General features: G+C 48.7%; 72 protein-coding genes, 8 tRNA genes, 1 rRNA gene, 1 other RNA gene and 2 pseudogenes (1 of these 84 cut by a window edge). 10 read left to right on the forward strand and 74 right to left on the reverse strand.

Going from position 1 to position 94804, the window contains the following annotated elements; genetic code table 11:
• The 4 genes in view from ASF12_RS08885 to ASF12_RS08900 are tightly spaced (at most 25 nt apart) and all read right to left on the reverse strand, a layout consistent with a single transcriptional unit that may run on beyond the window.
• Positions 1-496, reverse strand: the 5' portion of a protein-coding gene (locus ASF12_RS08885) for a glycoside hydrolase family 125 protein (RefSeq protein WP_056032379.1). Its footprint begins 845 nt before the window's first position; 496 of the gene's 1341 nt are visible here — the first part of the coding sequence; it begins with the start codon at positions 494-496; its stop codon lies off the left edge, out of view.
• Between the two features lie 20 nt (positions 497-516).
• Positions 517-3675 carry an alpha-mannosidase gene (locus ASF12_RS08890; RefSeq protein WP_056032382.1) on the reverse strand — a complete coding sequence of 1053 codons (3159 nt, stop codon included), beginning with the start codon at positions 3673-3675 and terminating at the stop codon, positions 517-519.
• The gene (locus ASF12_RS08895) at positions 3672-5987 is read right to left on the reverse strand and encodes a glycoside hydrolase family 3 N-terminal domain-containing protein (RefSeq protein WP_056032385.1); all 2316 of its coding nucleotides are present in this window, start codon (positions 5985-5987) and stop codon (positions 3672-3674) included. The genes ASF12_RS08890 and ASF12_RS08895 overlap by 4 nt, the downstream gene beginning before the upstream one ends.
• A gap of 25 nt (positions 5988-6012) precedes the next feature.
• Positions 6013-9234 (reverse strand): beta-galactosidase, encoded by a 3222-nt coding sequence (locus ASF12_RS08900; RefSeq protein ID WP_056032387.1) that lies wholly within the window; start codon positions 9232-9234, stop codon positions 6013-6015.
• Between the two features lie 155 nt (positions 9235-9389).
• Between ASF12_RS08900 and ASF12_RS08905 the strand changes: the two genes are divergently transcribed.
• Positions 9390-10430 carry a LacI family DNA-binding transcriptional regulator gene (locus ASF12_RS08905; RefSeq protein WP_056032389.1) on the forward strand — a complete coding sequence of 347 codons (1041 nt, stop codon included), beginning with the start codon at positions 9390-9392 and terminating at the stop codon, positions 10428-10430.
• 138 nt (positions 10431-10568) lie between these two features.
• On the opposite strand, the gene ASF12_RS08910 is transcribed toward ASF12_RS08905, so the two are convergent.
• The 15 genes from ASF12_RS08910 to ASF12_RS08980 all read right to left on the reverse strand — a co-directional run bounded on the left by ASF12_RS08910 (position 10569) and on the right by ASF12_RS08980 (position 31308).
• Entirely contained in the window at positions 10569-12782 is a 2214-nt protein-coding gene (locus ASF12_RS08910) for a helix-turn-helix domain-containing protein (protein ID WP_056032393.1), read from the reverse strand.
• Positions 12783-12937: 155 nt separating this feature from the next.
• Positions 12938-14575 carry an extracellular solute-binding protein gene (locus ASF12_RS08915; RefSeq protein ID WP_081418680.1) on the reverse strand — a complete coding sequence of 546 codons (1638 nt, stop codon included), beginning with the start codon at positions 14573-14575 and terminating at the stop codon, positions 12938-12940.
• A 147-nt stretch (positions 14576-14722) separates the two neighbouring features.
• Positions 14723-15622, reverse strand: a complete 900-nt coding sequence (locus tag ASF12_RS08920) for a carbohydrate ABC transporter permease (protein WP_056032396.1) — start codon at positions 15620-15622, stop codon at positions 14723-14725.
• Positions 15623-15640: 18 nt separating this feature from the next.
• Positions 15641-16570: an ABC transporter permease gene (locus ASF12_RS08925; RefSeq protein ID WP_235533106.1), complete on the reverse strand. Its 930-nt coding sequence runs from the start codon at positions 16568-16570 to the stop codon at positions 15641-15643.
• Positions 16571-16967: 397 nt separating this feature from the next.
• Positions 16968-18416: an alpha-L-fucosidase gene (locus ASF12_RS08930; RefSeq protein ID WP_081418681.1), complete on the reverse strand. Its 1449-nt coding sequence runs from the start codon at positions 18414-18416 to the stop codon at positions 16968-16970.
• Positions 18417-18427: 11 nt separating this feature from the next.
• Positions 18428-19486 carry a Gfo/Idh/MocA family protein gene (locus ASF12_RS08935; protein WP_056032402.1) on the reverse strand — a complete coding sequence of 353 codons (1059 nt, stop codon included), beginning with the start codon at positions 19484-19486 and terminating at the stop codon, positions 18428-18430.
• Positions 19487-19542: 56 nt separating this feature from the next.
• Positions 19543-20409 carry a sugar phosphate isomerase/epimerase family protein gene (locus ASF12_RS08940; RefSeq protein ID WP_056032405.1) on the reverse strand — a complete coding sequence of 289 codons (867 nt, stop codon included), beginning with the start codon at positions 20407-20409 and terminating at the stop codon, positions 19543-19545.
• Between the two features lie 106 nt (positions 20410-20515).
• Positions 20516-22276, reverse strand: coding sequence for a glycoside hydrolase family 35 protein (locus ASF12_RS08945; RefSeq protein WP_056032407.1), 1761 nt, complete (start codon positions 22274-22276; stop codon positions 20516-20518).
• Complete coding sequence (locus ASF12_RS08950) at positions 22276-23727, reverse strand: alpha-L-fucosidase (protein WP_056032409.1); 1452 nt, start codon at positions 23725-23727, stop codon at positions 22276-22278. The genes ASF12_RS08945 and ASF12_RS08950 overlap by 1 nt, the downstream gene beginning before the upstream one ends.
• Positions 23724-24758: an asparaginase gene (locus tag ASF12_RS08955; protein ID WP_056032412.1), complete on the reverse strand. Its 1035-nt coding sequence runs from the start codon at positions 24756-24758 to the stop codon at positions 23724-23726. The genes ASF12_RS08950 and ASF12_RS08955 overlap by 4 nt, the downstream gene beginning before the upstream one ends.
• 33 nt (positions 24759-24791) lie before the next feature.
• Positions 24792-25517, reverse strand: coding sequence for a copper homeostasis protein CutC (locus tag ASF12_RS08960; RefSeq protein WP_056032415.1), 726 nt, complete (start codon positions 25515-25517; stop codon positions 24792-24794).
• Positions 25518-25931: 414 nt separating this feature from the next.
• Complete coding sequence (locus ASF12_RS08965; protein WP_235533083.1) at positions 25932-26819, reverse strand: Rpn family recombination-promoting nuclease/putative transposase; 888 nt, start codon at positions 26817-26819, stop codon at positions 25932-25934.
• 183 nt (positions 26820-27002) lie between these two features.
• The gene (locus ASF12_RS08970; RefSeq protein WP_056032421.1) at positions 27003-29069 is read right to left on the reverse strand and encodes a stalk domain-containing protein; all 2067 of its coding nucleotides are present in this window, start codon (positions 29067-29069) and stop codon (positions 27003-27005) included.
• 234 nt (positions 29070-29303) lie between these two features.
• Positions 29304-30548, reverse strand: coding sequence for a macrolide family glycosyltransferase (locus ASF12_RS08975; protein ID WP_056032423.1), 1245 nt, complete (start codon positions 30546-30548; stop codon positions 29304-29306).
• Positions 30549-30858: 310 nt separating this feature from the next.
• Complete coding sequence (locus tag ASF12_RS08980; RefSeq protein ID WP_056032426.1) at positions 30859-31308, reverse strand: hypothetical protein; 450 nt, start codon at positions 31306-31308, stop codon at positions 30859-30861.
• A gap of 264 nt (positions 31309-31572) precedes the next feature.
• Here ASF12_RS08980 and ASF12_RS08985 point away from each other — a divergent pair, with 264 nt between their 5' ends.
• A complete protein-coding gene (locus ASF12_RS08985; protein WP_056032429.1) occupies positions 31573-32364 on the forward strand; it encodes a nucleotidyltransferase domain-containing protein in 792 nt (263 codons plus the stop codon).
• A 52-nt stretch (positions 32365-32416) separates the two neighbouring features.
• Here ASF12_RS08985 and ASF12_RS08990 read toward each other — a convergent pair whose 3' ends face one another.
• The 5 genes and pseudogenes from ASF12_RS08990 to ASF12_RS09010 form a co-directional block, all read right to left on the reverse strand.
• Positions 32417-33235, reverse strand: coding sequence for a methyl-accepting chemotaxis protein (locus tag ASF12_RS08990; RefSeq protein WP_056032434.1), 819 nt, complete (start codon positions 33233-33235; stop codon positions 32417-32419).
• Between the two features lie 274 nt (positions 33236-33509).
• On the reverse strand, positions 33510-33689 hold the full coding sequence (locus tag ASF12_RS08995; RefSeq protein ID WP_056032437.1) for a hypothetical protein: 180 nt from the start codon (positions 33687-33689) through the stop codon (positions 33510-33512).
• A 165-nt stretch (positions 33690-33854) separates the two neighbouring features.
• Positions 33855-34394: pseudogene (locus ASF12_RS09000) on the reverse strand (aldo/keto reductase); the annotation flags it as partial.
• A 7-nt stretch (positions 34395-34401) separates the two neighbouring features.
• Positions 34402-34836, reverse strand: a complete 435-nt coding sequence (locus ASF12_RS09005; RefSeq protein WP_056032441.1) for a MerR family transcriptional regulator — start codon at positions 34834-34836, stop codon at positions 34402-34404.
• Between the two features lie 211 nt (positions 34837-35047).
• Positions 35048-36568 (reverse strand): helix-turn-helix domain-containing protein, encoded by a 1521-nt coding sequence (locus tag ASF12_RS09010; RefSeq protein WP_162241885.1) that lies wholly within the window; start codon positions 36566-36568, stop codon positions 35048-35050.
• A gap of 758 nt (positions 36569-37326) precedes the next feature.
• On the opposite strand from ASF12_RS09010, the gene ASF12_RS09015 reads away from it, so the two are divergent.
• Entirely contained in the window at positions 37327-38181 is an 855-nt protein-coding gene (locus ASF12_RS09015; protein ID WP_056032446.1) for a DNA-primase RepB domain-containing protein, read from the forward strand.
• 40 nt (positions 38182-38221) lie between these two features.
• Here ASF12_RS09015 and ASF12_RS09020 read toward each other — a convergent pair whose 3' ends face one another.
• Positions 38222-38860, reverse strand: coding sequence for a hypothetical protein (locus ASF12_RS09020; protein ID WP_155972897.1), 639 nt, complete (start codon positions 38858-38860; stop codon positions 38222-38224).
• Between the two features lie 114 nt (positions 38861-38974).
• Here ASF12_RS09020 and ASF12_RS09025 point away from each other — a divergent pair, with 114 nt between their 5' ends.
• Positions 38975-39631 (forward strand): hypothetical protein, encoded by a 657-nt coding sequence (locus ASF12_RS09025; protein ID WP_235533084.1) that lies wholly within the window; start codon positions 38975-38977, stop codon positions 39629-39631.
• A 140-nt stretch (positions 39632-39771) separates the two neighbouring features.
• Here ASF12_RS09025 and ASF12_RS09030 read toward each other — a convergent pair whose 3' ends face one another.
• The 12 genes from ASF12_RS09030 to ASF12_RS09085 form a co-directional block, all read right to left on the reverse strand.
• Positions 39772-40005, reverse strand: coding sequence for a hypothetical protein (locus tag ASF12_RS09030; protein ID WP_056032451.1), 234 nt, complete (start codon positions 40003-40005; stop codon positions 39772-39774).
• Between the two features lie 496 nt (positions 40006-40501).
• Positions 40502-40792 (reverse strand): transposase, encoded by a 291-nt coding sequence (locus ASF12_RS09035; RefSeq protein ID WP_327204911.1) that lies wholly within the window; start codon positions 40790-40792, stop codon positions 40502-40504.
• Positions 40793-41202: 410 nt separating this feature from the next.
• The gene (locus ASF12_RS09040) at positions 41203-43629 is read right to left on the reverse strand and encodes a glycoside hydrolase family 6 protein (protein ID WP_235533085.1); all 2427 of its coding nucleotides are present in this window, start codon (positions 43627-43629) and stop codon (positions 41203-41205) included.
• Between the two features lie 1767 nt (positions 43630-45396).
• Positions 45397-47085, reverse strand: a complete 1689-nt coding sequence (locus tag ASF12_RS09050; protein WP_056032458.1) for an S-layer homology domain-containing protein — start codon at positions 47083-47085, stop codon at positions 45397-45399.
• Positions 47086-47217: 132 nt separating this feature from the next.
• On the reverse strand, positions 47218-48150 hold the full coding sequence (locus ASF12_RS09055) for a 5'-nucleotidase (RefSeq protein WP_056032461.1): 933 nt from the start codon (positions 48148-48150) through the stop codon (positions 47218-47220).
• 499 nt (positions 48151-48649) lie between these two features.
• Positions 48650-49744, reverse strand: a complete 1095-nt coding sequence (locus ASF12_RS09060; protein WP_056032463.1) for an endonuclease NucS domain-containing protein — start codon at positions 49742-49744, stop codon at positions 48650-48652.
• 307 nt (positions 49745-50051) lie between these two features.
• Positions 50052-50417, reverse strand: a transfer-messenger RNA (tmRNA) gene (gene ssrA, locus ASF12_RS33250).
• 210 nt (positions 50418-50627) lie between these two features.
• Complete coding sequence (gene smpB, locus ASF12_RS09065; protein WP_056032466.1) at positions 50628-51107, reverse strand: SsrA-binding protein SmpB; 480 nt, start codon at positions 51105-51107, stop codon at positions 50628-50630.
• Between the two features lie 192 nt (positions 51108-51299).
• Complete coding sequence (locus tag ASF12_RS09070; RefSeq protein WP_028609190.1) at positions 51300-51500, reverse strand: cold-shock protein; 201 nt, start codon at positions 51498-51500, stop codon at positions 51300-51302.
• A 274-nt stretch (positions 51501-51774) separates the two neighbouring features.
• Positions 51775-54954, reverse strand: coding sequence for a ribonuclease R (gene rnr / locus ASF12_RS09075; protein WP_056032467.1), 3180 nt, complete (start codon positions 54952-54954; stop codon positions 51775-51777).
• 174 nt (positions 54955-55128) lie between these two features.
• The gene (gene secG / locus ASF12_RS09080) at positions 55129-55365 is read right to left on the reverse strand and encodes a preprotein translocase subunit SecG (protein ID WP_056032470.1); all 237 of its coding nucleotides are present in this window, start codon (positions 55363-55365) and stop codon (positions 55129-55131) included.
• A 110-nt stretch (positions 55366-55475) separates the two neighbouring features.
• On the reverse strand, positions 55476-56261 hold the full coding sequence (locus ASF12_RS09085) for a sugar phosphate isomerase/epimerase family protein (protein WP_056032473.1): 786 nt from the start codon (positions 56259-56261) through the stop codon (positions 55476-55478).
• A 158-nt stretch (positions 56262-56419) separates the two neighbouring features.
• Between ASF12_RS09085 and ASF12_RS09090 the strand changes: the two genes are divergently transcribed.
• Positions 56420-56731, forward strand: a complete 312-nt coding sequence (locus tag ASF12_RS09090; protein ID WP_155972903.1) for a hypothetical protein — start codon at positions 56420-56422, stop codon at positions 56729-56731.
• A gap of 338 nt (positions 56732-57069) precedes the next feature.
• On the opposite strand, the gene eno is transcribed toward ASF12_RS09090, so the two are convergent.
• The 6 genes from eno to ASF12_RS09120 all read right to left on the reverse strand — a co-directional run bounded on the left by eno (position 57070) and on the right by ASF12_RS09120 (position 64544).
• Positions 57070-58362 carry a phosphopyruvate hydratase gene (gene eno, locus ASF12_RS09095; RefSeq protein ID WP_046234101.1) on the reverse strand — a complete coding sequence of 431 codons (1293 nt, stop codon included), beginning with the start codon at positions 58360-58362 and terminating at the stop codon, positions 57070-57072.
• Between the two features lie 33 nt (positions 58363-58395).
• A complete protein-coding gene (gene gpmI / locus ASF12_RS09100; protein WP_056032479.1) occupies positions 58396-59928 on the reverse strand; it encodes a 2,3-bisphosphoglycerate-independent phosphoglycerate mutase in 1533 nt (510 codons plus the stop codon).
• A 1-nt stretch (position 59929) separates the two neighbouring features.
• Positions 59930-60685 (reverse strand): triose-phosphate isomerase, encoded by a 756-nt coding sequence (gene tpiA, locus ASF12_RS09105; protein ID WP_056032482.1) that lies wholly within the window; start codon positions 60683-60685, stop codon positions 59930-59932.
• Between the two features lie 30 nt (positions 60686-60715).
• Positions 60716-61897, reverse strand: a complete 1182-nt coding sequence (locus tag ASF12_RS09110) for a phosphoglycerate kinase (protein WP_056032485.1) — start codon at positions 61895-61897, stop codon at positions 60716-60718.
• A gap of 297 nt (positions 61898-62194) precedes the next feature.
• Positions 62195-63199: a type I glyceraldehyde-3-phosphate dehydrogenase gene (gene gap / locus ASF12_RS09115; protein ID WP_056032488.1), complete on the reverse strand. Its 1005-nt coding sequence runs from the start codon at positions 63197-63199 to the stop codon at positions 62195-62197.
• Positions 63200-63506: 307 nt separating this feature from the next.
• Entirely contained in the window at positions 63507-64544 is a 1038-nt protein-coding gene (locus ASF12_RS09120) for a sugar-binding transcriptional regulator (protein ID WP_056032491.1), read from the reverse strand.
• 251 nt (positions 64545-64795) lie between these two features.
• Between ASF12_RS09120 and ASF12_RS09125 the strand changes: the two genes are divergently transcribed.
• Both ASF12_RS09125 and clpP read left to right on the forward strand, forming a co-directional pair.
• A tRNA-Arg gene (locus ASF12_RS09125) sits at positions 64796-64867 on the forward strand.
• Positions 64868-65096: 229 nt separating this feature from the next.
• Entirely contained in the window at positions 65097-65678 is a 582-nt protein-coding gene (gene clpP / locus ASF12_RS09130; protein WP_056032494.1) for an ATP-dependent Clp endopeptidase proteolytic subunit ClpP, read from the forward strand.
• Positions 65679-65852: 174 nt separating this feature from the next.
• Here clpP and ASF12_RS09135 read toward each other — a convergent pair whose 3' ends face one another.
• The 5 genes from ASF12_RS09135 to ASF12_RS09155 all read right to left on the reverse strand — a co-directional run bounded on the left by ASF12_RS09135 (position 65853) and on the right by ASF12_RS09155 (position 70047).
• Complete coding sequence (locus ASF12_RS09135) at positions 65853-66122, reverse strand: HPr family phosphocarrier protein (protein ID WP_046234108.1); 270 nt, start codon at positions 66120-66122, stop codon at positions 65853-65855.
• Positions 66123-66219: 97 nt separating this feature from the next.
• Positions 66220-67149, reverse strand: a complete 930-nt coding sequence (gene whiA / locus ASF12_RS09140) for a DNA-binding protein WhiA (RefSeq protein WP_056032497.1) — start codon at positions 67147-67149, stop codon at positions 66220-66222.
• Between the two features lie 6 nt (positions 67150-67155).
• Positions 67156-68142: a gluconeogenesis factor YvcK family protein gene (locus ASF12_RS09145; RefSeq protein WP_056032501.1), complete on the reverse strand. Its 987-nt coding sequence runs from the start codon at positions 68140-68142 to the stop codon at positions 67156-67158.
• Positions 68143-68154: 12 nt separating this feature from the next.
• Positions 68155-69042, reverse strand: a complete 888-nt coding sequence (gene rapZ / locus ASF12_RS09150) for an RNase adapter RapZ (RefSeq protein ID WP_056032504.1) — start codon at positions 69040-69042, stop codon at positions 68155-68157.
• Positions 69043-69096: 54 nt separating this feature from the next.
• A complete protein-coding gene (locus tag ASF12_RS09155) occupies positions 69097-70047 on the reverse strand; it encodes an ROK family glucokinase (RefSeq protein WP_056032507.1) in 951 nt (316 codons plus the stop codon).
• 562 nt (positions 70048-70609) lie between these two features.
• Between ASF12_RS09155 and ASF12_RS09160 the strand changes: the two genes are divergently transcribed.
• A complete protein-coding gene (locus tag ASF12_RS09160) occupies positions 70610-71176 on the forward strand; it encodes a glycerol-3-phosphate responsive antiterminator (RefSeq protein ID WP_056032510.1) in 567 nt (188 codons plus the stop codon).
• A gap of 254 nt (positions 71177-71430) precedes the next feature.
• On the opposite strand, the gene trxB is transcribed toward ASF12_RS09160, so the two are convergent.
• From trxB to ASF12_RS09215, 11 genes are all read right to left on the reverse strand, one after another.
• On the reverse strand, positions 71431-72378 hold the full coding sequence (trxB, locus tag ASF12_RS09165; RefSeq protein ID WP_056032513.1) for a thioredoxin-disulfide reductase: 948 nt from the start codon (positions 72376-72378) through the stop codon (positions 71431-71433).
• A 60-nt stretch (positions 72379-72438) separates the two neighbouring features.
• Positions 72439-74190 (reverse strand): tetratricopeptide repeat protein, encoded by a 1752-nt coding sequence (locus ASF12_RS09170; RefSeq protein ID WP_056032516.1) that lies wholly within the window; start codon positions 74188-74190, stop codon positions 72439-72441.
• 323 nt (positions 74191-74513) lie between these two features.
• A complete protein-coding gene (locus ASF12_RS09175) occupies positions 74514-75464 on the reverse strand; it encodes a ribose-phosphate diphosphokinase (RefSeq protein WP_056032519.1) in 951 nt (316 codons plus the stop codon).
• A 142-nt stretch (positions 75465-75606) separates the two neighbouring features.
• On the reverse strand, positions 75607-76413 hold the full coding sequence (gene hisJ / locus ASF12_RS09180) for a histidinol-phosphatase HisJ (RefSeq protein WP_056032522.1): 807 nt from the start codon (positions 76411-76413) through the stop codon (positions 75607-75609).
• A gap of 67 nt (positions 76414-76480) precedes the next feature.
• The gene (gene hisIE, locus ASF12_RS09185) at positions 76481-77209 is read right to left on the reverse strand and encodes a bifunctional phosphoribosyl-AMP cyclohydrolase/phosphoribosyl-ATP diphosphatase HisIE (protein ID WP_056032525.1); all 729 of its coding nucleotides are present in this window, start codon (positions 77207-77209) and stop codon (positions 76481-76483) included.
• On the reverse strand, positions 77206-77964 hold the full coding sequence (gene hisF, locus ASF12_RS09190; protein ID WP_056032528.1) for an imidazole glycerol phosphate synthase subunit HisF: 759 nt from the start codon (positions 77962-77964) through the stop codon (positions 77206-77208). The genes hisIE and hisF overlap by 4 nt, the downstream gene beginning before the upstream one ends.
• A 247-nt stretch (positions 77965-78211) precedes the next feature.
• Complete coding sequence (gene hisH, locus ASF12_RS09195; RefSeq protein ID WP_056032531.1) at positions 78212-78829, reverse strand: imidazole glycerol phosphate synthase subunit HisH; 618 nt, start codon at positions 78827-78829, stop codon at positions 78212-78214.
• Position 78830: 1 nt separating this feature from the next.
• Complete coding sequence (gene hisB, locus ASF12_RS09200; protein WP_046234120.1) at positions 78831-79430, reverse strand: imidazoleglycerol-phosphate dehydratase HisB; 600 nt, start codon at positions 79428-79430, stop codon at positions 78831-78833.
• A 77-nt stretch (positions 79431-79507) separates the two neighbouring features.
• On the reverse strand, positions 79508-80785 hold the full coding sequence (hisD, locus tag ASF12_RS09205) for a histidinol dehydrogenase (RefSeq protein ID WP_442952521.1): 1278 nt from the start codon (positions 80783-80785) through the stop codon (positions 79508-79510).
• A gap of 73 nt (positions 80786-80858) precedes the next feature.
• Entirely contained in the window at positions 80859-81467 is a 609-nt protein-coding gene (gene hisG, locus ASF12_RS09210) for an ATP phosphoribosyltransferase (protein ID WP_046234141.1), read from the reverse strand.
• 32 nt (positions 81468-81499) lie between these two features.
• Positions 81500-82732: an ATP phosphoribosyltransferase regulatory subunit gene (locus ASF12_RS09215; RefSeq protein ID WP_056032534.1), complete on the reverse strand. Its 1233-nt coding sequence runs from the start codon at positions 82730-82732 to the stop codon at positions 81500-81502.
• A gap of 239 nt (positions 82733-82971) precedes the next feature.
• Here ASF12_RS09215 and ASF12_RS09220 point away from each other — a divergent pair, with 239 nt between their 5' ends.
• Positions 82972-83418 (forward strand): hypothetical protein, encoded by a 447-nt coding sequence (locus ASF12_RS09220; protein WP_056032537.1) that lies wholly within the window; start codon positions 82972-82974, stop codon positions 83416-83418.
• Between the two features lie 88 nt (positions 83419-83506).
• Here the strand turns inward: ASF12_RS09220 and ASF12_RS09225 are convergent, their stop codons facing one another.
• The 7 genes and pseudogenes from ASF12_RS09225 to ASF12_RS09255 all read right to left on the reverse strand — a co-directional run bounded on the left by ASF12_RS09225 (position 83507) and on the right by ASF12_RS09255 (position 90306).
• Entirely contained in the window at positions 83507-84010 is a 504-nt protein-coding gene (locus ASF12_RS09225) for an acyltransferase (protein ID WP_200931591.1), read from the reverse strand.
• A gap of 1 nt (position 84011) precedes the next feature.
• Positions 84012-84668: a pyrophosphatase PpaX gene (gene ppaX / locus ASF12_RS09230; RefSeq protein WP_235533086.1), complete on the reverse strand. Its 657-nt coding sequence runs from the start codon at positions 84666-84668 to the stop codon at positions 84012-84014.
• Between the two features lie 170 nt (positions 84669-84838).
• Positions 84839-85750 (reverse strand): annotated as a pseudogene (gene lgt, locus ASF12_RS09235) (prolipoprotein diacylglyceryl transferase); the annotation flags it as partial.
• Positions 85751-85770: 20 nt separating this feature from the next.
• Positions 85771-86709, reverse strand: coding sequence for an HPr(Ser) kinase/phosphatase (gene hprK / locus ASF12_RS09240; RefSeq protein WP_056032546.1), 939 nt, complete (start codon positions 86707-86709; stop codon positions 85771-85773).
• Between the two features lie 219 nt (positions 86710-86928).
• Positions 86929-88050, reverse strand: coding sequence for an ABC transporter ATP-binding protein (locus ASF12_RS09245; protein ID WP_056032549.1), 1122 nt, complete (start codon positions 88048-88050; stop codon positions 86929-86931).
• A gap of 87 nt (positions 88051-88137) precedes the next feature.
• Positions 88138-89283 carry a PucR family transcriptional regulator gene (locus ASF12_RS09250; protein WP_056032552.1) on the reverse strand — a complete coding sequence of 382 codons (1146 nt, stop codon included), beginning with the start codon at positions 89281-89283 and terminating at the stop codon, positions 88138-88140.
• Positions 89284-89358: 75 nt separating this feature from the next.
• Positions 89359-90306, reverse strand: coding sequence for an MraY family glycosyltransferase (locus ASF12_RS09255; protein ID WP_056032554.1), 948 nt, complete (start codon positions 90304-90306; stop codon positions 89359-89361).
• 176 nt (positions 90307-90482) lie between these two features.
• Here ASF12_RS09255 and ssuE point away from each other — a divergent pair, with 176 nt between their 5' ends.
• On the forward strand, positions 90483-91031 hold the full coding sequence (gene ssuE / locus ASF12_RS09260; RefSeq protein WP_056032560.1) for an NADPH-dependent FMN reductase: 549 nt from the start codon (positions 90483-90485) through the stop codon (positions 91029-91031).
• Positions 91032-91146: 115 nt separating this feature from the next.
• Here the strand turns inward: ssuE and ASF12_RS09265 are convergent.
• The 8 genes from ASF12_RS09265 to ASF12_RS09300 all read right to left on the reverse strand — a co-directional run.
• A tRNA-Lys gene (locus ASF12_RS09265) sits at positions 91147-91222 on the reverse strand.
• A gap of 15 nt (positions 91223-91237) precedes the next feature.
• Positions 91238-91321 (reverse strand) — tRNA-Tyr (locus ASF12_RS09270).
• A 7-nt stretch (positions 91322-91328) separates the two neighbouring features.
• Positions 91329-91404, reverse strand: a tRNA-Phe gene (locus ASF12_RS09275).
• A 17-nt stretch (positions 91405-91421) separates the two neighbouring features.
• Positions 91422-91498, reverse strand: a tRNA-Asp gene (locus ASF12_RS09280).
• A 20-nt stretch (positions 91499-91518) separates the two neighbouring features.
• A tRNA-Met gene (locus tag ASF12_RS09285) sits at positions 91519-91595 on the reverse strand.
• Positions 91596-91612: 17 nt separating this feature from the next.
• Positions 91613-91688: transfer RNA gene (locus tag ASF12_RS09290), tRNA-Val, on the reverse strand.
• Between the two features lie 7 nt (positions 91689-91695).
• Positions 91696-91772: transfer RNA gene (locus tag ASF12_RS09295), tRNA-Met, on the reverse strand.
• 112 nt (positions 91773-91884) lie between these two features.
• A 23S ribosomal RNA gene (locus ASF12_RS09300) occupies positions 91885-94804 on the reverse strand; the annotation flags it as partial.

The raw sequence follows: 94804 nt of genomic DNA on the forward strand, positions 1-94804 counted from the left end.
CAGTGAGCCCTGTTTCCTTCCAATACCTATAGGAGAGGCGTATCGAAAAGCATAGCGAATCCAGCTCGAATTTCCGCTCCCATACCCAAGGGGACATTTCCGTATCGTCATTCGCGTCCCAATGCCAATGATTGGCCGTTTCATTAAAAGCATTGGCGTATGGATCAAGCGAAATATACATCATATGACGCTTAATCAGTCCCGAAATGAGCCGCTGCAATGCCGCATCCTCTTTGGCAAAAGGCACGTAATGAATGAGCTGCTCCACTGAATCCCGCAGCCACATCGCCGGAATATCGCCCGTAATGACAAAGGTCGTACCGTCGTCCATCAGCTTCGTTGTCGTTTCCAGCGTATTGGGGAAACAATTGCGAAATTGCTGCTGGAGCTTCGGGCGATGGGCCAGCTTGACCTCCGCTTCCTCCAGCACCTTCATTATGGCTTCTGGCAGCACCAATTGCGGCAGCTTTACCTTCGGCAGCTTAAATCGTTCCATAACCTACAGCTCCCCTCCGCCTACTCCTGATCCTGATCCTGTTCCCGTTCCAATGAAATGAGCTTCACCGTTTTTATTTCAAAAGGCTTGAAGGCCAGCTCGAATGCCCCTCGCTCACATGGCAGCTGCTCCTTTTTATCCTCAAGCAGATTCACGATAGACGCCCTCACTTTCTCCTCCGGCCACTGGATACGCACCGTCTCTCTTCCGCCTGATGATTCATAAAACCGCAGCACGGTTCCAGTCCCGTCCTCGGAAGCTTTAATCGTGTCCAAAATGACATGCTCGCTTTCAAAACCCAGCCATGCATGCCGTGCAGGAAATGCGGGAAGCGCTGGAACCGCAGGGAGTGCAGGAAGCCCTCCTCTGTTCGGCTGCCCTGCTGCCGTCATGACCGGATGATTTAATTCCATTGCACGGCGAGCAACGTGAGCGCCCCGCCAATCCGCTTGATGAGGCAAAACAGAATAAGTGAACTCGTGCTCGCCTTGGTCCGCATGTTCATCTGGCCATTTCGGCGCGCGCAGCAGCGATAAGCGAATCGTCTGGCCCTTAATGTCGTACCCATATTTGCAGTCGTTCAGCACACTCAAGCCGCCGTTGCCCTCGGAAATATCGGCCCAGCGATGTCCGCACACTTCAAATTGCGCCTGCTCCCAGCTCGTATTGTTATGCGTTGGCCGCTCCAATGCACCGAATGGAATTTCATACGTCGCTTTCGCAGCAACAAGGTCAACCGGGAACGCTACCTTGAGCAATTTATGGCTCTCTGTCCAATTCACCTTCGTCTGAAAATCAACGCGGCGCTGATGGCGATACAAAATCATATCCTGGCTAATTTCCGAATCATTCAGCTTCCAGTGGAAGCGAAGCACATCCTTGGTGCCCCCTCGCTGCACAACTTCTTTCGAGATCAGCTGCACAGTGCCGGCACGCTGCGCTTCAAAGCGCGGATCGATATCCCATGCATCCCAATAGGTCGGTTTATCATGAAAAAATTGCAGCTCATTTGCTTTATCACCCGGCTTCAGCCACTCCCGCTGCACAGACTTGTCATACCAACGGGTGATTTCTCCTGCATCATTAAATGCTAGCGTGTAAAAATCCGTCTCCCAAACGGCAGGAAAGGCCTCATCTGCTTGCGTATCCTTAGCATCATCTGCATGCGCTGACGCACGCAGCCATATCGTTGTATAACCGAAGGCCGGGATAGACGGAACGTACACGGATACCGTCTGGACATCCCCACTCCGCTTGACATCGCAAGCCAGAAGCTCCCCGTTCACATCAACAACAGACAAGCCGCTCATTTCAGCGCTGCATGTCAAGCTGATTACTTCTCCGCGTTCCCAGCCCAGGCTGTTGAACACGATGTAGGGCAGCCCCTCACCATCTGGCGTTATGCTGCCTGTAATGGCTTCAAGCGAGCGGTTGAGCTCAGCCGTCCCGATCTCCATCACCTTCGAATACTCCTCTGTAGACGTCACATAGGCTTCAGGAATAGATGTTCCCGGGATAATATCATGGAATTGATTGAGCAAAATGAGCTTCCAGCCTTCATCGAGTGCCTCCGTCACTGTGCTCGATAGCCCAGCGAACTGCGCCCACAGCTCCGCTTCACGGTACAGCACCTCCGCCTTGCGGTTGCTTCGCTTATTTCTTGCATGCGTCGTGTAAGTGCCGCGATGCAGCTCCAAATACAAATCGCCATGCCACTTAGGCAGCGCTTGCCCGTTTTTTCCGATTCCTTCAAAAAAAGCTCCGGCCGTGCTGAACCTGCTGACAGGCTGCCCGACCATAAAAGAAGACCGCTCGGCAAACTCGACCATTTCGTTCGTTACGCCGCCGCCACCGTCCCCATGCCCGTAAAGCAGCATTTGCTGCGGATGCAAATGCTTCTGTTTGTAAGACTTCCAATGTTCATCGACATCCTTGGGACGGGTATGCTCATTTACCCCATGGTTCAAATAGGCAATGACAGAGGTGCCGTCGATGCCTACCCAATCAAACAAGTCATAAGGGAAAGCGTTCGTGTCATTCCAATTGAGCTTTGTGGTCATAAAATACGGGATATCCGCCAGCTTCAGCATTTGCGGCAGCGACGCGCAGTAGCCAAACGTATCAGGAAGCCATTCGATGTTGGAGCGTTTGCCGAACTCCTCCTTGTAGAAGCTTTGGCCGTATAAAATTTGCCGCACCAGCGACTCGCCGCTCGGAATATTTAAATCCGGCTCGACCCACATGCCGCCGACCAGCTCCCAGCGCCCTTCGGCAATCCGCGCCTTAATCCGCTCATACAATTCGGGATAATGCTCCTTCACAAAGGCATACAGCTGCGGCTGGCTCTGCGAATAGATGAACTCGGGGTATTCATCCATCAGCGTACATACCGTCGAAAACGTGCGGCTGGACTTGCGAACCGTTTCGCGGACAGGCCACAGCCACGCAATGTCGATATGCGACTGGCCGACCAAATGCATAAAGCCGCTGCGGCCGCCTTCCAAATCTTCTTCCTGCACCTTCTGGGCAAGCGACTGCTCCAGCCCGTTCACCCACTCGGCCTCATCCCAGCGCTGCGATTCAGCATACATCCGATCCATGATGCGATGAATCGCACCCACAAGACGATTTCGCTTCATATCGCTCTCCGGCAGCGCTTTTAACGACTCCAATAACACCGTTACGCTGTACATCAAGCTTTGCAGCGGTTGATTCACTCGGACGAGCGCCGAGCGGATGCCAGCGATTGGCGGCTGAATGACCGCCTGGCGATTCAGCGGATCATGCGGCTCGGGAATCGGATCGTACAATTCGATTTCCAGCAGCGGCGCACTCCCTACTCGGCCCACCGGAAGCGGCACATACCAATGATTCCGGTCGAGCCCATGATAAGGAGCCCCGTTCACCTTCAGCAGCCCCTCCCCGCCCGCTTCGAAAATGAGACCAACCGCGTCTTGATGCCAAGCCTGCGGTATGTCTGCTTTTTTAGTTAAAAAATAAGTCGTGCCATGTGTACTGTAAAGAGGATTCACATTTTGCACACCGACATTTTGCTCATCCAGCACGTATTCGCCGGGCCGGATATATTTCGCTTTTTGCATATGCCACTGCGGAAGCTCCACCTTATCCAGCCACTGCCGCTCGGCCATATCCTGAATGAACCGCTGAATTCGAATCATGGCTGTTCCCCCTCGCGCTTAACATGCAAGCTGCATGCCAGCCAATCCTTCGAGCTGCTGCCGACCATTAAGCGGAATTCGCCCGGTTCCACAACCGGCTCCAGCTGGGCGTTAATCAATGCAAGATGCTCTTGATTTACAGGGAAAGTGACCAGCTTCGTCTCCCCCGGCTGCAAATGAATTTTGTGGAAGCCCTTGAGCGAGGTCTCGGCACGGGTCACCGATGCGGATACGTCGGTTACATACATTTGCACAACCTCATCTCCAGCCACACCGCCAATGTTCGTCACTTCGATTTGCACCTCGGCTTCTCCGCCCGGGGTTATCACTTCCGGTACAACCCGTATGTTATCGTAGCCAAATTGCGTATAGCTGAGCCCAAACCCGAATGGATATTGCGGTTCCAGATCCGTCTCCAAATAACGTTTGCCGCGCGTTCTCTTGGAATGATAATAAACCGGCAGCTGGCCGACATGCTTCGGAATGGAAACGGTAAGACGCCCGGAAGGATTGACGTCGCCGAATAAAATGTCCGCAATCGCATTGCCGCCCTCCTGTCCCGGATACCACGCCTCCAAAATCGCATGAGCATGCTCTTCAATCCACGGCTCGGCAATCGGCCTGCCGTTGATGTAGACGATGATAACCGGCTTGCCGAGCTTAAAAATTTCCTGCACCAGTTCAAGCTGCACCCCCATGAGACTAAGCGTCGAACGGTCGATGCCTTCACCGCACTCCATGTCGTTCCATGCGTTATCCGTAACGACGGACGCACCTGTACGCAAATCAATGGTGCCTTCCCCGAAATCCCGGGCGCTGGAGCCGCCGATAACCATAACGATGGCATCCGCTTGCTCGGCGCAGGCGAGGGCATGGCCGAAGCCGTCTTTGGCGTCGCCCTTAATTCGGCAGCCAGGCGCATACAGCACCTGATCATCCGCATCCGCGCCGAGCTTGCGGCGGATACCCTCAAGCACGGTGACGATTTGTCCCTTAGGCTGCGGCGAGGTGTAATCACCGAGCTGATTGTAGACGTGGTTCGCATTCGGACCGATAACGGCTATTTTGGCGCCTGCTTTGCTGAGCGGAAGCGTGGCCTGTTCATTTTTGAGCAAAATAATGCCCTCCGCAGCTACTCTTCTCGCCAGCTCCACATGCTCCTCGCACCCAATAACCTGCTGGGCAAAATCAGGATCAACATATGGCCGTTCGAATAAGCCAAGTCTGAATTTCATGTCGAGCACCCGTCCTGCCGCTGTATTCAGCTCATCCTCGGTCATCAGCCCCTGCGCAAGCGCGCCCGCTAAATGCTTGCCATACATATAGCCGGACATCTCCATATCGACGCCTGCTTTCAGGCTTTGCGCCACTGCCTGCTCCCCGTTCTCCGCCGTATTGTGGCCGCTGACCAGCATTTGAATCGCGCCAAAATCGGTAATGACAAAACCATCAAACCCCCATTCCTCGCGCAGCAGGTCGTTCAGCAGATAGGAATTTGAGGTGCAGGGCACACCGTCAATTTCGTTGTACGCCGTCATGACGGAGCAGGCACCCGCTTCGACCGCCTTTTTGAACGGCAGCAAATCGATTTCATGAAGCTCACGCAGCCCCATATGGACGGGAGCTGCATTGCGTCCGCCCTCGGAGCTGCCATAAGCGGCAAAATGCTTAAGCGTCGCCACAATCGTTTTGTCCGTATCCAGCCGTTCCCCTTGCAGCCCCTTAATCGCCTCGACCGCCAGCTCGCCGATTAAATAGGGATCTTCCGCGAAACATTCCTCCGTCCGCCCCCACCGCGGGTCGCGCACGACATCAAGGACAGGCGAATACGTCGCAGCGCCCCCCTGGCTTCGAGTCTCTGCCGCAATCGCCTCGCACATTTCCCGGTACAAATCCTTGTTCCAGGTGCTTCCGACCGTAAGCGGAACGGGAAATACCGTTGCCCCAATTGCCATATGACCATGAGAGCACTCCTCCCCGAACAAAATCGGAATGCCAAGGCGGGAGTTTTCAATCACGTATCGCTGGATTTCATTAGTCGCTACCGCGCCTTGCCTTGGTGTAAGTCCCGTCTCCAGCGTCACCTCTGTCCAAGGATCGGCGCGAAGAACGCCGTATAAAGAACCTACTCCGCCCCGCGCAACCTCTTCCTTGAACTGCTCCGTCACCTGCACGGTGCCGTCCGCTTCCTTGAGGTAGGTTTTCCATCCCATAGGCTGGATAAGCTGGCCGATTTTCTCCTCTGTCGTCATACGTTCAAGCAAATCCTGAACCCGTTCCCGAATCGGAAGCGAAGCGTCTTTATAGTCCATGTGCATAATCTCCTTCTGGGTTGATTTAGCGTTTGAAAGCTCTGATGCTCACTTGCTCGGGGCGATACACCGACAATAGCTGTCCTTCATGGTCAGCGGCAAACATGACCGTCCGTTCCTGTTCCAAAACAAACGCATATTGAGTGCCCGTCAACGGGTCCCGTATCTCCAGTTCCATATCACTGCTATATTCGGATACAAAAATATAAAGATTGCCTTCATCAAATTGCAGCTTCCGGCCATAAACGCCCGGAGCGTCGCCGCCGCTTAGCCATTCCAGCTCCATCTCGGCGCCAGAAGCACGCAGCGCCTCTTCATACAGCGCTTGCAGCGGCTCCCATCTGTCATTCAGCTCCAGCGGCAGCGGACACCAGATGAAGCTGCCTGCACCGAGCGCCATGCTGACCGGACTTTGGCCGGCATTGATGGCATTCCTGGTATTGCTGGCGCTGTTTGCACTGCTGGAATTGCTAGAATTGCTGCTACTGCTGCCAGACTGCGGAATCGGCCGATCGATAGCCAGCTGCCCGATTTTGCGTCCGCCGAACGATACGCTGTGCCGCTTGCCGCCTAGCAGCAGCGCCTCTTCACGACGCACATTGCCGGGCACCGTCTCGCCAATCTCAGCCCGAAGCCGCTCATTGGCAGCGCCCCAATAAGCGTCCAAGCGGAGCGGCCCCGTCCATAGCACGGTGCTGCCTTTCCTCGCCAGACTAACGAGCTGCTCAAACGCTTCGTCGCTAAAGTTATGGGCGCTCGGCACGATAATGAGTTTAGCTGGCTGGCGCGCAAGCTCCTCCAGCTGGTATTCGCCCACGCCTCGAGGATGTATGTTCATGCCAAAGGTGAGCACCCTTACCGCTTGCGAGGTAGCCTCGAAAGCCAGCTTTCGGCTCGAAAAATCATTAGAATACGGGTATACGACCGCAACGTCCTCCAATACCCGCCCCTCAAACAGTCCGCCAATGCCCTGCATAAAGCGGCCAAAATCGTACGTCACATCCGTTTCAGGTTTCTGGGTGCCATCGGCCCGAAGGGCCCCGATATTCGATTCATTCGCATTGTTCATAAAGGGATTAATATTCCATATCCATTGCACCGCTCCGGCGCCTCCAGTTGAGAAGGCGTAGGCATATTTTCGCTCCAAAATGCGATGCAGCTCTTCCTCCGAGCGTTTCGCCATGCCATCCGGGCGCTGAATATGCATAATGCCGGTTTCTTGGGTCAAGTTTGGCTTATCCAGCGTTTTGGTGAAAATTCCGTCCCACACCAGTTGATCCATCAGCCACCAGCTATGTACCGTCGTATAATCGACTACGGAACCGTAGAAAAAGGGAGAAGGACGCTGCCCGCCCAGCGCCTCATCCTGCCCAACCGTCACAAGCTGGCGCGGATTGGAGCTGCGAATGGTGGAGGCCAGCTCCAGCGCCCAGCGATTGTGCATGTCCATAGTGAACAGCGAATAGTCCAGCCATGGCCCCCATTTTTTCGGCAAAAGCACACTGTCAAAATGGATATCGCCCGGGTCCGGCGGCATCGCCGCCTCAAAGGATGGCAGCTCTCCGGGAGTCATATTCCATCGTTCCTGAAGCCGGACAAGGTCGCCGCCGTGGCGCTCCTCCAGCCACTCGGAAAACGCTGCCCGCTCATAGCGGTCTGCAAGCGATCTAGGCCCCTCGAACACACGAGCCGGATCGAATAACGAAGGCTCATTGATCAGATCCCAATGGACGTGCGTCGTGGCTTGATGGCGGGAGACGATGGAAGCGATGAACCGTTTTTGAGCCTCGACAGCCCTCGGGTCCAAATACGGATTAACTCCTTCCCACGCCTCGGGCGCAAACGAGAAGAAGGTAAAGGTGACCTCCAGCTCATTCCGCTTTGCCGTAAGCAGGAAAGCGTCGATAGCCCTCAGCACATCCTCGACGACATGCCCATCGGCGAACATCATATTCCGGTAGCCCGTCCAAATGCCGGTCCGTATCAGATTGACTCCAGCCCTTCGCATCTCTGCCATATCCCGCTCCCAGCGGCTCACATTCGGCAAATGGAGAAACTTGCGCGACACGTCGGAAGCCATATACGTCATGCCGACGATAGGCACAGGGCGTCCGCCGCGGTAGAAATAGTCTCTTCCGCAGGCAAGCAGCTCCCCGCTGTTCAGCAATTCCCTGTCCATTCCCCAATAAGCCTGCTTCATCAGCCGGACTTCGCCTGCATCTGAGCGGACTTCACAGGTGATCGAGTGAAGGCCCGCCACTGCTGGTACTGGCACAGGAATGCGGAGCAGCTGCAAATCCCGGCGCTGCGGCCCCGTCTCCGCTTGCAGCGCACTTTCCCAGACCGAGGTCTGTCCTTCACGCTCTACCTTCAGCTTGAACGTCCAGTTTTGCTCCATTAAGCAGGTACGGGACAACGACTGCAATTGAAGCGTCAAAATAGGCTGTTCACCCGGCTCATAAGCGGCGTAATTGAGCTTCAGCCACAATTCTGTGACGCCTCGTCCAACATATTCAGCGAGCTCCTTAAGCAGCTCAGCACCCGCAATGCCCGTAGTGTCCGCAGTGTCCGCTGTGTCAGCAGCACCCGCACCGTCCCAAAATGACTGCCCCAGTGTCTGATTAATCAATATCCAGCGGCCTCCTGCAAAACTCCCCTTCATGTTTTCCAGCAGAACGACCGGAGCAGCCCTTTCGCGCCCATCATGATCCACGCCAACAAGCAGCGGGTAAATAAAAGCATCCATTGGGCCACCCGAGCCCATCTCGGCGGGAATATCGCTTGATTTTGTCGCATGCAGCGTCAGTCCCCACGTCGGTTCAATGCCAAAAAGCGCTTCGCGCCCCAGAAGCAGCGGGAATTCGGCCGATGCGGCTGCCCGCACTACTTTCTGAACGGATGCTGGCAGTGTGTCATGGATATTCATGAGCTGATGATACGCGGTTTGCTCCCGCTCCACTCTCCAGCCGGCCCCAACTTTCACAACTGGCCTGCGAAAAGGGGCACCGCCTGCATGAAGCAAGCCGCCTCCTCGGTCCAGATGGGCTTTCACGCCGCTCCATGCGGATTTTGGAAAATACGGGCCGTGCAAATGAATAAGCGTTTCCCATTTCTCCTCTGCCAAACGATCGGATAGCGTATGTGCATCGGCGACTTCAGCCCATACGGAAAGCTTCTTCCTTACTTCCTGCGAGGGACGCACGCCCTCGTAAGGAAATGCTTCATCGTAAAACACTAAAATTTTCATGGGCCCTCCAAATGAATATTGTTATTTTTGTTAGGTTATTATATAATAACGTTATGATAAAGCCAGTCTATAACTTTTGCCAACAAACGTCAACGCTGTTATTTAGCGTGATTTTAGCATGACGTTTGTTAGTCCTATCACCTAAGGAGAACAACATGCCACGTAAAGTATCGATCCAAATGATCGCCGACCAGCTCGGCCTATCCAAATATGCAGTATCCCGCGCGCTCAGCGGGAAATCTGGTGTCAGCCAGGCCACACGCGAGCGGGTTTTAGAGTTTGCCAAGACGCTGGGCTACGGGCTTCCTTCCCAGAAGTCGCCTTCCCCCGCTCCCGACGCTGCCTCTTCCTTTGTCCTAATCTGCATGAATCCTTCCAACCGAGTCGATCCTTTTTATTGGCAGCGAGTGCTCGAAGGAATCATTTCCGGCTGCAGCGAGCGAGGGTGGCCTCATGTCATCGTCTCCCAGCCGGTCTCGTTCCCGGCCGTATCCGATTTATCGCCGCAGGAAATTATCGCGCCGCACTTGGACTGGAACAGCTGCCTTGGGCTCATCGTCATGGGCGCATATCCTTATGCGGCCCTTCAGCTTATGGCTCGTACAGGCAAGCCATTGGTGCTGCTCGACCATAATGAGCCTTTGCTTGATGTGGATTCGGTCAATCATGCGAATATAGAAGCGGGAATTCTTATTGCCCATCATCTGCTGGTCGCTCAGAAATGCAGAAGTCTTATTTTTCTCGGTGATGATGGCCGTTCTGCCAGCTTTGCCGAAAGACGAATCGGCGTAAGGACCGCAATGGAGCGCTACGGCGGCCCGGATACGAAGCTGCAGGAGTGGGAGCTGGCCTATGAAGAGAAGGAATGGCTCGCTGCTGCCGCAGAACGGTTTGCCCAGCTGGCACCGGAGCAGCGCCCAGATGCCTGGATTTGCGCTAATGACGACATTGCCATGCAATGGATGCAGCAGCTGCAGAGGATGGGAGTAGCGATTCCCGAGGAGACGCGCGTGTCGGGTATCGACAATGTAGAGGCAGCGGCCCATACGTCACCTCGACTCACTACCGTGAACCTCAGCAAGGAGGCGCTCGGCAGCCGCGCGATCGAAGCGCTATCGCGCCGCCTTGAACGTCCAGGAACACCGATGGAGCGGCTGCATCTCAGCGCCACCTTAATTCCGCGAGACTCCGCTTAAGCAGTGTATTTCCGTATAAGCTTGAACAGCGGCTTTCCCCCTATAAAAGACAAACGGCGATCGTTTTTTTGTGTATTCACAATGAACGATCGCCGTTTATTTTTGCGTGGGCTGCCCGCGCCGCTCCCTGCTATCTGTTCATATCGCCTTGCGGTAATCGCTTGGCGCTACGCCTACTACATTTTTGAACGCCCGATTAAAGGAGTTGTAGTTGGTATAGCCCACTTCCTCGCTAATTTCCTGAATCGCCCTGTCCGTCTCCAGCATAAGCTGCTTCGCCCGCTCTATACGGTGGCTGATGAGCAAATCGACGAACTTCTCGCCAACTTCATCCTTGAACAGCTTGCTTAAATATTTCGGGTTAATATCAAACAGATCGCTTAAATAATTCAGCGAAAGCTCGGGGTTATTATAGTTTTCCTCCACGTATTTGCGGATTTCTAAAATATGCGTCCGATGCTTCTTGCTGCAGCGCATCGCCTGCATCTGCTCCGCCAGCTCCCGAAACGTCTCCCAGCAGAGCAGCCGCAGATCATCTAGCACTTCCCATTCCTCCAGCCCGCGAAGAAGACGGTCGAACGAAGCCGACCACAGGTCTTGGTATTCACGAGGCAGCTCGGCGAATTCCCGATTATAATGCTGGAACAGCAGCTGCACCGTGTTCATCATTTCCTGACGGGACAATACGGAGGCGCTGATTTGATCAAACAAACGTTCAAAATGCTTTTCCCACGTTTCATCGGACAGCCGCATCGCTTGCACGAACAGAGAAATTGTCTTAAGAAACTCATATACATCATTTTTGGAATCCGGCACTTCCCCGCGCGAGATCACCCGGTTCATGCCCAACACCGCTTTATAGCCCAGAGCATGGGACGCATCCTTAAGCGATGCTCTCAAGCCTCGCAGATCACTCGCAACTCCTCCCGTTCCAATCGTAACGGTGAAGTTCAAATACTGCCCAACCTTCTCCAAATAGCCGGACAGCACCTTGCGCTCAATCTGTTCAGACAACGCCGTTTCGGAAAGCCAAAGAATCGCATGCAGCCGGCGCTCTGAAATCCATTCCGCCCATACGTCTGCCCCTTCCTGCTGGGCACTTTCTTGCAGCACAGTGGAAAGGACGAACTTGAGCAGCGTCTGATCATGCTGATGATAATCAGCGGCAAATTGCGGATAACGGTCAATTTCCACAACCATGACCATCCATCTGCTATCCAGCTCCGGGAGCTTAAACTTCGCCATTTCAGCCTGCAGCTCGCTGCCCGTGAAACGGCGCGTTCCTTCAAGCAGCTCCTGAAAAAAATATTTCTTTTGCAAAATCAGATTTTCTTCGTATTTTTCTTGATATTGCTTCGTTTGATCGATCATCCTCTCAAGCGTGTTTTGAATAAACCGGAACTCATTTTCTTTCGCAGAGCTCGTTCCCGGTTGTTTTTGCGAGGCGACCGTCTGAATCAGCGTCACGATTTGCTGGATAGGCTTGTAGTTTCTCCGAGTGACGTAAATAACCCAAATGACGCCGATTAGAACAACTGCGATCGCGAAAGCAAACCATATATTATAAAATTGCAGCGCAAATTTAACGACTTTCCCGTTATTAATACCCGTCTCTACCTTCCAGCCGCTGTAGCTGGACGTAAAGGTTGAGAAAACCTCACCAGAGGCAGGCTTAGCGCCCGCGCCTTGAGGCGTCTGCTCATCCCACAAATTCCCGCCAGAGCTGCTGATCACATTGACGAAGGTGTATTCGGGATCATACATTTGCATAATCGACTTCCGCAGCGTTTGCAAATCCACATTGACGACCACAAGGCCAGTTCCGCCCTCCATGCCGCGAACAAGCGTTACGACCTGCTGCGCCGATTGCGAAGGAAGAGCTTTGAAATTTCTGAAATCCACCCATTTTCGCGTCGGGTTGCTGCGGCTTTCTTCTATAAAAGAGGCATCTGGAAACTCCTCAATCGGTACCGCCTTCCCGTTGCTGAATACGATATCGTCCTTGTACCGAACCAAATAAATGGAATCGATCAATGGGAAATTGATTTTCAGCTCATCAATAACGTCAAGAACCTGAATGCCAGCGTACACATCATTGCTGCCAGCAGCCGTATAATAATTTTTCAAATCCGGATTCGTCAAAATTTCCCGCAGCACTTTAAAGTCAATCGAGCGCAGCGAATTGTCCAAATACTGCATCACTTGGGACGCCAGAAATTCATTGGCCTTTAAAGCCTCTTTGCGATTTTGCTCATTGAACAGTTGAAAGAAAATAATAAACAATATCGTCGTCACAATAAAAAAGACTGGCAAATAGGACAGCAGCAAACGTCTAAACCAATTGTTGTTCATCTCCGAGGTCCCCCCTCACTTTTTATACACGTGACAACAACCTTCAAAATATTCATTTATTATATAGGATGAAGCGGGACCGTCATAGGAGAAGACCGCTCCGAGTCATGTCTGACAACAAGGAGCAGCCCCCGAGAATAAACGTTTATGCTGTTTTATTTTTTCTCAATCGCACGCTGGTAGATCGCCAAATAATTGCTCAGGCCCAGTCCATCGAAGCCTTTGACATAGCTGTCCCAATCCTTCTCAATGCTCTTGTTGCCCAGGATAAATTGCGCCATATTCGTCTGTACATAATCTTTAACTGCGGTTGTCAGCTGAGCAGCAGCTTCCGTATCCTCTGGACGAATAAAGACGTTCGATGGATACACTTCCTTCGGCGCATAAGGCGCATACACATTCGTCGCCTGTGCCAGACGAGTGCCGTAGCCTTCGGACACTAGAGGGTCCTGTCCTTCTACGAACAAGTTGCGGAACGTATTGGACAAATCATGTGCGCCAATTTGCGACCAGCTTTCGTTAACGACGACGTTCGGATCGCGCTCAGGCAGGTTGTAGTAGCTGTACTTGGCAGGCTCGCCATTAATATTTTTCTCATCGGCACCTGCCATTTGCCAGCCCTTGCCCTCCGTCGGGCCGTATTCCGCATAAAGCGCGCCTTCTTCGCTGAACATGTAATCGATAATTTCAATCGCGGCAATTTGCTGCGCTTCCGAAGCTTTATTCGTAATCGCAAACTCGAATTCGCCTACGCTTTGCGTAGCGCCTGTCGTTTGTACACCATCCGGCCCTTTGAGCGGAGGCACGATATCCCAGTGCTGATGGCGCGTAATCGTCTTATCATACGTATTGACCAGGTAGCTTACGAGCGCAGTCGTAATGGAACCAACCACTTCGTCACCTTCCCTGTTGCCGAGCTGTCCTACCGCTTGATCATTCTGCGTAAAAGCAGCCGGGTCGATCAAGCCTTCCGAATACAGCTTGTGCATATATTCCAGACCCTTCTTCCAGCCCTCTTGGTTAGCGGCAAAATCAACCTTGCCATCATTGACGATTAAATATTTATCGTTGTCGTTATAAATGAAGCTATTCATCAAATAAGCGTCAATATTCCCGTTCCATACATATTTGTTCGGAGCACCTGTAAGCGGAATTTCATCGGCTTTGCCATTGCCGTTAGGGTCTTTTTCTTTAAAAGCTTTAAGAACGGTGTACAGCTCATCGGTCGTTGTCGGCATTTCTAGCCCAACCTTGTCGAGCCAATCGGTATTGATCCAATATTTTTGCGCATACGTACAGTGATAGCATTCATTAAAAATAGGCAGGGCATAAATTTTACCATCCGGAGCGGTAATCGCCTCTTTGAAATACGGTTTTTCTTCCATTATCTTCGTCAGATTCGGAGCATGCTTCGCAATTAAATCGTTCAGCCCAAGGAAAATCCCTTGACTACCGTATGTTTGAAGGTCTGAGGTTGTAAACTTGCCGTGTAGGAATACTTCGGGATAATCGCCGCTCGCCAGCAGCAGCTGCCTGCGGTCCTGAAGCGCGTCAGTTGGAGCGAGATCCCATTTCAGCTTAACGTCAAACTTGTTTTCAATGAATTTCGTGAATTCATTATCTTCCATAGGCGCTTTGCCTTGTGGAGCAAAAAAAGTCATCGTTACAGGCCCTGTGCTCTCTCCGCTGCCACCGCTGCTCTGTGTATTATTACTGGATGCGGAGCTGCAAGCCGACAGTACGGCTACCGTAGTAAAAACAAGCAACAACATCGAAATCCAAGATTTTTTCAAACCAGACTCCTCCTTTTAATGAACGCCATTTAAATGTTTGTGACTGCACTATTTTGTGACTGCCCTATATTGAACCCTGTCCCGGAAGCCCGCCAGACCTTCGCCCCCTTCCACAAAAGCTTCCGGATGGTAGTTATGGCAAATGCCCTACCCTTTCAAGGAACCAACCATAACCCCTTTGACGAAATGGCGTTGCACGAATGGATACATAATCAAAATCGGGATGCTCGCTACAACGATTAAGGCGTATTTGAGCACCTGCTCGAACCCTTGATCGCGGAGCTGCTGGCTCGTATTGGCAAGCATCGCCGGGTCGGCCGCATTTAGAATGAGCAAATTGCGCAGCACATATTGCAGCGGGAACAAGTTTTCAGAGCGCAAATAAATGAGTGCATCAAAGTAAGCATTCCAATGGCCTACCGCATACATGAGCGTCATAACCGCCAAAATCGGCTTCGACAAGGGCAGCACAACGCTGACCAAATAACGAATGTCCTTGCAGCCATCGACCTCAGCAGCCTCCCGCAATTCATCCGGAATCGACGATTGGAAAAAGGTTCTGGCGACGATGACTTGAAATACCGCCAGCGCCCCCGGCAGCCACATCGCCCAGCGGGTATCGAGCAGGTGAAGATCCTTCATCAGCAAGTACGTCGGAATCAGGCCGCCATCGAAAAACATCGTAATCATCATGAAAATAATGATGGCGCCGCGGCCATAGAATGTCCGGCGGGATAACGGATACGCCAGCATCACCGTCAGGATGACATTGATCGCCGTTCCGACTACCGTGTAGATGATCGTATTATAAAAACCCATCATCAGCTGCGTGCTTTTAAAAATCGACACATACGCCTTAATGTTGAAATCGACTGGCAGCAGCCATATTTGCCCGGCTGTAACCGCCCGGGAGGAGCTGAAGGAGGAACTGACGATATAGAGCAGCGGGTATGCGACGACGATCAGCACCAGCACGAGAAATAAATAATTGATGCCCATAAACACGCGGTCGCCGAGTGGGTCTTTAATTCGATTCCGATTAAACATAGATGGCCTCCTCCTCCTTTACCATAAGCTGTTCTTACTGACTTTTCGGGAAACCGCATTGACCAAAATAAGCAAAATCAGGTTGATGATTGAATTAAATAATCCGACCGCCGAGGAGAAGCTGAAATTCGCTCCAATCAACCCGACCTTGTACACATAGGTGGATATGACTTCCGAAGCGCTCGTATTGAGCGGATTTTGCATCAAATAAATTTTCTCAAAGCCAACGCCCATAATGCTGCCGAGATTCAAAATCAGCAGGATGACGGTGACGGGGATGAGGCTCGGAATGTCGATATGCCATATTTTTTTGAGCCGGGAAGCCCCATCCATTCGGGCCGCTTCATAGAGCGAGGGGTCAACCCCAGCAAGCGCAGCAATATATATAATCGAAGAATAGCCCATCCCCTGCCATACACCCGACCATACATAAATCGATTTGAAATATTCCGGTATGCCCATAAAGTTGGTCATGGTCATGCCAAGGAAGGTAAACAGCCGGTCTACGACCCCGACATGCGGCGAAAGCATCAAAATAATAATCGATACCATAACGACCGTTGAGATAAAATGCGGGGCGTAGGTGACCATCTGCACCGTCTTTTTGAAATAGCCCGTTCGCAGCTCATTGAGCGCCAAAGCCAGCAGGATCGGAATCGGAAAACCCGCAATCAGCGTATAGAGGCTGATACCAATCGTATTTTTGAGCAGCAGCCAAAAGTTTGGAGAGTTGAAGAAGATTTCAAAATGTTTAAAACCTACCCAGGGGCTTCCCCAAATGCCCTGAACAACGCTATAGTTTTTGAAGGCAATTTGTACGCCAGCCATCGGCATGTACTTGAAGATCAATAAATACAGTACCGGAGGAAGCACCAATAAATACAGCTGCCAATGCCTTTTGAGACTTTTTAGGAAGGGGTGCTCTATTTTGCGCCCGCTCTGGCTCATGCTTTTTTGGGGCTTCGTTCGCGCTGGTATCGTTCCCGAGTTCTGACTCATCTGCATCATTCCCTCTATATTTTAATGTAATAATACCTAACGCAAAATTCATTATACAGCTTGTTTTTTTGATCAGACTTCGTTATTGCGTTATTTGTGTAAACTATTCTATCAGGTAGCGCTTTCTTGCATTGATCGTACCTTGAGTTGGACCAATTGCGCAATTTGCATTTTTCTCACACCTCTCCATATTCCAGAAACCCTTGTCAAATCAGGGAAAAACGGTGCTTTCCTCTCTTTTTTCGCCAATGGATAGCGGAGGTGCCAGGCAGAGGGGAGGAGGACGCCACACAAAAAAAATCCCGAGGGGCACGGATTCTCCCCCCGGGATTTCGAATGATGCTTATTACGATGTTAACAATCGGAACGTTTGTGTGATGGGTGCCTGCTCTGTAATGGACGCTTGCGGCAGCTTTACAGCCACTCCGGCTTCCGTTCGGGTAAACGCAATAACTTCTTGATCATCCGCTCCAACAAGCTCAATTCGTTCCACATGGCCTGAGTATGGAATGACGAGCTGCTGATCGACCGCCTCATTTTCATTTGCGTATAGGCGGAAGGCATACGTTACATTATCCTTGCAAGTAAATGCCCAATCTCCTGTAAAATAAGGACCGCAAATCCGCGTTCCGTAGATGCCCTCGCCATGTACATTCAGCCAAGCGCCAAGCTCCTTGATGCTCTTAACCGCACCTGCTGGCAGGCGGCCATCCGGCTGCGGCCCTACGTTCAGCGCCAAATTCCCACCCTTGGCGACAACCTCCAGCAGAATATGGGCAAGCTGCCTAGCCGTCTTATATTTATCATCGAAGGCATACGCAAAGGAGTTGCCAATCGTGATGCAGCTTTCCCATGGAATATTCATCGGCGACTCTGGAATCGTCTGCTCCGGCGTTACAATGTTCTCATAGGGCCCGCCAACCGTACGATCGGCAGCTAGAAGCCATGGCTGCGTCTTACGCGCCCGCTCCACAACCTCGCCCAGACGGATATCCTGCCCCTTCCGGCCTTCCCGCACCCAGCCTGCATCGAGCCAGAGACATTCAATTCGGCCGTATTTCGTCAGCAGCTCCATAATCTGCTCATGCGTAAACTCTACGAACTTCTCCCACAGCCATGGATACTGCTCTGGATCATAGGAAGGCCCGCGCCACATATGATGTCCGCGCTCCATGCCCGGCGCCCAATAATAAGGCGTATGCCAGTCCGCTTTGGAAAAATAAGCCGAGATGCCCAGCCCTCTCGCCCGGAAAGCATCAAACAGCGTACGGCAAATGTCCGCATATTTATGCTTATGAAACGGCGTATCCGCTCCCGTAATGCGATAATCCGTCGTATGCGTATCCCACATGCAGAAGCCGTCATGATGCTTCGTCGTAAACAAAAAATATTTAAAGCCGTTGTCGGCGGCCAAATCCGCCCATACCTCGGGCTGAAAGCGAATCGGATTGAATGTTTTATTCAGATCAAAGTATTCGCGCTTGAAGTGCTCCATGTCGTCGGTCCAATCCACATCATGGCGGGACCAATCTCCGTCGTAATCGCTCAGCGCCCAGGATTCCACCAGCCCCAGCTGTGAATAAGGACCCCAATGCATCATTAGGCCAAGCTTCTGGTCCTTGAACCATTCCAATCGCTCATTCAGCAGCGGCTCCTCGGGCCTCACCCACTCGTCCTCTTTGCTGAAATGGTGGACGCCAGCTTCAACGACGTCCGTTTCCTGCTCGTGCTCTTGTTCCAGTTCCTGTTTCAGTTCCTGATCCAGCAAAATATCCTTTGGTTCGCTCCCACTCATCGCCATCGCTCCTAAAATTGAATTTCGCGTCCTTGACGAGCCGACTCGTAGATCGCACAAAGAATCTTCATCACTTCAACGCCGTCTTCTACCGGGCTCAGCGTCTCCTTGCGTCCTAATGTGCTGTCGATAAAATGGTTGATTTCATTGCTGAAGGAGCCCATGAAATCAAAGGATTTGAAATCCACCTGCGGCGTCATATTCAGGATCGTATCGAATTTTTCACCGATCATTGAAATTTCCGGTTCAAGCTCCGCGCCGCCCTTGTCTCCGTAAAGCTTGACGGAGATTTCGTCCTGCTTGGCATGCAGCGTGAAGCTGACGTCTACCAGCAAGCTCGCGCCATTTTCAAACCGAATCATCGCATTGGCCATATCCTCTACCGTATTATCCTTCGCATCGTAGTCAGCGGCTTTATAGAACGACAGATGGCGGATGTTAGAACGGTTTCCTAAGCGATTGGAGAGGTTGGCCGATACCGACTTGACCTTGGGCTTGCCCATTAAATACCAGCAAATATCAATAATATGCACACCCAGATCAATGACTGGGCCGCCACCGGAGCGCTCGATATCCGAGAACCAGCCGCCAGGGTTGCCAAGTCGTCTTAAACAGGAGGCTTTCGCATAATAGATTTCGCCGAGCTCGCCCTCTTCAATGAATTTTTTCAAAATTTGGGCATTGTCGCTATAACGCCTTACAAACCCTACCTGCAGGAGCTTGCCACTACGATGCACCGCCTTCTCCACTTTGAGCGCTTCCTCGACGGTTTGGCAGAGCGGCTTTTCGCACAATACGTTTTTGCCCGCATCCAGGGCGGCAATGCTAATTTCGGCATGGGAATTATTCCATGTACAAATGCTGATCGAGTGGATTTCAGGCAGCGCCAGCAGCTCTTTATAATCAGTGAACACTTTAGTCGCGTTATATTTTTTCGCCATTTCCTGCGCCCGGCCTTCGTTCAAGTCGCAGATGGCGTAGATTTCAACTTCTGGATTGCTGGCATACGCCTGCAAATGGCAATCGGATATAGAGCCCGCGCCGATGACGGCAACTTTTAATTTGGACATTTTCTTCCCTCCATGATCTGCTTATTAGCCTATTCATTTGCTTATGAGTTAGATGGTTACGCTTCTTGCCAGAAGCGGCGTACGTTGTCCATGGCTATTTTGGAAGCGGTTCTGCAATCCTCCATGCCTTCAAATTCAACGGAAATATACCCGTCATAGCCGGACTGCTTCAGCACGCGGAATACTTCGAACATATCGATATCTCCATGCCCCACAATCGCCCCCCGCAAATAATTGCCATGCGCGGTCTGAAACCAGCCTGCTCCCGGATTGCGGTAGGAGGGTCTAAGGTAAAAATCCTTGGCATGGACCATGGAGGCATAAGGAATGTTATTTTTCACAGCGCTGACAGCATCTTCGTCCACACAGAGGAAATTGCCGATGTCCAGTGTTGTTTTGAAATTATCCCGCGCTGTTTCATGCAGCAAACGCCGAATTCGCTCGCTGGATTGCACATAATAGCCGTGATTTTCCACACTCGTTGTAATACCGAAGCCTGCTGCATAATCAGCAATGGTGCGGCATGCCTCTACTAGAAGGGGCAGATCCGCTTCAAACTGGGCTACGCTTCCCTCATGTGCGGGACGGAAAGCGACGTCATGGCGCATTTTGGTGACGCCTAGCGCCCTCGCTACATCAACATGCTGCTTGACAGCTTGAATTTCGCTCTCTAGTGCTTCGGGGCCGTCATGCGCAACAAAATTGGCTCCGATAGCATAGTTGGAAATATCGATGCCCACTTCCTTGGCCGTCTGTACAATTTGCTCAACCAGCTCCGGATTGTCGATCAGGCTGTATCCAATAGGAACGATTTCTACATGTTCCCCGCCTTGCTCGGCGATAAAGCGAATCGCATCCGGTACGGTCATTTCTTTTTTGTCCAAAGCTTGCTGAAGACTGTATGTGCTGAGTCCTACCTTCATCTCTTCCCTCATCCTCTCCCGCATGTTTGTATCCTCACACCAACGTATACCCTTTTCCCGGTTATTACACAATTCGTAATAATCGTCTACTATTCTTTTTTCCAGTCTAGCCGCCCAAATCCGGGGTATCTACAAACGTTACGCTCCGATTGGCCGTTCCATGCAGCTCGAATAGGACAATGACATTTTCACCCTGGCGTAAAAGCGGTGCTGGCACATACAGCGTTTGCTGCGGCCCTTTGTCCCAATATCTTCCCAGATTGAACCCGTTTACGAAGGCAACGCCCTTCGTCCAGCCTTCCAGCCGCAGGAATGTATCCTGCACATCGTCCACGCGGAGAATGCCCCGGTAAAAAGCAGGAGTGCTAGCGAAGGCATCGGTGATCTCAGCCGCAAATTGCAAAGGCGATAAATCATCAAGCGGCAGACAATGGATCGTCCAGTCATATAAAAATTGAAAGCCAAAGCGGACGCCCTCCGTAATGCCCTTCGGGTCTCTGAGATACGGGCCATAATTGATCCGCCCCATATTTTCAACGAGAATCGCAATTTCGGCCCCTTCTGCTGGCACCTCGAACGACACCGTCTGCTCCTGATTGCCGCGTTCCAGCACACCTTCCAGCTTTCCATCTACAAATACTAGCGCACGATCGCGTACCTCCTGCACGACAAGCTCCTGTTTTTCCCTCGGCCCCGATATCGTTGTCTTGTATAAAATGAATCCATAATCCTGACCGAGCTTCTCCATCGGTTCGGGATTCGTTCGGCGAATCGGCGCAGACAGCCGATCTAACTGCGAGAGCAATGCTGCCTGCTCCGTCATTTCCACCTGACCGTATGCCCTTCTGCCAATAGGCTCTGGCAGCTTGAGCTCCCCAAGGTTCATATAGCGGTCGATGACAGCCCGCACCGCATAAAATTTATCTGTCAGATCACCCGATTCGCTTAAGAGCGAGTCATAATCATAGCTCGTAATCGTCGGCTCATATTGATCCTTCTGCTGGCAGTTCGCGCCATTATAGAAACCGAAGTTCGTTCCGCCATGGAACATGTAGAAGTTGACCGAAGCCTTCTCCTCCAGCATTTCCTCGAATACGCTCGCCACATCGCCTGCATCTCTAGTATGGTGCTGCTCTCCCCAATGATCGAACCAGCCAATCCAATATTCCATGCACATGACAGGCTGATCTGCCTGATATTCACGCAACTTCGAAAAGGCCCCCTTCACGCCGGAGCCAAAATTCACACTAGAAAGCTGTCCCGGCACCGATCCGCCTTGCAGCAAAGAGTCAGTAGGCCCATCAGAGGTGAACAGCAATACATTCATCCCGCGACGAACCATAGCTTGACGCAAATATTCCAAATAGCTGGCGTCGTTGCCATAGCTTCCGTATTCATTTTCAATTTGCAGCGCAATAATTGGCCCGCCGTTTGTACATAGGAGCGGCTGTAATTTGGGCAGCAGCACATCGTAATAAGCGTCCACCCGCTCCAGAAATTTCTCGTTATAGCAGCGAAGCTTAACCTCGTCATCCGCCAGCAGCCATGCAGGCAATCCGCCAAACTCCCATTCCGCGCAAATGAAGGGGCTTGCTCGCACAATTACGAGCAAACCCATCTCCCCTGCTGTCTGAATAAAGCGCTCCAAATCCGCCATGCCATCAAAACGGAACTGTCCTGGCTTGGGCTCATGAAAATTCCACGGCACATAGGTTTCTACGGTATTGAAGCCGCAAGCTTTCAGCTTTTGCAGCCGGTCGGTCCAATATTCGGGGACGATTCTAAAATAATGCAGAGCTCCTGATAAAAGCTGTATCGGTTTTTCATCATAAAAAAACTGAGATTGCCTGCATTCAAAAATCGCCATTAAACAGCCTCCCCTTGCTTGCTCAAATGAACACCCAGCCCAGACAAAGTAGGACACCATCTCGATTGTTGCACGGTGAGACGAATTTTCCTCGCGATTATCGGTTCGAAGCAGCAAATGCGCTTATAGCCAACAACCGTTCCTTCATATAAAAGCTTCCAGTCTTCCCCATCAAGGTATTCCACCTGAAAACGTTCAATTCGTTGTCCCGTCTTAATATGCTCCTTGAGCACGATTCGGTCAAAGCGCTGCTCTTCCTGCAAATCCAGCTCTATCCAAGCTTGCTCCGTCCCTTCGCGAGGACACCAGAACGTATCCGAATCATCGTTCAACAGCTGTGATGCCGCGTGATTGTCGTCCTTGGTTTCCGATGCTCGTATTTCCACCTGCTCTTGTGCTGCCAAATTATGCGCAAAGGTGCTGCGCAAAGCGTCGCCGAGCTGCTGTAAGCGCTCTATATCATGCTCATGAACAAGACCGCGCTTATCCGGTGGAAGATTCAGTAGGAAGGTCGCATTGCCGCCAACCGAGCCATTATAAATGCCCAGAAGCTCTTCCAGCGATTTCACCTGATCATCCTCAGCTTCATGGTAAAACCAGCCGGGACGAATCGATGTATTCACTTCCGCAGGGTACCAGATTAATTCGTCGTACTGCTTGACGATCTCTCTGCTGCCTAGATCACTTTCCTGCGAATTGATTCGGGTTGCAAACTCGCGATCATCCGCTTGCTGCGATTGCTCTTGAATTTTTTCATTATCCTGCAAATGGGCCGGGACGACGCTCCATTCTGAAGCCCTTGTATGCCCTGCTTCATTGCCGCACCAGCGCACATCGGGGCCGCAGACAGAAATAACAGCATTGGGCTGCAGCTCGCGAATGACCGCATAGTAGCCGTCCCAATCATACACCTGCCTTTTGCCATTAGGCCCTTCCCCGCATGCACCGTCAAACCACACGCAAAAAATATCTCCATAATTCGTCAACAGCTCTCTGAGCTGATTTTTGAAAAATTCATTATAACGCTCCGAATCTCCATAGGAGGCTTCATGCCGGTCCCATGGCGACAAATAGACACCGAACTGGATTCCGCCCTTTCGGCATGCCTCGGCTACTTCCCGCACCAAATCGCCGGAACCCTTTTTCCAAGGGCTTGCCGCTACCGTATGATCCGTATACTTGCTAGGCCATAGGCAGAAACCATCGTGATGCTTGCAGGTTAAAATTAACCCCCGCATCCCAGCGGATTTGCAAGCCTCTACCCATTGATCAGCATTAAGCTCCGTCGGGTCAAAAATCGCCGGGTCCTCATTGCCGAGGCCCCATTCCTGATCCGTAAAGGTGTTTACCGTAAAATGAATAAACGCATAAAACTCCAGTGACTGCCATTTAAGCTGACGTTCTGACGGCGACACGCTTGCCGCCGATTCTACCCACTGCGCTTGGTTCATTGGGACCGCCTACCTTTCTCGACTCGATTCAGTTGAAATACCGCTTTATTGGTGCCTACTAGAAGGCCGCTGTCGTTTTTAAGCTCCCGCGACGCAAGCTGGTACATTAAGTCAATTGTAACGCGATTGCTATAATTTATCTGCTCCAAAATGGAAGCAATAATGAGCGCCCATTCCTCCTCAGAGCCGTCCAGCACCTTCAAAGCGAACGCCACTCTTTCCTTGCGAAGCGCGAACCCATAGATGCCTTTGGCACCGCCCTTCGCCACGATATTGCTATCCTTTAACAGATTGGAGCATATGAACCAAGGGGCCGAAACCATATTATGATTTTCGTTCATCAGCCTTCCTACTTGCCCAGCTGCCTCTCGCGTTCGCTGATCTTCCAGCAAATCCGGGCAAGCAAGCTTTAGGAACATGGCCGCTATTTGCCGCAGGGGCAGCGCAAACACCGGAAAGCCGCAGCCATCCGTGCCCAGCTGGATTTCTTCCACTTTCGCCCCTGAGAATTCAGCGATTGTCTGTAAAATCTCTCTCTGCGCTGGGTGCTCCGGGTCCGCATATCCCTCTAGTGGATATCCCTTTGCTTGGCATAACGCGAGCACGCCTAAATGCTTGCCTGAGCAATTGTGATACAGACGACGCGGCGGCTGACTATGGAGCAGGAGCGTATCGCGTGCTTGCATACTTAAAGGATACGTTTCGGAGCAAATCAGACAACGTTCCTCTATTCCTATTTTGGAAAGCATCGCTTCCAGCGCTTCTACCTGATAAGGCTCAGCACGGTGCGAGGCTGTCATCAGTGTTTTTTCTGGTTCCGTCAAGCTGTAAGTATCAGGAACGCCATGTATAAAGGCTGGAATTGCCTGAAAAGGCTTGGCCGCAGAGCGCATATAGGACACCCATTCCGGGTCGCCCACACGATAAATGACCTTACCCTGATCATCGATTCCGCAAATGTGACCGTGATGAATATTTTCAAGCGTGCCGCCTCTATATTCCTCTACCAAATGTGGTGCCATAATCTGCATAACCGCATCACCTCTTGTTCTATGATTAGGGAATTAAAAGTTGTGAAGCTCTTTCGCTGCGTTTACAAGGTGCTGCTTTGCTTTTGCTACTAAATTCGAATCAACAGGTGAGTGAAAGCTGCCATCGCGGCGCACTCCTGAACCAAAATGCAATTCCGTAACGCCTGTATGCAGGACGAAAGGATGGATTTTATCTAAGATCAACCCTGCTCCGGCCATTACTGCAACGTTGCGTTCCCCACCTCGTTTGGATAGTTCCTTTAATTCGTTCATTGCCTCTAAGGCAGTGCTCTTGCCACCCGATGTGAGTACCCGTTCAATCTGGGAAAAAGCGCTTATGGCGTCTAACGTTTGGGTCAGGCTAGCACTCTCATCAATCGCCCGGTGAAAAGTAACGCCTAATTCTTGAGCTTCAGCCAAGCACTCCTGCAGCAGCGCTAGATCCGCTTCGCCCTTAGCTGTCAAAGCACCTATAACGATGCCGGATGCTCCTAGATCGCGAGCTATATGAATATCTCTTTTCATTGCCTTCCTGTCGTCCTCGTTGTAGCAGAACGATCGGCTATGCGGCCGAATCATAACGTACACTGGAATCGAAACACTGGAAACTACTTGCTCGATAATACCGAAGCTAGGCGTGAGCCCGCCTTCCGACATAGCGCAAACCAGCTCGATGCGATCCGCACCACCCGCTTCTGCCGCTCTCGCGTCTGCCTCATTCACTGCAATTACTTCTAATAAAGGCTGCCTACTTGTCATAAAAACACCGCCTTTCTTTTTCACACCGGTCACTCACTCCAGTCACCTTGGTCAAGATCTATCCAAAGCCAGCTTCCAAAAAGCAATTCGATCCCTATCCACGTATAGGTTAAATTAGTGATAGCTGTTGAACGCAATACACTTGTTGTTTTTTGTTATTTTTGTTATGTAAAATGTAATAATCGTTATGTACCATCAGTCTAATAGGTTACGCTGTAAACGTCAATTAGAAGTCATTAATTGTTTGAGGAACCCGGTTTAAATTCGCGGGAGGCCCCATCTTCTTATTCCCCTTTTTATATGTACGGGCAAATACAAATAGTGCACACCCAAAAGGATGCGCACTGCATTTTTCATGTTGAATTAGGCTCAGAATCTAGAACTAGGGAAACAGCCTTCAAGAACAATCTTTATTTACTTTTTTAGATTGGCAATCTCCTGCTCCGTTAAACCCGTAGCTTTGGATATCGTTGCAATGTCCAGATTCAGGCGCAACATATTTTCTGCCACTTCCCTAATGCCCGTCTTCATACCCTCTTGTAGGCCTGCCTCCTTACCCGCCTTCATACCTTCCTCCATGCCTGCCTTCATGCCCGCCTGCATCGCGCTTTCCATCATGGATGCTTCATCATGCAAATACTTCTGTCTGGCCTCGTATAATCGTCTGGCTTCTGAATCCTGGCTCAAATATTGCAGCGTATCCATCGCCTTCTCCAAGCTCGGCTCATTCATTTTCAGCACCTCCCATTGTGATGTATGGGCCCCTTTCAAAAACAGCAGCCAATTAATCAACCCGCCCTCTGATGGAACGATTCGCTCACTCAGCTTAGGCAGTTCTAAGAAATGAACCTCAATATCATCAATTAAGGCTATTCCTGTCTTATCTTCACGCAGATGAAACACATTATGGTATTGATCGTTCTTCAGGAACGAATAGTTTAAAATGTTGATCGTCACGCATTTCTTAAGCTCCGGATATTTATCGCCCTCACTGAGTTGACTCGCATACCGTTTGCTCCAATAAAACAGGGTTCGTTTCTCTATGTCGTACTTATTGAAAAGCTGCATCTCGATATCAATTAGTTTGCCTTCCGAGGTCTTGGCATAAACATCAAAAATGGACTGTTTATCGAGTGGATCGTCTTTATCCGTATACGGATTCATAAGAATAATTTCAGTCAGCGGAGTTTCTCCAGCTTCAATAAATATACTGTTCAAAAAAGCTAACAACACATCTTTATTGTTTTCACTTCCAAATATCCGTTTGAATACAAAATCCACACGCGGGTCCAACAAATCCATCGGCATCAGCTCCATTCGTTATTATTATATCATTTTTCCGTTTATTTGAACCTTGCAAAAAGGTGTAGAACAGCTCTTACACGCTGCCTCATCAAGTATGGCAGTTCCAAGTAGGCTGCGCACCTCTTGCCGCTACAATTGTTTGTTTGGCCTCAACCATCAAGCCCAAATATGGAATAAAACTTATTTGTTTAACAGTATAGTACTAGCATCATCGATATCGTACAGCTTGCCCTTATTACTATTCACAAGCTGAATAATTTGCTTATAGGCTGATCCGCTTTTTGGAGCTATTGCATCTAGGACAACCTTATTCGTTTTCAGCTCGGCAATTACCTGCTTAAGAGTGAAGCTGGATTTTGCTGACGTGGTGCCTTTATCGTGAACAGAGGCATCCGTTATAAAGATGATCCTTTTGGCATTCGTTCTGCCCGATAGCTTGTTCATTGCCATATAAATAGCATCGAGTCCCGACTCAGGCTCGTCCCCTCCTCCGGCAGCTTTTAATTGATCTAAATTAGTCTTTAACTCGTTTTTATTGTTGGTAAAAGAATAAAATTCTAGATTTTTGTTTTGATCAACATAATTAATATCCCGATAAGCAACAATTGCAAAATTGGAGCCGGCTGGAACAGAATCCACAAAACTTTTAACCGTTTCTTTTATATAATCGATGACCCCTCCCATACTGCCTGTAACGTCTATGACAAAAACAATATCCGTAGGAGCGGTAATGCCTTTCGATATTTTTGTTAAAATAGGCGAAGAACTAGTCGCGTCAGATTCCGCCTCCTTCTCACTTTCTACAGTTGTAGAGATAATCGGCTCACTCTGAAATACAACAACTGAATTAGCTGCCACGTTCCACTCTACCAATCCCCCTAGTGCCTCGCTAACGAATCGAACAGGAACCATTGTGGTTCCATTGATTAGTTGCGGTGCTGCGCTCAAAGTTATAGCCACACCGTTCACATAGGCAATGTTGGAGCCAATCGTTAATACGATGGTTTTTCCTTCTTTCGTTGCCGTAACGGTTTGAGTGGTGCTGTCCCATTCCACTTTTGCCCCCAGCGATTCAAAAATGGACCTGAACGGAACGAGTACATTCCCATTTGTATTCACTGGAGCTTGTGCATAAGCTTGCATATATCCTGAAATAAACACTTTAATATGTTTAGCTTCATTGTTAATCGGAACGAATATAGGTAGAGAAGCTGCCAATCCACCTGATTGATTAATGGTTTTCAAATAAACATAATATCCGCCTGAAGGCAGTCCAATCTTCCTCAGTGAATAGGTTGAAGTACTGCCGGCTTTAACTCTGATTCGCTTAACGACCTCACCACTTGCATTTTTGACCATTAAATAGGAAGTGTAGGCTGGTTGTTTAGCCTGAATGGTTATTTTAACCGTAAGCGTATAATTTTTGTTCAGCGTAATAGAGCCAGGGTAGCTTTCGCCCCCAAGCAGTTGAAATTCTGGTTCAGCCTCTGTACCTGTAGATCCAGTACCACCCGAGACAGGACTCTCCCCTGTTTCTCCAGATGGAGGATTCACCGTCGTTCCTCCAGAAGCAGGCTGCTCTGTTGTCCCGCCAGATATCGGCTCCTCTATTGTCCCACCAGAGGATGATTGGGTACCCGCGATTGAAGTTTCAGGGAAATAAAAGTATATTTCCTCATCAGCTCTAGGTGCCTGGCGTTTTGCTAATATGGTAATGGTATAATTCTCATGGTTAAAAGTGAACTCCGAGTTGGGAACCTTGTTTCCGTCTATTTTGAGAACGACTTTTTTACTCGAATTTATAATATATTTTGTAGTTAGTTTAAAAACCCTTGTTGAATCATCCCCATAGGAGAGAGCAATTCCTATATAAGACCCTCCCGAAATCCCTTCTTTCCATTCATAGGTCGGAATGATTGCGTATTTTATTGAAAGCTCTGATCCCGGATAAGGTGCTTTATTAAGGGTAATGGTGTAGCTCTCATAATCAACCGTATATTCCTCAGGTTCAATTTCTCTGGCATTGATAAACAGACGCAGCTTGGTATTACTGGCCGTAATTTTATTGGGAGTCTCGAATTTAAATACGCGGTTTTGTCCGTCTCCATCTTCCAGGATATTAACGAGGTAATCGTTTTGCCGATACTCAAACGGGGTATAGGCACTCGCCGTCCCTGTCCAAGACTCTAGTCCTCCGGCAAACATAATAAACACCATAAACAACAAAACCATTTTTTTAAAATTCATACTCTCTCACTCCGTTTTCGTAAGACATGGTGGGTTCATAATCTGCAGCTTATTCCTTTAAGTGTAATTGTAGCCGATACTCACTTTACCATATATAACGTAGTTTTTATAGTAAAATATCCCTGAATTGTAGTAGTGATTTGGATTTTACCTAAGGGCTCTCCTAAATTACCATCAACATCCATTAAAACGCAAAAAAGAGCACCTGATACCGTGCTCTTTTAATAGCTTTATTTATTCAAGCGAAGAGCTGGCTGCGGTCGATAACCGCCGATTGCCCAAAAAGCTCCCAATGGCAGCAGCAGCCTGCTTATATCCACCAGCCTCGCGCAGCGTTTCGCCAATTACGCCAGCCTGCTCCCGATAGGAGGCATTGCCGAGCACCTCTAATACAGCGTTCCTCAGCACCTCGAGCGTGAGGTTGTTCTTATCCACGATTACTCCCGCTCCCAGCTCCTTCACGCGGCTTGCCACGCGAGGCTGATCCGAGGTTAACGGGAGCATAATCAATGGCACATTATAATACAAGGCTTCGCTCGTACTGTTCATGCCCGCATGTGTCAGAAAAGCATCTACACGCTGCAGCACTTCCAGCTGGGGAACATAGGGCCTTATGATGAAATTGTCAGGAATGAGATCTGCCACTGGCTCTAAATCGGTATCTTTCCCCGATGATAGTATAAACTGTACAGGCAAATCATGAAAAGCGGTAAAGCAGAGCTTATAAAAATCAAGGTCTTTATTTAAAATCGTTCCCATCGAAATGTAAACCGTCTGTTTATAAGGAGCATGAAGCGGCTCATAGGCAAAGGCTGGCGCATCCTTGCGCGTTATAATAGATGGGCCGGTGAACACAAAGCTGTCATCCAGCGTGTCACCCATTGGTTGAAAATAACGGCTTGTATAGACAATCTTCAATTGTCCTGGATGTCCGGCAAGTTCATCCAAGGAAGGGGCAGCCACATTAAACTGGGCAGCTAGTTGCTGCGACAATTCCATGATGCCGTTATAAAGCTCCTTGACCTCATCATCGTCATCGTCCAGTTTATTGCCCGATCCAAGCAGCTCTACAAAAACAAAGGTAGTCGTCGAGCAAACCGTTGGTATACCCAGCTTTTCACCTAAAATTTGTCCTCCCCAGCCTATTAAGGAGTCAAAAATGATATAATCATAGGTTTCATTTTCAGTCAGCTTCAGAACATCCGGAATAAATCGCTGAATAATATGTTTTAAAATCATATATATAAATTGATAGGGATGCTTGATTTCAAACGGCTTCATATCAGGGTTATTCATCAGGGTTGCCTCGTTGAACGAGTAAGCTCTAAATTGCACACCGATCTGTTCAATCTTCGTCCGGTATTTCTCCGTACAACAATAGACGACCTCATCGCCGTTCTCTACCAGCTCCTTGATCAATCCCAATGAGGGATTGATATGCCCTTCTGCAGGCATCATTACCACTAACACACGTGCCAAGTATTCCACCTCCAAAAAAATTTCATTCAACTAATCGTGGGGACATTTTATCCAAATCTTTCAGACCATATGGGATAAGCGGCGTAATGAAGCTTTCGCTTCTATGGATATTTTATACATTAATACCATTTTTGTAAATAGTATGTCGTTTTTTGTTTTTACGAAAGGAACAGGCGCAACGAAAATATGCAGGCTATTTGCTTAAAATAATAAAAACTCTACAACCTCAAGGAGGCTGTAGAGTTTCTAATAGTGGAGACAGGACAATTAAGTCCATAATGTCTACCATTATTTTACAATGACTGGCTGGTCACGGTACCCAAACATCCCTTTTGTAAAAGGTTACGCTGTAAGCTGCCGTGTCGCTGTAGCGTCCATCTTTGCTTATTACTTTAAAATATACATTATCGTAGTCGACAAGAACCGTATCCGTTCCTGACGTATTCGTAGAAGAAGCTACCAAATTCCCTGCACTGTCATAGGCGTATAAATCGTAATCATAGCCGGAAGGAGAACCTAACACGACAGATTTGCCATGCCCTCTGAATGTAAAGTAGTCCACATCTGTCGGGGATGATAAATAGGACCAAGCGCTTCCCCCCCAGTATGACGGGCCATAGGGAGTGGCCACCGTTTGCGTTGGAATTTTATACGCTGTGCTTAAAGTGTCATTCGACTCGTAATTATCCGCCCAGGCGGCACCCGCAATCGATCCTGATAACAGCGTTAGCATAATAGCGGAATACAATGTTTTCTTCATTTCATTCTCCCTCCATTTCTTTTGATAGATTAGCACGCCAATAAGGCTTCAAGCTTTTTCCCCGTTCTTAGAAACGTCTGCTCAGAAAAAGCCCCAAACCACCCCCTATCAAAATATGGAATTAAATTGATTATAATGTAAACGGATACAAATTGTCCACTTTTTTCTCCCTCACTCAACCTCTATGAATTGACAAAGGATATTCGAGATGATAAGTTGGCGTAATACCCATTTTGATGGGTCATATTATAAGGGGTGTTTGCTATGTTTTTACCTGTGCACAAACGATTCCTCAATCAAGCAAAGGAAAAACTCAGTCAAGATCAACGAGTTCGCGGCCTTCTTGCCGGCGGCTCCATGATGACGAATACGATGGATGAGTATAGCGATCTAGACCTAATCATCGTTTACGACTCAGCCTACCAGGAGCAGATGATGAATCAACGGCTTCTCATCGCTGAAGGCTTGGGCAAGCTGCTGTCTGGATTTACAGGTGAGCATGTCGGCGAGCCTCGCGTGGTGATTTGCTTATACGGGCCAGAACCGCTGCATGTCGATCTTAAATTCGTCACATTGGAAGAGCTTGAAATTCGAATCGAAAACCCTCTTATTTTATGGGAAAAGGATCAGGAAATCAGTCACATTTTTGAAAAAACCGCTCCCTCTCATCCGTACCCGGATGCCCAATGGATAGAGGACCGTTTCTGGGTGTGGGTTCATTATGGCGCAACGAAGCTGGGAAGAGGAGAATGGTTTGAACTGATCGACCATCTAACCTTTATTCGCGGTGCTGTCTTAGGCCCGTTGGTATTAATGAAAAATGGGCAGCTTCCTCGAGGCGTCAGAAAACTGGAACAGTATGGCGTCAATGAAATAGAACAACTAAAAAAGACGATTCCTTCGCACCATTTCGAAAGCTGCTACCATGCATTAAAAAGCACAATCGATTTATATAAACGCTTGCGTCAACAATCGGATACACTCATTTTAAAAGAAGAAGCGGAGCAAGCTTCTATGGCTTATCTTGAAAAGATATATGCTTCATCGGTTCATTAGAAAACAAAAAGAGCACCTGGTACGGTGCTCTGCTCTTTTTCATGACGATGGGTTATAACTTCTTTGCGAATTGATTAAGCTGCTCCGACATGCGATGAACCTCTTCAATAAAGGTCAAAACCTGCCGGGAAGATATAGCCTGCTGATCCACGATGGATGTCATACCTTCGATAGAGGCACGCATACCGCTTATTGCCTCTTCAAATGTTTTCAGAGTATGCTGAATCGCGTTTGTAGAAGTAAGCGTCTCATTGGACAATTTCCGTATTTCACTGGCTACAATGCCAAAGCCTTTTCCTCGATCCCCTGCATGTGCTGCTTCAATCGCCGCATTAATGCCTAATAAGTTCGTCTGGTCCGCTACTTTTCTGACAATAGATACAACTTTACCCGCTTCATCTACCTGCTCTACCGTCTGATGGGAGAGGGAAAGAAGCTGCTGGGCAGACTCTGCCAGTGTTACCGAGCTATCTGCAACTTGTGAGAGCTGATTGTTAGCTTGCGATAGTGAAGAAGAAATTTGGTCCGCAATGGCTATTAATTCGCTCTGTTTTCGAAGCTGAATAGCTATGCCGCCGATTACATTTCCATTAGAGTCGTGGAGTGGTGTTGCCGTCCCAATAAATTCAAAACCATAAAAGGTGGCAGGAACTTCTGCCCTTAGCGCTACATTATTCCGAATCGCATGCATTAGCGGTTCCTCGTGATGCAGCAGTTGACCAACACGTATGTGCAAATCAATATTTTCGCCAGCCCAATAAGCAATAAATTTTTCTGTATCACAAATAGCAATCGATAATTCTGCAGGAACTGCTGCTTTAAAGATAGGAACCATGGTAATCAAAGCTTCAAGAGATTCTATGCTGTTCATTTTGGTGTTTCCCCTATCCATGTCTATATATAGAAGCTTTAGCATTTTAAATATATCGCAGAAAACAAAAATACGCTATTTATTCGTGGTCTGATTGATGAACGGAAGGTTTGTGAGAAGATTCGCTCCCTGAATGCAACTACCTTTTATCTGGATATGGGTACGAGTCTTGCGAAGTATGAGCTGAAGTAAGAATATAAATACCATTTTGTAGCTGCGCTCTATTAAAAAAATAATTAAAAGCCATCAACCCATACACTGGTTAGTGGTTTTTCTAAAAATCCATCCAAAAAAATTGAGAGACAGCAAGCACAAGCGCAATAACATTTGCAACGATAAACAACCACTTTTTGGCTCTTCGACTTACGGGCTCTTGTCCTATAAATAAAGTCCAAGCTACAATTCCATTAAACACAACCATAATAATAAGAGCCAACCACCAATTAGCAACCATTACGACTTCGTCCTCTCCAACCAGAATGAATATTACATGGATTCCTCTATAAAATTACTTTAATTTCCTCTTTCCTGTCAAGTTCTAGAATGTCATATATAATCACCATTATAAAATGCAAACAGTGACTCTCCACGGAAGAGAGTCACTGTTCGTTTTTTTATCTTACCCATCAAGCAGGGTCATCTGTTCTTTCATATATCGGGTACCATGAACGACATGTTTAGGGCTAACATCTCCAATACGAAGCAAGTCCTGAGAAGTTAGTTCAACATCCACGGAAGCTGCATTTTCCTCTAAATATTTTATTCTTTTGGTGCCCGGAATCGGTAGTGCACCATTTGCCAAGGTCCATGCGATGGCCAATTGCGAAGGAGTACAATTTTTTTCTTGGGCAATTTCCTTAATTTTGTCTGCGACTTCTACATTTTTATTGAAATTATCACCCTGGAAACGCGGCATATATCTACGAAGATCATTAGGTGCTAAATCTTCAAAACTTCGAAGCTCACCTGTAATAAAGCCCCTGCTCAGCGGACTGTAAGCAACATGGGTAATTCCTAATTCTCTTGCAGTAGGGAGAATCTCATCTTCAATATCCCGGCTCCAAAGAGAATATTCACTTTCTAATGCGGAAATGGGATGTACCGCATGTGCACGACGAATGGTGGAAGCTGATTCACTATTGCCTAATTTTCTTGTTCTCATAAATTTACCTCTCTCTATCGGTTGGTATATGCTGCTGAGATTCCATTTGATTTAACAGTTCACTTTCTGAACTAGCCCTTCCCAATTCAATATCCTCATAGATGGACAGCTTGTTATTTACAGCATCAAGAGCTTCTTCAAGCTCACTCTGGCGTTTGTATAAATCCTCTTTGTACTGGTTAAGAATAGCTTTTCTTTGCGGAATGGTGGAGTCTCCATCTAATGCGAGATTGACCATTTGCTTCAATAAAGACAGCTTCATTCCCGTTGCCCGAAAACATGTCATCAGTCTTATCCAATCTAAATGATCTTGTTCAAACAGACGATTCCCATGCTTATCTCTCTTAATGAACGGGAGCAAACCTTCCTTCTCATAATAACGAATGGTATGTGCCGGGCAGCCTAGCCGCTCCGATGCTTCTTTTATAGAGAAGGCCATGTTCTTGCTTCCCTCCTTCATTTTTGATTTTCTGATGCATGCTACAGGTTCTTCACCATAAGAGGATTTTTTATAATAGAGAACGTGATCAACTACAATCTACAAGTAGCAAAGGAAGCTTATTCTAAAGCTTGGTGTCGATGAAAAGCAAAAATCCACAACCTTAAGCGGTTGTGGATTTACATAGCAGAGGCAAGAAGCATTTATTCTTTTATTTGTTGCCTACAACCAGCAAATCAACAATGATATTCAACTGATGTTCTACTGAGATCGGATCACTGAGAAGAAATGTATCGAAATCAATATTGTAGATCTTTCCTGCTTTCCCTGCTGGTGAGTTTTTAATTAGCTTCTCCACTTTCTTCAATTCTTCCTCTGCTCCTTCATTCACAGCTAGAAATAACCGATCACCTATGAAATCAGGAATGACCTCAGTAGATATTTCCCATGTTTCTCCATTGATAACATCATTCTTTATTTTTTCGGTTGGCTTTAAACCCAGGTACCTGTAAAGAATGTTGCCCCCCATATTGGTATCACCGTAAATAAAAACGGCATCAGGACGCACATTCAAAATCGAGAAGGTTTCATCCGCCCCAATAAACGGGGCAATCTTCTCCTTGTAATCGGCTATCTTTGTCGCAAATGCCTCATTCCATCGCTTAGCTTCCTCTTGCTTGCCAAGAATATCGCCAAACATTTCAACATCTTTTATCGGATCGTTGTGCTGTTCTACAACAATGGTTGGGGCGATCTGGCTCAGTGCTTCGTACCCGCCCTCTACTGCCTCTGCGAATGGTGCCGTTGTAACAATCAGGTCGGGCTCCAGCGAGAGAATCTTCTCCGGATCAGGCGGAATACCAATGTCCTCAATACCGGAAGTATCACTTAACAGCGGATTACTCAGAATGTAGGTGGTTGCGCCTACTGGCTTTACCCCAATCGCCATCAGCTCACCTAAATGATAGAGGCTGACCACCCGCTGAGGTTTTACAGGAATTTCTGTTTCGCCCTTCAAATGCTCGTAAATGCGTGTTTCTGCAGCTGCACTTTCTGTAGCGACACCTGCAGAAGCAGGCTGGGATTCCGCCGCCCCTGTATTACTGCCTGTATTGCTGCCTGTATTGCTGCCTGTCTGACAAGCATTCAGCAGCAAGGCTGTGCATAATAGCAACATTGCTCCAAACGCGGGTCTTGAAAATCTAAACATTGATGTGTCCCCTTCCCCATTGCATTGATAACAAATCTCATTCTCATTATGGGAAACAAGCTTTGGGGTTACAATAGACGATTTTAACAGACGTAATGGATTATTCTGAACAGCCCGCCGATTGTCCTCCCGAAATTGAAGCGGAGAGCAGCCCGTATGCTTCTTGAATAAGCGGCTAAAATAATAGACATCCGCATAGCCAATGCTGCTAGCTATTTCCTGGATACGTGCCTCCGATTTCAGCAGAAGCTGCTTTGATTTGTGAATGCGTACATGAATCAGATATTCAATCGGACCGACCCCAATCTGGTTTTTGAACAAACGAGACAAGTAGCTCGCGCTGCAGCTGTAAATCCCGGCCAATTCCTCGGCGGTAATTGACTCCCTGTAATGCTCTTGAATATAGTGTATCGCTTCGGTTACTAAGTTCGGTCTGCTGTTTTCCTTTGCCAACGTGCGGACTTGCCGCATAACCTCATACACAAACGGAAGAAAAACAGACTGCGCCTGCAATTTGTCCATCGGGGTTGCCTGCTGCCATAAGTGATGCATGGTTTGGCACTTTTCCCGTAGAGGCAGCGACGCATAAGGAGTGAATGCATACGGCATATGGAAGCCCTCTCCATCCTCCGACGATTCACACTCGGCTTTATAAAGAAGCAAATAGCAGGCAAAGTCGTTTCCTAGCGGCATAAAATCCAGCTCCGCATCCTTCCCTCCGTGCAAAATGTGAAGGGGCTGAGTGCGATAGACCGTTCCCGACAGACTCACTCTTGCCTCTCCATGGGTAGTAACTACGAAAAAGCTCGTATGCGTCACAAAGCGATCAGGAACCGTTCCTTTCTCTACACCATACTGCCGAATATCCAGCAGTCTAACAGCGGCTCGGCTCCACCGTTCGATGTGGGCTTCCCAATCCATACGCAATCCCCCTCTCTCTGTCTTGGCGAACTTCGCCCACTCGCCCAATTTCTTTATCTTGAGAGCTTTTTTATTATTTTGAAAAACATTAGGTTCTCGTTGCGAATCTTCCGCATTGGATGGGTATGCACTTTTCAAAGCCGCTCTTTTTTATTTCTTTTTCATAATTACGCCACACAGGCATCTTTGGGTGAAGTCACCGCTTTGATAGCGCCCTAGCAAACGCCCTGACTATTTGATTAGCCTATCACATGTTGAAAAATGGGTACTGCTCCTTACACTTGTGTCCTCTTTCCAGAATATGATTGTTTAGAAAAGAATCGAAAGTGTGACGCATGCTCTAAAGGAGATGGGGTTCAATGGCAAAACGTTTAGGCTCAACGACATATTCGAGAAATTTGAAGAGGTTCTCCAGTCATGCACGCTATTTTATAAAAAAACTAGGCTGCGAGCAGAACGAACAACTGAATTTCATTTTAGTCCATGACGATAAGAACAAAAATACAAAATACAGTTCCACTTCCAAGCACCCAGCCATGACACTTCATAAACCGCTAAGTCTACTTGAAAGCCATACTCCTCAATTCACACTCTTTACCAAGAGGAATAAACGCATACATGTTCTCAGTCAAAATAAGAAAGGTTATGCCGTATTTATGGAGATCAATTACCGAGAATCAAAGACTAGTGATTTCAAAAAAATCAGAGCACAGTTTATCGATGTAGATCTAAACAAGATTTCCGTGCATTTAGACACCAAAGAACAGGTCAAACAGATGATTGAAACGATTCAATCCGACCCAGCAGAACAGCTTCAATCGATTACGGTTAAAAAAAATAAAAAAGGCCAATACCACCTGCTAGCTCTGCGAAAAAAACAGAGAGTAGCTAAATTGAAGAACGCATTTATTAAAAAGTTCAAGACTCACATTAAGGATACGATGATTGTCGAAACTAAAAACGGATATCACATCTACTGGGTTATCCAAGGTGGCTCCGTAAGCAAATTCGTTCCTATTCAAAAAGCTTTAGCCAAAAAATTCAGCTCTGATCCCATGATAACCAATCTATCCAGAGTCATGCGCATACCTGGCTTTTACCATATGAAAAATCCTAGAAGCCCCTTTATGGTAAGGGTTAAACAATTGGGCAGGAAAAAACCTTTCTCCCAAGCAGAAATTATTCAATCTCTAGCTTTAAAACCCTTTAATTAGCTTATATAGCTTAAGCAAATGACGCCTCATAATCGGAGGTCTATTTTGCTGCTTTTACTAACTTCTTCGCCGCCTTTTGAACGGAGCTTTTGGGATGGACTTCATAATCATATCCATACACCAAAACTTCGGCCGCTAAACTCGGGGAGACCTTAGCGATTCCAATCATGGCCGTTAACAATTTAGATAGAAATTTCTCCTCTAATTGAAGGAGTCCCTTCTTTAATATCGGCAGAATCATTTTGGCTTCCGCTTCACCGCAGGATGCCAGATTCCCCAAGCAAAGGATAGAATAATCTTTTACGATTGTACTTTGGTCCAAAAACATCCGTTCTTGTATTTCTTCAAGTACATCGAAAATTCGATTAGGTATGCTAAAACTTATGAGAGCAACAGCATGCATGGACTCCCATCTCACCCGTGTATGTTTGTGATGAATCGAGGAGAGTAGCTGCTTGGCATATGGCGTAACTAGGTGAGGGTGAGTTTCTGCTACCTTTGTAAAAACTTCTGCGCAATCTCCCGCAATTTTCACGTCGGTATGTAATAAGCCTTCTGCAATTTGATTTAATAGGGTTGGGGTTTCTTTGCACATTAACGCTACATTTTCATTCGATTGCTGCGTCGAATCTCCAGTCTGCGAGGACAACATTGAGACTACAGTTCCTCTCTCCTCCACTTAACGATCACACTCCTTGTTTACTATCAGGTTAATAGTATCTGCAGAATGGTGTCTTGGCAAACACAAATAGGTTCTCATCGTAAAGGCTATGCCAGTAACACAAATGGGCTAATGGCTAATGCACATAGACTGGGGTTGAATATAACCTCCACCTCCACAAATCCTAAGCCTACCGATAATGAAAAGGGCACAACATCGGCTATCGATGAATGCGTGGATCGCGCTTTTCGAATTCCTATATTTTTGAGTACAACCAATACGGTAAATGACCTGCAAGGACAATTTCTGAACCGTCTTGTTGCAGAAATTGAAGAGGCATTGCTATTTCCCCGCACATTGCCTGTAAGTGAACAATATCCAGAGAGCATCCTCACGAATATACGACGCTTGGTTTTTTCAAGCTACGGCTTGCTCGCGATCAACTTCCGCAGATTTTTTGTGGAAATTCTTCAATCCAATGTGGGGCAGCCGCCGACGAGCACTCCGTTCTGGGAAGGATCGACTTTTTCTCAAATCGAGCCTGCCATGGCTTTTCAATTCGGAATTCCAATATTATTAGTTAGAGAGCGGGGAACTGACGTCAATAATGGCGTTTGGGCTGGAGGAATCACACCTCTCAACATATTTATCGATTGGGATTCCGACAACCAATCCGTAGACGATTTCTTTAACAGTGTTCAATGGAGAGAGGTCTTTGCCAATTGGGCTGCAGAGGTAAGGGGTAACTATTTGCTTAGAACGGAACCCCTATTCAATAATCAACATTAATTAAAAATCCACAACCGGATTCGGTTGTGGATTTTGCAATATGGAGGCGAGGGGAATCGATCCCCTATCCGAAGATCACGCCACTCTTGCTTCTATGGGTGTAATCATTGTTTTGACTTCGTCTGCGGCAGCGCCCTGTACTAAACGGCCCTATTCGCTACAATTTCGTCTATTTCACACTTCAGTAACAGGTATCTATGGGCACTTCTCATGATCGGGACTTTTGTTAAGTGATATTTATCCACGAAGACCTTCATTTGATCTTTGGAGAGACCCATTAATCCTCCTGCCTCCGTAACGGTTAATACAACTAAGTTGCTCGTTGCATTAAACGTCTTTTTTACTTTTAGATTCCAGTCTTCAAATCTGTTCATATCGAGTTTCCTCTCTCGTTCCTAATCGATCGGAATACTTCATTATATCATGCCTTCAGACAAATACGGATTCTATTCCGAAAAACCTTTCCAACACAAAACCCAGCCCTCATGCGGACTGGGTTTTCATGGCGGAGGCGAGACAGCGTATCCCACTACCCGCTGGCTAATCCACTATTATTTTCATTGCATCAACGTCGATTTTTGCTCCAATTCGTTTTAGTAGATTAAAACCTATTATCCCTTGCATTTCCAACCCATAATCCATATTTCCAATTTCAACTTGAAAGTTTTGAGTGACTGCTTCTCCGATTGCTATTGAATTAACAATTTTGGTATAAAAGTACTCAACACCGCTTCTTCCAGCACAGCTGCTGTTTCCTCAAGCTTTGCAGGAAGCTCATTTGGATCTGTAGCGGCCTATTCGCCAGCTTCTTGCTGCGTGAGGGTATGAATATGCGCAAGGGTCTCCTGCACCTTTACCTTGATCTTTTCCTCAAAGCGCAGCGTGGATTTTTTTCCACGCAAACGAATATTTGTTAGCATCGGCTTCGATCTTTGTACCGCCCTGAAAGTAGCTCTCCATCGTGATGTAGTGATCTGCGATGAGCTTGTGGGTCATCGTTTCAAACAACTCATCCATGAATGCTTTCATGCGCACGCCTCGGAAGTCGTTTAAGGTACGGAAGTCCGGCTGCTGCATCTCGGCCAGCCACATCGCGGGGATGTTTTCTCGCAGCAGCTTTTCGATCCCTCGGCATGCATCTAATAAAAACGGGGCGTCCAGTAGTCAGCTTTCACCGACTTTCTGGACAGCCCCTTTTGTAGTATGGAGGCGAACCGTGGTTGTGCAAAACAACAATTCCCCGCCGCATGTTGAGCAGAATTTTAGATAGGTGGAATCATTTATTCTTGGAAGCATGTTGTAAATAAAAAACTTCTTACCTCTCCAGCAATTGCTTATAACCATTTAGACATTTATATATCCCCTGATGCTAATTCTTAATACTAATGCTCTTCAACACGTGCCTGCAAAAAATCCTTCATCAGCTAATAAACAATAAAATCCCCAACGTCTGCATACGTCCTTACTTCGTATTCACGGCCTAGATACATTCCTATGGCCTGCACAGCATCTTACTCGTCTTTAACTCTGACCGATTCGGCAATCAACTCTGGAGTTTCTTTTTCTGTCCTTTAAGGCTCAATTCCCCACACTAGGCTGCCGCCTTTATAGAGGGTCACCTTGTTCCAGTCCTGATAGGATGTTTTGGTTGGATCGTAGGAATAATCATTCGTTTCGTCAAAGTTGGTCCAGTCCGTTTTGTACATGCGGAGCTGGATATCCCCGGATTGTCCACCTGCCTGGATCGCGCTGGCTCCGGAAGTGAAGCTGAGCTCTACATACGTATCGGTGAACGTGCGCAGGATGTTGGTACCGCCAACCTGAGCCCAGTCAATGGCCGAGTCCATAGCTGCGGTGCCTTCCTTCGAGAAGTAATAACGGATTTTCAGATCACTCAGATCTACAGCCGTGCTGCCAATGTTTTTGATATTGAAATACGGCTTGATCTGGTTGTCTGTCGCATTGGTATCTCCCGCACGATATTGCAAGACCAGATCGCTGGTCGGAACAACCACGCTTTGCGGAGTTGCGGAAGCAGCGGCAGAATTGGCGCTTTCCCCCGCAGCGTTCACAGCAGTCACAACATAGTGATAGGTTGTACCATTGGTCAGACCTATATTCGTGTAAGAAGTGCCGCTCACATTGGCAGCAACGGTAGTGAATGGACCGGACGCGCTCAGCGCGCGTTTCACGTTATAACTGGTCGCTCCTGCAGAAGCCGTCCAGGATAGGCCGATCTGTGCATTGCCTGCTGTGGCCGTCAATGCAGTAGGTGCAGCAGGAGCGATGGCTCCAGCTACCGGCACAGCATTTTTTACAGCCGAATTCGCGCTTTCACCTGCGGTATTCACGGCGCTGACCACATAATAGTAGATCGTCCCGTTGGTCAGACCCGTATTGGTGTACGATGTGCCGCTCACATTGGCGGCAACGGTGGTAAACGGTCCGGACGCACTCAGCGACCGCTTCACGTTATAGCTCGTTGCTCCTGCGGAAGCCGTCCAGCTCAATGATACCTGTGCATTGCCTGCTGTCGCAGTCAGTGCTGCCGGAGCTGCTGGAGCCGTCGTTCCGCCGCCATTGGTGGCCGGAAGAACAGGGAATGCGTTTTGCACCAGCATGACGAATTGATCATGGAACCAATGGCCAGATACCGGAGCGTTAGGAAGCGCCCCCGTCAATACACCATCACGAGTTGTAAACGTTGGATCACACATCCGGTCGAAGCCCTTGCCCTCATTGTTTGGAATTTCCGAACTGGAACCGTCGGATTCACCCGGAGGCTTGACCCACACATAGGCATCCAGATGGGCAGGTCCCGGTGCTGCCTTAGGTGCTTCACCTATGCCTGCTCCACTGTTGTTGCACCAGTTCCCCCGGTGATCCCGGCGATCGACACGCCCGGAATTCACGTAGGTGTTAATATCACTGCCTGTAGCCGATGTCGGACGGTTTACCCCTCCCCAGCCATTGCGGCTGGTATCAATCAGGAAGCCTATGCTGGCCGGCCAGCCTGCCTGCACAAACCCGCTATACAATGCAGCCGTAAAATCGGTTTCGTCAAAATACGGATTCCACTCATAAAACTTGGACGACTTGATCGGTTGTCCTCCGATGTTCAGATCCGGGTTGGGCAGATTCGGTTCATTCAGCGGAGTGCTGTTCGCCGTGTTGGTAATGAAGCCGTCTGCGCTATTCAGGCCAGCCGCTGTCCCCTGGACAACGCTCGTATACAGCGAGATAGTAGCTGTCCGGTTGTTATCCCATCCGAGCCAGCCGGAGTGACCGATATCCAGGTAGTTGTACACATTCGGAATGGCATGCAGCTTGTCCAGTGCATATTTCACGCCAGCTTCATAGATGCCTGTCGAACTGGCTTGAGCACAGGCTGGTGTATTGAGATTGGTGACCAGGTTAGGCAAACTGTCCGGTTCAATGATGGCAATGATGCGAATGTCCTGATACTTGGGTTTGGCAAAAATACCTGCGATGACATCAATATAATCCGTTTTGTACGTCTGCAATGCGGCCTGCGTCAGTGGCAATTCACCGTTGGACGCCAGCGCATGGCAGTCCCGGCCCGGCAGATTGTAAATGACGAATGAAGCGGTAATCGGAGTACCCACTTTCTTTTGAGCCAGAGCAGCATCCAGATGCTCCTCGATACTTTTGCGTCCGGCATTGTTCGCCCCGCCATTAATGGCGGCAATTCGGTCAATCCAGACTGCAGTTGGATAAGATTTGACCGTTTCCATCTTTGCTTTTAGCGACGTGTCACTGGTAAGCGTGATGGATGTATCGACAAGGGCGGAATAATCCGGGTTCAGGTACGCTGTAGCTCCGACAAACGGATTATTCTGATGCGCTTCCGCAGCCTGGATCGCCCCCGGGGCCATGCCATGGAAAATCCCCACCACAAGCAGCGCTATTACAAGTATTTGCTTTATACCTTCACGGAGAGCCTTACCGCCATTAAATTTAGTTTTCAATTTCATCATCATGGATCCACCTTTCCTTTGGTTAGATTTATTAAATATTCATAATTGATCCTCTGTCTCGGCATGATGTGTATGCACCCTAGAGAACGTACGGATGAACTGTGAATTTTCACCTCCGGCTAAAATGATAGCGCTTGCAATAAGGTGGGCAGATAGCCTTTAAAGCTGCAAACAGAGCAATAGAAATAGTGACTAAATATGCAAATCAGTTTCCTTGGTGAGGGGTACCGCTTGTGGGTAAATGCGGGTAATCATCGGTGTAAAAGCTTCAGGACATGTAACCGGGCTCCAAAAAAGAAAGCGCTTACTTTTTAAGCTTTTAAAAAAGGCTTATCCTCGATATAGACTTCACAGCGCATGTTCACCTCCTTATGAATCAATTATACTTTATGGATATTTTGCTGTAAATTGAATCAATTAAAATTATTTATATTTAATACCAAAAACTAGATGATAATTTAGATAACCCCCTTCCCATCCCAATCACGGCCGTATCTCCATCTTTATCCCGCTTGTAAACACCTTATGAAATCTATGAACGAATATATACTCTAGTATATTTCTTATACCCTTTTTAAAAACTCATTATTTTATTACATTTTGTTTTTATTATTATATATTTTAGTTTAATGTAATGTGAACGGACTTCTGATCGGTGTTAGTCAAGATAGTTGTCGCGAATATATTAATATAAGATAGCCATGTTTGAGCTTTTTGCTCAGCTTGAATAGCGCTTGCTTTTTCCGGATTGAGCCCAACTTCTTCATCCAGGCCTCAATTGCGCCTTGCCCCTGACCAGCGACCAGGATTCGAGGCTTTCTGTCAAAGTAAAATCCCCTCGCAATCGCAATCAATGGCTTTATGTCCTATGTATTTTCATAACAGCGTTTCAACCCGCTAGACTGATTTTTGAAAAGCAGATCATAGGTTTCGTTTCTGTTACGCAGATTTTCATGGATATCAAAGGCTGCCATTGCGCCATCTTTTATAACCATCATCTTCTCGAATCAATTCAACCCTACCCTGAAGAACAGCTTCAATGGATTACAGTTAAAAGAAATAAAAATGGCCACTACCATCTGTTAGCTCTGCGCACAAAGCAGAGAGTACCGCAATTGAAGAGGGCGTTTATAAACAAATTCAGCTCCGATCCACTATTAACCAATTTATCAAGAGTCATGCGTATACCGGGCTTTTACCATATGAAAAATCCTAGAAGCCCTTTATCGTAAAAGTTAGACAACTGGACAGAAAAAAAAACGACCTTGTGCGGTCGGGATTTGCATATTGATTGTTGGGGGATTTGAAGTCCTATCCGAAAACCACACCACGCTTGCTTCTACGGGTGTACTGCCCGGTCCTCTGATTCCAACATAGCGTTCCCTCGCTTCTAATTCCGATCGAGAGGTGTGAAAGAAGCAATATTCACGACTAGGCTCTTCCCGATGAAGTTGACTGTACCGGCGAAGGGCTTCTGATGAATCAGCAAACGTATCGATTACAACGACTTCCTCAATGTAACGATGACCTCTTTCTGAGTGAGCCTTGTAAGCCTCCAAGAAACTTCAATATATATATTCATTGCAGCATAATTAAAATTCAGAAGAATAGAGACCTCAGCGAACCCCTGTACGAAGATCACGCCACACAGACATCTACGGGTGTAGTCACGATTTTGATGTCACCTTCGGAAAGCCTCCCCACTCTAGACCTTGGTAGTCTTCAGCACACCCTAGGTGCAGTTATAACCGTGTATCACGATGCAGTTTAGGTAACTTGACCTGAAATTTGACCGTACAATCGAACGATTGTAATTACGCTCATCTCTCTTGTATAATGGGCCTTTGGACTAAAATTATTATTCCCTGTGCCTTTCATGATTTCATTTGTTGTGCAAAAATAAACTGATTCTTCCGCCCAAGCAGAAATTTGATTATGATCGGTGAAGGATTTATTGGAATCTACCCTAATCTCGCTGTCTATTCCGATAAATTTTGACGTTTTCATTAAAATAAGTGACGCTTGTTCTCTGGTTATAAGACCATTCGGATTAAACCTACCATCTCCAACTCCGGTAATTATACCGAATGCAGCTATATTTAAAATGTTATTGTCGTCTGTATCATTAAAGGGTTCTGCCAATTTCAAGCCTTTCTCATTCATGATTGTATCTAATTCCTTGCCTGTTGTTGTTTCTATTAATGGGACAATTAAGGATATAAATTCTCCTCGTGTTATATTTTTCTCATATCCAGATTGCATCGACAAAGGTAATAGTTTATTTTTAATCGCAAAAGATACATCGTCTTTGGCCCAAACCGACGGAAAGGAAGCCGTCGTATAAGGGATTGCGACGTTATCCATTATCTGAATAGGTGTAGGATGAGGATCGTAATCGAATGTGTCAAGAGCTAATTCTCCCACACCATTAGATCCAGAGCCCATCAGGTTGCCATCGGATTTTAATGCGAACGTAAAAGCCGCTTTTGCCGTAATATCTATGACATCATCAAGAACTTTTTGAGGTGTATAACGCGACTCTGTTGAGCCATCCCCTAACTGTCCTTCTTGATTACCGCCCCAGGTCCATAGACTATGATCCTTTTTAATGACAGCTATGTGATTGCGTCCATCGACCTTTATAACATCACTCATAATCTTAACAGGTGTAAACTGTGCCTTCACTATACTTTGACTTCCATCAGCATAGGGCTTAAACGCCCACGTCTCTCCTTTACCTGTAAATAGGAGACCATCTTCATTCTTGCCCCAACCCCAAAGGGTGCTGTCCTTCTTAATTGCAAATGCGTTACTGCCAATCCCGTGAACGCTTTTTACATCCATCATTATTTTAACTGGTGCGATTATATCAACCTCTTGCGTCTTAATTCCTAATCCGCCAGAATAGTTATCTCCCCATCCCCAGAGTGAGTCATCCTCTTTCAAAGCATAATAGCAATTAAGATTAGCACTGATTTGTTTTACTCCAGACATAACTTGTTTGAAACTCTTGTTGTCTGCATAGGCAGGCTTCACCCATACGGTTCCGTCTGTTTTCAGTACTAACACTTTACTGTACGAAGCAGTAGCTTCTCGAACCCCCTCCATTACTTTAATGGGTTTTGTAACGCCTTGGTCGTTTTCATCACTTTGTATAGACCATAGACTGTGATCTGATTTAATGGCAAAACTACTCCACCAATTTCCATATACGGCTATGACATCATCCATTAATTTGGATTTGCTTGCTCGTTGAGGAGATTGATCACCTCTAGAATCATTAAATGTGCCCTTTCCCCAATACCACAGACTCCCATCTTTCTGGATTGCAAGTACACGTCCGTTCGCACTAGCAATCGTATCTCCGAATTTTCTTTCTGCTGCTAATACATTAGAAGGAACTAAAGAGAAAAATAGCGCCATAGTAACAAGATATGCCAATAATCCTTTTTTCATAGTTGGTACCTACTCCTCCGAAAGAAACTTGATCCATAGGACAGACCGTATTAATTAGAAATAAGCCACCAATGCTGTGCAAAAACACAATTCGCCGCTATGTATTAGTTAGGATGTTTTTGGGGGAGGTGTCTACGATTCAACCTTATTAGCAACCCCAAAAGGAACATGCGCAGTTGGAGAAACACTCGATACTCCCTCAATATGACCTACCTGATCGTCGAAAAAGATATGTGGACGAAATACCTTTAATACTCTCCCCTTCTCTATTCCGCCAAGGAAGAAAGCTTCATCGACCAGTATACCAAGAGTTCTTAGTGTGGTTACTACGCGTTCATGTGCTGGTGCATTTCTAGCAGTTACTATAGCTATTCGAATACGTGGGGAATAAGCATTATCCTTCTGCTTCTTTTTCCATTCACGTCGCTGAAGAACGGCTATTTCACCAAAGAATTTAAAAAGCGGTCCGGGCGGCAGGGCTTCACTTGCCTTTTGTCTCTCATTCTCATGAAAGCCTTCCATTCCAAGAGCCTGATAAATCCCTTCCGCTGAATCGTCTGCAATGATACCATCAAAGTCAAACGCAATCCGAAGCTCCAACTCTTTCTCATCATCAACAAATTCAGTAGGAAACACCTGGGCGGCTGGCAAGCCCATTTCGATGGCAGATCGCACATCGTTAGGATCTGCCGAAAGAAATAATGAAGCGTTAAATGCATTCATGTAAATGAAAGGATTCGATCCTGCAACGAATGCAGCACGCGATATGGTAAGTCCATAATGTTGAATAGATTTGAAAACACGAAGACCCGTATCGGGATCATTCCTCGACAATAGCACGACCTCAACCGGTTGGTCGGTCGGATCATCACCATTGATCATGAGTAAACGTTTGATCAATGGAAAAGCAACTCCCGGTTCTAGCACATCCTGTTCATGATCATGTTGATATTGGCGATATTCTTCCTCTCCCTTTTCCTTAAATACCTTGTCAGACTCCTTCAAGTTGAAAAGGGCACTCGAAGCGACAGCTACTACAAACTTTTCTTCAATTGGAAAAGGCATGTTCTCCCCCTTACTGTTAAATGTGAGATAGTAAATTCCAGTGAGGAAAAGCCAGTCCTTTCCCGTTGATTATTATCTCATATAATATTACATTATTGATTCGACAATATCTTCCACATTCCTCCACTTATAAACAAAAAAGTACCTACCAGCGTCGCATTGACGTAAGTCAGGTACTTCTTTAGCCACAAACACGTTGGCCCCTATCCAGTATTATTAGTTGTGGTTTTACAGGGACAAGGGTTCACAAGAGCGAGGGAATCTGAACCCCTGCCCGAAGATCACGCCACACAGGCTTCTACGGGCGTAGTCACGAATTTGATGTCACCCGAGTATCGACCCGTAAACGGCTATACGTTGGGTCAGCCTGATTATCCTCTTCAGCACACCCCAAGCGGAGATGTGACAGCGTATCCCACTACTTGTTAGACCCTAATTCTATCACATGGGCGATCCAATACAGGTTAGAATCACGCACACAGGTTATTTTGTTTTTATTTTATTGTATTTGCCAAATGCCTTTTAAACGGTTAATGGTATGAACCCATTTGGAAGCACGCGGCTTACAAACGGTGTTTTGGTTTCCGAAAAATCCAATCTCAGATATAGCTTTATTCGCAGGCAGAGCCTCTATCCAGTTCACTTTCACAATGAACTCGGCCCTATCATCGTCATACAAGAAGTCTTGAAAGTAATTTGCATTATTGCTAAGCTGATATATATTCTGTTCCTTTCCATTTTCTTGGAAGAAAACTTCATCTGCCTTTTTAGCTGTATCCGTAACACTTCCAACACCAACATAACCAATACCAGGAATGTTAACCCAAACACGGTCTCCAATAGACAACTGATTAAGTGTACGTGAGTACCACTCCCCGCCGCCGCCTGAGATAAATCCGTATTTTAAAGCATCAGGCCAACTACGATTTATTCCATCACCGAAAGATACATAATACTCTCCGTTCCAAGGCTCCTTATCTTTAACTACGATAGATGCATTGTCTAAGGTTTCTTGTGGATCAATCATCCATGCACGGCTTATATATTTAGTAGAATCCTCTTCAAAAACAGTAAAGAAGATGACGTTTATCGGTATTAAAGAATCACTTAGATACTCTACAATTCTTTCTGTGCTTGAATCCAATTCAGTTGCTACAATAACGATCTGATGGGAGTGATTAATACTTTCTTCTTCGAGGTTAATCTTAAATTTATCATAATATTCCTCCTCTAAACTATTTTGTTTTTGAGAGTATCTAGCTATATAAGTCTCATATATTGCAGATATTTGACTTGCTGACAAGTTCTTAACCCATGATGCATAGTCCAGGCCCTGTGCCACAACTTCTCGACTTGTCTTATGTTTTTTTAATTCAATAATGATTATAGAGCCGCTATTATCAATTGCTAATAAATCAATGTATGTATTAAACTCGGTCATGACTTGTCTTCCGATGATCAGCCAATTGTCATCCAGTATAGCTGGGTTTGATTGAATGATATTTTCAAGTTCGATTTCCAAATCTAACGTAATATTCTTTACTTGTCTGACCTCATCACCAGCAACTCTCCATATTCCATGCTTGATAGCCATTATACTCATCTCATTTCGTTTTAAAATTCAACTAATATCATTATAACTCTACTATTAGCTCTAAGCCCGAGTGTTATTAGACAGTACCGAACAAACCATAACGGTTTAAATTCAAAAAGCATCCGATTCTTATGACTAGCTTATCATTGATTATACAAGTCTTTTCTTGAGCTATACATTGAGAAAGCGATTGTATTATCACCTTTTCCCTTCATCATACCAGGTGGAAAAACTTATTACCTTAAATTGCACTTTGATTCCAAGCAAACAAAAACGGACACCGAATGGTGTCCGTCACTGGTACTACATATGGAGGCGAGGGGAGTCGAACCCCTGTCCGAAGATCACGCCACACAGGCATCTACGGGTGTAGTCACGATTTTGATGTCACCCAGGAGGACGCCCCGTAACCGGCTTCTTCCAAGGTCAGCCTGATTGTCTTCTTCAGCTCACCCCAGGCGGAGATGAGACAGCGTATCCCACTACTTGTTAGCCCCTAGTCTAGTCACATGGGCGATGCTAGGTAGGAGCACGCTCACAGTTTCTTAGGCTGCGAAAGCGTAGTTTGTTTGTTGTTTGCCATTTAATAGGCTTTAGCGTTGATGAAGTGGACGCGTCCCCACTACCCGCAACCCGCGCTCGTCCTATCCCCGTCGAATCCAAGAACGCCCCCGAGTTGGCATAAATGACTCATCCTTGCCAGCTCATAAGAGCCGCAACCAGATCATCATTTAGCTAAGAACTTGCTTCGTTACTTTGTTAGTATAACACGATTCAAGGAATAATCCCTAAAATGTTATTGGTACTGTTAGTAAAATTCAACACGCTTTCCTTGAAAATCTACAGACGCTCAACTTTGCGCTTGCACTCAGGATCTTCGCGCTTAACGTATAATCTTCTGCTTCTCGCGCAGCGCACGCTGAATATCACGCTGGGCATCACGCTTTGCCGCGGAATCGCGTTTGTCGAACTGCTTCTTACCTTTACCTAGCCCAATTAGAAGCTTCGCGTAACCATTGCGCACGTAAATCTTCAACGGCACAATCGAATAGCCTTCCTGCTTGGATTGGCCGAGCAGCTTGTGAATCTGAGCTTTATGAAGCAGCAGCTTGCGGGCACGCGTCGGATCCGTTGGATTGTGACGATTCCCCTGCTCGAAAGGGCTGATATGCAAGTTGTGGATGAAAATTTCGCCGTTACGTATCGTCGCAAATGCGTCGCTAATATTGGCTCGTCCGTTGCGGAGCGATTTAATTTCCGTCCCCATTAGCACCATTCCCGCTTCATACGTGTCTTCGATGAAATAATCATGGGAAGCTTTTTTATTTTGCGCAAGCTGCTTGCCGTCGTTTTTCTTGCCCATTCTTATCACCTCGACATCATCATTAGCTCCAGAAAATTGAAAAAGCCGCTAGATATATATTGTAGCAATTTTTGAAAATGAAAGCAAGAAAGCAGCTGCCATATTATAAAATATGGTTTGCTCGTCAAAAGCATAAAAAGCCGCTCCGACCTTACGGTCGAAAGCGGCTAAATTTCGCAGTTGATTAAACTACTACAGTTTTACTACGTTTTCAGCTTGTGGTCCGCGGTTGCCTTGAACAACGTTAAATTCTACGCGTTGTCCTTCTTCCAGCGTTTTGAAGCCTTCGCCAGTGATTGCGCTGAAATGTACGAATACATCGTTGCCGCCTTCAACTTCGATGAAGCCAAAGCCTTTCTCAGCGTTAAACCATTTAACTGTACCTTGTTGCATTTGTAAAACCTCCAAAAATAAAATTAATATGCGCCTGTTTCGTTTTGAGAAACAAAAAATTCACACATTGAAAAAGGTCCATGACTGTAATGACACCCTTTTCAATATGTGAATTCAGGTCCATATCATCAATTGCTTTGAGTGTACTATACCCATATTCAAAAAGCAAGCGACAAGCTTAAATAATTTCTAAAGCTTGGCCCGCTGTACCAGCGCTGCTGAGCCTCTGTATGAGGGGCAGCGCTGATGCAAGGGACTTTACAACTATTTTGTTTTATTTACGTTTTTTTCTAACAAAAGCAGCCGTTGAATTGTTGCCTCCGTTTTTCTTCTTGCGCTTCCTCTTAGCCGCTTCTCCGCCTGCTCCAACAGCGTCTGGGAAAGCCTGCCCACCAGGATTGGCACTGCTTGGCGCTGAGCCTGGCTGCGCCGCCTGGCGCCGCTTGCCGCCTTCAAAACCACGGCCAGCTCCGCCGCTTCGCTCGCCGTCATCGCTGCGACGGCTACCTCCTCTAATCGGCAGCCCCCACATATCCGTGCGCGGCGCGCCTTCGCCGCCGCGCCCTTCGCCTCGATCCTGCGACTCCGCCCGCACGATCCGCTGCGTCTGCTCCGCCGGCGCAAAGCTGCCGCCAGCGTCGCCCTTGCGCCCGCGGCGCGGCGCGTTCCCGCCGCCGCTTGCGCCTGGCGCAGCTCCGCGCCCAGCGCCCTTGCGCTGGCGCTTCGCGCCTTGGCCGGCTCCGCCAGCCTGAGCAGCTGAGTTCCACCACAGCTGCTCCTCACCAGCGCCGCTATCCTGGCGCTGGCTCTCTCCTGCCGGACGGCTTAGCGCGTCCGACAACCCCGGCGCGGCGCCATCACCCTCGCGCCGCTGCCCCGCACCAATGTCGTCGCGCTTGCCGCGACGACGCGCCCCGGCAGCAGCACCATCCAGCTGCCACGGGTTCTGCCCATTTCCGGCCAGACCGCTGCTTTGCTGGCCGCCATCTCTTGCTCCTGCTTTACCGCTGTTCCCTGCTCTGCCGCTTTTCCCTGCTCTTCCTCCATGCCCTTCATTCCCGGCTCTGGCGCCTCTCGCTCCATTGCCCGCTTTGGCGCCTTTGCCGCCCTTGCCTTTAAAGCCGCCGTAGCCGCCATTTCCGCCCTTGCTGCCAGCAGCGGTACTGTCGCCCTTCGCTCTAGTGTCGGTGCCCGCACCGCCACCGCTGCTGCGTCCGCCTTTGTTAAAGCCGCCGCTGCGCCCGCGCCCGCCGCGCGATGCGCCGAACCCAGCATCAGCGATGCCTTTAAAACCGCTGCGAGGCTTCATATCGACCATTTCAAAATCAATCGTATGGTCATTCATATTCACATTGCCAATGCGGATTTTCACCTCATCGCCAATCCGGTACACCTTGGAAGTACGTTCGCCGATAAGCACCATATGCTGCTCTTGGAAGTGGTAATAATCATCCGTCAGATCGCTCAGACGAATAAGCCCTTCCACCGTATTATCCAGCTCGACAAACATCCCGAAGCTGGTTACGCTGCTGATAATGCCATCGAATTCCTCGCCTATTTTATCAAGCATGAATTCGCATTTTTTCATCTGCTCGGTGTCACGCTCGGCATCAGCCGCTACCCGCTCACGCTCAGATGAATGCTGCGCGATATCCGGCATGCGTGCAGTCAGCGCCTCATTGCGCTTCTCGCTGAGCGCTCCGCCGCCCTCCAGCACCTCGCGAATGACACGGTGGATAACCAAATCCGGATACCGGCGAATAGGCGAAGTAAAATGCGAATAAAATTCCGCTGCCAGCCCAAAATGTCCCAAGCTTTGCGCATCATATTTCGCCTGCTTCATCGAGCGAAGCATAACGGTGGAAATGACCGTCTCTTCCTTCGCGCCTTTGATTTCCTCCAATAGCATTTGCAGCGCACGCGGATGGACCGAGTTGCCTTTGCCCTTCACTACATAACCGAAGTTCGCAGCAAACTGCATGAAATGCATCAGCTTCTCCTGATCCGGGTCTTCATGAATCCGGTATAGGAAAGGAACGCGCAGCCAGTGGAAATGCTCGGCAACCGTTTCGTTCGCCACAAGCATAAATTCCTCAATGATCTGCTCCGCAACTGAACGATCCCTCTTCACAATATCGACGGCCTTGCCCTGCTCATCAACGATGACCTTCGACTCCTGAAAGTCAAAATCAATCGCGCCCCGCTTCATCCGCTGCTTGCGAAGCTTCATCGCCAGCTGCTCCATCAGCGTGAACATATCCAGCAAATCAGCGTAGCGCTCCTTCAGCTCGGTTTGCGGTTCCTCTTCGGTAGCAGTCAGCAGCTTGCGAACGTTCGTATACGTCATGCGCTCCTTCGTACGAATAACACTCGTAAACACATCATGGCGCACGCGTTTCAGCGTCTTGGCATCAAACTCCATCTCGCAGGAAAGCGTCAGCCGATCTACTTGCGGATTAAGCGAGCAAATGCCATTCGACAAGCGATGAGGCAGCATCGGAATGACGCGGTCCACCAAATAAACGCTGCAGCCTCTGCGGAAAGCTTCTTGATCGAGCTCGGAGTTTTCACGCACATAATAGCCGACGTCTGCGATATGGACGCCCAACAAATAATTGCCGTTGTCCAGCACCTTCACATGGACGGCGTCATCCAGATCCTTGGCATCCTCGCCATCAATCGTTACAATGACCTCATTGCGCAGGTCACGACGGCCCTGCTCTACAATTTCTTCCTCGGTAATCGAATCAGGAGCCGCTTCTGCCTCTGCATCCACCTCTTCCGGAAAGCCTTCCGGCAGCTGATGCTTGCGGATAATCGACAAAATATCGATGCCTGGGTCATCCTTATGGCCAAGAATTTCAATAATTTCGCCTTGTGCCGCTGAACGGCCTTCTGGATAGGTAACGATGCGCACGACAACCTTTTGACCGGACACAGCGCCTTTAAATTCATTTTTCGCGATGAAAATGTCGCGGTTAATCCGTTTGTCATCCGGCACAACAAAGGCATACACTTCATGGCTTTCGAAAGTGCCGACCACCTGTGTAACCGCTCTCTGCACAATGCGGACTACCTCGCCCTCCAGGCGGCCTCCAGCTTGGCTCTTGGACGTCACGCGCGCAAGGACAATATCGCCGTTCATCGCGCTGAGCTGATCATTGGCGTGAATATAAATGTCAGGATGCTCTTTGTCGTCAGGAAGCAGAAATGCGAAGCCTTTCGCATGCACCTGCAATTTTCCGCGCAGCAAATTCATCCGTTCCGGAACGCCATAACGGTCATTGCTCGTACGGAGGATTTTTCCGCTATCCTCCAGATGGGTAAGCAGCTGCAAAAAAGCTTTGAAATCAGCAGCCTCCATCACGCCAAAATGCTGCTCCAGCTCCTGATAAGTCATCGGTTTATAAGCGGTCTCCCGCATAAAATCAAGCAATTCCTGCTCTTGTGTCATTAGTTTCCTCGTCACCTCATATACCGGAGGCCATTCTATCAGCACTTGCAACCGGTTGATAGATTATCATATACCAATTAGTATACACGAAATTACCCAATCGCATCCGCGAAACAACGAAAAAACAAAAAAAGTGGAGGAAGCTCCCCCACTTTTTGCATTCAATACAGATTATTACTGTTGTACGACGTAAGCAACAACGAGCGACAGGAAGAAAAATCCAACAGCCAGTGCAATCGTCAAACGCTGCAGGAACAAGTCCAAACCACGCGCTTTCTGCTTGCCGAACAAATGCTCAGCGCCACCACTAATGGCTCCGGACAATCCCGCGCTTTTACCTTTTTGCAGCAATACGACCGCAATTAGGCCAACCGAAAAAATAACCAGTAAAATTTTCAAAGCTATATCCATTCAATCCACCTCCAGCATAGGAGCTCCATTAAAACATATAAAATGATTGTATCACAGCGATTTACTGAAAACAATACTTTGCTGTTTAACCCTAACATTTCCTGTTACGGCTATCCCTTGGCTGGCTGCGGGTCTTGCATTAGCCTTTGCATAAAATGAAAGCTCATCTCTGCGCTTTTCAGTGACGTTTCCGTAAACTGCTGCTGCTCGATAATGATATATTTTACTCCCGAATGCTTGACCACCTCATACAGCTCGGTGTAGCCGACATCTCCTCTCCCGAGCTCCGTATCCTTGCGTCCCTCCTGAAAATCTTTAAAATGGACGAGCGGCAGCCGATCCGAATAATATTTCACGTATTCAGCCGGGTCATAACCCGCCATGTAAATCCATCCCAAATCCAGCTCCGCCTTTAACAAATCCGCAGGCACAAGCTCCAGCAGGTGCACATACAGCGGCTTGCCTTCAACCTTTTTCCAATCCGCATCATGGTTATGCAGGCATAGCTTTATGCCCTGCTGCTTCGTTTGCCAAGCACATCGCTCCAAAATTTCTGCCAAATATTTAATATCGTCCATTTTCGGCACCTCTGGCACAGGAACCCAAGGCACGACCATGTATTTCAGCCCAATCTCATTTGCATATTCAACCTGCTTCTCGAAGTCTGATGGAATTTTTTTTATATTTTCAAAATTAAGCGGGATGTGCGCGGAAGGCGCAATGAGCCCCAGTGAATCCAAACGCTCTTTCAACCTTCTTGCCGGTGCGTGAAAATAACCCCCGAATTCGACCGCTTTATAGCCGATTTCAGCTACCTTGTCCAGAGACCCCAGTAGGTCGCTTTCTGTAATGTCCCGCAGCGAATACATTTGCAGACTCAGCACTTGTTTATCCATAAAATAACACCTCCTTTTCTGCTCAAATCCAGCAACCATTTGCAAAACAGGCTCGTCATTAGAGGTGACCAAAACAAGCAAAGGCTTCGCACACTACTTATGCAAAGGGGGATACTGCTTTGTTTATCATCATTTGTTTGGCCGGGATTATCCTAACCATGATTGTTCTCAAAAAGGCTGGCGCCTTATACATTTACTCCAAAGGCGTGTTCATTTCCGTCATTGTTACGCTTATAGCTGCAATTGGTCTTTCACAAAATTATTTATACAGTCTGATTCCCTCGTTCGAGGACGGTATTGCCGTTTCTAATTTTATTGCCTATTGGATTATTGGCGATGACGGCTGGTCGGTGAGGCTGTTTCAGCAGTATTCGGAAGGCTCGTTATTGCTTGCTATTATTTTGCTGGTTGTCTACATTATTGTGCATAGTGTGGAGTTGGCTGTTGGTCGTAAGACGGTACGGCGATAGGTGGGTGGAAGTCTGCTGAAAAGGATCTGCGCTGCGTAAAAGGGTTGGGATTCGATCGCTGTTGCCTTTGGAATCTTTGAACAATAACTGCTTTAGCGGTAGATTTCCAACGACAAATGCGAACGCTGCGCTTCTCCACTCCAACCCTTTTACTCCGCTTGTCTTTTCAGCAGCTTCCCACACTTTTACATACCAAAAATCCCTGCTCCACAATATTTGTGGGCAGGGATTTTTTAAGTACATAAGTGCATAAAAGCTTATTCGCATTGATACTTGCTCATTTAGAGAAGACCAGAGTACTGGACAATCAAACTGAACAAGCTGTCATTTGTTTAAGCTTATTTGAAGTTTTTGAGATTGTAGAATGCGGATTTACCAGCGTATTGAGCTGTAGCACCCAGTTGGTCTTCGATACGAAGCAATTGGTTGTACTTCGCTACGCGGTCCGTACGGGACGGAGCACCTGTTTTGATTTGGCCAGCGTTAGTTGCAACTGCGATGTCAGCGATTGTGCTGTCTTCGCTTTCGCCGGAACGGTGAGAGATAACCGCTGTGTAACCAGCGCGTTTCGCCATTTCGATTGCGTCGAAAGTTTCAGTAAGGGAACCGATTTGGTTAACTTTAACCAGGATCGAGTTGCCCACGCCTTTGTCGATACCATCGGACAGACGCTCAGTGTTTGTAACGAACAGGTCGTCACCAACGAGTTGAACTTTGTCGCCCAATTTTTCAGTAAGCAATTTCCAGCCATCCCAATCGTCTTCGGAGCAGCCGTCTTCGATTGTGATGATTGGGTATTTATCAACCCATGAAGCAAGCAGGTCAACGAATTCAGCAGGCGTGAAGGATTTGCCTTCGCCTTCCAGGTGGTATTTGCCATCTTTGAAGAATTCAGTCGAAGCTACGTCCATACCGAGGAATACGTCAACGCCTGGCTTGTAGCCTGCGCTCTCGATAGCGGAAATGATTGTAGTGATTGCTTCTTCGTTCGAACCAAGGTTAGGAGCAAAGCCGCCTTCGTCGCCTACAGCTGTGTTCAGGCCTTTGTTTTTCAGAACCGATTTCAGGCTGTGGAAAATTTCAGCGCCGATACGAAGAGCTTCTTTGAACGTTGGAGCGCCAACTGGCAGAACCATGAACTCTTGTACGTCGATGTTGTTGTCCGCGTGCTCGCCGCCGTTGATGATGTTCATCATTGGAACTGGCAGAACTTTAGCGTTGAATCCGCCCAGGTAAGTGTACAGGGATACGTTCAGTGCATCAGCAGCAGCGCGAGCTACAGCCATCGATACAGCAAGAATCGCATTAGCACCCAGCTTAGCTTTGTTCGGTGTACCGTCAAGCTCGATCATTTTGCGGTCGATAGCTACTTGATCAAGAGCGTCCAGACCAATGATTTCAGGAGCGATAATCGTGTTAACGTTATCTACTGCTTTTTCTACGCCTTTACCAAGGTAACGGCCTTTGTCGCCATCACGAAGCTCAACAGCTTCGTATGCGCCAGTGGATGCGCCGGATGGAACGATAGCGCGGCCTTGGCCACCGGACTCTAGGGATACTTCTACTTCTACTGTTGGATTACCGCGGGAATCCAATACTTCGCGTGCATATACGTCAACGATAATAGACATGTTTGAACACTCCTCTTAGTTTAATGATAGTTGCTACTTCTGAATCAGGGAAATGCCCGTCATTTCTGCCGGCTTGGAAAGCTGCATCAAATCAAGCACCGTCGGTGCAAGGTCTGCCAAAATTCCGCCTTCACGCAGCGTTGCTCCAGCAACCGTCACAATGCATGGCACCGGGTTGGTTGTGTGCGCTGTGAAAGGACGTCCATTTGCATCAAATACCATATCGGCATTACCATGGTCAGCTGTAATAATACATACGCCGCCTTTAGCAAGCACAGCTTCAACGACTTGGCCCAAGCATGCATCCGTTGCTTCCACCGCTTTGATTGTCGGCTCCAGCATGCCGGAGTGACCTACCATATCGGGATTGGCAAAATTCAAGATAATCGCATCATGCTTATCTGCTTCAATCTCGCTGACTGCAGCTGCCGCTACCTCATAAGCGCTCATTTCTGGTTGCAGATCATAAGTCGCTACTTTAGGCGAATTAATCAGAACGCGAGTCTCGCCCGGCAGTTCATGATCGCGGCCGCCGCTGAAGAAGAACGTAACATGCGGATACTTTTCCGTTTCCGCAATGCGAAGCTGCTTCTTGCCGTTTTGCACAAGCACTTCACCAAGCGTATTATCAAGGTTTTTCGGCGAATAAGCGACAAAGCCGCCAATCGTTTCGCTGAACAGCGTCAAGCATACGAAATACAGATTTTTTGGAGCATGCTCCCCACGTTCAAAACCGCGGAAATCTTCATTCGTAAATACTTGTCCCAGTTGAATCGCACGGTCAGGCCGGAAATTGAAGAAAATAACTGCATCCTCCGACTCGACAAGACCAACCGGTTTGCCATCTTCGCCCACGATAACCGTTGGCATAACAAATTCATCATAAACGGATTTCTCGTACGATTCAACTATCGCCTTGAGCGGATCGTTATATTGCGGGCCTTCGCCATACACCATAGCGCGGTAAGACTTCTCTACCCGCTCCCAGCGTTTGTCGCGGTCCATCGCGTAATAACGTCCTTGCACCGTTGCAACATGGCCTACGCCAACCTCTTCGATCTTCGCGAGAAGCTGCTCCATGTAGCCTTTTGCGCTATCCGGGGCAACGTCGCGGCCATCAAGGAATGCATGGATATAAACATCTTCCAGGCCTTCCTTCTTCGCCAGGTCAAGCAGAGCAAACAAATGCGCAATGTGGCTGTGTACGCCGCCATCGGACAGCAGGCCGTACAGGTGAAGCTTCTTGCTATTTGCTTTTGCATGACGCACAGCGCCGAGCAGCGTTTCGTTGTCGAAAAACTCGCCATCGCGGATCGACTTGCTGATGCGAGTCAAATCCTGATACACGATGCGGCCTGCGCCGATGTTCAAATGGCCAACTTCGGAGTTGCCCATTTGTCCATCTGGCAAGCCTACCGCTTCACCGCTCGCCGTCAGCTGCGTATGAGGGTAAGTCGACCAGTAACGGTCGTAGTTAGGCTTTTTCGCTTGGGCAACTGCATTGCCTGTCACGTCATCGCGCAGACCAAAGCCGTCAAGTATAATTAATGCAACTGGAGCAGCCATCTTACTTGGCCCCCTCGATCAGTGCGATATAGGAAGCAGGCTCAAGGCTAGCTCCGCCTACAAGCGCGCCGTCGATATCTTGCTGACCCATATATTCAGCAACATTGTTAGGTTTGACGCTGCCGCCGTATTGGATACGAACCGCTGCTGCTGTAGCATCGTCATAAAGACCTGCAATTACGCTGCGGATATAACCGATAACGTCTTGTGCATCTTCAGAAGTTGAAGATTTGCCAGTGCCAATCGCCCAGATAGGCTCATAAGCAACAACGACTTCAGCTGCTTGAGCTGCGGACAAGTCTTGGAATGCCGCTACCGTTTGCACGTTGCAAACATTTTTTGTTTCGCCAGCTTCGCGCTCTTCAAGCTTCTCGCCTACACATACGATAGGAGTCAGATCATGCTTGAATGCTGCATGTACTTTTTTGCTAACGATTTCGTCTGTCTCAGCAAAATAAGCACGACGCTCGGAGTGGCCGATAATGACATATTTTACGCCCAGGTCTTTCAGCATCACGCCGCTGATTTCACCTGTGAATGCGCCATTGTCTTCGAAGTGAAGATTTTGAGCGCCAATCGCGATCGTTGTTCCTTTAGCTGCTTCAACAAGGGAAGGAAGTGCTGTAAATGGCGCGCAGATCACGCTCTCTACGCCATCAACCTCTGCTTTGCCTTTCACATCTGCGAAGAAGGAAGCCGCTTCAGAAACCGTTTTGAACATTTTCCAGTTGCCTGCAATAATTGGTTTTCTGCTCATATATATACCCTCCTGTACTGTATGGGTTGCTTATTTATCGTTGAGTGCTTCAACGCCCGGCAAAATTTTGCCTTCCATGAATTCCAGGGAAGCGCCGCCGCCAGTGGAAATGTGGTCCATTTTATCAGCCAGACCGAATTTCTCAGCCGCTGCAGCCGAATCGCCGCCACCGATAACCGTGTAGCCAGCTGTTTCTGCACATGCTTTCGCTACTGCTTGTGTACCATGGGAGAAAGGCTCGATTTCGAATACGCCCATTGGTCCGTTCCAAACAACCAGCTTGGAGTTTTTAATCGCTTCTGCGTAGATTTCACGCGTCTTAGGACCAATGTCAATGCCTTCCCACTCAGCTGGAATGCCGTCAACGTCAACGATTTGCGTGTTGGCGTTTTTGCTGAAATCATCAGCTACAACGATATCAACTGGAATGAGGAAGTTTTTGCCCAGCTTTTTCGCTTTCTCGATGAACTCAAGCGCCAGATCAAGCTTGGAGTTGTCTACGAGCGACTTGCCGATTTCATGGCCTTGTGCTTTGAAGAATGTGTAGGACAAGCCGCCACCGATAATAATGTTGTCGGCAATTTCGATCATTTTGTTGATAACGTCGATTTTATCCTTAACCTTCGAACCGCCTACGATAGCTGTGAAAGGACGCTCAGGGTTGTTCAGCGCTTTGCCAAGAACATCAAGCTCTCTCTCCATCAATAGACCGGAAACAGCCGGCAGGTGGTGCGCAATGCCTTCAGTCGAAGCGTGAGCACGGTGTGCAGCTCCGAAAGCATCATTTACGTAAAGATCAGCAAGCTCAGCGAAAGCTTTCGCCAGCTCAGGATCGTTTTTCTCTTCGCCCGCATGGAAACGAACGTTTTCAAGCAGCAATACATCGCCAGCGTTCAAAGCCGCGATTTGCGCTTTAACATTTTCACCGATCGACTCATCCGCTTTTACTACCGGTTTGCCAAGCAGCTCGGACAGACGCGCTGCCGATGCTGTGTGGCGAAGCTCTTCTACAACTTCACCGTTCGGGCGGCCCAAGTGGCTTGCCAAAATAACTTTCGCGCCTTTTTCGATCAAGAAGTTAATCGTAGGAAGCGTCTCACGGATACGCTTGTCATCGGTAATTTTACCATCTTCGAGCGGCACATTGAAATCGACGCGTACGAATACCCGTTTGCCTGCTACTTCTACGTCACGAACACTTTTTTTAGCCATGAATGTAACCTCCTGATATTAGCGTGCAAAGCTTAACACTTTCTATATTCAAACAAAAAGAAGCGTTCCCTCTTTATTAAAAGAAGGAACGCTCCCTCTTGGCCCGCGGCCAGAAGGCTCGCGAACCTGAAGCTGCGCTTCGTCATGAAGACAAAATCGCGCCCCTGTTAAGGTTTCGCTTGAATCGCATACGATGCCCCGGGAGCGCCGCGGATTAAGCGTATCCCAAGGGCCAGTGCAATACCGGCCTGGGACGTAAAGCGTTCCATGTAATTGTGGGGGATATTTCCCTTGTTCTTACAGACCTTTGCTTGCGATATAAGCAGCGAGATCAACTACGCGGTTCGAGTAGCCCCACTCGTTGTCGTACCAAGAAACAACTTTAACCATGTTGCCTTCAACAACCATAGTCGACAGACCATCGATTGTGGAAGAAGCTGGATCGTGGTTGTAGTCGCTCGATACAAGCGGCAATTCATTGTAGTTCAAGATGCCTTTAAGAGCGCCGTTAGCAGCTTCTTTCAAAGCAGCGTTAACTTCTTCAACTGTAACGTTAACTTTCAATTCAGCTACCAGGTCAGTAACGGAAACGTTAGGTGTAGGAACACGCATAGCCATACCGTTCAGTTTGCCTTTCAGCTCAGGAAGCACAAGGGATACCGCTTTAGCAGCACCAGTCGATGAAGGAATGATGTTCTCAGCAGCTGCACGAGCACGACGAAGGTCTTTGTGCGGTACATCCAGAACGGATTGGTCATTTGTGTACGAGTGGATCGTTGTCATCATGCCTTTAACGATGCCGAATTTATCGTTCAATACTTTTGCAAACGGAGCAAGACAGTTCGTTGTGCAAGAAGCGTTGGAGATGATTGTGTGGGAAGCTGCATCGTATTTGTCTTCGTTAACGCCGATAACGATAGTAATGTCTTCGTTAGTAGCAGGAGCGGAGATGATAACTTTTTTAGCGCCGCCTTTAAGGTGAAGCTCAGCTTTTTCTTTAGCTGTGAAAATACCAGTGGATTCAACAACGATTTCAGCGCCTACAGAAGCCCAAGCCAGGTTCTCAGGGTTGCGCTCAGCGAAAACTTTGATTTCGCGGCCGTTAACTACGATCGCGCCTTCTTTAGCTTCAACTGTAGCATCAAGAGTACCGTGAGTTGTATCATATTTCAAAAGGTGAGCCAGTGTAGCTGTGTCTGTCAAATCGTTTACTGCTACGATTTCAACATCAGCGTTGTTCAGAGCTGCGCGGAATACGTTACGACCAATACGACCAAAACCGTTAATACCTACTTTAACCATTGTTGTTTCCTCCTAGAGTGTTTTGGGATAAAAAATATATTTCAAGACATTTCGCATGCCGGATGCCATTGTCTCGCCCGGCGCGCGAAGCATCAAGATCACTTGCCAAGCAAAAACGACTTTGTCGTCCTTCTAGGACGAGCGAAGAGCTTTGCCCTAGAATTCTAAGCGGATATAAGGATAAAACTTATAAATTCTTAGAATTCAAGCGTAAACGGCCGAAAGCCGTCCTCTGGCGGTAAAGCTGCCGTTTCGCGGTGAAATATAAGTCCTATTTATAAGCTGCAACTTATAAATTCTTATATTTTTATGGAGCTGAGCCTTCAATAATCGCAATGATTTCTAATGCGGCAGCCTCATCGGTAACTAATACATCATTGTGTCCAAAACGCATAACTGCAGCGATCGCTTCACCTTTGCTTTTGCCTCCGGCTACTCCGATAACTACTTCAGTCTTCACAATATCCTCGAGCCGTAGTCCTACCGTCGGCATCTTGTGAACCACTTGCCCGCTGCGATCAAAATAAAAACCGTATGCTTCAGCAAGCGCTCCTTCAGCTTCAATACCCTGCATCGTCGCCTCATCAAGCTTCCTGCGCCGAGCCATCACCATAGCGTCTCCGATGCCGTGCACGACAATACGCGCCCTGCGGATCACTTCTATAATGTCCTGGATATTCGGTTCCTGCATAATGGGAGCATAAGCTTCCTCGCCAAGATGATCAGGAACGTGAAGCAGCCGATAGTTGGCACCTGTCCGCTTCGCCATGGTGGAAGCAATCGTATTCGCCTGATAATCGACGCTTTCGCCAAGTCCGCCTCTTGCAGGCACGAACCAATTGGTTTTAAGCGGCGCCACAGCCGAAAGCTGATTGGCTACCTGAGCAGTCGTCGTACCGCCTGTAACGGCAATGACGTCGCCTTGCTCCATCGCTTTGCGCAGTACCTGCCCTCCTGCTCTGCCGAGTTCCCGCTTCGTCTGCGCGGATACATCAGAATCGCCGGCCACAACAACAACTTGGCTCAGCCCGAAATAACTTCTGATCTTCTCCTCAAGCTCCGATAAGCCGAAAATCGTCTGCACAAAAGGCTCAAACTGTTCAAGCAGTTCTTTGCCAGGTTCACTGATTCTCATGCCTGAAGCATGAATTTCAAGCAAGCCCTGCGACTTTAGAAAGTCCGTTTCTGCTCGCAGCACCCTCTCCGTCATACCGAGCGTTGTCGCAAGCGTTCTGCGGCCGATGAGATCAGAGAGCATAACCTGGTGCAGTATCCTGTAGCGCTTCCTCATCACGTCGAGCAAATCTGGCAGAAGCTGCTGCTGCAATTCAATCATTTGGCGCATCTTCTAATTATTCACTCCACCCGTACTAAGTTAAGCGAAACCGATACTCATGCATTGCGGTGGACACGAAACGTCCCATGCTTTCGTTTTAAGTCCCACCTCTATTTTACCGAACTTGATCTAACATTTCAAGTCAACAATTTCATATGAAACCGTTTACTGACACGATTTTATCAAATTTATTTTTAATAGCTGGCTTGATTTCTATTCACATTTAACATATACTAAATCTTGCTGTTACTTTTATACATGCGCCCGTGGTCCAATGGATATGACGTAGGCCTCCGGAGCCTGAGATCTAGGTTCGATTCCTAGCGGGCGCGTTCTGATTTGCCAATAACGACATACAACAAGCAATCGTGTTTATGAAGCCTAGTATGTGGCCACCCTGATGAAAGGGTGGTTTTTTTATATCGTTTTTTAGCTGCAAAAAGGCATGCGATAGAGAAAAATCTGATTTGTCTGACTATCTTTGACTTTTAACGTTTCATCCGCTATTATGATGTTACGGCAATATCAATCTTGTTATTTTTCGGAGGAGGTTTACAGGATATGAATTTCGTCCCTATGGTTATTGAGCAAACTAATCGCGGAGAGCGCTCCTACGACATCTATTCCCGGTTATTGAAGGACCGTATTATCTTCTTGGGCTCGGGCGTCAATGACGTTGTAGCCAACTCCATCATCGCACAGATGCTGTTTCTGACAGCTGATGACCCTGAGAAAGACATCTCCCTTTACATTAACAGCCCTGGCGGTTCCATCACCTCGGGTATGGCTATCTATGATACGATGCAATACATCAAGCCTGACGTATCCACCATTTGTGTAGGTATGGCAGCATCGATGGGCGCTTTCCTGCTTGCAGCAGGCGCCAAAGGCAAGCGTTACGCGCTTCCGAACAGCGAGGTTATGATTCACCAGCCGCTGGGCGGCGCTGAAGGCCAGGCGAGCGATATCGAAATTCGCGCACGCCGCATTATCAAAATGCGCGACCACTTGAATGGCATCCTGTCCGAGCGCACAGGCCAACCGCTTGAGCGCGTGGAGAAAGATACCGATCGCGACTATTTCATGAGCGCAGCAGAAGCTTGCGAGTACGGTCTCGTTGACAAGGTTATTGAGAAAATCTAATTGCCCCGCATTATTGTGGACGCATAACAAAAGAACCCCGGTTCAGGCGAACCGGGGTTCTTTTGTTATGGACTTTTTTTAACCAAAAAACCGCCCCGGATCATTCAGATCCAGAAGGCGGCATGGCCAAATAATAGGGTTATGAGCAAGCGAATCCCTGCTGCATAGGGCTTCTTATTGGTTCTCCAGCTCTTCCTTGCTTACCAATGCAGCTAAAGCGTTTACAGCCTGTTCTGCGTCCGAACCTTCCGCACTTATGAAAACTTCAGTGCCCGAACTGATTGCCAAGCTCATAATTCCCATAATCGATTTGGCATTCACTTTCTTGTCGTCTTTCTCGACGAATACTTCAGATGAAAATTTATTAGCTTCTTGTACGAATAATGCTGCAGGTCTTGCATGAAGACCCGTCTTTAGTCGAACGACAACCGGAAGCCTTGTCATGGAAACCATACCCCCTATATCTTATTCATTCCTTAATTATGCCGATAATTTTAAACTCATTGTATCATTATACCATCGGAAACAAGAAGTTAAAAGTTTAGCCATTGCGTATTTTTTCAGCAAGCTCGTCAATTTTGCGAAGACGATGGTTTACGCCCGACTTGCTTACTGACCCTTTCAGCAGTTCGCCAACTTCCTTCAAGTTCAGATCGGGGTGCTGCAGGCGAATTTCAGCGACTTCCCTGAGCTTATCCGGCAAGTTATCAAGGCCCAGCTCGCGGTCCAGCAGTTTAATATTATCAATCTGCCGCACGGACGCGCCAATGGTCTTGTTCAGGTTCGCCGTCTCGCAATTGACGATGCGATTGACGGAATTGCGCATGTCGCGCATAATCCTTACATCCTCGAATTTGAACAGCGCCTGATGAGCACCGATAATGTTCAGCAGCTCAATAATTTTCTCGCCTTCCTTAATGTAAAAAATAAAGCCTTTCTTCCGTTCAATGCAGCGGGCATTCAGCTCGAACTTATTGGCAAGCTCCACTAATGAGGCGCAATACTCCTCATACATCGAAGAAATTTCCAAATGGTACGAGGAACCCTCAGGGTTATTCACTGAACCTCCAGCAAGGAAAGCCCCGCGCAAATAAGAACGCTTGCAGCAAGACTTCTTGATCATCGCTTTATCGATTCCGGAGTTGAACACGAAACCTTCCGATACGATATGAAGCTTGCTCAATATAGATTGTACCATTGTTGGAATACGTACGATATACACATTGTTCTTTTTCAGCCGCATTTTTTTCCGAACCAACAGCTCGGTGTGTACCTCAAAGTGCTTTTTGACCAGAGAATAAATACGACGGGCTATGGCAGCATTTTCTGTTGAGATGTCCAAAATGACTTTGCGGCTGGATAAGCTGACAGAACCATTCATCCGAATGAGTGCGGAAAGCTCTGCAAGCTCACAGCAGGAATCTGCTTCAATAAGCGTAAGTTCCTTTTTCGTTTGTGCCGCAAACGACATGGTTTGTCACCTCTTTCTAATCATCCAGTTTTCCACTAGCTTATAAATATGATGGCTTAGACGCTCGGCATCATGCCTTAGAAACGTCTGGAATAAAACAAAACGATCCGCAATAACCTCGCAGCCCTTGCTGCGAATAGCTTCTAAATCAATAGCGACGGGCTTTGCGCCCATCTCTGCATATTTGGCTTCCACTTGCGGTGAAATTTCACCATTGTTCACAATGACATAATCAAATAATTGAAGGCCGATATGGGCCTCAATCGCATTCATATGATCCGATACCGTATAATTGTCCGTCTCGCCCGGCTGCGTCATCACATTGCACACAAACAGCTTGACGGCGCAAGATTCCGTAATTGCTTGGGCAAGCATGGGAACAATCAAATTCGGCATAATGCTCGTGTACAAGCTTCCAGGCCCAATAAGAATGGCATCTGCTTGCTCGATCGCCTTAACCGCTTCCGGCAGCGCGTGTGCCTTCTCCGAATCAATGAATACACGCTTGATCGCTTGACCCGCCTTTGGAATCATCGACTCGCCAATGACGATCGAGCCATCGGCCATTTCTGCCTTGAGCACGATAGCCTGGGCTGCCGCAGGCAAAACACGCCCGCGCACCGCCAGCACCCTGCTCAGCTCGCGTACGCCCGTCACAAAATCGCCTGTGATGTCAGCCATAGCAGCCAGCATTAAATTGCCGAGACTATGCCCGGCAAGCCCCGTGCCTGAATTGAATCGGTATTGCAGCACCTCTGCAAGCAGCGGCTCCGTATCGGCGAGCGCCATCAGCACATTGCGAACATCGCCCGGAGGCGGAATTTGCAGCTCATTGCGCAGCACGCCGGAGCTGCCCCCATCATCCGCAACGGTGACGATGGCTGTAATATCCATGGGCTTTTCCTTCAGCCCGCGCAGCATAACGGATAATCCTGTGCCTCCGCCAATGACTACGATCTTGGGAGGCGCTCCTATTTTGTGCCTGTTCTGCATACATTCCCTCCGTTAATGCCTGTCGCGGTCGGAATCGCGATGGCTGACGCGTACCCGTTCCGTATCGCTGCTTCCCAGCACACGGCCCAAGTATTCCGAAATCGCCACCGAGCGATGTTTTCCTCCGGTACAGCCAATGCCGATAACGACCTGGCTCTTCCCTTCCTTATGATAAAGCGGAAGGAGGAACTGGAGCATATCAACCAGTTTAGCCAGAAACGCCTGCGTTTCCGGCCATTTCATCACATATTCATAAACCTCTGGCGTCTGGCCGGTATTTGGGCGCAGATGCTCAATATAATGAGGATTAGGCAAAAAACGCACATCATAAATTAAATCCGCATCAATCGGAATGCCATATTTAAAGCCGAAAGAAATGACATTGACCGACAAGCTATTTTGCTCCAAATTCGTAAACCTGGAAATAATCCGTTCTTTCAGCTGTGCGGGCTTGATACTGCTGGTGTCAATGACCAGCGATGCAGACCCCTTCAAATCCTCCAGCATTCTGCGCTCCAGCTTGATGCCGTCCAGCGGCAAGCCATCGGGCACAAGCGGGTGGCGCCGGCGGCTCTCCTTATAACGTTGAACGAGCACGCCGTCCGTCGCATCCAGGAACAGTATCTCACAGCTTATGGTAGAATGGTCTTTAATATAACTTAAAGACTCCGCTAAAGCTGTAAAAAACTCCCTGCCGCGCAAGTCAATAACTAAGGCAACCTTGCCGATCTTCCCGTTTGATTGCTCAATCAGCTCTGCAAACTTAGGGATAAGCACCGGGGGCAAATTATCGACGCAGAAGAAGCCAAGATCCTCTAGACTTTGTACAGCAATCGTTTTGCCCGCGCCTGACATCCCTGTAATAATAACAAGCTTCGCTAGTGCCGCTGCCGTCTCCATCTTCTTCTCCTCCTCACAAGCGGGGAAATTGTCCCTGTTATCCTATGTTTATCGCTACGAGCGCAAAATTAATCCCGCTGCGCCAACGACACCTGCATTGTTGCCGAGCGTAGCAGGGATGATTTTCACGCCATCCTGCGCTTCTTTCTGTGTATACTTCTCGAATACTTCGCGAATTTGCTCGAACAGAAACTCGCCGGCTTTGGACACGCCGCCGCCAATAATGAAGCATTCCGGATTCAGCACGACGGCCATCAGCGCCATCGAGCGTCCCAAATAATACGCCGCACGGCTTACAATGCGCATAGCTACTTCATCTCCAGCTTTTGCTGCATCGATAACGTCCTTCGCCATAATGTCTGTCACTTGAGCAAGCGTCGTACGGTCGCCGCGCTCCACAGCATCCTTCGCCATACGGATAATGCCCGTTGCGGAAGAAACCGTTTCGAGGCAGCCCATCTTGCCGCAGCCGCACTGAATCGCTTCGAGATCCGGCACAATTGCAATATGTCCAAGCTCGCCAGCCATGCCGGCGAAGCCTTCGACGATTTTGCCGCCGATAATAATACCGCCGCCTACACCTGTACCAAGCGTGTAGCATACGCAGTGGTCGATGCCTTTGCCCGCGCCAGCCCAAGCCTCGCCCAGCGCTGCCACGTTTGCATCATTGTTTACAAGCACTTTAGTTGCCAGCTTGGCTTCCAAATAATCTTTCAAATTTACGTCGCGAATCTTCAAATTCGGCGCGAACTTAATATAGCCCGACGGAATGTCCAGGAAACCGGCGATTCCTACGCCTACACCGCCAACCTGCTCCCATTCATAGGAAGATTCAGCGACGATGGCACGCGCATAAGCAGCAATATTTTCAAGGATAGCATCCGTACCTTTATTCGTTTCTGTGGGACCTTCATACGTGTGAAGCAAATCCCCGTTCTCGTTGCACAATCCGACCTTAATTGCCGTTCCGCCAACATCGATTCCAACGTAAATCTTTTGAGACATTTGTAGTCCACCTCATTAATATGTTAATCTTCTCTGTCCACTATAAGCGAAGCTCCTCCCTCTGGTCAAGGCAGGAAGCTCCTTGCTGCCGCTGGATTTGCACGTTGAGTTCACCCCGTATATCCATTAGACTAGGGTCAAGCGTAAACGGCTTTGCCGTCCTTTGGCGGCAAAGCTTCGTTTCGCGATGAAATATAGAGAAAGGATGGGAACATCACATACTTTCCTATATTTCAAGGTGAAACGGCTGTCGCCGTCCTTTGGCGGCGTGGCGCGTTTCATTCCGAGAAATATAGAGAAGGGATGCGAAAACCATATCCTTTCCTATATTTCAAGCGTAAACGGCTTTGCCGTCCTCTGGCGGCGCAGCGCGTTTCATTCCGAGAAATATAGAAAAGGGATGCGAAAACCATATCCTTTCCTATATTTCAAGCGAACACATCACTTCCCGCCCCAGATGGCGGACTCCGTTCCGCATTGGAATCGAAGCCGCGTATACACGCCTAGCTGGCAGCTTATTATAGATCAATGAATCCACATCCCGATAAGGAGGTATTCGGCCTTGCCCTTTCACAACCAGCAAATATTGCCTGCCCCGCGAAAAACGAAAGATTTGGAAAAGCTGATGACTTCTGACTTCTCCTATATTGTGCTGCTGGAGACGCATATCAGCCAACTGAAGAGCATTTTCGAGCTGGCGAATGCCCATGGCAAAAAAATACTGCTCCACGCCGATTTAATCGGCGGCCTCAAAAATGACGAATACGCAGCCGAATATTTGTGCCAGATGATTCGCCCGGCCGGACTTATTTCTACACGCGGCGCTGTCATTAGCACAGCCAAGAAAAATGGCCTTATTGCGATACAGCGCTTGTTTCTGCTGGATACCCAGGCATTGGAGAAAAGCTATGTGCTGCTGGAGCGCACGAAGCCTGATTATATTGAAGTGCTGCCAGGCGTCATGCCGCATATCATTCGTGAAGTTTTTGAACGGACGGGCATTCCGATTTTTGCCGGCGGTCTGATCCGAACTGTAGCAGATGTGGAAAATGCAACTGCCGCTGGGGCTACAGCAGTGACCACCTCGCGCAGCGAGCTGTGGACGCATTTTGCGTCTACAAGCAAATGATTATTTTCGGCAAGCTTATGCCGCTTGCGTCAATGCTGCGCCACCTGTACGCCACCCCAGCTCATAGTGCTGCTTGTTCTAGGGTACTGCCCAAACATACAAGCGTACAATAAACATACAATAAATACCCCTTTGCCTTATTCATCAGGCAAAGGGGTATTTGCTGCATTTCGATCTAGGGAACTAGGAAGCTCAGCGTTTGATAGGCGCTTGCGCCTTATGTGCGCTAACTGAACCTAACCGCCGATTTATGTTTACAGGGACTGGCTCCAGTCATGCGTCATGCTGCCTTCAAGGAAACGTTCGCAATCGAGCGCTGCCATACAGCCGCTGCCCGCAGCGGTAATCGCTTGGCGATATTTGCTGTCCTGCACGTCGCCACAAGCGAAGATGCCTGGAACGTTCGTCTCGGAAGTACCCGGTTTTACTTTAATGTAGCCATGCTCATCCGTATCGATCTGTCCATTCAGGAAGGCCGTGTTCGGCGTATGGCCGATCGCGATGAAAATGCCGTGCGTCTCAATGACTTCTTCACTGCCCGTTTCATTGTTGCGTACTTTAAGGCCAGTAACGCCCATTGGCCCAGCTACAACCTCAACTGGCGTGCGGTTTAGGCTCCAGTCGATTTTTTCATTTTCGCGTGCGCGGTCCTGCATGATTTTCGATGCGCGCAGCTCTTCGCGGCGGTTAACAAGCTCTACATTCGTCGCGAAGCGAGTCAGGAAGCTAGCTTCCTCCATAGCGGAATCTCCGCCGCCCACAACGATGATTTTTTTGCCACGGAAGAAAAATCCGTCGCAAGTGGCGCAGGTGCTGACACCCCGGCCTACGTTTTCTTTTTCCCCAGGGATGCCTAGGTATTTCGCTGAAGCGCCCGTCGAAATAATAAGCGACTCGCCTACGAATTCGCCCTTGCCTTCTACTTGCAGCTTGAACGGTCTCGCGGAAGTATCCACGCTGTTCACCCAGCCCGTAATGAACTCTGCGCCGAAACGCTCCGCTTGCTTGCGCATATTAGCCATCAAATCCGGACCCATAATACCTTCTGGGAAGCCCGGGAAGTTCTCTACTTCCGTTGTCGTCGTCAATTGTCCGCCTGGCTCCGGTCCTTCAATAACTAGCGGCTTCATGTTTGCACGAGCCAAATAAATCGCAGCCGTCAGTCCCGCAGGACCCGTACCGATAATAATCGCTTTATACATCCTGTAACCCTCCTTAAATTTTGCCCTATCCCTATTATATATCACGATCGCGCCTGCTCGCTATTCCAGCGGCTCATCTGGCGCAAAGACCGAATTGATCGAACGCATCTTTTCCTTAATGCCGCACACTTGATCGATTCGCTTCGCATTTTTGCTGACCGTTGCAATGGAAGTGCCATAACGAACGGATACCTCATGATACGAAATCGTGCGCCGATGCATCTTCGCCGTCAAATATTCCAGTGCTGCGGCCCAGCCTTCGACCTTGCTCAGCTTCGGAACATCCGGATAAACCCGGCTGAGAAACTCGACCCACAGCGTCATCAGATCATGCTGCTGGATCAGATCATAACGTTTGTTCATTCGCGATAACGCAGCTTCGACTACTTCCTGCCATTTGGCTTCCCACACAGGCAGACGAGAAGGAACACGATTCGGTTCAATGACCGTTTCCTTGCCTTCCAAAATCGCCTGCAGAGGCTCCTGTACATCAATGGTGCGCAGGACGAAAATCGCAATCCGCTTCAAATAATCGTCTTCGCCCGGTTCGATTAAAAACGCTCTTAGCGCATCCTTCACTTCATTGTCGGCAATCATGCCGAGCGCCTGAATAACTTGCAGCTTCGTGTTCCGATCGCCGTGGCGCAGCGCCCAGAAGAAGGAGGAGCGGACGAGCGGGTCGCGCTTCAAATGATCAGGCAGTCCATCCGAGGAGTTTTCCCAAAGCTTGAACTGCTCCTCAAACGGCAAATGATAATGGTAGCTGACTGCTGATTTATGCTGCCCTTGCTTCACCAGCTCCAGCTGCTCCATATAATAGCGGGGAATATTCGACTTTGGATCAAGCTTCGCTGTCTGCCGCCACAAACGCTCGGCTTCATGGAACCGACCAATATTGCATGCTGCCACAGCCGCATAATGATACAGGCATGGGTCCTGATTTAGATCAGGGTCCTTCAGCAAGCGAAGGAAGTGGCGGTAAGCCGCCTCATGCTCGCCAAGAATGCCCATCGTCGTAGCCAGCTTAAACACATGCTCCTCATGAAAAGGTGCCGTCTTGCGCAGCAGCTCCACCAGTGGAGCCAAACTTTTCTCATCCTCTGCATGCTGATAAAAGATGGCCAAATTGCACAAGGCATGCAGGTTGCCCGCATCAATATGCAGCGCCTCATGAATCGTTTCCATCGCTTTATCGAACAGACCCATATAATAATAAGCGAGCGCCAAATTGTTGCGGGCGGCCAGAAACTCCGGCTGTGCCGCAATAATGTCCTCCAGCAGGCGAACCGCCTCGGTAAACTTGCCTTCCTCCAGAAGCGTGCGTGCCTGATCATGCTCAAACAGGCCTTCACGCGCCTTAATGCTCGTTACCCGCGTTGGACGCTCCAGCTCATAATCGAGCAATTCCATCATTTCTTCCGCCTCATCGAGGTACTGCCCATCCGCATCCTCTTCGAGATATTGCACCAAAGCCCCTTCAGCGGCTTCATATTGTTCCATATTGGCATAGTTGTTCGCCATATAAAAATGGCATTCCGTCATCGTAGGATCAAGCTCATCGACGATCCAATGCAAAATTTTATTGGATTCCTCATAATTGCCCATTTCCGATAAAATGCCAGCCATATTACAATGGTTAACCGGATTTTCCGGCTCATATTCCACAGCACGGCGAAAATATTTAAGTGCCTTGTCATAGTGGTATCGGTCCAATGAGCGGACAGCCCGTTCGAAAAAGAATGTGGCATCCCACTGAATAGGTATGATTTTCGTTTTTGGCTCAGCTGTGGCCGCGCGTTTCTTTCCCTTCATTGGCAAGGCACCTCCCGGAAACTTCATTTTCTACGATTATAACATAGGAACGGTCAAGTCGCGCACTCAAACTAAAGGAAACGCTCCAGGACGGCTGCAATTACCCGCGTTCCATTGTGGCAAAAGGCAAAAAGTTATGAAAATCGCGGGCGTTTTAATAACCGCCCGCGATTTCATATAAGTATTTATGCTGTTTGTGATAAAGAGTCGACAAGGTGAAACGGCTGTCGCCGTCCTCTGGCGGAGCAGCGCGTTTCATTCCGAGAAATATAGAGAAAGGATGGGATAATTATATACTTTCCTATATTTAAAAAAAGTTCTCGCTACACGCCTGCATTTTTGAACAGGGTGCTGATCGAACCGCCTTCAATAATGATGCGTGTTGCTTCTGCAAGCAGAGGAGCAACCGATAGCACCGTGAAACGGTCCGGACGGTTGTCAGGCAGGAGAATAGAGTCGGTTACGACTACTTCTCTAATACTTGGAATATCCAAACGCTCAATAGCATTGCCGGAAAAGAGAGGGTGAGTAGCGCACACGTACACATCTTCCGCACCACGTTCCTTCAAGCTTTCGACTACATTGACAATTGTTGTGCCGGTATCAATCAGATCCTCGATAATAATCGGTGTCTGGCCTTCAACATCACCAATAACATGGGTAATCGATGATTCATTATGTGCTGGACGCTTCTTGATCATAATCGCGAACGAAGTGTCCAAGTAGTTGGCAAGCTTCTCGGCAGTCGAAGCGCGTCCAGCATCTGGCGATACGACAACTGGGTTTTTAATATTTTTCGATTTCAAATAATCGCTGAGCAGATCAAGAGCTGTCATATGATCGACCGGAATATTAAAGAAGCCCTGAATCGCTGGTGCATGCAAGTCAATCGTAACGACGCGGGTCGCCCCAACTGTCGTCAATACGTCTGCAACCATTTTTGCGGAAATCGGTTCCCGCGGCGCGGATTTACGCTCCTGACGGGCATAACCGTAATACGGCATAATAATGTTAATCGTTTTCGCCGAAGCCCGTTTCGCTGCATCAATCATAACTAGCAGCTCCACGAAATATTCGTTGATCGGATGCGAAAACGATTGAACCAGAAATACGTCGCAGTTCCGGATGGTTTCTTCATAGTGGACATAAATTTCGCCACTCTTGAATCTGGACATCTTAATGGCGCCGAGCGTCAATCCTAAATCCGAAGCAATCTTCTGAGCTAGTTCCGGATTAGACGATCCCGAGAAAATACGCAACTTGTCGCTTAACATAATACCCTCCTGAGCGTTTAAACCAAATAAGTTTTACCTGACTAGGCTTTCAATGCGCAACGCCTGCTTGCCCTAAGCTTGTGCTACGGGCACAGCCCGTTTGCGCTTGGTCAATACCATTATACATCGAATTGCTAATAATTCAAAAATCAATACTGACTAATTTTCGACGATCAAAGGTCGCGAGCTGCGAAAAACCGACTTCTTTCAACATCAGACGCGCTTGATCGAGGTATTGTGCCAGTCTTTCTGGCTGATGCGCATCCGAGCCAACCGTAATTGGAATGCCCAGCTTAAGCGCATATTCCAGCATTCTGCGGCTCGGGAACATTTCCTCCGCTGGTGTCCGCAAGCCCGAGGCGTTCAATTCAATCGCAACGCCATGCCGCTTGACGGCTTCGAGCGCTGCATTTTCCAAATGCGTCACATCTTCCTCCGGCTTAAAGCCAAAACGCTTGATTACATCGATATGCCCGATAAAATCATAAAGCCCGGTTGCTGCCGCCTTCTGCACCGCATCATAATATTGCTCATATACCGCCAGCCGGTTTTTGCCTTCCCAGCCGTGCGTCTGGCGAAAATCGGTAATATCCCACTCGCCGAGAAAATGTACTGAGCCAATGACATAATCGAACGGATATGCTTTAATAATATCCTCGATTTGCCGCTCATAACCCTCGATATAATCGCCTTCCAGTCCGACGCGAATGTCGATTTGATGTTTGTACTTCTCCTTAAGCGTCAAACACTCCTCGACATAACGCGGCAGCTCCTCCATGGGCATGGCCATCTCTGGATAATACGTCGCCGGATCGACATGAATAAGCGGCAAATGGTCGGACAAGCCGAGCTGGTCAAGCCCCAGTTCAATGCCCTTCTGTACGTATTCCTCAAGCGTGCCAACTGCATGCCCGCAGCGAACATGATGGGTATGGTAATCGATAAGCATAAGGCAGTCCTGCCTTTCCCTTTTTAATCATCTGAATTAAAACCGCAAAACGCGGCAATCCGCCTGGCTAGGCTTTGGACTGCTCGCGTTTCATTGCATTATTGCTGGCTGGTTTGCCGTGGCGCTGCACAAGCTCCTGCATCACATCATCCAGTGGCAAGCCCCTCTCTCTGAGCAGCACCAGCAGGTGGAAGATCAAGTCGCTAGCTTCAGAGCGCAGCTCGTCGTTGTCTTGATTTTTCGCCGCGATAATCGCTTCGGTTGCTTCCTCGCCGACTTTTTTAAGAATTTTATCGATGCCTTTATCGAATAAATACGTCGTATACGCACCTTTTGGACGCTCCGCATGACGCTCGGCAATGACGCTTTCCAAGCTTCCCAAAATCGCAAAGCGATCTCCGCCTTGTCCGGCTGCAGCTGTCCCAGTTGACGCGGAATCTTCGCCGGAATTGGCCTCAGCAGCTTTATTCGCCAGCTCGATATCATTGAAAAAACAGCTATAGCTTCCCGTATGGCAAGCCGGGCCAACTTGATGAACGCGTACCAGCAGCGTGTCGCCGTCACAGTCATAGGATAAGGACTCAATACGCTGCGTATGGCCGCTCGTTGCGCCCTTGTTCCACAGCTCGCTGCGCGAGCGGCTCCAGAACCAGGTCGAACCCGTCTCCACCGAAAGCTTGAGCGAATCCTCGTTCATATAAGCGAGCATCAGCACTTCCTTGCTCTGTGCATCCTGCACGATCGCTGGCACAAGGCCGTCCTCGCTCCACTTAATCTGTTTTATCCAGTCTGTCATCTGACTTCCACGCCCTTCTGCCGCAAATCATCCTTCACTTCGCGAATCGTCATTTCTTTGTAGTGAAAAATCGTCGCCGCCAGCGCAGCGTCCGCCTTGCCCTGATCGAAAACATCGCTGAAATGCTCAATTCGGCCAGCTCCGCCCGAAGCTATAACCGGAATGCCCAGCTTGCCTGATACAGCAGCGGTCAGCGGAAGATCAAAGCCGTCCTTCGTGCCGTCTGCATCCATGCTCGTCAGCAAAATTTCGCCAGCGCCAAGCTTCTCAACCTCACATGCCCACTCCAGCGCTTTAATGCCTGTCGCCTGGCGGCCGCCATGCGTATACACTTCCCACTCGCCCCACGCTTCGTTAAATCTCGCGTCTATCGCGACAACGATGCACTGGGAGCCGAATTTGCGCGAGCCGTCGCGTACGAGCGAAGGATTTTTGACTGCGGCCGTATTAATGGCGATCTTGTCTGCGCCTGCGCGCAGCAGCCGCTTCATGTCGTCGACATGCGAGATGCCGCCGCCAACGGTGAACGGAATCGTAATTTCGCCTGCCGTGCGTTTGACGACCTCGATCATCGTAGCCCGGCCTTCAACCGAGGCGGAAATATCGAGAAATACGAGCTCATCCGCGCCCTCGCGGTCATAGGTAGACGCCAGCTCGACCGGATCGCCAGCATCGCGCAAGTTAACGAAATTAACGCCTTTAACGACGCGGCCGTCTTTGACATCGAGACATGGAATAATGCGTTTTGCCAGCATTTTGCACGCTCCTTATATTAGACTCATCTATGGCTTCGCATGCGACAGCCTGTAGATATTCATTTTTTAAAATATAAGAATGTATAATTTTCACCCTTATACTCCGCTTATATTTCACCGCGAAACGTTAGCTTTACCGCCAGAGGACGGCGACAGCCGTTTACGCTTGTAAAAAAATAACGTTGTCGATCGATAGTTACATGGTGCTGATAAGCGACTTCCCAGTGATGTAGTCGGCGGGGCTAGACTAAGCCTTGCTGCTGCCGGTCAATGCGAGGAAGTTGCCAAGCAGCTGCATGCCCAGCTCGCCGCTTTTTTCCGGGTGGAACTGCATGCCGTATACTTGCTCACGCCCAACGATAGCTGTTACCTGCTGATAATAATCAGTCGTAGCCAGCAGATCGCTGCCTTGCTCCGGCTTCGCATGGAAGGAGTGGACGAAATATACATGGCCCTCTTCCAGTCCCGCAAACAGCGGGCTCTGCTCCTGCTCAAAGCTAAGCTTGTTCCAGCCCATATGCGGGATTTTGTAATCGCCTTGGAAACGGATAACCTTGCCTGGCAGCAGGCCGAGGCCCTCGTTGTCGCCGTACTCCTCGCTCGCGCTGAACAACAGCTGCATGCCGAGGCAAATGCCGAGCAGCGGCTTGCCGGAGGCGGCAAATTGCTTCACGACCTCATCCAGCTTCGTCTCGCGCAAATTGCTCATCGCATCACCGAAGGCGCCGACACCTGGCAAAACCGCGCCATCCGCCGCCAAAATCTCCTGCGGATCAGCTGTTACTACCGCAGCATAACCGAGACGCTCAACCGCCTTGCTGACGCTGTGAAGATTGCCCATGCCGTAATCGATGATTGCAATCATGCTACAGCACTCCTTTCGTCGAAGGCACTCCTTGTACGCGAGGATCAATGCTCGTCGCTTCATCCAGCGCCCGGCCAAGCGCCTTGAATACCGCTTCAATCATATGATGCGTATTCTGGCCGTAATGTACGATAACATGCAGCGTAATGCGCGCTTCCAGCGCCAGCTTCCATAGAAACTCGTGTACCAGCTCCACAGAGAAGCTGCCTACTTGGCTTGAAGGATATTCCGCGCGGTATTCGAAATGCGGACGGTTGCTCACATCGATAATAACCTGTGCCAGCGCCTCATCCATCGGCACGAATACGCTCGCGTAACGCTTGATGCCGCGCTTGTCGCCTAGTGCTTCACGCAGCGTTTGCCCGAGGCAAATGCCGATATCCTCCACCGTATGGTGGTCATCGATTTCAATATCGCCTTTGGCATTGACCGTCAGGTCGAACTGGCCGTGCTTTGTGAACAAATCCAGCATATGGTTCAGGAAAGGCACATCCGTCTCAATGTTGGCCGTTCCGCTTCCGTCTACCGAAAACGCCAGCTTGATGTCTGTTTCATTTGTTTTGCGAGCTACTTCCGATACGCGTCCTGTCAATTCCGCCATTACCGATTCCTTCTTTCTTCCCGTAAAATAAATGTTCGCTTTGTTTGCTTTGGCTGTTGCTTATCTAGTCTTGCTCGTTACCGCCCTTCGCGCTCCAAACGGATTTGAATCGCCCGCGCATGGGCTTCAAGCCCTTCCTGCCGGGCCAGCGTCATAATTTTGTCGCCATTTGCGAGCAGCGCTTCCTTGCTATAGTAAATCAAGCTTGATTTTTTCAGAAAATCATCCACGTTGACTGGCGAGGAAAATCTCGCCGTTCCATTCGTCGGGATGATGTGGTTCGGTCCGGCGAAATAATCGCCAACCGGCTCCGAGCTGTAAGGGCCGAGGAAGATTGCCCCGGCGTTTTCGATCAAGCCGAGCAGCCTCATTGGATCGGCTGTCAGCACCTCCAAATGCTCAGGCGCCAGCTTGTTCACGACGTCGATGCCCGCTTCCAGCGAGTCGACCATGAGCACGGCGCCGTAGCTGTCGATAGAAGCCCGCGCGATTGCTTGGCGCGGCAGCGTAGTGAGCTGGCGCTCCACTTCAGCGGCTACAGCGCTCCCGAGCTGCTCCGAAGGCGTAACGAGGATGGAGGATGCCATCTCGTCATGCTCCGCCTGCGACAGCAGGTCAGCGGCGATATAAGCCGGATCAGCCGATTCGTCGGCAAGCACGACGATTTCGCTTGGACCTGCGATGCTGTCGATATCGACAGCGCCAAATACTTCGCGCTTCGCCAGCGCGATATAAATATTGCCCGGCCCGCAAATTTTATCAACGGGCGCGATTGTTTCCGTCCCGTGGGCGAGTGCGGCAATTGCCTGCGCTCCGCCTACGCGGTACATCTCCTTGACCCCTGCTTCAGCAGCAGCCACGAGAATGCCTGGATCAATGCCGTCCCGTCCGCCAGTTGACGGCGGCGTGACCATTACGATTTCCGGCACGCCAGCTACCTGGGCCGGAATGACATTCATGAGCACGGACGACGGATACGCCGCCTTGCCTCCGGGCACATAGACGCCGACCCGCTTCAGCGGGCGCAAAATTTGCCCGAGCAGCGTCCCGTCCGGCTGCAAATCCATCCACGAGTTGCGCTTCTGCTTCTCGTGGAAAGACCTGATGTTGACAGCGGCCTCACGGATCGCTGTCAGAAAAGCGGCGTCTACCTGCTCATACGCCGCATCAATTTCCGCTTGCGTCACGCGCAGCTCCGCTGCCGTCAGCTCAGCCCTGTCCAGCTTTGCCGTGTAACGCAGCAAAGCAGCATCTCCTTCTTTGCGGACGTCTGCAATGATCGTCCGCACTACTTCATTTTGCTCCGGCGATCCGTATTCCACCTCGCGCTTCAAACCGAACTGCTCCGCTCGCATAATTCTCACAATCGCCAACCCCTTTCCTTTCAAACTATGTTCCATCTACTTTAATGCCCGCGTTCCCGCAATCCTAGAGCTTCGCGCCAAGCGTTTCCTGCAATCTATCGCAGAGGCTTTGAATTGCCTCGTTCTTCATCCGGTAGCTGACGCGGTTCGCGATCAAGCGGCTCGTAATGCCGAAGATGGACTCCATCTCGACCAGTCCGTTTTCGCGCAGCGTCTGTCCCGTCTCGACCATGTCGACAATGCGGTCAGCAAGGCCGATAAGTGGCGCAAGCTCGATCGAGCCGTTCAGCTTGATCACTTCTACCTGCTGCCCCAACTCGCGAAAATATTGCGAAGCCACATTCGGATATTTCGTCGCTACCCGCGGATTGATAACCGGCTTCCAGTCCGGCAGCCCGATTACTGACATCCGGCACTTGGCGATGCCAAGATCCAGCAGCTCGTATACATCTTTATTTTCCTCCATCAGCACATCCTTGCCGACGATTCCAATATCTGCGACGCCATATTCCACATAAGTAGGCACGTCTACAGGCTTTGCCATAATAAACTCCATGCCTGCTTCCGGCAGCTCAATGATCAGCTTGCGAGTATCATCAAAATCGCTTGGAATCGGCAGTCCCGCTTCGCGAAACAGCTTCGATGCCTGCTTGTAAATCCGGCCTTTCGGCATAGCTACCTTCAAAATCTCTCTGCCTGCTCCGCTCACTTGCCATCCCCTCCAAGCATTTCGTCCATACCTTCGGTAAATAGTAGAAACTCCACATATTCCACGCCTTTGAAAATAAACCGTCCAGACGTGTTCTTCGCCAGCTCCGCTGCCTCTTCTTGCCCGATACGCTCTGTTACAACCGTCGCTCCTTGGCCTCTAAGCTGCTGCGCGATTGCCAGCGCCGCTTTGCGCTCCGTCTCATCGTAGCCGATCAGCATGCGCTCAGCCTTCGCTGGCTCGTCTTCATTGCCGAGCACTTCGAGTATCCGCGTCGTCTTCAGCGCAAAGCCTGTTGCTGGCGCCGGGCGGCCGAATTGGGCTAGCAAATTGTCGTATCTTCCGCCGCTCACTACAGGGAATCCAAGATCCGCCGCATAACCTTCAAAGGTCATGCCTGTATAATAGGAGAAATCGCCGATCATCGTCAGATCGATCAGCACATGCTCGCTCAGTCCGTAAGCATCGAGCACGTCCCACATCTCGCATAAATGCTGGATAGACGCCTGTGCCGTCTCATCCGCGCTTAATTCAAGCGCCTGCTTGCATACCTCTTGGCCGCCACGCAGCCTTAAAATCCCTTCCAGCTCGCGCATTACAGGCTCCTCCAGCGACAGCTGGCGCAGTTGCTCGCGGTAGCCGACATAATCGCGTCCCAGCAGGCACGCTTTAAGCTGCTCCTGCTCTTCCTTGCGTCCAGACAGCGATTCCTCGAACAGCCCGTTCAGGAAGCCGACATGGCCAATAGCGATCTTGAACCGTTTTACACCAGCCGCCTTCAAGGAAGCGATAGCGAGCGCCACAACCTCCGCATCCGCATCAGCCGAAGCATCGCCAACAAGCTCTACGCCCGTCTGGAAAAATTCAGCCTCACGGCCTGCTTCTTCTTCAATTGCACGGTACACATTCGCATGGTACGACAATCGCAGCGGGAATGGAGACTCCTTCAATAGCGAAGACACTACACGCGCAATAGGTGCTGTCATATCCGATCGCAGTACGAGCGTCGTTCCACGGTTATTAAGCAGCTTGAACAGCTTTTGATCAGAGGTAGAGCTTGCTACCCCTACAGTGTCGTAATATTCCATAGTTGGCGTAATGATTTGCTCATATCCCCAGCCCTGCATGCAGGCAAGAGCGGCATGCTCGATCCGGCGCAGCTTTGCAACAGCTTCCGGAAGATAATCTTTAACACCAATCGGTTTCTCAAATACTTTTGGTTTGGACATCTATTTTCACCCACAATTTACTTTAGTATGTTAACGCGTTGCCATATTAGCGATCTGCCAAAATAAAGAACCTAGTCGTTATGGTAACATGAAGCTTCTACTCCGTCAAGATTAGAGCTTTCCCGAATGAGGGACGTATCATAACTGCACAAATCCTGATCACCGCAAGGCATGCAACTTTCTTCATTTGCTGCTCGTCTCCATATTAAGGGAGCCAAGAATAAGGAGGACACGAACACTTGAAACCTGCTAGAAGTAAACTTGCGGTTTGGATATCCAGCATCATGATAGGTATGATTTTATTCGGCGCGATCATCGGTGTTATAGCTCTAAATAAGAGCTTGGATATCCTCAATATGTTTAGAAACTTCACTTTGACCATCCATAATGAATCTGATCATGAGCTTGTAAGCGTTCAAGCAGGCATACTTTCCAGCGATGAGAAAGGCAATATTATTGAAACGGATTCCAAACAATTGTACAACGATTCCATCCCCAGCGGGGCCAAGAAGAAAATCACTCCCGATCTAAGCTTAACTGGCGAAGGAGGCATTTATCTTACATATACGGATGTCACTGGCGTTACACGTACAACCTCCGTATGCTCCTATACAGAAACCTTATCCGGCTCCTCAACGATTACGATTCATAATGAAACTGCCAAGGTAGAGGAGAAGTGCTACTAAGACGAAAAGTGCTTCTCTCAGCATCTCAACGTGAATAAAGCTGATGCTCATTATGGGCACCAGCTTCATTCGTGCAGCATTACCAGATTTAGCTGTGATCCTCTGAGCGGTTCCCATTACCAATTTCCCGAATCGGATTCCCGCCAACGAAGGCATGGGCTGGCACATCCTTGTAAACGACTGAGCCAGCGGCTACAACCGCATGATCGCCAATCGTAACGCCCGGCAAAATCGTCGTATTAGCGCCAATCATGACGTTCGCCCCTATTTTCACATCTCCAAGCCGGTATTCGCGAATTAAATATTCATGCGTAAGAATCGTCGTGTTGTATCCGATAATCGTATTATCCCCAACCTCAATCCGTTCCGGAAAAAAAACATCCACCATCACCATTAACGCGAAAGCGGTATGCTGACCGACCTTCATACCGAGCACACGGCGATAGATCATATTTTTGACCGGCAAAATCGGACAATAACGGGCCAGCTGAATGAATATGAAATTTCGAACCGCCTTAAAGCGGCTGACCGTGCGATAGACCTGCCAGAGCGCATTAGGTCCCTCTACCGGATAACGTTCGACATTACGCAATTTATCTCCGCTCCAATCCTGCGAAAGCGTACAGCTCCCGCATATCATCAATGACATACTGGGCACCAGAATCTCTAAGCAGCTGTGATCCCTTCATCGACCAGGCTACACCAACAGGCAAAGCGCCGGCCGCCTCAGCGGATAAAATATCGACCGAGCTGTCGCCCAGCATCAATGTCGTCGCCGGATCTGCACCAAGCGCAGCAATAGCCATGCTGACAGGCTCTGGATGAGGCTTCGGATTTGTGACGTCATCGATGGTCACGATCGTGTCGATATAGTCGCTCAAGCCGACATATTTCAAGCCTCGTTCTGTCGTCAGACGCATTTTCGTCGTTACAATCCCAATCTGGATGCCTTGTTCATGCAAATTTCTAATGACCTCTACAACATAGTCGAAAGGCTTAACATACTCATCATGCAGGCGAAGGTTTACTTCGCGATAAGCCGCTACCAGATGCGTAACATCCTCCAGCCCCGAAAACTGCTGCATTTGCATCGTCAAAGGCTGTCCCATGCTTGGAATAATATGCTCTCTGGAGAAATCCGCCGGAACGACGCCTTGCAGCGCATCCAGAAACGAGCGGATAATCAGTTCATTCGTATCGATAATGGTACCATCTAAATCAAACAGCATCGTTTTTATGTTGCCTAGCACATCTGTCTCCTCCTAAATCCGCTTTAATACTTCTCTATAAGCCTTACAAAAAGTCTTACAAAAACATAACGGCTACTGCCTTCAAGAAGGCAATAGCTCGTCTTATCTCCATTTAACTTCCGCCGTTATGCTTTTGGAACATCATCCGTTGCAATAGCCGCATGCTCCACCTTCGTGGAGACAATTGGATCGGAATAATGCTCTTTGGCAGCTCCTGTTTTGCGGCGAATAACGATAAACGCAATGGCGCCAACAATGAGCAGAAGCGCAAGCAGCTGTGAAATTCTCAGGTTGCCGTAAGCCGGGTCCAAGTAACCAGGCTGGAACAAAAACGTCATTGGCGACCAAAGAATGTCAACAAGGTTCACGAGCCAAGTAGGGCCATGGAAGGCCAGACTGTCCGTACGCACCATTTCAATGTAGAAACGGCCGAGGGAATACCAGATGAAATAGCTCGCCAGCAATTCACCCGCACGCAGGAAGCGCTGGCGGCGCAGCACGCAAAGTAGAATGATGCCTACAAGGCTCCACAGCGATTCATACAAAAAGGCCGGATGATGGAAGACGCCATTCACATTCATTTGATTCACAATAAAATTGGGCAGGTGCAGCGTATCACGCAGGAAGCTTTCCTCTACGGGACCGCCATATGCCTCCTGATTCATAAAGTTGCCCCAACGGCCAATCATTTGACCAGCAAGCAGCCCTGGAACGCACACATCGGCGAGTCTCAAGAAGCTGTAGCCCTTATAACGGAAGTAGAAGAACCCGCATAGAAAGGCACCGATCAGAGCGCCATAAATGGCTATGCCGCCCTCCCAAATTTTGAACACATCGAGCGGGTTCGCCTTATAATCTTCCCATTTGAAGGCAACATAATAAATTCGAGCACAAATAACGGCAGAAGGAACGCCAAGCAGCAGCATATCCATAAAGAAATCCGGCTTAATACCAAAGCGTTTGCCCTCTTGTATCGCCAGCAGCAAGCCTACCAAAGCAGCTGTGCCGAGAATAATGCCGTACCAACGTACAGTTAGGGGACCCAGTGAAAAAGCAATCGGGTCAATTAGCGATGTAAGCATCTTTTATTAGCTCCTTTATATCAATCGTAATCATCCGCATCTTCAGCAATCGTTTCCGTCAGCTTATTAGTAAACTGCAGCGCCGCATTATAGCCCATCCGCTTCAACCTGAAGTTCATAGCCGCCACCTCAATAATAACCGCAAGGTTCCGACCCGGTCTTACAGGCACGGTTACAAGCGGTACATCGGTATCAATGATACGCGTCTTCTCTTCATCCAGCCCCAGACGGTCATATTGCTTATCCTGCTGCCAATTCTCGAGCTTTATGACTAACGTAATCCGCTTCTGTGTACGTACGGCACCCGCGCCGAACAGCGTCATTACATTAATAATGCCCAAGCCGCGAATCTCCAGCAAATGACGGATCAATTCCGGTGCTGTGCCGTGAAGCTGGCTGTCAGACGTTTGTCTAATCTCAACCGCATCATCGGCAACGAGGCGATGCCCGCGTTTTACAAGCTCAAGCGCAGTTTCGCTCTTGCCGATACCGCTGCCGCCAGTGATGAGCATGCCCACCCCATAAACGTCTACCAGAACACCATGAATGGTTGCGGTAGGCGCAAGCTTTTTCTCCAGAAAATCCGTAATCCGGCTCGTTAAAATCGTAGTCGCCACATGGCTGCCAAGCACAGGAATATTTGTTTTATTCGAATAAGCAATCAGCTCATCCGGCGGTTCTAGTCCACGGGTCAAAATAATACAAGGCGTGTCTGAATGGCACAGACGCTCCATACGCAGCCTGCGCTCCTCGGACGTCAGCGTGCTGAGAAACGTAATTTCCGTTTTCCCTAACAGCTGCACCCGCTCACTCGGAAAATAATCAAAGTATCCGGCCATTTCAAGCCCCGGACGATACAGGTCATCAACCGTAATCGCACGCTTCAGGCCTTCCTCACCCGATATGATTTCCAACGAAAAATGCTGCACTAATTCTGATACTTTCACTTTCTTAGGCATAGCATGGCCTCCTTATATCACAACAGCGTATGTAAGCTAATTACCAATGACTTCATCGTATAGGAAAAAAGCGCCGAAAGCAATGTCTTCCCGCTTTCTGGCGCTCAAATTGACGCTCAAATGAATGATAAGATTCACTTATTTATTCCCAGTGGAATAACAAAGAGCTGTTGGACGAATCCAACAGCTCTCTTATGAAATCTATAATGGCTTTAGCAATTAGTTTTCGAAAATGTTAAGCTCGGACTCAGTGTCGAACAGGTGAACTTTGTTCATGTCCAGAGCAAGTTTAACTGTCAGGCCATCACGCAGAGCGGAACGTCCGTCTACACGTGCGATAACTGTGTCTGTGCCAATACCGTTCAGGTACAGGTACATTTCGTGACCCAGGTTCTCTGCAACTTCGATCGAAGCGTTAACGATCGTGTTAGGCGAAGCTTCCAGGAATACTGGCTCTTCATGAAGATCCTCTGGACGAATACCCAAGATTACATCTTTGCCGATGTAGCCTTTGGAACGAAGTGTAGCAGCTTTGCCTTCAGGCACAACTACATCTACGCCAGTCGATTTGAAGCGAACAGTACCGCCTTGATCCGTCAATGCACCTTTAATGAAGTTCATGGAAGGAGCACCGATGAAGCCAGCAACGAAAATGTTAACTGGGTGGTTGTAAAGCACTTCTGGAGAAGCTGTTTGTTGAATAAAGCCATCTTTCATAACAACAATGCGATCACCCATCGTCATAGCTTCGATTTGGTCATGCGTTACATAGATTGTTGTTGTTTCAAGACGTTTAGTCAGCTTGGAAATTTCAGCACGCATTTGACCACGAAGCTTCGCATCCAAGTTGGAAAGCGGCTCATCCATCAAGAATACTTGCGGCTCACGAACGATCGCACGACCAAGAGCGACACGTTGACGTTGACCACCGGAAAGAGCTTTCGGTTTACGGTCAAGCAAATGCTCGATATCTAGAATTTTAGCAGCTTCACGAACGCGTTTGTCGATGTCTGCTTTTTTGAATTTACGAAGTTTCAAACCAAAAGCCATGTTTTGGTATACGTTCATATGCGGGTAAAGAGCGTAAGATTGGAATACCATTGCGATATCGCGATCTTTAGGAGCTACGTCATTAACAAGACGCTCGCCGATAAACAATTTACCTTCGGAAATTTCTTCAAGACCTGCAATCATACGAAGAGTTGTCGATTTACCACAACCGGATGGACCTACAAGCACTAGAAATTCTTTGTCCTTGATATCTAAGTTAACGTCAGTTACCGATGCTTTATCAGAACCCGGGTATTTTTTGTAAATGCCTTCTAAACGTACGCCTGCCATGTGAATTTCCCCCTAAAAGAAATTTTCTTATAGGACTATCTTATCCCACATGCAGTCAGATGACTATGCACAAACTTTACAAAAAAACTAATGTCTTTTCGTAACTTTGTACAATAGCAATATAATTTTGACTAAGACGGCATCACGAAACTGTCGTACATCCAGCCCCGTCTCCTGTTTTAGCTTGTCCAAACGGTATAATAACGTATTGCGGTGGATATAAAGCTTCTTCGCGGTTTCGCTTACATTACAGTCCAGTGAGAAGAAGGTTTCGAGTGTAGCGAGCATTTCTGCCTCTACGAAAAGCTCCGTACGTTTTAGCGATTGCTCCAAATACCGGGCCCGCTGGCTCTCCGGTATACTATTCAGCAGGCGCTCCAGCTGCAAATTCCATGGAAAATGAATATTGCTCCCAACATGGAATTTTCGCCCCAAATTAATCGTTTCGCGCAGCGCAGCCGTCGTCTCTACGATACCCTTCGCCGGTCTGATCGGATGGGACACCGCCAGATGGCATTCGCCAATCCACTCGCTGGCAAGCATCTCATGCAGCCCCAGACAGATAGAAGCCAGATTATCCTCCACCGACTCTTCATCATCGTCATCAAACAGCTCTGAATCCGCTTCCTTAAGCAGCGATACCGGACCCCAGATAAGCCATTCCTGCTCTCGAAGCGGTATTAATAAAATTTCCTCAGCGAGAAAGGAACGCAGCAGCTTCTCCAGCTCCACGTACGCCGCTTGCTTTGTATTTGAATATTCCGTTACTAATAAAAAAGGAATCATATCCGCGAACAGCTTGCCACCCGCGGTTAAGTGATCCGGCATCGATTGCCCCGGCTCGCCTGTTTCGAACTGCTCCTGAATCCACTCGCCGATGCTGCGAGCTGTTTTCTCGCTTTCTGTCAGCTTGCCAGCCGCTTTATCTTGTGCTGGCCTCGTTTCATTCCAGCGCAGCATTAGGCTCAATAAATCCAGCGTACTCGCCTCAAAGCGGCTGCCCTCTATTTCCAAAACCTCTATTTCATGCTCCTCTACTCTGACGGCCACCCACATTTTATCCTCGCGTTGGACGCGTTGTCCTTCCAAAGCTAAGCTGCGCCCATGCTCCTCCGCCTGCAGATAGTGATTTTTCTCTGCTATATCATTCCATTCGGACAATTGCATTTTTACTAGACGAACTGGACAGTCCAAAATGCGCTCCAGCGGTTTCAACCATTCTGTCGTGCTCATTTTCTGCTATCTCCTATCGCAAGCCTCACGAATGAACGCTTTTTCTCGTCATTGTAACATATTGGTGGAGGGAATTCAGCCCATGACCAGCAAAATGATGATCGACAGCATAGAGAACAACGCCGCAATTAAATATAAAAAAGATACGGTTTGCACCTGGTTTAATCCCCATTTCATCAGCGCATGATGCGTATGCAACTTGTCCGCATGGTGCAATCCTTTGCCGCGAGCGAGCCGCCGCAGCATGACAATGGAAGTATCCATAATAGGCAAACCCAGCGCCAGTAACGGAACAAGCACTGTAATGAAGGTTGCCTTCTTAAAAGCCCCGTCTACTGCTACAACAGCGAGCGTATATCCAAGAAATGTGGCTCCCGCATCTCCCATAAAAATCCTTGCCGGATAAAAATTAAACAGCAGAAAGCCTAGGCATGCCCCGCCTACAATGGCCGCTAAAATTGCCGTCTCAGCTTGTCCTTTGACCAACGCAGTAATAAACAGCGTTATTGCCGATAACACGCATACGCCAGACGCCAGCCCATCAACCCCATCCATGAAATTAATCATGTTGATTAGAGCGAATATCCAGATTGACGTCCCAAGCCAAGCTACCCAATGCGGGAGAAAAAAGAACATCCCGGAAGCAGGGTTCGTCACCCCTGCGATTTGAATATGGAACCACAGCGGCAGCGTGGACACCACACCATAAACAAGTACTCTGGGCCAGACAGGAAAATCCCTTCCCTCCGCTTTAGCTTTATCATCTAATAAACCGATGGTGACAAGCACCGCGCCCCCAGCCGCAATCGTCCAGCTTAATGACGTCATCCCCTGAAAAGCAATAATCGTAACCGTACACGCCACATAAATCGCTATGCCACCGAGCAAGGGAATTGGTTGCCGATGAATTTTTCGCGCATTCGGCCGATCCATAATACCATATTGCAAGGCGAACCTTCTCACAATCGGAACCATTACACTTACAATCGCCAAACTTATAAAAGCCGCCAACCCATATATCATCTTAGACGGACCCCTTTGCATCGCTAATCAGCTTGTTTCCGCTTATTGTTCCCTAATGAGCAAAAAATCATGAACCGTTTTCGTAAATGTCATTGACGCCGAAAAGATTGGAATGTTAAGATTAAACAAAGTTATCATATCGGAATAAATATGTATATAATAGAGGAGCGATTTTCATGTCAACGATTGTCATCATTTCGGGCAGCCCGAATCCTGGTTCCCGTCTAACCGGCATTACCCAATATATCGAACAGCAGCTTAATAGCCAAAATGTAACGGTCAGCCATATTACAGTCGCTTCGCTGCCAGCGGAAGATCTGATTAACGCCCGTTTCGACAGCCCTGCCATTAAAGAAGCAACGGCCTTAGTAGAAGGTGCTGGCGCCGTCATTATCGCAAGTCCAGTCTATAAAGCCTCATTTACTGGTGTTCTTAAAACCTTCCTCGATCTATTGCCGCAAAAGGGCTTGGAAGGGAAAATCATTACGCCATTTTTCATCGGCGGTTCACTGGCCCATCTGCTATCCATTGATTACTCCCTGAAGCCTGTGCTTGCATCCATGGGTGCCAAGCATTTTGCCAGCGGTGTCTATGCGGTAGACTCTCAAATCGCCCGTGTTCAATTAGATGATGGTGCTGCCGGGTTTGAGCTAAATGACGAATTAAAGCTCCGTCTTGACGCGTCTCTAACTGAACTACAGGCCGAATTAAAGCTTCGATCCTAATAAAATTCGCACAAAAAAGGCTAGGTCATGGTGATTGCACCAATACCTAGCCTTTTATTCTCATATAAACAAAAAAAATTCACAGATTATTTTCTGTAAATTAGCTTTTAAAAAATGGTGAGTCATGTAGGATTCGAACCTACGACACCCTGATTAAAAGTCAGGTGCTCTACCAGCTGAGCTAATGACTCTCGATGTGAAAGAAATGGTGGAGGGCGATGGATTCGAACCACCGAACCCGAAGGAACAGATTTACAGTCTGCCGCGTTTAGCCACTTCGCTAGCCCTCCATAAAAATGGTGGCTCGGGACGGAATCGAACCGCCGACACGAGGATTTTCAGTCCTCTGCTCTACCGACTGAGCTACCGAGCCGTATAACGAAAAGAAAATGGCGGAGCTGACGAGATTCGAACTCGCGGTCTCCTGCGTGACAGGCAGGCATGTTAGGCCTCTACACCACAGCTCCATAAATTATTGCTTAAAAATTGGTTGCGGGGGCAGGATTTGAACCTGCGGCCTTCGGGTTATGAGCCCGACGAGCTACCGGGCTGCTCCACCCCGCGTCATTGTAAAACATATATGGTGGAGGCTGAGGGGATCGAACCCCCGACCCTCTGCTTGTAAGGCAGATGCTCTCCCAGCTGAGCTAAGCCTCCGAAAATATGGTAGCGGCGAAGGGGATCGAACCCCCGACCTCACGGGTATGAACCGTACGCTCTAGCCAGCTGAGCTACACCGCCACATTTTCCCGATAACTTACATTGCAGACCTCGGGATGTACTGCAATATCAACGTGAATTGCACGCTGAAAACTGGATGCGAAAGACAAAGTCTGAAACTTTAGCGTGTTGTTAGGATAAGCCCTCGACCGATTAGTATTCGTCAGCTGCACGCATTGCTGCGCTTCCACCCCGAACCTATCAACCTCGTCGTCTTCAAGGGGTCTTACTAAATTGGGAAATCTCATCTTGAGGGGGGCTTCGCGCTTAGATGCTTTCAGCGCTTATCCCGTCCGTACTTGGCTACCCAGCGGTGCTCCTGGCGGAACAACTGGTACACCAGCGGTACGTCCATCCCGGTCCTCTCGTACTAAGGACAGCTCCTCTCAAATTTCCTGCGCCCGCGACAGATAGGGACCGAACTGTCTCACGACGTTCTGAACCCAGCTCGCGTACCGCTTTAATGGGCGAACAGCCCAACCCTTGGGACCTACTTCAGCCCCAGGATGCGATGAGCCGACATCGAGGTGCCAAACCTCCCCGTCGATGTGGACTCTTGGGGGAGATAAGCCTGTTATCCCCAGGGTAGCTTTTATCCGTTGAGCGATGGCCCTTCCATTCGGTACCACCGGATCACTAAGCCCGACTTTCGTCCCTGCTCGACTTGTAGGTCTCGCAGTCAAGCTCCCTTATGCCTTTGCACTCTCCGAATGATTTCCAACCATTCTGAGGGAACCTTTGGGCGCCTCCGTTACATTTTAGGAGGCGACCGCCCCAGTCAAACTGTCCACCTGACACGGTCCCCGAACCAGTTTCATGGTCCTAGGTTAGAACTCCGATACGATCAGGGTGGTATCCCAACGTCGCCTCCACACAAGCTGGCGCTCATGCTTCAATGGCTCCCACCTATCCTGTACAGATCGTACCAAAGTTCAATATCAAGTTACAGTAAAGCTCCATGGGGTCTTTCCGTCTTGTCGCGGGTAACCTGCATCTTCACAGGTATTAAAATTTCACCGGATCTCTCGTTGAGACAGCGCCCAAGTCGTTACGCCATTCGTGCGGGTCAGAATTTACCTGACAAGGAATTTCGCTACCTTAGGACCGTTATAGTTACGGCCGCCGTTTACTGGGGCTTCGGTTCACAGCTTCGGGTTACCCCTAACCGCTCCCCTTAACCTTCCAGCACCGGGCAGGCGTCAGCCCGTATACTTCGCCTTACGGCTTCGCACAGACCTGTGTTTTTGCTAAACAGTCGCTTGGGCCTTTTCACTGCGACCCCCTCGGGCTATTCACCCTACCGAGGTACCCCTTCTCCCGAAGTTACGGGGTCATTTTGCCGAGTTCCTTAACGAGAGTTCTTCCGCGCGCCTTAGCATGCTCTGCTCGCCTACCTGTGTCGGTTTGCGGTACGGGCACCTTCACCTGGCTAGAGACTTTTCTCGGCAGCCGGAGTGCATGACCTTCGCTACTGTAATTTTCGCTCCCCATCACAGCCCAGCCTTACGATGAGCGGATTTGCCTACTCATCAGCCTCACTGCTTGGACGGACTATTCCATCAGTCCGCGTCACTGCCCTTCTGCGTCATCCCATTGCTCATAACGGTTTACGGTGGTACAGGAATTTGAACCTGTTGTCCTTCCACTACGCCTTTCGGCCTCGCGTTAGGTCCCGACTTACCCTGAGTGGACGAGCCTTCCTCAGGAACCCTTAGGCTTTCGGCGGACAAGATTCTCACTTGTCTTTTCGTTACTCATACCGGCATTCTCACTTGAATACAGTCCAGCACTCCTTACGGTATACCTTCAACCTATATTCAACGCTCCCCTACCCAAGTACCATKCGGTACATGTCATAGCTTCGGTGGTGTGTTTAGCCCCGTTACATTTTCGGCGCAGAGTCACTCGACCAGTGAGCTATTACGCACTCTTTAAATGGTGGCTGCTTCTAAGCCAACATCCTGGTTGTCTTTGCAACTCCACATCCTTTCCCACTTAACACACACTTGGGGACCTTAGCTGATGATCTGGGCTGTTTCCCTCTTGACAATGGATCTTAGCACTCACTGTCTGACTCCCGAGAAGCACGTCTATGGCATTCGGAGTTTGACTAGACTTGGTAACCCTTGGCGGGCCCCGCACCCAATCAGTGCTCTACCTCCACGACGTTCATACCTCGAGGCTAGCCCTAAAGCTATTTCGGGGAGAACCAGCTATCTCCGAGTTCGATTGGAATTTCTCCGCTACCCCCACCTCATCCCCGCACTTTTCAACGTGCGTGGGTTCGGGCCTCCAGTGCGTGTTACCGCACCTTCACCCTGGACAGGGGTAGATCACACGGTTTCGGGTCTACGACCACGTACTTATTCGCCCTATTCAGACTCGCTTTCGCTGCGGCTCCGTCTTCCCGACTTAACCTTGCACGTGAACGTAACTCGCCGGTTCATTCTACAAAAGGCACGCCATCACCCATAGATYGGGCTCTGACTTCTTGTAAGCGCACGGTTTCAGGTTCTTTTTCACTCCGCTTCCGCGGTGCTTTTCACCTTTCCCTCACGGTACTGCTTCACTATCGGTCACTAGGGAGTATTTAGCCTTGGCAGATGGTCCTGCCGGATTCCGACGGGGTTTCTCGTGTCCCGCCGTACTCAGGATCCGTCTCGGAGAGTGTGKGCTTTTGGCTACAGGGCTTTTACCTCTTATAGCGGGCCTTTCCAGACCTCTTCGCCTARCACACACCTTTGTAACTCCATGTGAGACGTCCTACAACCCCAAGGAGCAAGCTCCTTGGTTTGGGCTAATCCGCGTTCGCTCGCCGCTACTGACGGAATCACTTTTGTTTTCTCTTCCTCAGGGTACTTAGATGTTTCAGTTCCCCTGGTATGCCTCACYYTRACCTATGTATTCAGTYARRAGTAACTGTCCATTACGACAGCTGGGTTTCCCCATTCGGAAATCCCCGGATCAAAGCCTGCTTACGGCTCCCCGAGGCAGTATCGTTGTTCGCCACGTCCTTCTTCGGCTCCTAGTGCCTAGGCATCCTCCGTGCGCTC

Origin of the sequence: Paenibacillus sp. Leaf72 (genome assembly GCF_001422685.1) — a bacterium.
In the GTDB taxonomy this organism is placed as follows: Bacteria; Bacillota; Bacilli; order Paenibacillales; family Paenibacillaceae; genus Pristimantibacillus.

Coding starts and splice junctions, on each gene's coding strand:
- ASF12_RS08890 (WP_056032382.1), bottom strand. CDS start 3,675: ATGATTCGAATTCAGCGGTTCATTCAGGATATGGCCGAGCGGCAGTGG.
- ASF12_RS08895 (WP_056032385.1), bottom strand. CDS start 5,987: ATGGACTATAAAGACGCTTCGCTTCCGATTCGGGAACGGGTTCAGGAT.
- ASF12_RS08900 (WP_056032387.1), bottom strand. CDS start 9,234: ATGAAAATTTTAGTGTTTTACGATGAAGCATTTCCTTACGAGGGCGTG.
- ASF12_RS08905 (WP_056032389.1), top strand. CDS start 9,390: ATGCCACGTAAAGTATCGATCCAAATGATCGCCGACCAGCTCGGCCTA.
- ASF12_RS08910 (WP_056032393.1), bottom strand. CDS start 12,782: ATGAACAACAATTGGTTTAGACGTTTGCTGCTGTCCTATTTGCCAGTC.
- ASF12_RS08920 (WP_056032396.1), bottom strand. CDS start 15,622: ATGTTTAATCGGAATCGAATTAAAGACCCACTCGGCGACCGCGTGTTT.
- ASF12_RS08925 (WP_235533106.1), bottom strand. CDS start 16,570: ATGAGCCAGAGCGGGCGCAAAATAGAGCACCCCTTCCTAAAAAGTCTC.
- ASF12_RS08930 (WP_081418681.1), bottom strand. CDS start 18,416: ATGAGTGGGAGCGAACCAAAGGATATTTTGCTGGATCAGGAACTGAAA.
- ASF12_RS08935 (WP_056032402.1), bottom strand. CDS start 19,486: ATGTCCAAATTAAAAGTTGCCGTCATCGGCGCGGGCTCTATATCCGAT.
- ASF12_RS08940 (WP_056032405.1), bottom strand. CDS start 20,409: ATGAAGGTAGGACTCAGCACATACAGTCTTCAGCAAGCTTTGGACAAA.
- ASF12_RS08945 (WP_056032407.1), bottom strand. CDS start 22,276: ATGGCGATTTTTGAATGCAGGCAATCTCAGTTTTTTTATGATGAAAAA.
- ASF12_RS08950 (WP_056032409.1), bottom strand. CDS start 23,727: ATGAACCAAGCGCAGTGGGTAGAATCGGCGGCAAGCGTGTCGCCGTCA.
- ASF12_RS08955 (WP_056032412.1), bottom strand. CDS start 24,758: ATGCAGATTATGGCACCACATTTGGTAGAGGAATATAGAGGCGGCACG.
- ASF12_RS08960 (WP_056032415.1), bottom strand. CDS start 25,517: ATGACAAGTAGGCAGCCTTTATTAGAAGTAATTGCAGTGAATGAGGCA.
- ASF12_RS08965 (WP_235533083.1), bottom strand. CDS start 26,819: ATGGATTTGTTGGACCCGCGTGTGGATTTTGTATTCAAACGGATATTT.
- ASF12_RS08970 (WP_056032421.1), bottom strand. CDS start 29,069: ATGAATTTTAAAAAAATGGTTTTGTTGTTTATGGTGTTTATTATGTTT.
- ASF12_RS08980 (WP_056032426.1), bottom strand. CDS start 31,308: ATGAAGAAAACATTGTATTCCGCTATTATGCTAACGCTGTTATCAGGA.
- ASF12_RS08985 (WP_056032429.1), top strand. CDS start 31,573: ATGTTTTTACCTGTGCACAAACGATTCCTCAATCAAGCAAAGGAAAAA.
- ASF12_RS08990 (WP_056032434.1), bottom strand. CDS start 33,235: ATGAACAGCATAGAATCTCTTGAAGCTTTGATTACCATGGTTCCTATC.
- ASF12_RS08995 (WP_056032437.1), bottom strand. CDS start 33,689: ATGGTTGCTAATTGGTGGTTGGCTCTTATTATTATGGTTGTGTTTAAT.
- ASF12_RS09005 (WP_056032441.1), bottom strand. CDS start 34,836: ATGGCCTTCTCTATAAAAGAAGCATCGGAGCGGCTAGGCTGCCCGGCA.
- ASF12_RS09010 (WP_162241885.1), bottom strand. CDS start 36,568: ATGGACAAATTGCAGGCGCAGTCTGTTTTTCTTCCGTTTGTGTATGAG.
- ASF12_RS09015 (WP_056032446.1), top strand. CDS start 37,327: ATGGCAAAACGTTTAGGCTCAACGACATATTCGAGAAATTTGAAGAGG.
- ASF12_RS09025 (WP_235533084.1), top strand. CDS start 38,975: ATGGCTAATGCACATAGACTGGGGTTGAATATAACCTCCACCTCCACA.
- ASF12_RS09030 (WP_056032451.1), bottom strand. CDS start 40,005: ATGAACAGATTTGAAGACTGGAATCTAAAAGTAAAAAAGACGTTTAAT.
- ASF12_RS09040 (WP_235533085.1), bottom strand. CDS start 43,629: ATGATGAAATTGAAAACTAAATTTAATGGCGGTAAGGCTCTCCGTGAA.
- ASF12_RS09050 (WP_056032458.1), bottom strand. CDS start 47,085: ATGAAAAAAGGATTATTGGCATATCTTGTTACTATGGCGCTATTTTTC.
- ASF12_RS09055 (WP_056032461.1), bottom strand. CDS start 48,150: ATGCCTTTTCCAATTGAAGAAAAGTTTGTAGTAGCTGTCGCTTCGAGT.
- ASF12_RS09060 (WP_056032463.1), bottom strand. CDS start 49,744: ATGGCTATCAAGCATGGAATATGGAGAGTTGCTGGTGATGAGGTCAGA.
- smpB (WP_056032466.1), bottom strand. CDS start 51,107: ATGGGCAAGAAAAACGACGGCAAGCAGCTTGCGCAAAATAAAAAAGCT.
- ASF12_RS09070 (WP_028609190.1), bottom strand. CDS start 51,500: ATGCAACAAGGTACAGTTAAATGGTTTAACGCTGAGAAAGGCTTTGGC.
- rnr (WP_056032467.1), bottom strand. CDS start 54,954: ATGACACAAGAGCAGGAATTGCTTGATTTTATGCGGGAGACCGCTTAT.
- secG (WP_056032470.1), bottom strand. CDS start 55,365: ATGGATATAGCTTTGAAAATTTTACTGGTTATTTTTTCGGTTGGCCTA.
- ASF12_RS09085 (WP_056032473.1), bottom strand. CDS start 56,261: ATGGATAAACAAGTGCTGAGTCTGCAAATGTATTCGCTGCGGGACATT.
- ASF12_RS09090 (WP_155972903.1), top strand. CDS start 56,420: ATGATTGTTCTCAAAAAGGCTGGCGCCTTATACATTTACTCCAAAGGC.
- eno (WP_046234101.1), bottom strand. CDS start 58,362: ATGTCTATTATCGTTGACGTATATGCACGCGAAGTATTGGATTCCCGC.
- gpmI (WP_056032479.1), bottom strand. CDS start 59,928: ATGGCTGCTCCAGTTGCATTAATTATACTTGACGGCTTTGGTCTGCGC.
- tpiA (WP_056032482.1), bottom strand. CDS start 60,685: ATGAGCAGAAAACCAATTATTGCAGGCAACTGGAAAATGTTCAAAACG.
- ASF12_RS09110 (WP_056032485.1), bottom strand. CDS start 61,897: ATGGCTAAAAAAAGTGTTCGTGACGTAGAAGTAGCAGGCAAACGGGTA.
- gap (WP_056032488.1), bottom strand. CDS start 63,199: ATGGTTAAAGTAGGTATTAACGGTTTTGGTCGTATTGGTCGTAACGTA.
- ASF12_RS09120 (WP_056032491.1), bottom strand. CDS start 64,544: ATGCGCCAAATGATTGAATTGCAGCAGCAGCTTCTGCCAGATTTGCTC.
- clpP (WP_056032494.1), top strand. CDS start 65,097: ATGAATTTCGTCCCTATGGTTATTGAGCAAACTAATCGCGGAGAGCGC.
- ASF12_RS09135 (WP_046234108.1), bottom strand. CDS start 66,122: ATGACAAGGCTTCCGGTTGTCGTTCGACTAAAGACGGGTCTTCATGCA.
- whiA (WP_056032497.1), bottom strand. CDS start 67,149: ATGTCGTTTGCGGCACAAACGAAAAAGGAACTTACGCTTATTGAAGCA.
- ASF12_RS09145 (WP_056032501.1), bottom strand. CDS start 68,142: ATGCAGAACAGGCACAAAATAGGAGCGCCTCCCAAGATCGTAGTCATT.
- rapZ (WP_056032504.1), bottom strand. CDS start 69,042: ATGGAGACGGCAGCGGCACTAGCGAAGCTTGTTATTATTACAGGGATG.
- ASF12_RS09155 (WP_056032507.1), bottom strand. CDS start 70,047: ATGTCTCAAAAGATTTACGTTGGAATCGATGTTGGCGGAACGGCAATT.
- trxB (WP_056032513.1), bottom strand. CDS start 72,378: ATGTATAAAGCGATTATTATCGGTACGGGTCCTGCGGGACTGACGGCT.
- ASF12_RS09170 (WP_056032516.1), bottom strand. CDS start 74,190: ATGAAGGGAAAGAAACGCGCGGCCACAGCTGAGCCAAAAACGAAAATC.
- ASF12_RS09175 (WP_056032519.1), bottom strand. CDS start 75,464: ATGTTAAGCGACAAGTTGCGTATTTTCTCGGGATCGTCTAATCCGGAA.
- hisJ (WP_056032522.1), bottom strand. CDS start 76,413: ATGCTTATCGATTACCATACCCATCATGTTCGCTGCGGGCATGCAGTT.
- hisIE (WP_056032525.1), bottom strand. CDS start 77,209: ATGACAGACTGGATAAAACAGATTAAGTGGAGCGAGGACGGCCTTGTG.
- hisF (WP_056032528.1), bottom strand. CDS start 77,964: ATGCTGGCAAAACGCATTATTCCATGTCTCGATGTCAAAGACGGCCGC.
- hisH (WP_056032531.1), bottom strand. CDS start 78,829: ATGATTGCAATCATCGATTACGGCATGGGCAATCTTCACAGCGTCAGC.
- hisB (WP_046234120.1), bottom strand. CDS start 79,430: ATGGCGGAATTGACAGGACGCGTATCGGAAGTAGCTCGCAAAACAAAT.
- hisD (WP_442952521.1), bottom strand. CDS start 80,785: ATGCGAGCGGAGCAGTTCGGTTTGAAGCGCGAGGTGGAATACGGATCG.
- hisG (WP_046234141.1), bottom strand. CDS start 81,467: ATGCCGAAAGGCCGGATTTACAAGCAGGCATCGAAGCTGTTTCGCGAA.
- ASF12_RS09215 (WP_056032534.1), bottom strand. CDS start 82,732: ATGTCCAAACCAAAAGTATTTGAGAAACCGATTGGTGTTAAAGATTAT.
- hprK (WP_056032546.1), bottom strand. CDS start 86,709: ATGCCTAAGAAAGTGAAAGTATCAGAATTAGTGCAGCATTTTTCGTTG.
- ASF12_RS09245 (WP_056032549.1), bottom strand. CDS start 88,050: ATGGCAGGCGTACGTTTAGAAGGCATTTACAAAAAATACCCGGGTTCT.
- ASF12_RS09250 (WP_056032552.1), bottom strand. CDS start 89,283: ATGAGCACGACAGAATGGTTGAAACCGCTGGAGCGCATTTTGGACTGT.
- ASF12_RS09255 (WP_056032554.1), bottom strand. CDS start 90,306: ATGATATATGGGTTGGCGGCTTTTATAAGTTTGGCGATTGTAAGTGTA.
- ssuE (WP_056032560.1), top strand. CDS start 90,483: ATGTCAACGATTGTCATCATTTCGGGCAGCCCGAATCCTGGTTCCCGT.